At 42.4% G+C, this 115,343-nt stretch carries 111 protein-coding genes and 1 pseudogene (1 of these 112 only partly in view); 44 read left to right on the forward strand and 68 right to left on the reverse strand.

Annotation, left to right across the window (positions count from 1 at the left end; all coding sequences use genetic code 11):
* The 5 genes from SCJ97_00115 to dapB all read right to left on the reverse strand — a co-directional run.
* The coding region (locus SCJ97_00115) for a hypothetical protein (protein MDW7738449.1) at positions 1-238 on the reverse strand (238 nt) is incomplete at its 3' end.
* Between the two features lie 59 nt (positions 239-297).
* Entirely contained in the window at positions 298-1,560 is a 1,263-nt protein-coding gene (locus SCJ97_00120; GenBank protein ID MDW7738450.1) for a diaminopimelate decarboxylase, read from the reverse strand.
* A gap of 28 nt (positions 1,561-1,588) precedes the next feature.
* The gene (locus SCJ97_00125) at positions 1,589-2,818 is read right to left on the reverse strand and encodes an LL-diaminopimelate aminotransferase (protein ID MDW7738451.1); all 1,230 of its coding nucleotides are present in this window, start codon (positions 2,816-2,818) and stop codon (positions 1,589-1,591) included.
* Between the two features lie 3 nt (positions 2,819-2,821).
* Entirely contained in the window at positions 2,822-3,721 is a 900-nt protein-coding gene (dapA, locus tag SCJ97_00130) for a 4-hydroxy-tetrahydrodipicolinate synthase (GenBank protein MDW7738452.1), read from the reverse strand.
* A complete protein-coding gene (dapB, locus tag SCJ97_00135; protein ID MDW7738453.1) occupies positions 3,717-4,478 on the reverse strand; it encodes a 4-hydroxy-tetrahydrodipicolinate reductase in 762 nt (253 codons plus the stop codon). The genes dapA and dapB overlap by 5 nt, the downstream gene beginning before the upstream one ends.
* A gap of 106 nt (positions 4,479-4,584) precedes the next feature.
* On the opposite strand from dapB, the gene SCJ97_00140 reads away from it, so the two are divergent.
* Both SCJ97_00140 and SCJ97_00145 read left to right on the forward strand, forming a co-directional pair.
* Complete coding sequence (locus SCJ97_00140) at positions 4,585-5,271, forward strand: DUF3786 domain-containing protein (protein MDW7738454.1); 687 nt, start codon at positions 4,585-4,587, stop codon at positions 5,269-5,271.
* A gap of 56 nt (positions 5,272-5,327) precedes the next feature.
* On the forward strand, positions 5,328-6,530 hold the full coding sequence (locus SCJ97_00145; GenBank protein MDW7738455.1) for an MFS transporter: 1,203 nt from the start codon (positions 5,328-5,330) through the stop codon (positions 6,528-6,530).
* A 114-nt stretch (positions 6,531-6,644) separates the two neighbouring features.
* Here the strand turns inward: SCJ97_00145 and SCJ97_00150 are convergent, their stop codons facing one another.
* The gene (locus tag SCJ97_00150) at positions 6,645-7,043 is read right to left on the reverse strand and encodes an iron-sulfur cluster assembly scaffold protein (GenBank protein ID MDW7738456.1); all 399 of its coding nucleotides are present in this window, start codon (positions 7,041-7,043) and stop codon (positions 6,645-6,647) included.
* Positions 7,044-7,203: 160 nt separating this feature from the next.
* Between SCJ97_00150 and SCJ97_00155 the strand changes: the two genes are divergently transcribed.
* The 3 genes from SCJ97_00155 (at position 7,204) to SCJ97_00165 (ending at position 8,997) form a co-directional block, all read left to right on the forward strand.
* A complete protein-coding gene (locus tag SCJ97_00155) occupies positions 7,204-7,596 on the forward strand; it encodes a class II SORL domain-containing protein (protein ID MDW7738457.1) in 393 nt (130 codons plus the stop codon).
* A 164-nt stretch (positions 7,597-7,760) separates the two neighbouring features.
* Positions 7,761-8,501, forward strand: a complete 741-nt coding sequence (locus SCJ97_00160; protein ID MDW7738458.1) for a ZIP family metal transporter — start codon at positions 7,761-7,763, stop codon at positions 8,499-8,501.
* A gap of 70 nt (positions 8,502-8,571) precedes the next feature.
* Complete coding sequence (locus SCJ97_00165; GenBank protein MDW7738459.1) at positions 8,572-8,997, forward strand: transcriptional repressor; 426 nt, start codon at positions 8,572-8,574, stop codon at positions 8,995-8,997.
* Between the two features lie 16 nt (positions 8,998-9,013).
* Here the strand turns inward: SCJ97_00165 and SCJ97_00170 are convergent, their stop codons facing one another.
* Positions 9,014-9,919, reverse strand: a complete 906-nt coding sequence (locus SCJ97_00170) for a DMT family transporter (GenBank protein ID MDW7738460.1) — start codon at positions 9,917-9,919, stop codon at positions 9,014-9,016.
* Positions 9,920-10,039: 120 nt separating this feature from the next.
* Here SCJ97_00170 and SCJ97_00175 point away from each other — a divergent pair, with 120 nt between their 5' ends.
* Entirely contained in the window at positions 10,040-11,263 is a 1,224-nt protein-coding gene (locus SCJ97_00175) for a DNA methyltransferase (protein ID MDW7738461.1), read from the forward strand.
* A gap of 22 nt (positions 11,264-11,285) precedes the next feature.
* On the opposite strand, the gene SCJ97_00180 is transcribed toward SCJ97_00175, so the two are convergent.
* Both SCJ97_00180 and SCJ97_00185 read right to left on the reverse strand, forming a co-directional pair.
* A complete protein-coding gene (locus SCJ97_00180) occupies positions 11,286-12,692 on the reverse strand; it encodes an MFS transporter (GenBank protein MDW7738462.1) in 1,407 nt (468 codons plus the stop codon).
* A gap of 240 nt (positions 12,693-12,932) precedes the next feature.
* Positions 12,933-13,490 (reverse strand): RING finger protein, encoded by a 558-nt coding sequence (locus SCJ97_00185; protein MDW7738463.1) that lies wholly within the window; start codon positions 13,488-13,490, stop codon positions 12,933-12,935.
* Between the two features lie 125 nt (positions 13,491-13,615).
* Between SCJ97_00185 and SCJ97_00190 the strand changes: the two genes are divergently transcribed.
* Together SCJ97_00190 and SCJ97_00195 are read left to right on the forward strand one after the other, a co-directional pair.
* Positions 13,616-14,026, forward strand: a complete 411-nt coding sequence (locus SCJ97_00190) for a HutP family protein (GenBank protein ID MDW7738464.1) — start codon at positions 13,616-13,618, stop codon at positions 14,024-14,026.
* A gap of 104 nt (positions 14,027-14,130) precedes the next feature.
* On the forward strand, positions 14,131-15,069 hold the full coding sequence (locus SCJ97_00195; protein ID MDW7738465.1) for a DUF4349 domain-containing protein: 939 nt from the start codon (positions 14,131-14,133) through the stop codon (positions 15,067-15,069).
* Positions 15,070-15,160: 91 nt separating this feature from the next.
* On the opposite strand, the gene SCJ97_00200 is transcribed toward SCJ97_00195, so the two are convergent.
* A complete protein-coding gene (locus tag SCJ97_00200) occupies positions 15,161-15,547 on the reverse strand; it encodes a MarR family transcriptional regulator (protein ID MDW7738466.1) in 387 nt (128 codons plus the stop codon).
* A gap of 255 nt (positions 15,548-15,802) precedes the next feature.
* Between SCJ97_00200 and lnt the strand changes: the two genes are divergently transcribed.
* Complete coding sequence (gene lnt / locus SCJ97_00205; GenBank protein MDW7738467.1) at positions 15,803-17,326, forward strand: apolipoprotein N-acyltransferase; 1,524 nt, start codon at positions 15,803-15,805, stop codon at positions 17,324-17,326.
* Here the strand turns inward: lnt and SCJ97_00210 are convergent, their stop codons facing one another.
* The 7 genes from SCJ97_00210 to SCJ97_00240 form a co-directional block, all read right to left on the reverse strand.
* Positions 17,327-18,493, reverse strand: a complete 1,167-nt coding sequence (locus tag SCJ97_00210; GenBank protein ID MDW7738468.1) for a coenzyme F420-0:L-glutamate ligase — start codon at positions 18,491-18,493, stop codon at positions 17,327-17,329.
* A gap of 1 nt (position 18,494) precedes the next feature.
* The gene (locus tag SCJ97_00215; protein MDW7738469.1) at positions 18,495-19,154 is read right to left on the reverse strand and encodes a molybdenum cofactor guanylyltransferase; all 660 of its coding nucleotides are present in this window, start codon (positions 19,152-19,154) and stop codon (positions 18,495-18,497) included.
* A 28-nt stretch (positions 19,155-19,182) separates the two neighbouring features.
* Complete coding sequence (gene tatC / locus SCJ97_00220) at positions 19,183-19,914, reverse strand: twin-arginine translocase subunit TatC (GenBank protein ID MDW7738470.1); 732 nt, start codon at positions 19,912-19,914, stop codon at positions 19,183-19,185.
* A gap of 83 nt (positions 19,915-19,997) precedes the next feature.
* Positions 19,998-20,180 (reverse strand): twin-arginine translocase TatA/TatE family subunit, encoded by a 183-nt coding sequence (locus tag SCJ97_00225; protein ID MDW7738471.1) that lies wholly within the window; start codon positions 20,178-20,180, stop codon positions 19,998-20,000.
* A 109-nt stretch (positions 20,181-20,289) separates the two neighbouring features.
* Positions 20,290-20,490, reverse strand: a complete 201-nt coding sequence (tatA, locus tag SCJ97_00230) for a twin-arginine translocase TatA/TatE family subunit (GenBank protein ID MDW7738472.1) — start codon at positions 20,488-20,490, stop codon at positions 20,290-20,292.
* Between the two features lie 94 nt (positions 20,491-20,584).
* Positions 20,585-21,568: a phosphatase PAP2 family protein gene (locus SCJ97_00235; GenBank protein ID MDW7738473.1), complete on the reverse strand. Its 984-nt coding sequence runs from the start codon at positions 21,566-21,568 to the stop codon at positions 20,585-20,587.
* Positions 21,569-21,610: 42 nt separating this feature from the next.
* Positions 21,611-21,838 carry a DUF2007 domain-containing protein gene (locus SCJ97_00240; GenBank protein MDW7738474.1) on the reverse strand — a complete coding sequence of 76 codons (228 nt, stop codon included), beginning with the start codon at positions 21,836-21,838 and terminating at the stop codon, positions 21,611-21,613.
* Positions 21,839-21,992: 154 nt separating this feature from the next.
* On the opposite strand from SCJ97_00240, the gene queG reads away from it, so the two are divergent.
* Positions 21,993-23,126: a tRNA epoxyqueuosine(34) reductase QueG gene (gene queG / locus SCJ97_00245; protein MDW7738475.1), complete on the forward strand. Its 1,134-nt coding sequence runs from the start codon at positions 21,993-21,995 to the stop codon at positions 23,124-23,126.
* Positions 23,127-23,158: 32 nt separating this feature from the next.
* On the opposite strand, the gene SCJ97_00250 is transcribed toward queG, so the two are convergent.
* Positions 23,159-23,581 (reverse strand): hypothetical protein, encoded by a 423-nt coding sequence (locus SCJ97_00250; GenBank protein MDW7738476.1) that lies wholly within the window; start codon positions 23,579-23,581, stop codon positions 23,159-23,161.
* A gap of 120 nt (positions 23,582-23,701) precedes the next feature.
* Here SCJ97_00250 and SCJ97_00255 point away from each other — a divergent pair, with 120 nt between their 5' ends.
* The 3 genes from SCJ97_00255 (at position 23,702) to SCJ97_00265 (ending at position 25,866) form a co-directional block, all read left to right on the forward strand.
* The gene (locus SCJ97_00255; GenBank protein ID MDW7738477.1) at positions 23,702-24,820 is read left to right on the forward strand and encodes a site-2 protease family protein; all 1,119 of its coding nucleotides are present in this window, start codon (positions 23,702-23,704) and stop codon (positions 24,818-24,820) included.
* Between the two features lie 147 nt (positions 24,821-24,967).
* Positions 24,968-25,408, forward strand: a complete 441-nt coding sequence (locus SCJ97_00260; protein ID MDW7738478.1) for a nucleoside recognition domain-containing protein — start codon at positions 24,968-24,970, stop codon at positions 25,406-25,408.
* An 8-nt stretch (positions 25,409-25,416) separates the two neighbouring features.
* Positions 25,417-25,866 carry a nucleoside recognition protein gene (locus SCJ97_00265; protein MDW7738479.1) on the forward strand — a complete coding sequence of 150 codons (450 nt, stop codon included), beginning with the start codon at positions 25,417-25,419 and terminating at the stop codon, positions 25,864-25,866.
* Position 25,867: 1 nt separating this feature from the next.
* Here SCJ97_00265 and SCJ97_00270 read toward each other — a convergent pair whose 3' ends face one another.
* Together SCJ97_00270 and galU are read right to left on the reverse strand one after the other, a co-directional pair.
* The gene (locus tag SCJ97_00270; protein ID MDW7738480.1) at positions 25,868-27,181 is read right to left on the reverse strand and encodes an amidase; all 1,314 of its coding nucleotides are present in this window, start codon (positions 27,179-27,181) and stop codon (positions 25,868-25,870) included.
* A 40-nt stretch (positions 27,182-27,221) separates the two neighbouring features.
* Positions 27,222-28,088 (reverse strand): UTP--glucose-1-phosphate uridylyltransferase GalU, encoded by an 867-nt coding sequence (galU, locus tag SCJ97_00275; protein ID MDW7738481.1) that lies wholly within the window; start codon positions 28,086-28,088, stop codon positions 27,222-27,224.
* Positions 28,089-28,297: 209 nt separating this feature from the next.
* Between galU and SCJ97_00280 the strand changes: the two genes are divergently transcribed.
* The 3 genes from SCJ97_00280 to SCJ97_00290 are packed head-to-tail and all read left to right on the forward strand — an operon-like array spanning position 28,298 to position 32,851.
* The gene (locus SCJ97_00280) at positions 28,298-29,944 is read left to right on the forward strand and encodes an NAD+ synthase (GenBank protein MDW7738482.1); all 1,647 of its coding nucleotides are present in this window, start codon (positions 28,298-28,300) and stop codon (positions 29,942-29,944) included.
* A 41-nt stretch (positions 29,945-29,985) separates the two neighbouring features.
* A complete protein-coding gene (gene mnmG, locus SCJ97_00285; protein MDW7738483.1) occupies positions 29,986-31,923 on the forward strand; it encodes a tRNA uridine-5-carboxymethylaminomethyl(34) synthesis enzyme MnmG in 1,938 nt (645 codons plus the stop codon).
* Entirely contained in the window at positions 31,913-32,851 is a 939-nt protein-coding gene (locus SCJ97_00290; GenBank protein ID MDW7738484.1) for a TIGR01212 family radical SAM protein, read from the forward strand. Before mnmG ends, SCJ97_00290 begins: the two co-directional genes overlap by 11 nt.
* 26 nt (positions 32,852-32,877) lie before the next feature.
* On the opposite strand, the gene SCJ97_00295 is transcribed toward SCJ97_00290, so the two are convergent.
* The 5 genes from SCJ97_00295 to SCJ97_00315 all read right to left on the reverse strand — a co-directional run bounded on the left by SCJ97_00295 (position 32,878) and on the right by SCJ97_00315 (position 37,634).
* Positions 32,878-33,693, reverse strand: coding sequence for a 3-keto-5-aminohexanoate cleavage protein (locus SCJ97_00295; protein ID MDW7738485.1), 816 nt, complete (start codon positions 33,691-33,693; stop codon positions 32,878-32,880).
* Positions 33,686-34,126 (reverse strand): hotdog fold domain-containing protein, encoded by a 441-nt coding sequence (locus SCJ97_00300; protein MDW7738486.1) that lies wholly within the window; start codon positions 34,124-34,126, stop codon positions 33,686-33,688. The genes SCJ97_00295 and SCJ97_00300 overlap by 8 nt, the downstream gene beginning before the upstream one ends.
* Positions 34,127-34,190: 64 nt before the next feature.
* Complete coding sequence (locus SCJ97_00305) at positions 34,191-35,441, reverse strand: aminotransferase class III-fold pyridoxal phosphate-dependent enzyme (GenBank protein ID MDW7738487.1); 1,251 nt, start codon at positions 35,439-35,441, stop codon at positions 34,191-34,193.
* A 34-nt stretch (positions 35,442-35,475) separates the two neighbouring features.
* Complete coding sequence (locus SCJ97_00310) at positions 35,476-36,513, reverse strand: L-erythro-3,5-diaminohexanoate dehydrogenase (protein ID MDW7738488.1); 1,038 nt, start codon at positions 36,511-36,513, stop codon at positions 35,476-35,478.
* Positions 36,514-36,536: 23 nt separating this feature from the next.
* Entirely contained in the window at positions 36,537-37,634 is a 1,098-nt protein-coding gene (locus SCJ97_00315; GenBank protein MDW7738489.1) for a 4Fe-4S binding protein, read from the reverse strand.
* A 178-nt stretch (positions 37,635-37,812) separates the two neighbouring features.
* Here SCJ97_00315 and SCJ97_00320 point away from each other — a divergent pair, with 178 nt between their 5' ends.
* Positions 37,813-40,074 (forward strand): DEAD/DEAH box helicase, encoded by a 2,262-nt coding sequence (locus tag SCJ97_00320; GenBank protein MDW7738490.1) that lies wholly within the window; start codon positions 37,813-37,815, stop codon positions 40,072-40,074.
* Positions 40,071-41,300, forward strand: coding sequence for a ribonuclease H-like domain-containing protein (locus tag SCJ97_00325; protein MDW7738491.1), 1,230 nt, complete (start codon positions 40,071-40,073; stop codon positions 41,298-41,300). The genes SCJ97_00320 and SCJ97_00325 overlap by 4 nt, the downstream gene beginning before the upstream one ends.
* Positions 41,301-41,330: 30 nt before the next feature.
* On the opposite strand, the gene metW is transcribed toward SCJ97_00325, so the two are convergent.
* From metW to SCJ97_00355, 6 genes are all read right to left on the reverse strand, one after another.
* Positions 41,331-41,930 (reverse strand): methionine biosynthesis protein MetW, encoded by a 600-nt coding sequence (metW, locus tag SCJ97_00330; protein MDW7738492.1) that lies wholly within the window; start codon positions 41,928-41,930, stop codon positions 41,331-41,333.
* Positions 41,931-41,936: 6 nt separating this feature from the next.
* Complete coding sequence (locus SCJ97_00335; protein MDW7738493.1) at positions 41,937-43,142, reverse strand: homoserine O-acetyltransferase; 1,206 nt, start codon at positions 43,140-43,142, stop codon at positions 41,937-41,939.
* On the reverse strand, positions 43,143-44,447 hold the full coding sequence (locus SCJ97_00340; protein MDW7738494.1) for an O-acetylhomoserine aminocarboxypropyltransferase/cysteine synthase: 1,305 nt from the start codon (positions 44,445-44,447) through the stop codon (positions 43,143-43,145). It abuts the gene before it with no gap.
* Between the two features lie 316 nt (positions 44,448-44,763).
* Positions 44,764-46,593, reverse strand: coding sequence for a ferrous iron transporter B (locus tag SCJ97_00345; protein MDW7738495.1), 1,830 nt, complete (start codon positions 46,591-46,593; stop codon positions 44,764-44,766).
* Positions 46,586-46,825 (reverse strand): FeoA family protein, encoded by a 240-nt coding sequence (locus SCJ97_00350; protein ID MDW7738496.1) that lies wholly within the window; start codon positions 46,823-46,825, stop codon positions 46,586-46,588. Before SCJ97_00350 ends, SCJ97_00345 begins: the two co-directional genes overlap by 8 nt.
* 45 nt (positions 46,826-46,870) lie before the next feature.
* Entirely contained in the window at positions 46,871-47,293 is a 423-nt protein-coding gene (locus SCJ97_00355; protein ID MDW7738497.1) for a metal-dependent transcriptional regulator, read from the reverse strand.
* Between the two features lie 196 nt (positions 47,294-47,489).
* Between SCJ97_00355 and SCJ97_00360 the strand changes: the two genes are divergently transcribed.
* Positions 47,490-48,668 carry an MFS transporter gene (locus SCJ97_00360; GenBank protein ID MDW7738498.1) on the forward strand — a complete coding sequence of 393 codons (1,179 nt, stop codon included), beginning with the start codon at positions 47,490-47,492 and terminating at the stop codon, positions 48,666-48,668.
* 45 nt (positions 48,669-48,713) lie between these two features.
* Here SCJ97_00360 and msrB read toward each other — a convergent pair whose 3' ends face one another.
* Together msrB and SCJ97_00370 are read right to left on the reverse strand one after the other, a co-directional pair.
* Positions 48,714-49,265 (reverse strand): peptide-methionine (R)-S-oxide reductase MsrB, encoded by a 552-nt coding sequence (gene msrB, locus SCJ97_00365; protein MDW7738499.1) that lies wholly within the window; start codon positions 49,263-49,265, stop codon positions 48,714-48,716.
* A gap of 130 nt (positions 49,266-49,395) precedes the next feature.
* A complete protein-coding gene (locus tag SCJ97_00370; protein ID MDW7738500.1) occupies positions 49,396-50,151 on the reverse strand; it encodes a prolipoprotein diacylglyceryl transferase in 756 nt (251 codons plus the stop codon).
* 145 nt (positions 50,152-50,296) lie between these two features.
* On the opposite strand from SCJ97_00370, the gene SCJ97_00375 reads away from it, so the two are divergent.
* Entirely contained in the window at positions 50,297-52,771 is a 2,475-nt protein-coding gene (locus SCJ97_00375; GenBank protein ID MDW7738501.1) for a DsrE/DsrF/DrsH-like family protein, read from the forward strand.
* Between the two features lie 65 nt (positions 52,772-52,836).
* Here SCJ97_00375 and SCJ97_00380 read toward each other — a convergent pair whose 3' ends face one another.
* On the reverse strand, positions 52,837-53,880 hold the full coding sequence (locus SCJ97_00380; protein ID MDW7738502.1) for a permease: 1,044 nt from the start codon (positions 53,878-53,880) through the stop codon (positions 52,837-52,839).
* The gene (locus SCJ97_00385; protein MDW7738503.1) at positions 53,871-54,245 is read right to left on the reverse strand and encodes a metalloregulator ArsR/SmtB family transcription factor; all 375 of its coding nucleotides are present in this window, start codon (positions 54,243-54,245) and stop codon (positions 53,871-53,873) included. Before SCJ97_00385 ends, SCJ97_00380 begins: the two co-directional genes overlap by 10 nt.
* 120 nt (positions 54,246-54,365) lie before the next feature.
* Here SCJ97_00385 and speB point away from each other — a divergent pair, with 120 nt between their 5' ends.
* Positions 54,366-55,268: an agmatinase gene (speB, locus tag SCJ97_00390; GenBank protein ID MDW7738504.1), complete on the forward strand. Its 903-nt coding sequence runs from the start codon at positions 54,366-54,368 to the stop codon at positions 55,266-55,268.
* Positions 55,269-55,307: 39 nt separating this feature from the next.
* Here the strand turns inward: speB and SCJ97_00395 are convergent, their stop codons facing one another.
* The 3 genes from SCJ97_00395 to SCJ97_00405 all read right to left on the reverse strand — a co-directional run bounded on the left by SCJ97_00395 (position 55,308) and on the right by SCJ97_00405 (position 59,495).
* Positions 55,308-56,972 (reverse strand): right-handed parallel beta-helix repeat-containing protein, encoded by a 1,665-nt coding sequence (locus SCJ97_00395; protein ID MDW7738505.1) that lies wholly within the window; start codon positions 56,970-56,972, stop codon positions 55,308-55,310.
* 35 nt (positions 56,973-57,007) lie between these two features.
* Positions 57,008-58,354: a right-handed parallel beta-helix repeat-containing protein gene (locus SCJ97_00400; GenBank protein MDW7738506.1), complete on the reverse strand. Its 1,347-nt coding sequence runs from the start codon at positions 58,352-58,354 to the stop codon at positions 57,008-57,010.
* Positions 58,355-58,589: 235 nt separating this feature from the next.
* The gene (locus tag SCJ97_00405) at positions 58,590-59,495 is read right to left on the reverse strand and encodes a hypothetical protein (GenBank protein MDW7738507.1); all 906 of its coding nucleotides are present in this window, start codon (positions 59,493-59,495) and stop codon (positions 58,590-58,592) included.
* A 263-nt stretch (positions 59,496-59,758) separates the two neighbouring features.
* Between SCJ97_00405 and SCJ97_00410 the strand changes: the two genes are divergently transcribed.
* The 5 genes from SCJ97_00410 (at position 59,759) to SCJ97_00430 (ending at position 63,884) form a co-directional block, all read left to right on the forward strand.
* On the forward strand, positions 59,759-60,709 hold the full coding sequence (locus SCJ97_00410) for a DUF523 and DUF1722 domain-containing protein (GenBank protein MDW7738508.1): 951 nt from the start codon (positions 59,759-59,761) through the stop codon (positions 60,707-60,709).
* A gap of 99 nt (positions 60,710-60,808) precedes the next feature.
* Positions 60,809-61,927 carry a phosphoserine transaminase gene (locus SCJ97_00415; GenBank protein MDW7738509.1) on the forward strand — a complete coding sequence of 373 codons (1,119 nt, stop codon included), beginning with the start codon at positions 60,809-60,811 and terminating at the stop codon, positions 61,925-61,927.
* 28 nt (positions 61,928-61,955) lie between these two features.
* Positions 61,956-62,165 (forward strand): PLD nuclease N-terminal domain-containing protein, encoded by a 210-nt coding sequence (locus SCJ97_00420; GenBank protein MDW7738510.1) that lies wholly within the window; start codon positions 61,956-61,958, stop codon positions 62,163-62,165.
* 70 nt (positions 62,166-62,235) lie between these two features.
* A complete protein-coding gene (locus SCJ97_00425; protein ID MDW7738511.1) occupies positions 62,236-63,126 on the forward strand; it encodes an ABC transporter ATP-binding protein in 891 nt (296 codons plus the stop codon).
* Positions 63,123-63,884, forward strand: a complete 762-nt coding sequence (locus SCJ97_00430) for an ABC transporter permease subunit (GenBank protein ID MDW7738512.1) — start codon at positions 63,123-63,125, stop codon at positions 63,882-63,884. The genes SCJ97_00425 and SCJ97_00430 overlap by 4 nt, the downstream gene beginning before the upstream one ends.
* On the opposite strand, the gene SCJ97_00435 is transcribed toward SCJ97_00430, so the two are convergent.
* A complete protein-coding gene (locus SCJ97_00435) occupies positions 63,879-65,162 on the reverse strand; it encodes an MFS transporter (protein ID MDW7738513.1) in 1,284 nt (427 codons plus the stop codon). The genes SCJ97_00430 and SCJ97_00435 overlap by 6 nt on opposite strands.
* A gap of 196 nt (positions 65,163-65,358) precedes the next feature.
* On the opposite strand from SCJ97_00435, the gene SCJ97_00440 reads away from it, so the two are divergent.
* From SCJ97_00440 to SCJ97_00450, 3 genes are read left to right on the forward strand one after another with little or no spacing between them, the layout of a single operon-like run.
* Positions 65,359-66,213, forward strand: a complete 855-nt coding sequence (locus SCJ97_00440; GenBank protein MDW7738514.1) for an ABC transporter ATP-binding protein — start codon at positions 65,359-65,361, stop codon at positions 66,211-66,213.
* Complete coding sequence (locus SCJ97_00445; GenBank protein ID MDW7738515.1) at positions 66,206-66,931, forward strand: ABC transporter permease; 726 nt, start codon at positions 66,206-66,208, stop codon at positions 66,929-66,931. Before SCJ97_00440 ends, SCJ97_00445 begins: the two co-directional genes overlap by 8 nt.
* A gap of 2 nt (positions 66,932-66,933) precedes the next feature.
* Positions 66,934-67,656, forward strand: a complete 723-nt coding sequence (locus SCJ97_00450) for an ABC transporter permease (protein MDW7738516.1) — start codon at positions 66,934-66,936, stop codon at positions 67,654-67,656.
* Between the two features lies 1 nt (position 67,657).
* Here the strand turns inward: SCJ97_00450 and SCJ97_00455 are convergent, their stop codons facing one another.
* The 4 genes from SCJ97_00455 to SCJ97_00470 all read right to left on the reverse strand — a co-directional run bounded on the left by SCJ97_00455 (position 67,658) and on the right by SCJ97_00470 (position 73,082).
* Entirely contained in the window at positions 67,658-68,209 is a 552-nt protein-coding gene (locus tag SCJ97_00455; protein MDW7738517.1) for a macro domain-containing protein, read from the reverse strand.
* A gap of 157 nt (positions 68,210-68,366) precedes the next feature.
* A complete protein-coding gene (locus SCJ97_00460) occupies positions 68,367-70,286 on the reverse strand; it encodes an ASKHA domain-containing protein (GenBank protein MDW7738518.1) in 1,920 nt (639 codons plus the stop codon).
* A 107-nt stretch (positions 70,287-70,393) separates the two neighbouring features.
* Positions 70,394-72,367, reverse strand: coding sequence for an anaerobic carbon-monoxide dehydrogenase catalytic subunit (cooS, locus tag SCJ97_00465; protein ID MDW7738519.1), 1,974 nt, complete (start codon positions 72,365-72,367; stop codon positions 70,394-70,396).
* 274 nt (positions 72,368-72,641) lie between these two features.
* On the reverse strand, positions 72,642-73,082 hold the full coding sequence (locus SCJ97_00470; GenBank protein ID MDW7738520.1) for an Rrf2 family transcriptional regulator: 441 nt from the start codon (positions 73,080-73,082) through the stop codon (positions 72,642-72,644).
* A 238-nt stretch (positions 73,083-73,320) separates the two neighbouring features.
* Here SCJ97_00470 and SCJ97_00475 point away from each other — a divergent pair, with 238 nt between their 5' ends.
* A complete protein-coding gene (locus SCJ97_00475; GenBank protein ID MDW7738521.1) occupies positions 73,321-75,858 on the forward strand; it encodes an ATP-binding protein in 2,538 nt (845 codons plus the stop codon).
* Between the two features lie 103 nt (positions 75,859-75,961).
* Here SCJ97_00475 and SCJ97_00480 read toward each other — a convergent pair whose 3' ends face one another.
* From SCJ97_00480 to typA, 5 genes are all read right to left on the reverse strand, one after another.
* On the reverse strand, positions 75,962-76,963 hold the full coding sequence (locus SCJ97_00480; GenBank protein ID MDW7738522.1) for a 2-dehydropantoate 2-reductase: 1,002 nt from the start codon (positions 76,961-76,963) through the stop codon (positions 75,962-75,964).
* Positions 76,964-76,988: 25 nt separating this feature from the next.
* Positions 76,989-77,822: a mechanosensitive ion channel family protein gene (locus tag SCJ97_00485; GenBank protein MDW7738523.1), complete on the reverse strand. Its 834-nt coding sequence runs from the start codon at positions 77,820-77,822 to the stop codon at positions 76,989-76,991.
* 1 nt (position 77,823) lies between these two features.
* A complete protein-coding gene (locus tag SCJ97_00490; protein ID MDW7738524.1) occupies positions 77,824-78,615 on the reverse strand; it encodes a DUF432 domain-containing protein in 792 nt (263 codons plus the stop codon).
* A 302-nt stretch (positions 78,616-78,917) separates the two neighbouring features.
* Positions 78,918-79,175 (reverse strand): hypothetical protein, encoded by a 258-nt coding sequence (locus tag SCJ97_00495; GenBank protein MDW7738525.1) that lies wholly within the window; start codon positions 79,173-79,175, stop codon positions 78,918-78,920.
* Positions 79,176-79,525: 350 nt separating this feature from the next.
* A complete protein-coding gene (typA, locus tag SCJ97_00500; GenBank protein ID MDW7738526.1) occupies positions 79,526-81,349 on the reverse strand; it encodes a translational GTPase TypA in 1,824 nt (607 codons plus the stop codon).
* Between the two features lie 266 nt (positions 81,350-81,615).
* Here typA and SCJ97_00505 point away from each other — a divergent pair, with 266 nt between their 5' ends.
* The 5 genes from SCJ97_00505 (at position 81,616) to SCJ97_00525 (ending at position 86,164) form a co-directional block, all read left to right on the forward strand.
* The gene (locus SCJ97_00505) at positions 81,616-82,377 is read left to right on the forward strand and encodes a PIG-L deacetylase family protein (protein MDW7738527.1); all 762 of its coding nucleotides are present in this window, start codon (positions 81,616-81,618) and stop codon (positions 82,375-82,377) included.
* A gap of 166 nt (positions 82,378-82,543) precedes the next feature.
* Entirely contained in the window at positions 82,544-82,984 is a 441-nt protein-coding gene (locus SCJ97_00510; GenBank protein ID MDW7738528.1) for an Rrf2 family transcriptional regulator, read from the forward strand.
* 17 nt (positions 82,985-83,001) lie between these two features.
* On the forward strand, positions 83,002-83,934 hold the full coding sequence (gene cysK / locus SCJ97_00515; GenBank protein MDW7738529.1) for a cysteine synthase A: 933 nt from the start codon (positions 83,002-83,004) through the stop codon (positions 83,932-83,934).
* Positions 83,935-83,954: 20 nt separating this feature from the next.
* Positions 83,955-85,115 (forward strand): cysteine desulfurase family protein, encoded by a 1,161-nt coding sequence (locus tag SCJ97_00520; protein MDW7738530.1) that lies wholly within the window; start codon positions 83,955-83,957, stop codon positions 85,113-85,115.
* 26 nt (positions 85,116-85,141) lie between these two features.
* Positions 85,142-86,164 (forward strand): ThiF family adenylyltransferase, encoded by a 1,023-nt coding sequence (locus SCJ97_00525; protein MDW7738531.1) that lies wholly within the window; start codon positions 85,142-85,144, stop codon positions 86,162-86,164.
* Here the strand turns inward: SCJ97_00525 and SCJ97_00530 are convergent.
* Complete coding sequence (locus tag SCJ97_00530) at positions 86,161-86,436, reverse strand: hypothetical protein (GenBank protein MDW7738532.1); 276 nt, start codon at positions 86,434-86,436, stop codon at positions 86,161-86,163. The two genes, SCJ97_00525 and SCJ97_00530, sit on opposite strands and share 4 nt — an antisense overlap.
* 121 nt (positions 86,437-86,557) lie before the next feature.
* Between SCJ97_00530 and SCJ97_00535 the strand changes: the two genes are divergently transcribed.
* A complete protein-coding gene (locus tag SCJ97_00535) occupies positions 86,558-86,719 on the forward strand; it encodes a histidine kinase (protein MDW7738533.1) in 162 nt (53 codons plus the stop codon).
* A 57-nt stretch (positions 86,720-86,776) separates the two neighbouring features.
* Here the strand turns inward: SCJ97_00535 and SCJ97_00540 are convergent, their stop codons facing one another.
* Together SCJ97_00540 and SCJ97_00545 are read right to left on the reverse strand one after the other, a co-directional pair.
* Positions 86,777-87,625 (reverse strand): LOG family protein, encoded by an 849-nt coding sequence (locus SCJ97_00540; GenBank protein ID MDW7738534.1) that lies wholly within the window; start codon positions 87,623-87,625, stop codon positions 86,777-86,779.
* A gap of 62 nt (positions 87,626-87,687) precedes the next feature.
* Positions 87,688-88,665, reverse strand: coding sequence for a D-glycerate dehydrogenase (locus SCJ97_00545; GenBank protein ID MDW7738535.1), 978 nt, complete (start codon positions 88,663-88,665; stop codon positions 87,688-87,690).
* A 173-nt stretch (positions 88,666-88,838) separates the two neighbouring features.
* On the opposite strand from SCJ97_00545, the gene SCJ97_00550 reads away from it, so the two are divergent.
* Both SCJ97_00550 and SCJ97_00555 read left to right on the forward strand, forming a co-directional pair.
* The gene (locus tag SCJ97_00550) at positions 88,839-90,206 is read left to right on the forward strand and encodes a deoxyribodipyrimidine photo-lyase (GenBank protein ID MDW7738536.1); all 1,368 of its coding nucleotides are present in this window, start codon (positions 88,839-88,841) and stop codon (positions 90,204-90,206) included.
* Between the two features lie 216 nt (positions 90,207-90,422).
* Complete coding sequence (locus tag SCJ97_00555) at positions 90,423-92,027, forward strand: sodium:solute symporter family protein (protein MDW7738537.1); 1,605 nt, start codon at positions 90,423-90,425, stop codon at positions 92,025-92,027.
* A gap of 106 nt (positions 92,028-92,133) precedes the next feature.
* On the opposite strand, the gene SCJ97_00560 is transcribed toward SCJ97_00555, so the two are convergent.
* The 7 genes and pseudogenes from SCJ97_00560 to SCJ97_00590 form a co-directional block, all read right to left on the reverse strand.
* Complete coding sequence (locus tag SCJ97_00560) at positions 92,134-92,484, reverse strand: YlbF family regulator (GenBank protein ID MDW7738538.1); 351 nt, start codon at positions 92,482-92,484, stop codon at positions 92,134-92,136.
* 407 nt (positions 92,485-92,891) lie between these two features.
* On the reverse strand, positions 92,892-93,257 hold the full coding sequence (locus SCJ97_00565) for a rhodanese-like domain-containing protein (GenBank protein MDW7738539.1): 366 nt from the start codon (positions 93,255-93,257) through the stop codon (positions 92,892-92,894).
* 152 nt (positions 93,258-93,409) lie between these two features.
* Positions 93,410-93,721 carry an MBL fold metallo-hydrolase gene (locus tag SCJ97_00570; protein ID MDW7738540.1) on the reverse strand — a complete coding sequence of 104 codons (312 nt, stop codon included), beginning with the start codon at positions 93,719-93,721 and terminating at the stop codon, positions 93,410-93,412.
* A gap of 16 nt (positions 93,722-93,737) precedes the next feature.
* Positions 93,738-94,137: pseudogene (locus SCJ97_00575) on the reverse strand (DUF2177 family protein).
* Between the two features lie 125 nt (positions 94,138-94,262).
* Positions 94,263-95,735 (reverse strand): TrkH family potassium uptake protein, encoded by a 1,473-nt coding sequence (locus SCJ97_00580; protein ID MDW7738541.1) that lies wholly within the window; start codon positions 95,733-95,735, stop codon positions 94,263-94,265.
* A 53-nt stretch (positions 95,736-95,788) separates the two neighbouring features.
* Complete coding sequence (trkA, locus tag SCJ97_00585) at positions 95,789-97,192, reverse strand: Trk system potassium transporter TrkA (protein ID MDW7738542.1); 1,404 nt, start codon at positions 97,190-97,192, stop codon at positions 95,789-95,791.
* 197 nt (positions 97,193-97,389) lie between these two features.
* Positions 97,390-97,680, reverse strand: coding sequence for a putative quinol monooxygenase (locus SCJ97_00590; GenBank protein MDW7738543.1), 291 nt, complete (start codon positions 97,678-97,680; stop codon positions 97,390-97,392).
* A 144-nt stretch (positions 97,681-97,824) separates the two neighbouring features.
* Here SCJ97_00590 and SCJ97_00595 point away from each other — a divergent pair, with 144 nt between their 5' ends.
* Positions 97,825-99,279, forward strand: coding sequence for a hypothetical protein (locus SCJ97_00595; protein ID MDW7738544.1), 1,455 nt, complete (start codon positions 97,825-97,827; stop codon positions 99,277-99,279).
* Between the two features lie 26 nt (positions 99,280-99,305).
* Here the strand turns inward: SCJ97_00595 and SCJ97_00600 are convergent, their stop codons facing one another.
* The gene (locus SCJ97_00600; GenBank protein ID MDW7738545.1) at positions 99,306-99,878 is read right to left on the reverse strand and encodes a CDP-alcohol phosphatidyltransferase family protein; all 573 of its coding nucleotides are present in this window, start codon (positions 99,876-99,878) and stop codon (positions 99,306-99,308) included.
* A 54-nt stretch (positions 99,879-99,932) separates the two neighbouring features.
* A complete protein-coding gene (gene ade, locus SCJ97_00605; protein ID MDW7738546.1) occupies positions 99,933-101,675 on the reverse strand; it encodes an adenine deaminase in 1,743 nt (580 codons plus the stop codon).
* A gap of 171 nt (positions 101,676-101,846) precedes the next feature.
* Between ade and SCJ97_00610 the strand changes: the two genes are divergently transcribed.
* A complete protein-coding gene (locus SCJ97_00610; GenBank protein ID MDW7738547.1) occupies positions 101,847-103,235 on the forward strand; it encodes a tryptophanase in 1,389 nt (462 codons plus the stop codon).
* A 136-nt stretch (positions 103,236-103,371) separates the two neighbouring features.
* Here SCJ97_00610 and SCJ97_00615 read toward each other — a convergent pair whose 3' ends face one another.
* From SCJ97_00615 to SCJ97_00625, 3 genes are all read right to left on the reverse strand, one after another.
* Positions 103,372-104,226 (reverse strand): nitroreductase family protein, encoded by an 855-nt coding sequence (locus SCJ97_00615; protein MDW7738548.1) that lies wholly within the window; start codon positions 104,224-104,226, stop codon positions 103,372-103,374.
* A 598-nt stretch (positions 104,227-104,824) separates the two neighbouring features.
* Positions 104,825-105,904, reverse strand: a complete 1,080-nt coding sequence (locus tag SCJ97_00620; protein MDW7738549.1) for an FAD:protein FMN transferase — start codon at positions 105,902-105,904, stop codon at positions 104,825-104,827.
* Positions 105,905-106,054: 150 nt separating this feature from the next.
* Positions 106,055-107,125: a hypothetical protein gene (locus SCJ97_00625; GenBank protein ID MDW7738550.1), complete on the reverse strand. Its 1,071-nt coding sequence runs from the start codon at positions 107,123-107,125 to the stop codon at positions 106,055-106,057.
* Positions 107,126-107,409: 284 nt separating this feature from the next.
* On the opposite strand from SCJ97_00625, the gene SCJ97_00630 reads away from it, so the two are divergent.
* Positions 107,410-107,616: a 4Fe-4S binding protein gene (locus SCJ97_00630; GenBank protein MDW7738551.1), complete on the forward strand. Its 207-nt coding sequence runs from the start codon at positions 107,410-107,412 to the stop codon at positions 107,614-107,616.
* Between the two features lie 79 nt (positions 107,617-107,695).
* On the opposite strand, the gene SCJ97_00635 is transcribed toward SCJ97_00630, so the two are convergent.
* Together SCJ97_00635 and SCJ97_00640 are read right to left on the reverse strand one after the other, a co-directional pair.
* Positions 107,696-108,511: a Dam family site-specific DNA-(adenine-N6)-methyltransferase gene (locus tag SCJ97_00635; protein ID MDW7738552.1), complete on the reverse strand. Its 816-nt coding sequence runs from the start codon at positions 108,509-108,511 to the stop codon at positions 107,696-107,698.
* A gap of 27 nt (positions 108,512-108,538) precedes the next feature.
* Entirely contained in the window at positions 108,539-109,492 is a 954-nt protein-coding gene (locus SCJ97_00640) for a pyridoxal-phosphate dependent enzyme (GenBank protein MDW7738553.1), read from the reverse strand.
* Positions 109,493-109,616: 124 nt separating this feature from the next.
* Between SCJ97_00640 and SCJ97_00645 the strand changes: the two genes are divergently transcribed.
* Complete coding sequence (locus tag SCJ97_00645) at positions 109,617-110,069, forward strand: universal stress protein (protein MDW7738554.1); 453 nt, start codon at positions 109,617-109,619, stop codon at positions 110,067-110,069.
* Between the two features lie 97 nt (positions 110,070-110,166).
* On the opposite strand, the gene glpX is transcribed toward SCJ97_00645, so the two are convergent.
* Positions 110,167-111,147: a class II fructose-bisphosphatase gene (gene glpX / locus SCJ97_00650; protein ID MDW7738555.1), complete on the reverse strand. Its 981-nt coding sequence runs from the start codon at positions 111,145-111,147 to the stop codon at positions 110,167-110,169.
* Between the two features lie 199 nt (positions 111,148-111,346).
* Complete coding sequence (locus SCJ97_00655; GenBank protein ID MDW7738556.1) at positions 111,347-112,567, reverse strand: arginine deiminase; 1,221 nt, start codon at positions 112,565-112,567, stop codon at positions 111,347-111,349.
* Positions 112,568-112,806: 239 nt separating this feature from the next.
* On the opposite strand from SCJ97_00655, the gene SCJ97_00660 reads away from it, so the two are divergent.
* Both SCJ97_00660 and SCJ97_00665 read left to right on the forward strand, forming a co-directional pair.
* Positions 112,807-113,004 (forward strand): cold-shock protein, encoded by a 198-nt coding sequence (locus SCJ97_00660; GenBank protein MDW7738557.1) that lies wholly within the window; start codon positions 112,807-112,809, stop codon positions 113,002-113,004.
* A 144-nt stretch (positions 113,005-113,148) separates the two neighbouring features.
* Positions 113,149-114,582, forward strand: coding sequence for a DEAD/DEAH box helicase (locus SCJ97_00665; GenBank protein MDW7738558.1), 1,434 nt, complete (start codon positions 113,149-113,151; stop codon positions 114,580-114,582).
* A gap of 60 nt (positions 114,583-114,642) precedes the next feature.
* On the opposite strand, the gene SCJ97_00670 is transcribed toward SCJ97_00665, so the two are convergent.
* Positions 114,643-115,343: the final stretch of an aldehyde ferredoxin oxidoreductase C-terminal domain-containing protein gene (locus tag SCJ97_00670; protein ID MDW7738559.1), read on the reverse strand. The gene runs 1,003 nt beyond the window's last position; the window shows 701 of its 1,704 coding nt (coding positions 1,004-1,704); its start codon lies off the right edge, out of view — the gene reads right to left on this strand; it ends in the stop codon at positions 114,643-114,645.

The raw sequence follows: 115,343 nt of genomic DNA on the forward strand, positions 1-115,343 counted from the left end.
ACGGATTATCTCTAAAGCTTGGCAGGGCTTGATAAATTATAAATGCAATTAGAGCAAGGTAAATCAAACCCCATATTGAAAACGTCAGGGCTGCCGGTGTTAGTAGAACCGGATATATAAGAGATAGATCTTGCTGGGTCAGATTATTAAAGGGCAATAGATTTGAAAGAAAGTTGAACAAAAGAACAAGTATGAGGGCTCCGATATTGATGTAAGCCCTAATATCACTGCGGATCATTTTGAACCGACTCCTCTCTGATTTGAGATCAGCTTATAAATATTAGTTCTGAACAACTACTAAATCACAACTGGAGAATCATCGAATCGCATTGTTGCCAAATAATCATCAATGGTTTCAGCACGACGGATCAACTGTATTGAACCATCTTCACGCAGTAAAAGTTCTGCTGATCTGAGTTTACCATTATAATTATATCCCATCGAGTAACCATGTGCACCTGTATCATGGATCACTACAAGGTCACCGGCATTAATCTCTGGCAAGGGGCGGTTAATAGCAAATTTATCTGCATTTTCACAAAGTGATCCGGTGACATCATAAATATGATCAACCGGCAATTCTTCTTTACCCGGAACAGTAATATGATGATATGCTCCGTATATACCGGGACGCATAAGGTTTGCCATGCAAGAATCAAGACCTACATAATCTTTATACTTCCTGGCTACCTGGCGCACTCTGCTTACAAGGTAACCATAGGGACCGGTAACAATTCTCCCACATTCAAAAGCTATATTTAACGGGTGCAGATTCCCGGGAACAATCACATTTTCATACAATGTTTGCATCGCTCCAGATATCCGGTTAAGGTTTACAGCCACTTCTTCAGGGTGATAAGGTATGCCAATTCCTCCACCCATATTAATTATTTCAATGTTAATTCCTGTACTCTTTTTAATCCTGACCGCCAATTCAAATAACATCCTCGCCGTTTCAATGAAGTAATCTTCGGAGAGTTCGTTGGATGCAACCATGGTATGCAGCCCAAAACGTTTAACTCCATTTTCTTTTGCCAAACGAAATGCATCAATAATTTGATCACGGGTAACCCCATATTTGGCTTCCTGGGGGAGACCAATCAAAACATTACCTGTTCGGGCATCTCCCGGATTAAATCGAAATGACAGCAACTCCGGTATCCCTGCACTTTTCTCCAAAATATCAAGATGGATTATATCATCGAGGTTTATTACCGCTCCCAGACGGGCAGCTTCAACAAATTCTTCCGGAGGAGTATCATTGGACGTGAACATAATTTCTTCACCAGAAAAACCGACTTTGTCCGCCAGAACCAACTCTGTCATGGAACTGCAGTCAACACCCATGCCTTCTCCACGTAAAATATTTAAAATTGTGGGGTTGGGGCAGGCTTTAACCGCAAAGTAGTTTCGGAAGTTTTGTGCCCAGGAAAAGTCTTTGTAAAACCTTCGGGCATTTTCCCTTATAGACTTCTCATCATAGAGGTGGAAGGGTGTCGGGTATTTTAACGCAATTTCTTCCAGTTCATCTTTTGTAAGGGGAATTTTTTTTTCAGCCATCAAAACCGCCTCCGGTAATATTATCTGATTAGAGAAGTAGATTCTTTTCCATACTTAAAACTGCTTCCTGAATATCTTTCCGGTGACCAAAAGCACTGAGCCGGAAATAGCCTTCGCCTGATGGTCCAAAACCTGAACCGGGAGTACCGACTACATGCGCTTCATTTAATAATTTATCAAAAAACTCCCAGGAGGTAAGGCCATTTGGAGTTTTCACCCATAAATATGGAGCATTTTCCCCTCCATAAACAGTAAGGCTGAGAGCCTGTAGCCCTTCGCGAATCAGCCGTGCGTTTTTCATATAGTAGGCAATCAGCTGGCGACATTCCTTGAACCCCTGATCGGAGAGTACAGCCAGGCCTCCATATTGTGCAATATTCGATGCCCCGTTAAAAAAAGTAGTTTGTCTGCGAAGCCACATCTGGTGTATTTCTTCTGGTTCGCTGTTTTCAGACAAAAGGGCTTTTGGAACTATCGACCATCCCAATCTGACTCCGGTAAATCCTGCAGACTTAGAAAAACTGTTTATCTCAATTGCACAAACTTCTGCTCCTTCAATTTCATAGATCGAGCGGGGCAAAACAGGATCAGAAATGAATTCAGAATAGGAAGCATCAAATATAATTATTGCCCTTTTACTCAATGCATAATCGACGAATTTTTTCAACTGAGCGTGAGTCGCAGCTGTGCCGGTGGGGTTATTGGGGCTGCATAAATAGATCAAGTCTGTTTTTACGGCAGGAGGTTCAGGGAAAAACCCATTTTCCCTGTTGCAGACCATATAAATAAAACCACTGTAATTTCTATTTTTTCCATCGTAGTTACCGGAGCGACCGAATATAACGTTGGAATCGACATAAACTGGATAGGCAGGATCTTGAACCGCGATTACACTATCTTCACTGAACAGTGATTGAATATTCCCCGCATCAGGCTTGGCACCATCGCTGATAAATATATCATCGGGGTCAATATTTATTCCTCGTGATACATAAAAATCGGCCAGTTTTTGACGAAGTTCTTCTTCGCCCTGCTCATCACCGTAACCGGAATAGGTTTCAACGTGGGCAAGACGCTCCACTCCAGAGTGCAACCCTTTTATGACAGTGGGAGTGAGCGGCTCAGTGGTATTGCCAATGCCCAAACGGTGTACCCTGATGCCTGGGTTTTCCTGTTGAAATTGGCTTACCCTTCGGGCAATTTCAGGAAACAGGTAGCTGCTGCCAAGTTTTCTGTAATGCTCATTAATTTTTGCCATAACTTATTTAGCCTCCGCAATGTCAAGATCTGACATTGCCTCCCTGATTACTTCGTAATTTTCCTTGATATCCAGGGAACACATGGGCAGGCGGAAAGACTCCTGGCACCAACCTTTCATTGACATGGCTGTCTTTATAGGGATCGGGTTTGTCTCCACAAAACAGGCTTTGAAAAAAGGCATCAACCGGCTTTCCAACTCCCGTGCCCGATGGAAATCGCCGGAAAGTGCACTGTGAACCATCGTTTTCATTTGGCGGGGTATCAAGTTCGCAGCGACAGAGACCACCCCGTTGCCACCGGCTTCAATAAGATCTACAGTCATATTATCATCTCCACAGAGAACCACAAACTCATCATGCCGCAGGTTAATCAGATTCTTCATCTGAATCAGGCTGCCTGATGCTTCTTTTACCCCGACAATGTTTTTATGTTCATTCATCAGCCTGAACAGCGTATCATTTTCCAGATTAACTCCGGTACGACTCTCGATATTATAAAGTATACAGGGAATGGAAACCGCTTCGGCAATAGCTTTAAAATGAAGATATAACCCTTTTTGAGTCGGTTTTACATAGTAAGGGTTAACAAGTAAAACTGCATCGACTCCGGACTGTTCAGCATGCTGCGAAAGCTGGATCGCTTCACTTGTGGCATTACTGCCTGTACCGGCAATCACCGGCACTCTTCCGGCAGCATATTCAACAGTCAACGCAACCACCCGATCGTGTTCATCATGAGTAAGGGTAGAGCTCTCACCGGTTGTTCCACAGGGAACCAATCCATCTATACCCGACTCTATCTGATATTCCACCAAACGTTTAAATGCTCCAATATCTACAGCTCCCGTCGAGGTAAAAGGGGTAACGAGTGCTGTAAAAACACCCCTGTAAATATTCCTAATCGTCTCCACCTCCAATTAGTGATTGAATCATATCCTCCAGATTATAAAAGCCTTTTCGATCTTTAATCCATTCAGCGGCCATCAGTGCGCCAACAACAAAACCGCTTCGGCTGCGAGCGGAGTGTTCGATTATTAGTGAATCTTCTTCACTGTCGAAAATCACCCGGTGGGTACCGGGTATTTCGCCACCCCTGGTTGAAGAAATATGCAGCTCTGTTTCTTTGATTGCACCTGAAGGCGTTCGATCAAGAATAGACTCTTTTCTATCCAGAGTGGATAGCAGAATATCGCCAAGCATACCTGCAGTTCCGGAAGGACTGTCGGCTTTGTGACGATGGTGGTATTCATGGACCATTACATCATATTGGGAAAACCGGTTCATAATCATTCCGGCCTTTTTAACAAGACTAAAAAAAATGTTAACTCCCAAAGAAAAATTTCCTGACCAGATCAAGCCGATCCCGCTTTTTCCCACTATTTCTGCAACCTCTGCCATATCGGAATACCACCCTGTGGTGCCGATAACTGCCGGGACCTTCAGTTGACCGTAGAGCCTGATATTATTCTTGACAGCCTCCGGAATAGTAAAATCTATTATAACATCAAGGGGAAGAGAATCAAGGGAAAATTCATCAGCAGTTACGGCTTCATGCTTGCTGAAAGGGTCGATAACAGCACCAACTTCATGTCCACAGGCAATAGCTTTGTTTCTGATCAACTCTCCCATCCGTCCAAATCCGGCTATACCAATTCTCATAATATACAACACCTTCCCAAGTATTATCAGACCAATCTTCAAAGAAGAACTTGGTACCTTATATTGACTCGCTTTCAATATTGCCTGTATAATTGCCGCAGTATAAATGTTAGCAGGTGATCGAATAATTATGATCGATGAAAATAATAATAAGTTTATTCTTGATAATACTATAAATAAGGAAAAAAGGCGAAAGGCACTTCATGCAAGATGCGATGAGTATCGAAAAAGAATTCTCACGAGAGACCCACAAGAGATAGCACAGTTCTCTGCAATAAGAATTGAAAGGGATGAGAATAACAAACTTTTTTTCTTCGGCGAACATTATTCCGAATCTTATAAAATAAGCTGGCCTGAACTAAAAGTATTCAAGCAGGATTGCCTCCCGGTTGAACTTGATAAAGAGGCTCTCTGGTTGCACTACATTGATCGTGCAGACGGAACACCTCTAACCGGCAGGTGGGTAAATTTAACTGAAATTGGCGGTCTTTTTTACCAGCAGGCTTTTCAGGGTTATGCTGGTGACGAGTTATCAGCCGAGTGGGAAGATAACACAGAAGGCTTGAAGCAGAGATGCATTGAGGCAGGTGGATGGCCTATCAGTTACCATGGAGATTTAACATTTGAATGGCGGGTTTTACCCCGTGTCCCATTATGTCTATGTTATCGTCTACCCAGAGATAGTGACCAGGCCTGGGCAACAATTTTATTTGATGCTTCGGCAAGTCATTATATCGCTGCTGATGTGGCAGCAATTGTTGGCAAAGAACTGGTTGAACGTTTAAAGCCCTAGTAAGCTTATCTTTTGAAGATGAAATTAATGAAGACAAGGTGGAAAAATAAGTGTTAATGCAAATAAACGAAGATAAATATCCACCCTATACAAACAGCCGGGGCAACTGGATTCTTTTTTTCGGCTCTGTGTATTTCTTTATTGCAAATCTATTTGCCTCTATAGCTGTTTTACCAGGCTACAGCCTGGCAATAGGCAGCACTGCATTTCAGGCTGGTCTTCAGAATACAGTTTTTGGACTTGCAGCCATAATTTTACGCTTATTGCTCGGCCCGGTCATGGACCGGCAGGGACCAAAACCGTTGATGCTGATAGGCGTAATCACCTTTACCACTGGTCCGCTATTGCTGATGCTGCATGATTCATATTTTATGCTGCTTGCCGTAAGGATCTATCAATCATTCGGGCTTGCAGTATTCCTGCCCGGAATTTCTACATTACTGGCAGATATGGCCCCTATGAAAAAAATTGGCCTATACCTGGGGATGACAAGAATTTTTTTCAATATAGGCCTCCTTACAGGTGCATCAGCTGCTCTGACTATTATTGAACGCTACAGTTACAACCATTGGTTTTTTGTCAGCGCACTTACCTCAGCAATATCGCTTGTACTGCTGGCAGTTTTAAAAGTACCGGGTGTAAAGATTCATGTAAACAATATTTCCGGCATCTGGAACAGGACCAGAGAGGTTCTTCAAAATAAACAAATATACCCTATCATCGGGGGGATAGCCCTCTTTTCTATTAATTATAGCGCCGTTATATCTTTTTCCGCGGTTTATATTGATGAAAATATTGTAAACGGCACTGCCGCCCGTTTTTTTATAATCCTCGGTTTTACGGGAATTATATCCTGCCTTCTTACCGGAATTCTAACTGACCGTTTCGGGAGACAAAAAGTTGTATGGCCCATGTTGGTGCTGGTTGGCCTCGGTACCGGAAGCCTCTATCTAATAGCTTACAATTCGATATTTGCTATCGTGGCAGCACTTTTACTCGGAATAGGCATTCAGGGTAGTTCACTTTCCTTTACTGCCTGGCTTATTAAGATCAGCAACCCTGAATTAAGAGCGACAACAATCAGCCTCCAGGAAAATACAATCGATACCTTTTTTGCTCTCGGTCCGGTCATTTTCGGATTGGCCGCACAGGGTCCCGGTCTGGACAGTGCTTTCCTGGCAGCCGGGATTCTTACATTGTTAGCCATATTGCCCCTACGAAAGAGCAGCAGGGCGATAACTGTTAAAGATTATTCGTAATCAAATGGAGGCAGTCTTCACAAAGATCCTGGTCCCTGTATCGGTAAATTTCATCTTCAGCAAGTTCTATATTACAGCGTACACATTTAGCAACCATATTTTCAAATCTTTCTTCTAATAAGCTTTTTTATATCTAAACTCAAATGAATTTCTGTTCTGCAGGTAATAGAGGATTGCCTGTTTGAGAGCGGCTTTGCCCAGGTTTGAACAGTGTACTTTTTCCTCCGGCAAACCGCCCAGAGCTTCCAGGATTTCATTTTCCGTGATCGCCAAAGCCTCATTAATTGTTTTACCCATAGCAATTTCAGTTAAAACACTGGTTGTCGCAATCGAAGCTGGACAACCACAAGCTTCAAAATTTACCCGAATAAGCCTGTCGTCTTTAACTACTATAAAAATTCTGATGTAATCGCCACAATCAGGATCTCCAACTGTTCCCACTCCGTCTGGCTCGGAAATCGGACCGGCATTCCTGGGGTTTTTAAAGTGATCTATTAGCTGTGACGTATACATTGACTCACCCTATCGTATACAAATATTCTTTTTGAATTATACCACTATCAGCTATTAATAATTAATATGATTTGTGGCAATAGTCAAACCGTATAAAAAGGATGTTGCTTAATTCCGGCGAATATATTATCACTATAAGATTACAGGGAGGTTGAATAGAATGAGTGTAATAGGTGACCATGTCCAGTCAGCTGACTGGAAAGCTGAAAAACATGTGCCGGTAATTGAACTCAAAGGAAAGGCCAAAAAAGGTGAAGCATTTGATGTAACACTGAGTGTTGGTGCTGAAATCCCCCATCCCCATACTACCGAGCACCATATTCGCTACATCAAACTATTTTTTAAGCCAGATGGTGAAAAATTTATTATTCAGCTCGGCACGTACCTTTTTGAAGCACATGCCGAATCGGTTGAGGGTGCAAACGCCGGTAGCGCCAAGTGTGAACCGAAAGTTACTACATCCATAACACTTGAGAAATCCGGTGAACTGTTAGCATTAAGTTATTGCAACATACACGGCTTATGGGATAATTCTCAAAAAGTTGAACTATGAGTTAGTTTTACTTCAACTCTATTTCTTCAAGAGAAGCCGGAGAAAAGCCAATGCCTTTTCTTCGGCTTGCTTGCTTCAAATAACCAAAGATAATCGGGCCTCATTGACAGCATATTGTCCGATTGTTACTATAGATCAGCAGTTACTCTAAAGTGGGTGACCAGATGAATTGGTTTGATATTACTCTATCCGGCATGCTGGCCGGGGTAATCGGGACCGGGGCCGGCGGTTTATTTTCAATCTTTATCAGAAAACCTACTCCAAGATTTACGGGAACCATTCTGGCATTTGCTGCCGGAGTGATGCTGTCAATAGTATTTCTGGAGTTAATCGTAGAATCTATTGATTACAGCAGTGTCGGAGCAGCTTTAATTGGCTTATTTCTCGGAATGTTTATTTTTTATATACTGGATCATTACCTGCCACATCAGCATACTGTAACAACTGAAAAAGCTCATCTAGGAGGATATCTCAAGAAGGGAACCCTCCTGGCTCTGGGTATCGGATTACATAATTTCCCTGAAGGTCTGGCAATCGGAACAGGATTTATCGGTTCAACTGAATTAGGTACTACGCTGGCCATACTGATCGGATTACATAATATTCCTGAAGGAATGGCCGTAGCTGCCCCTCTAAAACAAGGTGGATACAGTTACCTAAAAGTGCTTGGCATAACTGCTCTTTCCGGAGCACCGATGGGCATAGGAGCTTTGATCGGTGCCTTGATCGGAAGTATATCTGTTTCCGTGCTCGGGATTTCCCTCGGGTTTGCTGCCGGAGCGATGTTTTATATTGTTTGTGATGAGTTAATCCCTGACGCCTATGAAAGCGCAGGCGCACACCTTTCTATATTTGGTATTTTTACCGGCACAATTCTCGGCATATTGTTTACTGAATGGTTTTAAATTCCTTGACTGAAGCTTTTATTAAAAGTATTATGAGGGTTAAAAGAACATCAAGAATCGGGATTAGAATATGAGCTCATTCAGGTATAGAAGAAGCAGGCAAAGAGATTGTATGTTACAGCTGATGAAGAGCACCAGTGCCCATCCAACTGCAATCTGGATCTATGACCGGTTAAAAGAAGATATTGAAAACCTGAGTATCGGGACTGTCTATAGGAATTTAAAGGTTCTACTGGATCAAAATATGATCAAACGTATTGAATCCGGAAGAAACTACGATTGTTATGACGCCGATACTTCACCCCACTACCATTTTCTCTGCAGCGGCTGTGACGCAATTTACGATCTGGATCTGGACCATATCAGTGAGCTTGATAACGAGGCGGCTGAAAAAACTGGCTTCATAGTTAAAGAGCACCAGATCAGGTTTTACGATTTATGCAAAGCCTGTCAATTATCAGATGAACAAGTAATCGAACAAGTAAACATTGAATAAAGTTACTTCTTTTTGTTCATCTATCTTTGACTGTCCTGCTTACCATGAGAACACCGATAATAACCAAAACTCCCCCGCCAATTTGAATTAGATTTATTGCCTCCCCTAATACAAATGCGGCGCTAACAACGCCGATGACAGGAGCCAGATTGGTATAAGCTCCCGCTTCTGATGCATCAACATGCTTTAAGCCATAGTTCCAAAAGAGAAATGCAAAACCGGATGCAAAAAGCCCCAGGTACAAGATAACAGCCCAACTGGACAGGCTGATTTGTGCATAATCCATAATACTCATTTCTATGATCAAGACAGGAAGCAGAAATACCAGGCCAAAAAACATACTTGCTGCAACAAGAACCTGCTGAGGTATCTTTTTAAGAAGAGGTTTACTCTTCACCGTATAGAAAGCCCAGGCAGCTGCACTCAGCAGAACCAGAATATTACCAAGCAAAGGGTTTGTTCCCCCATGATCATTTCCAGTTATAAGAACGATCATAACTACCCCCAAAACCGACAGTAGCACACCCAGGCTGCGCAGCCATGTAAACCGCTCACCCAGTAAATAAACTGAAAATAAAAGAGTAAATACCGGTATACTTCCCTGAATTAAACCCGTATTGGCTGCACTGGTATAATATAAACCAATATTCTGCAGAGAATAAAAGAGAGTGACCCCCATAAAGCCGATTAAGGCTATTGGTATCAGCGGTAAAGACCTGATGTGACGGTACCGGATTAATGCCGGAAAAAGCACTAAAAAAGCCACAGAAAAACGGAAAAAGGCCAGTAATACTGGCCCGATATCTGTGTAAGCTAATTTCCCGGCTACAAAAGAAGTCCCCCAGATTAATACTGCAGCTAGAAGCGCTGCTTTTGGCGCTATACTTTGGGCTCTGTTTTTTATTTCAACCGGTATCTTCAAAGTAACTTCTCTCCCGGAACATGTAATATGTTATAAGCAGATGCCAGATATACTATCATAAGCTCCGGAAATTGAAAACCACATTGTATCTTCTTTTGTTATAATATTACGAGTAAAGGAGTGGCTGCCTTGCCAGATATCAATACCATCCTCAGCAAGCTGGAAAAAATCAGTCCCCGGGAAGAGCAAGCTCAACACTATGGCGGACAAGAAATACACTACTTTGTTAATGAATTTTGGACTTCGCGCCAGCGTCAGTCATCTTCAATACATGAAATATCTTACCGAGCCTGCTTTAAACCACAGCTGCCCCGTTTTTTTATTGAATTGCTCTCCGGGGCAGGTGACCTGATCTATGACCCGTTTGCCGGAAGGGGGACAACCATTATCGAGGCTGCCCTGATGGGCCGCAGAATAATTGCCAATGATATCAATCCTTTAAGTAAAATACTATCCGAACCAAGGTTGCGAATACCTTCACTGCAGGATGTAAGCCTGCGCTTAAAAAACATTTCCAACAAAAATAACATAACTAACGATTTTGATCTATCCATGTTCTATCATCCCAAAACCGAAGAAGAGATCCTCAGTTTGAGATATTACCTTCATGAAAAAAACAAGCTGGATAAAGAAGATGAAATTGATCGCTGGATAAGAATGGTCGCGACAAACCGGTTAACAGGTCATTCAAAAGGATTTTTTTCAGTTTATACGATGCCGCCTAATCAGGCAGTGTCGATTGCCCAACAAAAAAAGATAAATCTGAGGTTAAACCAGATACCGGAGTATAGAAATGTAAACGAAATAATATTGAAAAAAACTATCCAACTGCTCAGGACCCTAAAAGAAGAAGATATTGCAGCCCTGAGGAAAGCTTCAAGAAGCGCTCTTTTCCTTGAAGAAGACGCTTCAAAAACAGATGATATTGTTTCAGCAAGCGTTAACCTGACGGTAACCTCACCCCCATTCTTAAATATTGTCCAATACTCTAAAGATAACTGGCTTCGCTGCTGGTTTAACCATATCGATCCTGCTGCTCTGGTGCAGAATATGACCATGGCTGCAACTCTTGATGAGTGGAGCAAGAAAATGGAATCGGTGTTTGAAGAGTTATTTAGAATTACCAAAGATCAGGGTTGGGTTGCTTTTGAAGTTGGAGAGGTGCGGGGTGGAAAAATAAAACTTGAAGAAACTATCATTCCACTTGGTATAAATAGAGGCTTTACCTGCGCAGGAGTGATCATTAACAGGCAGCAATTTACAAAAACATCAAACATCTGGGGCATAAAAAACAACCGGGCTGGAACAAACAGCAACCGGATAGTCCTCTTTCAAAAAAAATAATTTAATAACAGCCTTTCAGGTTTTACGTCAATTCATCAGGATCAACGATTTCTTCTTCAAGAATATTCATTATTTCTTTTTCCGGATATCTGCTGAAAAACAGGTAGCTGCAAGCTGATGATACTGCTATGGCAAGCATACTCAACCGGACACCAAGCGGATGAGCAATATCTTTTCCGTATGCCGAAAGTAAAAATGCGAAAACCACGCCTGCCAGTGCAATGGTCAGCTTCAAGGGTATAGCCCGTGCTCCAAAGAACATAGCTTCCCGGCTTTCTCCTGTTTTACGATAATCAGCCCGGGCAAGATCGGCAATAGTCGGGTTGATCAAAATTGAAAGTACAGCCAGTGGAAACCCGGCAAGAGCAAACATAAAAAGGCTTAAATAATAATTAACTCCCTGCATGTTAAAACTTAATAAAAAAAGGCTAAATCCACAAACACTCAAGCAAAAAACTCCAAAGGTTATTATCCTTTTTTTGCCGTACTTCTTGGCGGATATATTAACCAGGGGGAAGCAGATTAATGCTCCGCCGGTAGCCAATCCGGCAAGAATTACCATAAAACCCTGATCTTTTTGGAAAAGAACAACGGCGTAATAAATAAGCCCCAGGGTTACTGTATTCATGGCAAACTGTAAAAAAACTTCACCGGTCAGAAAGGTGCGAAAAGGTTTTACAGAAAATGTCCTCCTCAATGACAACCACGCTCCGATATTCGGAGTTTCAGCCGATTGGCTGTGTTTTGCCTCACTGAATCCTAAAGTTGCGAGGTATAAAAACAGTAGGGCCAAAAGAGAAAATCCTGAAACCGTATACCGGTAAGCCGACCGCAGATCTATCCCTGTTGTCTGCATATGATTAACAATCCATGGGAAAATGACCGTAATCAGTAGAATACCGATTAAACCAAAAAATGCTATCATCGTCGACAGGTTAATTCGCAGTGAATTATTATGACCCAGTTCAGGAAGGAGAGCTAAAAAGGGATTAACATAGATGGTAAAAGCAACATAAAACGCGGCCATCACCAATCCCAACCAGAGGCCGTTTACTATTGACTCATAGCCACCACGGGGAGGAAGAAATACAAGTACAGCAGAAAGCGTTAGAGGAAGTCCTCCGGCAAGCAAAAAAATCTTTCTTCGCCCCAACCGGGAACGGCTATTATCGCTTAAAGATGCAACAACCGGATCGGCCAGTCCATCAAGGATACGGCCAGCCAGAAGAGTTGTCCCTAAAACCGTGATAATCCCCCAGTAAGTACGATCGGGAATAAGATTTTGAAGAGCATATTCTTTTGGCGGCAGATAATAAAAAGGCATGTAAAGTAAGATCATGCGCTCGAGCATGGTGAAACCTGCGCTGCCGGAGGCGTAAATCAATTGGCGAAAGAATGGCAGGGGTTCTGCCTTACCTGGTGCTTTCATTAGATCACCCAATTATATAGTCCGATTGCAATTTGGTTAATCATTTGTTCAAGATACAGCTGAATAACATGATAAAAAAAGAACAGGGTATTCACCCTGCACAAAAAATATAATAGGAGGTTAGGTTTAAACGTATTCAGAAACGTCCTGAAACTTAAAATGTTATTCAACGTTGAAACCTATACTCCTGCATAAATAGCAAAATATTTCATAAAAAAATAAGAATACTATTATTAAGACTCATCGACGCTGCATCGTTTTTTTGTCAGGTGGCGTGTTGTCACGGTTTATCGCGACCGCCAGTCGACTTGAGTCATACATTACCCATAGGTATACGGCAATTAGCCCCAGGCCGCGAGTAAAATACCAGGCAGCAACCGCGATCAAAAACCAGATAAGCCCCTTTGTGAAGAGTCCGAGGTACATATAACCGGCACCAGGAAAAATCAGATTAAGCAGTCCGGCAAGGATAGGATCCTTGCGGATAGGTTGTTCAAAATTGTAAATTTTTTTTGGCTGTTTTGTGATCAATGAATCCTTTTCACCGAGCGAAATACGACAGAAAGGACACCTGACAGCGAAATCAAAAATTTCTTCCCCACACCCGGGACATTTTACATAGTTAAGCGCACAATTTTCATCTACAAGCTCCGGATTTCCCGGGCATCCATAAGTAGTACAACCACCCGTTTTTTCCCAACAACGGGCGTGATAATTACGCAGGCACAAACGACAGCGGATAGATAAATCCTTCGGTTTAAACTCCTCGCCGCAGATACTGCAAAAATTCTCTTTCATCAAACTTACCTCCATTATAAATAATTATAACACAAGCAAACTGACCCACAGGCTGATCAACAAATTAAACTTGCCCTTTATCAGAGGAAGAAGGATAATTAATCAAGGAGATAAAAAAGGGGTTGATTATATTGGAAAGCAGAGACGTGGCTCAAGCTGCAATAAGCATAGCGATGACGATAAGCAGGGAATCGGAAGCTGATTTAAAGCAAAAACATTTAGCCGAAGGAATCCAGTCCCTGGCTGTAGATTATGGGGGAGAGTTTTTAAGTTCCCTCCAAAAAGTTGTCGAAAGAGCTGTTGTTGCTTCAAAACGTGAAGGGATTATTGATGATTCGAGCCATTCCGACGGTGCAGTTGCAGGAGCTACCCGTGAAGCGCTGGTTCAGATCATGCCCAAAGCACTGGGATTAAATGTAGGAGGAAAGGTTGGAATCGCCCGGGGTGGTACTCACATTGCAGTGGCCATTTTCTTCGGCATAGGCCTTCTGCATCGAAATGATGTAGCCATCGGGCTGGGTCACCGCGTAGTTTAGAAAAAATGGAAATGTTGCCTGTCCGTTTTAAATAACCAGCATATACTTCCAGGGGAACCGAAAAACTTACCTGTTTGTCAGATGGGTAAAAGGGGGTAACAGTAATGAATAAGAAGAGAATCTTTTTAAAGATCGCAGTGGCTCTGTTAACAGTTTTGTTGGGATTGATTATTACATCCTGTGGAGCTGTAAATTATCTTGACCGTGGAGACTCTTCTGCAGGCCAGGCTTACGACACAGTATATCTCGAAGAGTATGGGATGTCAGTGCCTGCAGCAGAAGCACCGGAGTTTGAAGTAAGAAGGCCTGATGGGGGAGTCGGCGACAGTTCTCTGCGGTATGTTATACGTAACGGCTCAATCGATCTTGCTGTTCGGAATACCAGGGATACAATCCAGACTATCCGGGGTATCGTGAGTGAGGTTGATGGAATTATCAGCAATTCTTATGTATATGAAATCAGGGAGGGGCAATATGGAGCAAACCTGACTCTTCGTATACCTGCCCAAACCTTCGATGCCGTTATGCCACAGATAGAAAACCTGGGAAGAGCTACCAATGTTCAAACCGGCCAGGAAGATGTGACAATGCACTATATAGACCTGGAATCACGGTTAAAAAATCAGATAGCTCAGGAAGAACGCCTGGTCGAGATACTCGAGATGGCTGAGACAGTTGAAGAGGTTCTGGAAGTTGAGCGTGAGCTGTTCAGGGTCAGAGGAGAAATAGAATCAATGACCGCCCAGTTTACCTACCTGCAAGACCAGGTAACATACGCAACCATTAACGTTAATCTGAGAGAAGAAGCAATCCCAACTGAGAATATTTCCCCGGGAGCTTTTGAAAATTTCGGCAGACGTATTTCGCAGGCATTTATCAGCAGCATTAATTTCATTCTTCATAGTATTTCATCCATCATAATCGCTGTTATAACTATATTGCCAATCCTTATCCTTTTAGGCTTAGTAGTGCTTTTAATTGTCCTTCTGATTCGGAAACTGTCCAAACGTAAGCCAGATGTACCGGATAGAACTGAAGAGTAAAGCTTCCAATATATCTCATCCGGGCTGGAGTAATAAAAAACAGGGGGTGCCTTCGAACATCCCCTGTAATTTATTAATTATTACACCCGGATTACTTTGTGATATCTTCTTCCAGTATATCTTCACGTTCAAATAATTTGATTGCCTTCTTCAGCAATATCAACAACTGCTTCCGTTCATCTTCCGGAACTTTGGAGAGATAAAGTGCAAGCAGCAGGTTTCGTTGTTCTTCCACTTCGTTTAAAACTTTTAAACCCTTGGGAGTAATTGAAATCCATACCTGCCGGCGATCTTTTTCCTGACGCTCCCTGTTTACCAGACCCATTTTGAATAGCCTGTTTATTAACGCTGTAACCGCGCTTAAAGTTACTCCAAGCATGTGAGCCAAAAATGAAGTATTACAAGGATTTTTGCGAAGAGCCCGCAGAACGATAAACTGTGTATCGGTGATCTCGTCAACAGTGTAGCGATTATGCAAAACCCGCACCCTATATATTAACCGGCTGAACACCAGATCAAGCTCTTTTATATATTCAATGAGACCGTCGCTGCTGATTAGAGATCTCCTCCTGCCAGATTATTTCATATAATCAATAGTTAATCATGTTAAATATTGCGGTTATTTATTTATACCATTAAGACCAGACCGGGTCAAGAATCAGGAGATAGATAATAAGCCGTTTTCATGATTTCGACCCTGTGGTAAAGTATCAATAAGGAGGATACCGGAATCATGGCATCAAAGGATAACACCCACACATATATATACCTAAACCTGCTGCTTCCTCTCTTTTCGGGCGCTATTCTGATATTTGCCTTCCCGCCCTTCGAGCAGGGTTATTTAAGCTGGTTTGTCCTGGCTCCATTGATTTTTTCAATTCTCTTATCCAGGCCCGGACAAGCATTCCTGGCAGGAATTATATTCGCTATACCAATAAATCTATATCTGAATCTGTACCTGAGCCACGTATTATTTCCTTATCTGCCTTTTACTCTGGCCCTTGCAGCAATGTTTCTCCTTGTTCTCTATATCAGCTTATTCAGCGGCCTGTTCGCTTATCTTTCCAACATGATGACAAAGCATGTCAGGCCGCTGTTTGCCGTCTATGCTATACCGGCTATTTGGGTCATTGTAGAGTACCTGCGTTCAATTGGATTTTTAGCTTACAATGTAGGATATCTTGGCTATTCTCAATGGAATTATCCTTACATGCTTAACCTTGCTTCGACCTACGGATATTGGGGATTGCCTTTTACAATCGTCTCTTTTCAAACAATCATTATCTTTCTTGCTCTGGGCAAATTAGAAAAAAAAGATTTTGTCCTTGCTCTGGCAGTCCTGCTTCTGTTTATCGGATGCGGTTTCCTGATACCCTCCATTCAAGCAATAGACGATGAATTACCCTCCATACGAACAGCCTTGATCCAGGGTAATAGTTCACCAGACGAGATTATATCACTGGGTAAGGAAAGAATAAGAGAGCATTACCTTGAGATGACCAGGGAAGCCCTGGAAGAAGATCCCGGGGTTAAACTTGTAGTCTGGCCGGAAACAGTAGTAGATCTTGATTTTCGAAGGAACAAAACCCATCAACCTGAAATGCTTCAAGTAGCAGAAGAACTCGGAATAGCTATTTTGTATGGTGCAAGAGTTGTAGAAGGGGATAACCTTTACAACTCTATACTATTGCTCCGAGATAATCAGTTGGAGATACCAGTATATAATAAACAAAGGCTAGTGCCCTTTGTCGAGTATTTTCCCTTTGAAGAGATTCTAAACAACATCCTAAACCTGCAGCTGCTTCTGGGCCGGTATACAGCAGGAGAGGAAATAGTCATCTTTGAAATAAATGACTCGCCACTGGCCGGGGTCATCTGTTTCGAATCATACTTTGGAGATCATTCGCGTCTTTTTTCTTTTTCCGGAGGCAGGCACCTCTTTGTATTAACCAACGATGCCTGGTTTGGCAGATCAATAGGCCTAGAATTGCACGCCCAGGCGGCGGCTATACGGGCAGCAGAAATGGGGATTGGAGTAACCCAGGTCGCCAACAGCGGCATTACGATATCTTATGATCATAAGGGGAATGAACTTTTCCGCTCAGGGAAAGATCAGGCAGGCGTATTTATTACAGACATTGAATTTACCAGGCGCCCGACTGTATACTCCCGATATGGCGACTATTTCCCATTAATACTCTTTTTCTATCTGCTTACCGGCCTCTTGTACAACTTGCATCAGAAATTGAAAAAATAGCTATTTTAAAAAACCCTTGATAACGACAACAGGTGTTCCCGCATCTGCTGAACCGCTCACCAGATCAGCCAGGCTTGCCAGAACATCTTCCATTCTCCTGGGCGTTGTGCCTTCTTTCTCAAGGCTGTCCTCAGGTAGTTTGCGGCCTATATTGCTGCTTAGAATGCTCTCTATCTCGTCGGCAGATCTCTGTTCTTCATGGTAACAATGATCTGCCAGGTATTTATATTTTAAACCTTCCCTGAAACAATCAAGTCCATCGGTTGCAGCAAAGGCTGCTTTAGGATCGGCAAGTTCATAAATTCCACTGCTTGGATCAAGATAAGCGCCGTCCCCGTAGATCATAACCTCAACTTCAAGATCCATCTTTTCTTTAATCAGCGTTTGGAGCTTGTTAACAATTTTTCGGCCATCACGAGGTGCCAGTTTTAGGCGTTCTCCTGCGGACATATTGCTGCCGAGCAAGCCCCATTCCGAACAGGCCTCTCCTTCGTTGCATACCTGGTCCAATGTAATGCAGTTTTCAAACCAGTCGGTTATTGTTTTCAGAGTCTTGTTTCTGCTGTGTATATCGGCAGCAATAATGCCGTGTGGTTCAAATTCAAGAGCATAAAGTGGATCATTAGAAAGGATAACTGAAGCTTTCGCTCCTTCCTCTTCGATGATTTGTCGATACAGGTTTATATAATCAACCCCCGTTACAGGATGTTTGAATATTTTAGTTCCAAAATCTTCATGATGGAAGTGTTCTTTCTCAAAACTGCTAAGATATTCGGCTGAAATTATCTGGTTACCTACTTCATCCGCGGGATATGAAAACTGAACAATTACTTCTCCCCGGCTAACCGCTCTGGCAATCCCTTTAAGGATCATCGAGAACCGGTTTCGACTGGCGATAGGATAAACTACAGCTATCCTGCTGTCATCCGAGAGCTGCAATACCTCTCTTATTTCCCGGGCAATATCATCTATGGTTATATAGTTATTCTGAGCCCGGGCTACAACAGATTCAGTGATGCAAATTACATCTCCATTTTCAAGAAGTCCATCTTTATAACAACTTATTAGCCGTTCATACACTTTTTCTACAATATCCATTCCCGGAAGTATAACCCCCATTTTCAGTCCGAACGCCATGGGGCCCAAGTAATCAGGCAGTGTACTCATATTACTCTCCTCCACCTTCCAAAATATCTGTTTTGGTATTCTCAGGCGATATAATATCCAGCGCTTGTTCGTAATCTTTCATGGTATTAATGTTGATGAATGATTCCTGGCCGGGGTCGAACCTGGATATCTCTTCCAGCTCAATAAACCTTATATTCAGCCGGGCATAAAAATCGATTATTTTAAAATGCTCAGCCTTAATCTGTTCTTCAATCAATTTAATACATTTTTGGCTGTAAAAAGAATGGAGTGGCTGGAAATAGAATCCTACCCGGGGAACAACAGCGTCATAAGCAGCAGCGAAACCAGCCATATAGTTAATCAGATCGAGGTTAAGAAATGGCATATCGCAGGCTGCTACAAATTGATATGGCAAATCTGAAGCGCTCAAACCGGCATGAATTCCCCGGAGAGGACTTTTATGACGATTTTTTATCAAATCGCCGGTTAATCTTACCGGAAGCCTTTGATATAACTCAGGGCGATCAGTAACTACCGTTATTTCATTAAAAGTAGTCTTTAACCGCCTAATCATCATATCAATAAGAGTTTGGCCGCCAAAATCAAGCAGGGCTTTAGGACGACCAAGACGTTTACTGTCTCCACCGGCAAGAATAATCGCCCCCTTCCGCCGGGAGTCTTGATTAGCTAACCTTTTCAAACCAACACCTCAATAGTTAATTATTAAATCACCGGGCGAGCATTTTCTTACGTTTCCGTTCGCTTATTAAAACCATAATAATTCCCAGTTCATATAATGCAATCAACGGCAGAACCATGGCTACCTGGGATATAATATCCGGTGGAGTTATGATCGCTGATACAATAAGCATGATCAATAAGGCTATTTTACGATGGCGCCTCAGAAAACCAGTCGTTAATAATCCGAGTTTGCCCAATGCCCATGTTAAAAGTGGCAGCTGGAATACAGCCCCGAATGCCAGGTGAAAGGAGAATATGAATGAAATGTATTCACTTATTGTAAATCGCGGTTCCAGCTGTTCTGCAGCGAATTGCAAAAAAAACTTCAACGCATAGGGGAATACAATAAAGTAGGCAAAGAGTACACCACTACCAAACAACAAGATTATACCAAATAACGTGCTGATAAAGAATATTTTCTCTCCCCTGGTCAGACCAGGAAAGATAAAAGCGGCTGCTTCATAGAGTATTACCGGTAATGCAAAAATCAAGCCGCTAACCAGGGCTAATCTTAGGTTCGACATGAAGGCTTCAGGCGGTGAAAGAAAAATCAGCTGCAAATCTTCGAGATGATAGGTTATGAAACCCCTGACCAACTCTATCCTGGCAAAACAGATTATGGCAGCAACAAGCAAAGCGCCTGCTGAAATTAACAGGCGCAGGCGTAACTCTGCAATATGCTCAAGAACGGGCATCGTGCCATCTTTACTCTTAGCCACTCTGGCTGAATACCTCCCGGCATTCCGAGCCTGCCCGAGCAACCCCTGGTATACCAGGCTTATATCCGAACAAGCTGATAACCTTATTTTTTAGAATCAGGGGTTGCTGAGTCGTCAGATCCGGAGTTACTCTTCAATCCTTCTTTCAGCTCTACCACACTTTTCCCGATCGCTTTAGCCAGCTCGGGAAGCTTGGTTGAACCAAATATCAAAAGGATTACCGCCAGTATTGCGACGATCTCCCACGGTCCAATTTTACCGAACATCGTATGTCCTCCTCGGCAAAAAATATATTATGTTTACTACTTATACATTGTAGCATACATTCATAAACAAGGTAAACTAAACAATCTAGTACTAAATTATCTGATGAAGCTAGAGCGGCTCGTCTTTGTCGTTATCCTCGAGGCTGATCGTATCTTTTAACTCACGCGTCGCTTTTCTAAATTCCCTCAAACCATTGCCGATGGAACGTCCCAATTCAGGAAGTTTAGCCGGGCCAAATACAATCAGGGCGACTGCCAGGATCAACAGGATCTCCCAGATACCAATTTTCCCACCGATCAAACCTCTCACCTCCTCATTTTACTGCTGCATCTTTTAAAGTAAGAGCCGAATATTATTATAGCCGATTCTTAAAAGAAAAACGATACTACCATGAAATATTATTTTACTCTTTGGAGGCCAGCCGAAGATAAATGAATAGCACCGGCGCTCCCAGGGTAGCCCATAACCCTCCCAACGCATAGCGTATAAAGCCCATCCAAAGCACAGATGAAGGTAAAACGCTGCTTAAACCAATAATTATGCCGAACAGAACTGCCAGGCCTACCAAAACTTTTAATATCTGGGCCGGTAAAGGAGCTTTCACCCCTGCACGAATTTTTGATCTTTCAACCACATAGCCGAATGATATACCGGCAAGATAACCCATTACCTTTGGAGGATCAGCACCCGGTAAAACAACGGCTAAAAGGAGCGGAATAGCAATTGATATTCCGAGCAAGAGAGGAAAGGAAGTTTTTTCAAACCATCCTTTTTCGTAAATGAAAGCGCTAATCCAGAGAAATACAATAAGAAAAAATATACCGAAAAGCAACCCTCCCAGTATATCTCCAAGAAAATGATACCCCAGGATCATTCTTGAAAAACCGATCAGAACTACGGCTGCAAAAGCCCAGATCCAAAATCCACTTTTTTTCAGCCTTGCGGCCAGGTAACACCAGACTGTTACTGCCGTCAGAGTATGCCCGCTGGGAAATGCATAGCTCCCTTCAGGGTGGACAACCCCTTCAATCGGAGGGCGTTGAAGCATTGTTATGTCTTTAATGAAATTACTGAATGTTCCCGATGTAAGCAGAACAAATGCACCCCAAAAACCAAATGTTTTACTTATACACCACAACAAAACACTGAAGAAAACCATGAAAAATTCATCATCACCTAAAAAAGTGAAGAAGCGAAAAATAAGGTCAACCGTACCGTTACGCCACTGTTGAAGAGATTCAATCATTTCTACACTTCGGGTAAGCGACCAGGAAAATATCAGCAGCGCACCTGAAATGATCATTACTCCAATCAAAAAGAGCATCCAAAATGATTCCCGATGCGGATCCTCTGAAAAAAATGGTTTCTTTACCGGTGGTAGTTCCATTCTATAACCTCCAGAATTATTTGTAATTTATTACAATAAACTTTATTCTTCATTCAGGTTATTAAGCATTTCTTTCGCTTCGTTGAAAAATTTTTCAGGGACCAGAATCTGAACCTCAAATGCAAGCCCACCGATTACTCTCATCGCACCCGTATAAGGGCTGCTGTCTGCTTTCCTGCCTGGTATACCATTTTCATTGAGGAGTCCACAGATTATATCAGCCTCCAGATCATTTTCTACTTCGGTGAGAATTACCCAGTTTTCATCCATAATTTACAATCTCCCTGGCTATTATCATGCTCAGTTAGATAATTCTTTTTATATGCCTATTACTCCTGCCCTGAGAGTTTACTGAATGGAGTTTATATTTGACTCTCTGCATGTAGGCGATTATGATCAGGGTTAGAAGGAGGCTTGCATTAATTTGCGTCTTTCAAACAGAATACTTAAAGAACTGGCCGCATCGGCCGGAATTTATAGTATAGGCGTTACTTCAGCAGATCCTTTATACCATCTGGAAAGTCGTTTAAAACGTCGGATCCTTGAAAATCGCATAACGGCTTTCGAAGAGAGTGATCCTGCCCTTAGAATAAACCCTGCGCATTTACTTCCCGGTTGTAAAAGTATTATCACCATAGTTATACCTTATTATTCGCCCTTGCAAACACAGGTTGCTTTCCCCGGCCCACGGGGCAGCGTTGCTGCATGTGCCAGGGGACTCGACTACCATCGTGTTGTAGAAGGAATAGCCGAAAAGTTAACCAGGCTTGTAGAAAAAGAATCAGCCGGTTTTGGCAGCTTTAGAATTCTTACCGACAGAAGCCCCCTGGTTGAACGGGAACTGGCAAGAATATCCGGGCTGGGGATTATTGGTGAGAACTGCACACTGATTAATCCATGTTTCGGATCGTATGTTGTTTTAGGTACCATACTCACCGATTTTGAAATCGAAGAGGATACCCCTTGTGACAGCAATTGCCTGGGTTGTGGAGGATGCAGGGGAGTTTGCCCGACAGGAGCTTTAATCGAGCCTTACATCCTAGATCCTTTTCGCTGCCTTTCTTACTTAACCCAGGCTTCCGGGATATTCCCAAGACAGTTCAGACATCTTCTCGGAAACAGGATTTACGGTTGTGATAGCTGCCAGGAGGTATGCCCCCACAACGCCGACAGCGCTTATACAACTTACCCTGAGCTGCTTTTCCATTTCTTTCCAAAAGAACCAATGTTGCTTTCCCTGCTGCGTATAACTAACAGTGAATTCAATCAAACGATCGCCATGACTTCGGCAGGATGGAGGGGGAAAACAACGATACAACGCAATGCTGTTATCGCTATCGGCAACAGCAAGGATATAGATGCTGTAAAACCTCTGACACAAATTCTAGAAAACGATCCACGCTACCTGATCAGGCTTCATGTTGCCTGGTCCCTTGGTTCAATTGGAGGGGAAAAAGCGAAATTTGCACTGAATAAATCTCTCTGTAATGACCCAACTCCAGAAGTAAGGGTTGAAGCAAGATATGCCCTGGACCATTGGAACAGTTCAATAAAATAAAAGCAGCATTAGAACGTTTCTAACATAAACAATTATTTTTTCCTGAGTCCTGAAGTTATTGTAAGTACTGCAATAGCCATCACAACCAGTCCACCGATTGCTGCCGGCAGCGCTATACGAAGGAACCGGCCATCCTGCATAGCCCATCGCTGTCCGCTGTTAATAAATCCGTGCTCCAGTAGAACAGGTAAGCTCAGGCTAATTAAAACTAATGACATAATAACCGGGAGCCACTTAATGCGGCCGATTTCATTAGGTTCCGAGAATCCGAAAAATGCTGAAAACATTTCTGAAAACAGGCCGCTGCGCAGATCGATAATAGTGATGGCAAGAAAAATGAGTCCCATCATAAACAGTGCAAGATGACTCATCCCATAATAAGTAAGTACAAGCAAAAGTGCCAACAAAACTGCCAAATCAACTGCAACAAATAATGCTATCCTGCGGGGAGACATAAATGTTTAAGTCACCTTCTCTCAATTTGCAATTCCAATAGCAGGAATCAGGATCAGTTAAGCTAATTATCAATATTATACTAAAAATAAAATAATTAGTATCAAAGGAGTTATTATCTCATGAACAGCTCTTTTCGGTTAATGACACTTAAGGGTATCCCGGTTGAGATCCATGTTAGCTGGTTGCTGGTTTTCTTTCTATTCAGCATCACCCTGGCCCAGGGATATTTCCCAGGCATCGTCGAGGGATTAAGCAACGAGGCATACTGGATAGCAGGTATAATCACCACCCTTGTCGTTTTTATATCGGTCCTCACTCACGAGTTCGGACACTCATTGGTAGCTATCAGGGAAGGGATCCCGATAAAAAAAATTGTTCTCTTTATTTTCGGTGGGGTAGCCCAAATGGAATCGGAACCGGATAGCCCGGTTACAGAATTTAAAGTAACCGCAGCCGGCCCTTTGACAAGTCTTCTAATCGCCCTGGTTACCGGAGCAATCTACTATCTCATTCTGCCGGGCGGTAACATTGTCAGTGAATCAATCTTTTTTGTTGCCCGTCTGAATTTAATTATGGCCATTTTTAATCTAATTCCTGCATTCCCGCTGGATGGAGGCAGATTATTTCGTTCAGCTATATGGTATTTTGGAAAAAATATGCTAAGGGCAACCCGTGTAGCTGTCGGTTTTGGCAGTGTGCTCTCTTTTATTGCCATGGCTATAGGCTTTGTTATTATTTTTTTCCAGGGTAATCTCTTCGGACTTTGGCTGATATTTATTGGTTGGATGATCTATCAAGCCGGGCAGTCCAGCTATTCACAGCTCGTTTTCAAAGAAACTTTTGCCGGCATGAAGGTGTCGGAATTGATGAGTACCGACCTGCAAACAATTTCTCCAGATGCATCACTTGAAGAGCTGGCAGAGCATTTTCTCCATTATAAATTTGGTGCATTTCCCGTAGTATACGGGTCCACAACACATGGTATAGTAACCCTGCAGAACATGAAAGATATTCCCCGTGAAAAATGGCCTGATACAACAGTCTCAAGCATTTTAACCTCGTTGAAAGATACACTTGTTCTAAAACCTGAAAGCGATGCTGCGGAGGTAATGATCAAAATGGCTGCCAACAATGTGGGGCGGGCCCTGGTAATGAAAGATGGCGAGCTTCTGGGGTTGCTCAGTCGTACCGATATGATGCGATTCATTCAAATGCACATGATACTCAGCGGTGAATAACCAATCCGTCAACCGCCTGAACTGAAAATTCAAGGATCACTTCCATTTCATCTTGCGAAACATGATCCTTTTGGTTAAAATGAACTACCAGCTGTAAACTCCTTACATCTGCTGTTCCTCCAATCTACCAAAGAAGGTGATACTAATTTGACTCAACTGGCTGAACCGATATTAAAAGGTCTCAAGAAAAGCGGAAAACTTCTGCTGTTACTGATAAAAATTATTATCCCCGTTTCCTGCCTTGTAGCAATTCTCGATTTTTATGGAGTTATCGCAATAGTTGCCGGCTTTTTTACTCCGGCTATGGCACTATTCGGTCTGCCAGGAGAAGCAACAATAGTCTTGCTGTTGGGTATTTTCGTCAATTTATTTGCAGCACTGGGCGTGCTGACTACCATGACGCTTAACCCTCAACAAATTACTGTTCTGGCTGTTATGATCGGAATCTGTCATGAACTGCCGGTTGAAACTGTTATCTGCAGCTACACCGGGTTAAAAATACCCACATCTTCTGTTTTACGGCTCCTGACAGCTCTTGGTGCAGGACTGATCCTCAATATTGTTTACAGTCTCACTTCCGGAGGGTAACCACAAACATGGAAATCATTATGTTACTTTACGATACAATTCTCAAAACCCTGATAAGTATAGGACGTATTGCCCTCCTGCTCATACCGATTTTAGTCAGTATAGAAGTTGCCCGGTATTACAAAATTATCGAAAAAATAACCGGTATTGTTAAAGGACCGCTGAAATTTTTAACCTTACCCCAGGAAGCTGCGTTACCTCTACTGGGAGGGATGTTATTTGGAATTGTCCTCGGCTCGGCACTGATTATTGATTATTCCAGAGAAGGATACCTTAAGAAGAGGGATTTATTATTAATTGGCATTTTCCTCTGTATATCTCATTCTGTGGTTGAAGATACTTTTATCTTTGCTGTTTTTGGAGCCAACCCTCTTGTTATACTGGGAACCAGAACTATCCTGGCCATTACAGTGACCAGGATAGCCGCATCATTGATTGATTACTTCAGGTTTCGATAAGCTAAATGTTGTATGCCTGATATTCTTCAAAAACCCCGGAAATACCAACCGCCCAGTACAGCAGTAACTCATCGCCCATAAAGGGAGCGATAAACTGCAATCCAAGAGGCAGGTTATTTTCACCCTTTCCGGATGGAACTGATAAAGAAGGCAGTCCTGTATTCGTCCAGGGTAGGCTCATGATCGGATTCCCTGTCGATGAAAGACCTTTTGGCGCTGTATCCGGTGCTGCAGGGGTCACCCAGAGGTCTATATTGTTCTCACGCATGACTGTCTCCAGCTCTTCGCGCAATGATTTTTGCCTTTTCCGCGCCTCATCAATTTCTGTCCTGCTTACTGTCATACCCTGCTCGATCAATTCAGCTGTTCTTGGCCGGTAGAGATCTTTAAACCGTGGATAAAGTTCTGCGTGTTCCAAGGCAAGTTCTGCTGAGACCAGTTTTCTATGCCACATATTTATGGTTTCAATATCATCCATCACATTTATATTTTTAATGTCATACCCACTGTTTTTAAGCTGATCGAGCTGTTTGTTAAACGCCTCCAAAGATGCTGGAGAGGCCTGCTCCAGGTAATTGCCTCTCGGTACGCCCAGTGCAGGTTTGTAATCTACCTTAATTTCTTTCCAACCATGACATAAAACCCGGGCCGCAAGGATCATGCCTTCCACATCCTGTGTAAAACAACCGACATGGTCTGCCGATCTTGAGAAATAAAGAAGCCCTTCACTTGGTATTCGTTCATAGGTCGGTTTATAACCAACTACTCCGCAATAGGCAGCCGGACGATTAACCGAAGCAATAGTCTGTGTGCCCAGAGTCAGCGGACTGAATCCGGCTGCAACAGCAGCAACTGATCCACTGCTTGAACCTCCCGGGGTGTGCTCTATATTGTGTGGATTTCGGGTTGGACCGGGTTCAAAATAAGCAAACTCTGTTGTAACAGTTTTACCGAGAACCAAAGCTCCGGACTGACGCAACAGCCTTACACAATCAGCTTCAGGACCGGCAAGAAGTTTCGGATCAATTTTTGAATTAGCCTTGGTTGGAAAACCATCAACCCGGTATATATCCTTTATACCGACCAGTACCCCAAACAGCGGTGGCCTTTTAGCCGGATCAGGATATGTTTTTACCAAAATTTCTGCTTCTTCAAGCAATCTTACCCTGCGGCCGGGTTCCGGTAAAAAAGATTCAATCACAGAATCTTCGCTGTCCAGCAAGTCACAGGTTACATTAACGTGATCTTTCAGATCAAGCTTTCCACTAACCAGATCACGGGCCAGTTGGGCCAGGGGTGCGGGGTGAAGATACATTTTTATTCCTCCTCGTGCAGTATAAAATTAAAAATCAGCCTTACTTCAAAAGTTCTATAAGATATGCTCTCAGCGCGGGAGCCAAATCTTCTCTCCTCAATGCATATTCGACAATTGCTTCCAGGTAGCCAAGCCTGTCGCCCACATCATAGCGCCTGCCTTTAAAGGTATAAGCCCATACCGTTGATTTCAAAGCCAGGTTATTTAATGCATCGGTTAATTGAATCTCTCCACCGGAACCGGGGATCGTTTTTTCCAATATATCAAAAATCTCTGGATCAATGATATAGCGGCCTAAAACTGCAAGATCTGATACTGCATCTTCCCTCTGCGGTTTTTCTGTAAGCTGCCTGACTCTGACTATATTTCCGATTTCACCGCCGGAATCAACTACACCGTATTTATGAACATTTTCCCATCCAACTTGCTGGCAACCTAAAATGGTTTGCCCTTTATCTGAGTATATCTCTGCCATTTGACCGATCACAGGCTTCTCGGAATATACAATATCATCGCCTAATAGAACTGCAAATGGATCGTTGCCGATAAATTTTCTGGCACAGAGAACTGCATGTCCTAAGCCCAAAGGTTCTTTTTGACGTATATAAAATATATTAGCCATCTCACTGATAGATTTTATTTCTGATACTTCACGGTCTTTGCCTTTTTGTCCGAGAAACATTTCGAGCTCGATATTATAGTCAAAATGATCTTCAATTGCCCTTTTATTTCGACCGGTAATGATCAAAATATCTTCGATGCCTGCCTCTACTGCTTCTTCAACAACGAACTGGATGGTCGGTTTATCAACAATGGGCAGCATCTCCTTGGGCATCGCCTTGGTTGCCGGTAAAAACCTGGTTCCCAGGCCGGCGGCAGGAATGACCGCTTTTTTTATTTTTGTAATTGGTAACACCCCCAAATTCCATATATATAACTATTGTATTGATTAAACCCGGATTTTTATTATACCGAATATTTCTCCACTAATTAGTTCTATTCCTCTAATCAGGCATTCGCAGATCCAGATTACCCCTAAATAATTCTAAACCATATTTTCGATCAGATATAAAGTTACTATGTTATAATTGGATAAATTTAAATGGAGGGGATAAAATGCGCATTGCCCTGGCTCAGTTAAACCCCACGATCGGAGCACTGACCGTCAATACAAAGAAAATTGCCGAACAGTATGAGATTGCTGCAAAAAATGATGTTGGTCTGGTCGTCTTTCCAGAACTAGCCCTGAGCGGCTATCCTCCAAAAGATTTGCTTCTGTATAAAAGTTACATTGAAAAAGAAAGCAAAATCCTCACAAATCACATACTACCGCTCACCAAATATTCAGGACCGGCAATTTTGATTGGCGCTTCTTTCAGAGATTCCGGAAAGCTGTTTAATGCTGCCTTGTTTATCAGAGAAGGGGAAATAAAATCAGCCCACTTGAAAAGTTTACTGCCCAATTATGATGTATTTGATGAAGAAAGGTATTTTACCAGGGCACCGGATCTGCAATTGGAAAAGTTGGATGATCTGCCGACAGCAATCGTAATCTGTGAAGATATGTGGAATGATCACGACTTTTTCCAAAACCCAATCTACAATACTGATCCTCTTGAACAACTTTTCCAACAAGGAGCCCGCCTGATGATAAACCTGTCATCATCGCCATACCATCTTGGCAAGCATAAACTTCGTGAAGAACTGATCTCTTTTTTGGCTAAAAAATATAATGCCGGTATTATTTACCTTAACCAGGTGGGTGGAAATGATGAACTTATATTTGATGGCTCGAGCCTGGCATTTAATAACCGGGGAGAATTACTTTATCGCGCTAAGAGTTTTTCGGAAGAGCTTTTCTATGTAGAAACCGACGATCTCTTTAAAAAAACATTTAAAAACCCAATACCTGTATGTGAAAACATGGAAACAGTCAGACGGGCTTTGTGCCTCGGGCTTAAGGATTATGTGCATAAAACCGGATTTGAAAAAGTAGTTCTTGGTTTAAGCGGTGGAGTTGACTCAGCAGTAGTTGCTGTTCTGGCTGCTGAAGCCCTTGGACCTGATAATGTTTTGGGCATTATGATGCCTTCTCCGTATTCGTCCAGCCACAGCGTGGAAGATGCAGTCGCACTTGCTGAAAACCTTGGGATACAGTACAGAATAGTTGAAATAGAAAAGCCTTTCAACACTTATCTTGAATTATTAAACGACGGGCAGAGGGCATTTTTCGACCTGGCTGAAGAAAACCTGCAGGCCAGAATCAGGGGAAATATCGTCATGCATGTTTCAAACCGGGAAGGCTACCTGGCACTTGCAACGGGTAACAAATCAGAACTCGCTGTGGGATATTGCACACTATATGGAGATATGTCAGGAGGACTTGCTGTAATAGCGGATCTCCCAAAAATGATGGTATATGAACTGGCCAACTACCTGAACAGCAGGCAATCCTCTGAAATAATCCCTGATAGAACTATAAGAAAAGCACCCTCTGCGGAACTAAGGCCTAATCAAAAAGATGAAGACTCTCTTCCTCCATATCATATCCTTGACCCTATTCTTCAATTGTATATTGAAGAAAACTTTGCCATTTCAGAAATAATAGCAAAAGGGTTTGAAAAAGAAACAGTTGAACGAGTTATTTATATGGTTGACCGGGCAGAATTTAAAAGGAGACAGGCCGCCCCGGGCTTACGTATCACCACCCGTGCATTTGGTTCCGGACGTAGAATGCCTATAGCCCGCAGTTATGATTACTAATCACTTTTTACTGATTATATTTTTCTATGGAGTGAAATAGTATGTCTGCCATAAATAAAAGCAGCATGGACCAGGAAAGCTATGATATTGTGGTTGTAGGCGCAGGACATGCCGGTTGTGAAGCTGCCCTGGCAGCTGCCCGATTGGGCTGTCGCACTCTTTTATTAACTCTCAACCTCGACATGACTGCATACATGGCCTGCAATCCCTCTCTGGGCGGGCCGGGGAAAGGGCATCTTGTACGTGAAATTGATGCACTCGGCGGAGAGATGGCCAGAATAGCCGACAAAAACCTGCTTCAGGTCCGCCTGCTTAACACCGGTAAGGGACCGGCAGTACAGGCTTTAAGAGCACAGATCGATAAATGGGGTTACCAGCGTTCAATGCGGCTCGCTCTTGAGAGTGAGCCAAGATTAACAATTCGTGAAGATATGGCTGAAGAACTGATAACCGAAAACAAGGCAGTGAAAGCCGTCAAGGGTCGCAGCGGTGCATTGTTTCCCTGTAGAACAGCTATCATCTGCAGCGGAGTATATCTGGCATCAGAAATTTTTTTGGGTGACCTTCACTATACAGCCTCTCCGGGTAGCCTGACTCCTTCCTTCAGCCTGGTTTCCAGTCTCGAAGATCTGGGCATTGAATTTGACAGGTTTAAAACCGGTACTCCGCCCCGGATTTACAAACGAAGTATAGATTTCTCAAAATTAATTCCAGTTTACGGTGAACCCGGTGCTCCCGGTTTTTCAATAAATACTTTAGAAACTCCAAAAGAACAAATTCCATGCTGGATGACCTACACTAACCCGGAAACCCACCGTGTAATCAGGGAAAATTTTTCAGTAGCTCCAATATACAGCGGGCTGATCAAAGGGCGCGGCCCCAGGTATTGCCCTTCAATTGAAGATAAAATTGTCCGTTTTGCCGACCGGGATCGCCATCCTGTTTTTATCGAACCTGAAGGAGCGGATACTGATGAACTATATCTTCAGGGAATTTCTACAGGGCTTCCTCCCAAAATACAGGAAGCATTCCTTCGAACAATAACCGGCCTTGAAAATGTAGAAGTAATGCGACCGGCTTACGCCATTGAGTATAATTATGCACCACCGGTTCAACTTAAATTAACTCTAGAAACCAAGAAGATCAGCGGGCTCTTTTTTGCCGGTCAGATTAACGGTACTACCGGTTACGAAGAAGCTGCAGCCCAGGGATTAATTGCCGGAATCAATGCAGTACAATCCTTCAGAAACAACGATCCCTTGATTTTAAGACGCAGCGAAGCATATATAGGAGTTATGATTGACGATCTTGTAACCCGTGGTGTTCAGGAACCGTATCGAATATTTACATCAAGAGGAGAATATCGACTACTGCTGCGCCAGGATAACGCTGATTTACGGCTCAGTGAAAAAGGCAGATTACTCGGCCTGCTTGATGATGAAAGATACAATGCTTACAAGATCAAAAAGAATTATATCGAAAATGAATTGAAGAGGTTAAAGGAAATAAGGCATAATCCAGGTGGAGAAATTGAAGTGTTTTTAAAGAGCCATGGCTCTGCCCTGCCAAAACACCCGCTGACCGCTTTAGAACTGATCAGAAGGCCGGAAATTAGTTATCCGGCTTACCTGGAATGGGAACAGGCCAGACAGCCCGATCTGCCAAATGGAACTCTTGGAGAATTGGAAAATCAAATCAAGTATGAAGGTTACATATCAAAGCAGAAACAAATGATCGAAAAAACGTCAAAAATGCATGAGAAAAAAATACCGGAGAACTTTGATTACAGCAAAGCTATAAATCTTTCAAAAGAAGCGCGTCAAAAGCTGGAAAAAATTCGCCCTGCAACTATTGGCCAGGCGAGCCGAATGGAAGGAGTTAGCCCTGCTGATATTACGGTTCTAATGCTATACCTGGAAAGGCCTGAAACCCTTGATGCCATAGCAGGTAACAGAAAAGAGCATAAAAATGAACAGTGATTATATAAAATCTAAGGAACCTGGCTGGTATTACCGCCTTAGCAGCTTTTTCCGCGAAAAATTTGGTGGACCTGTATATAAAATACCTCTTGATGCCGGTTTTTCATGTCCAAACCGCGATGGGACAATAGGTGAGAAAGGATGTATTTATTGTTACAATCCATCTTTTTCGCCTTTCAGCAAAGAGGCTTCATTTACTCCCCTGGCGGTTCAGTTATCCAGAGGCAAAAAAAAATCAAAAGGGGCCCGATATATTGCCTATTTTCAGGCTTACACCAATACCTATGCCCCGCTAGAGCATTTAAAGTCGCTGTATGACCAAGCTTTAGCTGAACCAGAAGTAATCGGCCTCAGCATTGCCACACGACCTGATTGTATTACAGATGAAACCCTAAATTTGCTTGAAGAATACGCCAGTCAATATCATATATGGATTGAATACGGGCTGCAATCAGCCCATGATAAAACCCTGCAACGAATCAACCGTGGCCACAAAGCCATCGATTTTGAAATCGCGCTGACTAAAACGAAAAACAGAGGCATATATAGCTGTGCTCATATAATTCTTGGTTTACCGGGTGAAACTGAAGAGATGTTTTTTGATACAATACATTTTCTGAATAAATGTGCAGTAGACGGAGTTAAGTTTCATCATCTGCAGGTTGTGCGTAATACCCCCCTGGCAGAAGAATACCAGAAAGGGAAAATGAAGTTATATTACAGAGCTGAAGATTATATACCTATACTTTGTGATTGTCTCGAAAGACTCTCTCCGGAGGCAGTTATTCATCGCCTGGCCAGTCAATCAATTTCTGATGATCTGCTTATCGCCCCGCAATGGAGTGAAAGTGCAGGCAAAATAGCTTCAATGGTTGAAAATGAGTTAATAAAAAGAGGCACCCACCAGGGTTATCTCTTTAATCGATAACCCGTTTGATGTTCAGGTCAAAATTATTAAACCGGTAAACCGAGAATCTTTCTTGCTTCATCCGGAGAAGCTACCGGCCTGTTGTGTATACCGGCTACCCGCGTAACCCGGTCCACAAGCTGAGCATTACTTTCTGCAAGAATTCCCTTCTCATAGTAGATGTTATCTTCAAATCCAACCCTGACATGCCCACCCATGATTATCGCTGCAGTAGCCATGGGAAGTTCGTATCGTCCCATTCCCGCAACAGTCCAGGTGCTGCCCGAAGGAATTGATTCAACCAGGTGAAGTAGATTTTTTATTGTGGCCGGGATTCCTCCCGGAACTCCCATTACAAAGTCAAAGTGGAGTGGTTCTGAAATAAGTTCCTGCCGCAAGAGGGTAAGAGCATTGTTGATCATTCCCACATCAAAAACCTCAATCTCCGGTTTTATTTCCAACTCTTTCATCACTTTGGCAAATTTTTCAATGAAAGCCGGAGGATTCATAAAAATATCATTACCAAAATTAACCGTTCCTGTTGAAAGTGTAGCCATTTCTGGTTTAAGGTAAATCGGCTGCATACGTTCTTCAACTGTCATGCCAACTGCACCACCTGTTGAAACCTGAATAATCGGATTACATTTAGTTTTTATCCTGGCGATAGTTTCTTCAAATCTATCGCTGGACTGTGTGGGTGTCTGATCATCGTTGCGGACATGCAGGTGGATTAATGACGCCCCTGCCTGACAGCATTCATATGCAGCATCGGCAATTTCCTCCGGTGTTACAGGCAGATTCGGGTTATATTCACGGGTCACCTCGGCACCGGTTAACGCTACGGTTATAATCAATTTATCCATTCTGTTTGCCTCCGGTTTCATCATTTTTGACAGACTGAGGTCCCCTCTGCAGGTGCAGAGGCACAACACATGTACCGCTGGCCCGGGCTACCAAAACCGGCTCATTGAGCAGGTTACAGGCTGATGGACAATCTTTGATATCAGCATTGGATATAACTTTATACGCTTCAAACTGCATATGTCTGGAAGTTCTCCCAACCCGATCAATCCAGCCCGAGATCTCAATAAAATCACCGGCACATAACTGTGCTTTAAATTCAACCATATCATAGGCTGCAAATAAACCTTCATCTCCGTCATGGCGAATTAGCAATTCGGTAGCAATATCACCAAAAAGCTTGATGACCATCGCACCGTCAACAAGACCGCCACCATAGTGTACATCATGTTCGCTGATCCTGATTCGCAGCATTACTTTTTCATTTAGGGCCATCATAAAACCTCCCTTTGCCAGGGGCGCTATTGACAGAAGTCTGATATTCTATCCCGTATTTTTTTCAGGCAGGATATTCCCGGGCAACAATATCGAGAGCTTCTGCTATATAATTTAAAGCATTCTCCAGATCTTCTGTGGTATGCCTGTATGCAATATACCAGTGATGATAAGGCTGAATGAACAGTCCACGCCTGATTGTTTCTGTGTAGAATCGTGTTCTCCGTTCTTTATAGAAGTCATCAGTTTTTTCGAAAGTTAAAAAAGGCATCGGGGGTATACCGGAGACTGTAACAGGAATTTTTGAATTGGCTACGATTTTTTTCAGACTATCTAAAAATACTTCCCCGCGTTCCCATATTTTTTCAAGAACTTTGTCTCTTTCCATAATATCCAGACATTTCATCGCGGCAACCATTTCCAGGCTGTTGGGGAAGAAGGTTGAACTGATAAAAACATGCTGTTCAGCTTCCTTCATTATTTCTGCTTTACCTACACAAGCGCTGATGGCATAACCGTTAGCCATTGCTTTACCGATGGTAGTCATATCCGGGATAACCCCGTAACGTTCCTGGGCTCCCCCCATTGAAACCCGGAACCCGGTCCGGATTTCATCAAAAATCAAAACAGCACCATACTGGTCGGCAAGGGAGCGTACCCCCTCAAGGTAACCTTCAGGGGGAGCAGATACCGGTTGAGCCAGTGGATGCCCCACAGGGGTTATTATTATGCAAGCCACATCATCCTTATTCTCTTTAAGTTTTTTCTCCAGAGCATCAAGATCCCCATAGGGAAACTCAACGGTTAAATCATGAATTGCCTTCGGGACTCCACCATGTACTTCCACACACCAGTCATGCCAACCGTGATATCCGCAGCGAAGTATTTTATCTTTTCCGCTGTAACCACGGGCTATTCTTACTGCTACTCCTGTTGCGTCAGATCCCGTCTTAACCAGAATAACCATTCCCGCTGATGGAATAAGGTCAATCAAACGGTTGATTAACTCATTCTGTACCGGTTGGACCAGGGAAAAGCAGAAACCTTGCTCCATTCTCTCTACGACTGCCCTGTTGATCTCCGGTTCATTATAACCCAGTATGATCGGTCCGTAAGCACAGAGCATATCAATATAATCGTTTCCATCAACATCAACTATATGACCACCATACCCATGGGTCAGGAATATGGGGTATTCACCCTCCACAAAGTTATACGGCCTCCTGATACCCATAACACCACCAGGAGATATTCTTTTGGCCTCTTCAAACATGGATAGCGATTTATCAAGTTTTAATTTCGGCTTTGACCGCACAGCAACTCATCCTTCCTCTTTTACTTTAACTACCTCAGGTATAAAGTTCCTCAAAGATTTTTCTTAATACAGAGCTTTCCCTCATGATATTTAGTGAAATTTCAGCATGATCACGGGTGTAACCATTACCGACAATCATTGTAACATCCTTACCTACACCCTCAGCTCCCAGGGCGGCTGCCGTAAAATTTGTAGCCATGCTGAAGTAATAAACTACCCCTCCGTCACGAGTGGCAAGGATCGAAGATAGTTCTGTATTAGGTATATTAACACAGTTAATAGTGACATCGGCCAGTTCGCCTCCGGTTGCCTCTTCCACTTTATACATAACACCAAGTGCATCTGAAGCGTCGGCTATCAAAACTGCATCACAATATCCCGTGGACTCTGCCCTCTGCTTACTTGCTTCACGTGGGGCGATTCCGATTACCTTGCCGGTAACTCCGGCTCTTTTTCTAGCTTCGTGAAGGCAAAGCATCCCTGATTTTCCCCCGGCTCCGATGATAACAACTTTATCACCAGGCCTGACCAGCTTGGCAGTCTGCGCTGCTGCTCCGGCAACATCAAGGACCGCCAGGGATAATGTCTGGGGCAGATCATCAGGAAGAACTGCATAAATACCGCTGTCAAATAGGATTGCCTTTCCCTCAATCTCAACTTGATCAATGTTTTTATGGATTTTTTTTATTTTATCTATTCGCAGTGGTGTCAATGATAGCGATACCAGGGTTGCCAGTCTCTGACCAGATTTCAGCGGGGATTTACCTTTCCAGGCCGGTCCGATTTTTTCTACCTTTCCGATCAGCATTCCACCTGACCCGGTTACCGGATTATGGTGCTTGCCTCTTTCAGAAACGATGGACATCATCTTCGCGGCGATCTTCTCTTCATTACCTCCGGCTTTTTCTTCAATCTGGGTAAAACTTGCTGAATCGATATTTAGTACTTCAACATCAATCAGCACCTCATTGTCATAAATCTCCATGTCGTTATCGATCTTCCAGGCCGGCTGCGGAAGCAGCCCCTTTGGTTCGATAACGCGATGGGTTCCGTAAGGACAGCCTTTTCGCATAAAGAAAACCTCCTATTTTATATCTAGTATCTCCCACGTTCGAGAGCAATATTGATCATTTGAGCAATCTTATTCTCGGGTGGAACGTGAATTGATTCCCTCTGGACCATCTGAAGAGCTTCAGCCGGACAAACCGAGGCACAAACCCCACAGCCTATACATTTTTCCCTGTTCAATTCCGGTTGGGCAGCCTCCGATGAACTTAATGCTTTAACATGGCAGGCGTCAATACAGGCATCACAACTCAAACATAGCTCGGGATCAATTTCGGGTATAAAATTACTTGGTTGAATCGACTGGACATTATATTCAGTAATTGATTTGAGAACGCCACAGCAACAGCCACAGCAGTGACAGATATAAGCCGGTTCATCGATGACATTATCACAGGTTAGGACCAGCCCCAATTTATAACTACGCTCCAGATTCTTAAGCAGCTCATCAGTTGAAGCCTTACGGGCAAAACCTCGTCTGACCAGCCACTCAGAAGGCCTGGAGAGAGAAGTGCAGATATCTTCCATGGGATAGCTACAGGGATTCCCCAGGTGCAGGCTTTTATGGCGACAGGCACAGATCGACAGTCCCCCACCTCCGGAATCAAGAATGACCTGTTCAGCTTTTTCATAGTTTAATACTTCGGTATGAATTAACTCAGGGATATACTGTTCATAGATAAGTGTCCGGAACATCTTTGTCCCGGCTCCAAATATTTCTTCTGCAACCCTTGGATCATGAAAATATTTATCAAACAAAGAGGTTAGTTCTTTCAAATCTGCACGATCTGTTCTCATCATGGTGTATTCGAAAAAACCGACAACAACGGGTGATAACATGTAGTAAGTTGTATCGCGGCGGGGAACATCAACAACCAATCCCTTGTCAGCCATACTATTTAGCAATATCGAAAGTTCCCTGGCAGGCATACCGGTTAATTCCAGAATTTCTTCAAATGGACGAGGCCGGATTGGGAATAAGCTCCCCACTGATGCTTCTTTCTCGGTATAAAGCAGCTTTAATATATCCATAAAGGTTTCATTAATTACAGCACCAACAGGAAACCTGCTCAACCTTTCTGCCAGCGCCTGATAAGCTTCTTCCTTGCCGCCAGACATATGCCCCATAGTATATAACCCCCTGAATTATATTATAACTGTTAAATTATAGCCTAACCAATTAAACATTCGCCAACTCAAATATAAATCCTTTGCATGATAAAATTCATAATCAGATCAGTAGGAGTTTGTAGCCGGCCGGCGAATTTAATATAAGCAAACTTATGTTTAAGGTGGGCAACTCAAAATGACAGTTTTACCCGATATACTCCTTAAGTGGAGCGAAGATCCTACGTTTATGTCCAATGTAACCCGTTGGGAAGTTGTCCCTGCTTACAACGGTGAATATCTTGATTTTCCAGGATACATGGAACCCCAACTGGTCAACGCGCTGAATAAAAAAGGAATTACGAGACTTTACAGTCACCAGGGGGAAGCTATTGAAGCCATATTGAGAGGAAATAATGTCGTAGTTGTAACCCCGACTGCTTCAGGTAAAACTCTCTGTTACAATTTACCGGTTGTCAGTTCAATAATTAAAGAGCCCTCAAGCCGCGCCCTTTACCTGTTTCCGACCAAAGCACTATCCCAGGATCAGGTCGCTGAGCTGCGTGAACTGACCGGTACTCTTGATGTCAACCTGAATTGTTATACATATGATGGCGATACCGAACCCGGATTGCGACAATCTATAAGACGCAGCGGCCATATCGTGGTCACCAACCCTGATATGCTGCACTCTGCGATTTTACCCCACCATACAAAGTGGGTACAACTTTTCCAAAATCTGAAATATATCGTGATCGATGAAATGCATCAATACAGGGGAGTTTTCGGCAGCCATGTAGCAAATGTAATCCGCAGGTTAAAACGAATCTGCGCTTTTTATGGTGCTGATCCAAAATTCATCCTCTGTTCGGCTACGATTGATAACCCGGGAGAACTGGCCGAATTACTGATCGGCGAGTCAATAAAAGTCATTGATCATAATGGAGCTCCAAAAGCTGAAAAACACTTTATATTGTATAATCCTCCATTGATTAACCCGGAGTTAGGCATTCGGCGCAGTTCACTGCTGGAGACCAAACATCTGGCTGCCGACTTGATCGATAAAGGTGTACAAACAATCATTTTTACCAGAAGCCGTTTGGGCGTGGAAGTTCTTTTAACATATTTGCGCCAGGGCATAAAAACAAAACCCGGAGCCGACAGCAAAATAAGAGGATATCGCGGTGGATACCTGCCTCGTGAGCGACGAGCTATAGAAGCCGGACTCAGAAACGGCAATATTAAAGGTGTGGTAAGCACAAATGCGCTTGAGCTGGGAATTGATATCGGTGCCCTTGATGCCTGTATCATAACCGGTTATCCCGGAAGTATATCAAGTACCTGGCAGCAGGCCGGGAGATCAGGGAGACGAAGCGGTGTTTCACTGGCCATGCTGGTGGCCAATAGTGAGCCGTTGAATCAGTACCTGGTTGGAAATCCCGATTATTTCTTCGGTCGCAACCCGGAAAGGGCTCTGGCCGATCCGGATAACCTGATTATTTTAACCAATCATATACGATGTGCCGCTTTTGAACTGCCATTTGATCGCTCGGAGAAGTTTGGTAAGTCCGATATACAGGAAGTTCTGGAATTTCTGGAAGAAGAAGGTGTTCTATATCTCAGCGACGGTCGATACCACTGGATGGAGGATACATATCCCGCCGAAGAGATAAGCCTCCGCAGCGCGACTAGAGAAAACGTGGTTATCATTGATATTACCAGCCCTCAGGCGAGGGTAATCGGGGAGGTAGACCGCTTCAGCGCACCTATGCTGGTTCATGAAGAAGCGATATACATGCATGGAGGAAATCAATACCAGGTTGAAAAACTTGATTTTGAAGAAAAAAAAGCCTATGTCCGCCAGGTAGAAGTAAATTATTTTACAGATGCCAATCTCGCTGTTGATCTAAAAGTCCTGGATATTATTGATAAGATTGAAGATCCTGTAATCCGGGCCTGGGGAGATGTTCGAATTAATGCCCTTGTATCGATGTTTAAAAAAATACGCTTTAATACTCACGAAAATCTGGGAGCGGGATCGGTCAACCTGCCCGAAACAGAAATGCATACTACTGCTTTCTGGATTGCTTTTACAGAATCTATACTCGGCAGTATGCCACTTTCGGAAATCCAAGCCGGGCTAATTGGTTTAGCCAATTTGGTCCCCCAGGTCGCATCACTGTTCCTAATGGGCGATCCGCGAGATCTGCGTGCAGTTAGCCAGGTAAAGGCACCATTTACTGAACTACCCACACTTTTTCTTTATGACAACTTCCCGGGCGGAGTTGGCTACAGTCAGGAGCTATTTAAATCTTACCTCGACATTTTTAAGGCAACCCGTGAAGTAATTATTAACTGCCGCTGTAGTGATGGCTGTCCTTCATGTATTGGCCCAGCTTATCAAAGTGAAGAAACAGCAAAGACACCTGCTCTCAAACTTCTCGGGGTGATTCTGAAGTGATCAGGAATTTTAAATCCCGTCTCACTGAATTACGGGAAACCGGTGAAATAAAAACGGGACGTCAAATAGCGGAGGCCCAAAAATCAAAAGTTCAATGCAAATTGTTTCCGGAAGATAGCAGGGAAGATAATACCGCATTTGGAAATTGCTATTTTCGGGAAAAACAATTTCCGTTGGAATACCAGCACGGAATCTACAAATTATCCGGCTCTCTAACCTGCTGTGGACCGGAATTGGTCCTTCCAACCAGAGATAAGAGACTGGAATTTTTTGATCCCCGTGATTCAATATTTCTGGATATTGAAACAACCGGACTTTCAGGCGGTACCGGCACTCTGGCCTTTTTGATCGGGCTTGGTTGGTTTGAGGGAGATCTATTTCTACTGCGACAATATTTTTTAAGACGCCCTGCAGAAGAAAGAGCGGTACTGACACACTTTGCTGAATTAACCTCGAATTTTTCAACAATAGTAACCTTTAACGGAAAAATGTTTGATCTCCCCCTGATTCAAACCCGACAGCTTCTTGCGGGTTTGAAAAATACAGAACCGCCTTTGCACCTTGATCTGCTGCAATGTGCCAGGGCCTTTTGGAAAAAGAGATTCCCCTCGCGATCACTTAAGTCACTGGAAGAAACTCTCCTGGGACTTAAACGGTTGGATGATATACCCGGCGCAGAGATACCTTCCGTATATTTTGAATTTCTACGTAGAGGAAATACTGACCGATTAAAGCAGGTTTTCCATCATAATGTGCTCGATATACTTTCCATGGTAACACTGTTAGAACGTGTATCAAGGCTTTCTGCAGGTCAGTTGATTGAACATCCGGCTGAAGAATTTGCACTGGGAAAACTTTGTATCGAATCGGGACGCACAGCCGAAGGAATCAGTTATCTCAATAAAGCATCAATCAGTGCGCACGAGACACTTGCTTCTGAAGCCGCACTGGAATTAGCCTTCTACCATAAGCGGATGGGAGACTGGCTTGAAGCTGTAACCATCTGGCAGAGAATGATCGACAATCACTCAGTTAATCCACTACCCTATGTTGAGATGGCTAAACACATGGAACATCGTTCAAAACAATATAAATCTGCGCTTGAGATGGCGCTGAGAGCATTGGAGATATCCCGGCTTTTTCCGGATCGATATACTTCGGGTGAATTATCCATCACGGCACTTCAGCATCGTATCAGGAGGCTTAAGGCTCGTCTTTTCCGGTAACTAAAATAATTTATCCACTCAATTCGTTTATTACTGTTTAAGAAGAAATAGCAGTTCTTCTGCAGAAGAACTGTCATCCGGCATAGATAATGGCCTATATGAAAACCCATCATTGGCATAACCTCCAACGATTTCGACTCCCCTGCTTTCAACCCAGTCCAGAAAATCAAGTAGCGTAAAAAGATGAATATTAGGAGTATCGTGCCACCGATAGGGTAAGGTTTCCGTTACAGGCATCCTTCCCGTCTGATAAAGCTGGCTGACCACTTCCCGGTAATTAAAATTAGGGAAACTGACAATTGAAAGTCTGCTTATCCGGAGCATCTCTTCAAGAACAAACATAGGTCTGCGCAGTTGTTGAAGCGTTTTTTCCAAAACTGCATAATCATAAGAACTGCTGATAAATTCCGGTAATCCGTGATCAAGATTTTTATGATAAACAGGAACTCCGTTCTGAATAGCCATGGCGACACATTCAGGATCAGTTTCAACAGCCTGCCCTATGACCCTCTTTTTTTCTATCAACCCGGCCAGAAGTCCACCATCCCCGCATCCAAGATCGAGAACCGAAGAACCGGGGTCGATCAACTCATAAATTAGCTTATGATCCCAGCGTTTTGCTAAACCCATTTTTAATCACACCTTACTTAAAAAAGATTCTATGAGCGGTCGGGTCTGCTCTGTCTCAAGCAGAAATGCATCGTGGCCGTAATCGGATTCAATCTCGATATAGGAAACCGGCTTTTTATTGGCCAATAGTGCTTCGGCTATCTTCCGAGTTTCTGAAGGGGGATAGAGCCAATCCGATGAATAACTGATCAGCAGCATTTTCGCCGTGATCGGAGCGCAAGCCAGAGTAAGATCTCCCTCACCATAAAGTGATGCGTCAAAATAATCCATCGCCCTGGTCAAATAAAGATAGCTATTGGCATCAAAACGTCGGACAAAAGAGCGTCCCTGATGTTCCAGATAGCTTTCAACAGAAAACTCATTATTGAGTTTGTAACATGGATGGGTCCCGTTTTGAAAACGCCTTCCGAATTTACCTTCCATGGAGTTATATGAAAGATATGTTATATGTCCCAACATGCGGGCCAGTTCCAATCCGCCATCAGGTGGCTGAGAATGGTAATAATCACCGTTGGAAAAGTAGGGATCGCATAAAATAGCCTGCCGTCCCACTGCGTTAAATGCCAGTCCCTGGGCTCCGAGCCTGGCTGATGCAGCCAGTATGATCGCCGAGCTGACCCGATCTGGATAACTTATCGTCCATGCAAGGGCTTGCTGTCCACCCAGTGACCCACCGGCTACAGCAAGGAGCTTATTCAAACCCAGATAATCCTGGAGACGAACCTGTAACCTCACCCAGTCATCAACGGTGATAACCGGAAAGTCAAGAGCATAAGGCTTTCCTGTATGCGGATTCTTTTCCCACGGACCGGTTGTCCCATAACAGCTTCCCAGGATATTGGCACATACAAGGTAATAACGGTTTGTATCGAAAGCTTTTGACGGCCCGACCATTTCATCCCACCAACCCGGTCTTTTTTCACGCCATGGCCGGTTGTCCTTCTGCCAATCGGCATCCCAACCGGCTGCATGAGCATCACCGGATAAGGCATGTAAAATAAAAATTGCATTGTCTTTCTCCGGTGAAAGCTTTCCATAGGTTTCATATTCCACTGTTACCGGGTACAGCTGAGCGCCGCAATCAAGAGGCAAAGGGTTATCTTTATCTGCCAGGACTACCCGCTGTGGCCTGGTCCATCCTACTGAATAAGGTGAATCAGGAAGATCAAATCCGGCTTTTTTCTCGAGGCAGACATTCAATGGATCGGTCATTTAATTGCCTCCTTCAGATTGGCTGGCAATTAAAGCCCGATCAAGATCGTCAGTTATATCTTCTATATCTTCCAGTCCCACAGATAGACGGATGTAGTCCTCCGTTACACCTGTTGATAACCTTTCATTCTCCGATAACTGCTGGTGAGTGGTAGATGCCGGGTGGATGATCAAGGTTTTGGCATCACCGATATTGGCCAGATGAGAGATCAACTCAACTGCATTTATCAACCGAATTCCTGCTTCAAGTCCCCCTTTTACACCAAAACCGATTATAGCCCCCTGCCCGGCAGGAAGCTTTTCCTGAGCATAAGAATAATCTGGATGGCTTTCCAGTCCCGGATAATTAACCCATTTTACAGCAGGATGTTTCTCAAGCCAGCGTGCAACTGTTAAAGCATTTTCACAATGTTTGTTCATCCTTAAAGGCAGGGTTTCTAAGCCCTGTAAAAATAAAAATCCATTAAACGGTGAAAGGCAGGGACCAAGATCTCTCAGCAGCTGGACTCTGGCCCTGACCGTAAATGCTAATCCCTTTTGTCCTGAATTACCAAACGAATCCCAGTATCTAATTCCATGATAAGATGGATCCGGTTCGGTAAATTCGGGAAACTTACCGTTATCCCAGGGGAATGAACCTTTTTCAACAATAGCTCCACCGATTGAATTACCATGCCCCCCAATAAATTTGGTCAGTGAATGGACAATTATATCAGCTCCATGTTCAAAAGGCCGATAAAGATGTGGGGTGGTCACTGTATTATCTACAACCACCGGTAATCCAAACCTATGGGCAAGATCACATATTTCATCAAGCCTGGATACCTGGTTTTTAGGATTACCTATAGATTCCAGATAGATTGCCCTGGTGTTATCATCGATCAGCTTTTCCATTTCGTTTAAATTCAAGGGGTCTACAAACCTGACCTCTATCCCCAACCGGGGCAATGTATAAGAAAACAAATTATAAGTTCCCCCGTAAAGGTGACTGCTGCTGACAATATTCTGTCCTGCTTTTGCCAGGTTCAGAATCGTGAGAAAAATAGCAGCTTGTCCGGAGGATAGGGCGAGCGCTGCGCTTCCCCCTTCCAATTCGGCCAATCTCTTTTCCAAAACATCTACAGTGGGGTTCATTATTCTTGAATATATATTTCCTGCCTGTTCAAGGCCAAAAAGACCGGCTGCGTGTTCAACCGAATCAAACAGGTAAGATGTTGTCTGGTAGATCGGAACAGCTCTCGATTTGGTTGTCGGATCGGCCTGCTGACCGGCATGCAAAGACAAAGTGGAAAACTTGTGAGTCATGATAAATGCCTCCCGTTTAAGTTTGTAGTTGTATTTTAAACTGAGTTAATTCAGGACATATGGGAGTACATAGCGGATAGCCCGCCTCGATCTGTGAAAAAATAGGGAGAAAAGCGGAAAATTGAAGATTTTAATCCTGAGAAATATTGTGGCAGCATAACTAACAAATCTATTTACCTCCGGGTATACCTCTGCGTCTATTACTGATATAATTCCTATAAGTTTAGTATTAAATATTACTTGAAATAATAACGCGCTTGCTTAGATTTGTCAAGTTTTATCGGAGATCAATTTTATGAGATACGGCTGCAGTCATTCAGGCAACTCTATCCAGATCCTTTAACTCTCGCCTGTCGGAAGTGCTGCCAACCAGAAGAGCAAGCAATATTGCTGATACGATAAGAATTATCGAAAGGTAAGCAGCCGGGATTATCGTATCCAGTAAGAGGTTTAAGATAAAACCTGCCGAAAAAGCGGTAGCAAGCATGATCGCCGCTGATTTTAACATATCCTTAATGCCAAGCTCTTTAACCATGACAGTAAAGGTAGCAGCGCATGGAAAATAGGCTGCCAAAACTACGGCTCCAATAACAAATTGCCGGGCAGTCAAACCGAGCGGAACCATCATAGCAACAGCAACATCTTTACGCAGAAATCCAATTAATAATGTAGACACTACCTCACCAGGAAGACCGAGGACACTTTTAATCACGGGGGTAAAAAATATACCAACATAATTAACCGCACCACTCATATAAAGAATATTGACTAATAGTATTCCTCCCAGGATATATGGTGTAGCGTGAATGATCAACCCTTTAATTCTCATCCCCAACTTTTTTACCTGGGCTCTGAGGCTGGGTATTCGGTATGGGGGAATTTCAACAACCATGGATGGCGTATAACCGGGCATCAGGCGATCGATAATCAATCCGAGGACTATCCAGATGAAAAAGAGGCTGGAGAAAACAACAGCCAGATAAGCTGCTCCGAATCGGCCAACCAAACCAACTATCATTGCCAGTTGAGCCATACAGGGCACTGCAACCGCCATAAGGGTACAGATAATAAATCTTTCACGTCGGCTTTCCAGATTCCGGGCAGCCAACGCAGCCGGTACATTACAGCCAAAACCGAGCACCATGGGAATTATTGAGTATCCGTGCAGCCCTATTCTATGCATACTTCGATCGACCATAACAGCCAATCGGGGCAGGTACCCCGAATCTTCCAGAAAGCCTAGTACAATATAAAAGACAGTGAGAAAGGGAAGGACAACCCCGAATTCTACAAATACTCCCGTTGTCAAAACACCCAGTGACTCTTCAAAAACAATCTTTCCATCGATTATTTTTCCGATCAATATATCATGTAAAAAGCCACTCGCACCCAAAATATTACTTAAGCCTGCCAGTAAAGGTTCATAAAGCTTTCCAAAAATGTATTCCTCCAAAAACCCGGCAATCAATTCTCCTAACCCAATCACTATTTGAAAGGCGATAAACAAAACCCCTGCAGCAATAGGTATTCCTGTCAGCGGTTTTAAGCTGGCGTCCTGCAGAGTTTCAAGCCAGCTATGGTGACGGTGAACAATTTCCTGGACATCACTGACCAAACTACCTACATAGGTCCAGCGATCTGAAGTGCTAATCTCTTCCATTTTTCTGTTGACAGCTCGCGACATCGCATCGACAAGTTCTTTGAGCCCTTCTCCACTTACAGCAACGGTAGGGACAACCGGAATGCCGAGCAAAGACTCAAGTTTTTCAAGGTCAATACTTATACCCTTGTGGCCGGCTTCATCAATCATGTTCAGGGCAATAATGACCGGAACATCTCGTTCAAGAACCTCTGTCGTCAGTAAAAGGTTTCGCTCCAGGTTTGTCGCATCGATAACATTAATAACAATATCCGCGAGATCGACAAGCGAAGCGGCCACTTCTTCAACTTTAGAAGAAGGGGTGAGACTATACGTGCCCGGGGCATCAATAACCTCAAATGATTCCGATTCAGTATCAAGCTGCCCTTTTGTAAATTCAACAGTCGTCCCGGCATAATTTGAAATCATTACCCGTGAGCCGGTAAGCTGAGAGAAAACTACACTTTTCCCGACATTTGGATTCCCGATAAGTACCAGTCTACGCATTGTTTTCTACCTCTACTATAATTCTGATTGCCTTTCCATAGCCAATGGCAACCTGAAAATTATCAATAGAAACAGTTACCGGCCCGTGGCGGAATATTGAGCTGATTTTCCGGATCTTTTTACCCTTACGCAGCCCGATCTTAGCCAGTTTCTCAGTAAACCCGGGACCTCCCTGGATTTCATGTATAACTCCATTTTGCCCCGGCTTCATATCGATTAAATTCACTTCCATAACAGTGGCACCTCTGTTTCCGGCTAAAGATATTAATTATTTTAGCTAATACTTCATACCTACTTCTTTTTTGAGGACAGCATCTATTTCCTGTTCATCTAGAAACTCCAGTAGCCTGGTAAAAGTTTCTTCACTAAGATCATGTTCCATCAGGCAGGCATCCTTTTCTGCTGCTTCAGGTGAAACCTCGAGAATTTGCGTTAAAAAACCATATATTACATCATGTCTGTGCCTGATTTTCTGAGCATAGCTTTTTCCATTTTCAGTCAGGGATACCGGCCCATAGCGACTCTGGGTGATTAACCCCTTTTGTTTGAGTACTGTTAGAGCCTGAATGACACTGGGCTTGGCTATATTCAATCTGTCAGCAATATCGGTAACCCGGGCTGTTTTCTTATCCTGAACCAAACTCAGAATAACCTCCAAATAGTCCTGGAGAGAAGAAGTAACTTTCAGCGAATGGACCATTTCGATCAACTCCCATAATATATGTTAGGATAACAAAACTTTTAGCTCAAATAATAATCCTCGATAGTTAGGATTGGCTAACAAAAATATTAGCACCATTACTTAAACATGTCAAGTGTTTTATTCAAGCTTTTATCAGTTATAATACTTAATATGCCAGGTGTATTTAGGATTGCTGGAAAGGAAAAACTCAACTATGCATGATAATCTAAGCCCCAAAATTTCGGTCCCCATATTAATTATATACTTTATAGTATTCTGTTCTTTCTTCGACACACACGCCCAGATGCCCATTCTGGCACCTTTTGCGATCAGCCTGGGTGCAACTCCATTCACTCTTGGGCTGGTGGTTGGCTTCTATTCACTTCTCAACATTTTCGGGAATTTTTCTAGCGGAGTCCTGATTGATAATACAAACTGGCAAAAACCGTTACTAATCGGCCTGATCGGCGTCTCCATTGTGCTGATTCTCTATACTGCAGTCGGTACTACATTACAGCTGATTCTGATCAGATCTGCCCACGGCTTTATGGGTGGCATCCTGGTTCCCGCCGCTCTTGCTTCCCTTACAACAGGAGATCGGGAAGTAAAAACTCGTAATAGTCGCCTGGCCTTATTCGGCGCTTTGATTGGTATGGCAGCCATAGCCGGACCTATTTTTTCAGGAATTATAGCCGGTGTTTTTAGTTATTCTGCTGTATACTTAAGTCTGGCTATTTTAATGGCTACGGCTGCAATCCTATCATTAATTACGATTAAACTAAAAACTGGCATCGGAGGAACCAGTAGAGCATCTTTTTTCTTCAGGGAAATATATAAAATACCGCAGTTGAAGAGTTCATTTCTATTTGCCCTCGGTACAATGGGCTCTACAGGCACCCTGGCAGCATTTTTGCCGGTTCGTGCTGAAACTTTGGGATTTAACCATATTAAAACGGGTATACTTTTTGCCACGTTTGCATTTTCTGCGATAATCGTCCAGATTCTCTGGCCCAAAAAACTAAAATTAAGACTTGGATCTGATTTCAAAGGATGCAGAATGGGCCTGTTATTATTGGCCGCTGCACTGCTTATCGCCGCAATGGCAAGCAGCCCGCTGATTCTGTTCAGCTCGCTGGTTATTTTCGGGGTTGGATTTGGTCTGGCATTTCAGGGGATGTTGGGCCTGGTCATAAACAGCTCGCTTCCGGAATGGCGGGGCAGGGCAATAGGTATCTTCTTTGCAACATACTCACTTGGTGTCGCCATAATTCCACCTTTAAGCGGGTTAATTTGGCAGCAATATCCTTTGATTTTCCCTTTTTATACAGCAGCCACTGCTGCTTTAATCAGCATGTCAGCCGGATGCAGAACCTGCAATAAAAAACCGGCTTAACCGGTTTATCCCGGTTTCGCCGGTCTACAGTTCTGGCATAATATTTTATTCAAAAAGTGAAAGGTACTCTTTATATCCCTCTTCGACCATTTTTTCTTTCGGGATAAATTTAAGTGCAGCTGAGTTAATGCAGTACCTCTGACCGGTTGGCTCCGGGCCATCTCCAAAAAGATGACCCAGGTGTGAATCCGCTTCACTGCTTCTAACTTCAACCCTTGCCATGCCAAGGCTTGTATCTTCCACTTCAACAATATTATTTTTATCGATTGGTTTTGTAAAACTGGGCCAACCGGTGCCGGAGTCATATTTATCTGCTGAACTAAATAGAGGTTCACCTGAAACAATATCTACATAGATTCCCTCTTCCTTGTAGTTCCAATATTTATTATCAAAAGGTGTTTCTGTAGCATTTTCCTGAGTAACTGCGTATTCTAAATCAGTCAGACGTGAACGGAGATCGCTCATTTCGTCACCTTCTTTATTAGTTGATTTATCAAAATCGGGGATATCTTCGCTTGGAGTGTCATTTTGACAACCCGTTATTAAAAATATAGTAATCAGAACTATACAGAATACAATAATAAGATTCCGGGACAATTGGATTCCTCCTTTCAATGAATCAGTTGTTAGTCAAATCAAAGCAATAACATTATATTCTAATATTATAATGTTTGCTATTTATTATTATAGTTTTGTTCTTTGCCTATGTCAATGTAGATATATGTGGTCAAGATTTGTTTGTCCTGTAAAGCATAATGAGTGAAAGGATAATCAGGAAAGGAGTAAAAACCTGGACAAGGGTAAAAAACCCAACACCCAGGATTTCGTTTGAGTAATTCCAAACCACAAGCGGGTTATCGCGAAACGTTTCTTCGATTAAACCACGTAAAAGAGTATAACCAAGAACAAAAATCCAGAAAAGATAACCGGGGTTGTTCTCCCGACGGCGGGCTAGGTAATTATGCAGTAGCAGCAGGAGCAGACCAATCAGCGAACCATAGATCTGGGTTGGGTGCCGGTCAAAGGGAAAAAACAAAGTATGACGACCCAGAATTTCCTGGTTAAAAATATTCGCAATCCGGACCAGCGTTATTCCTATGGTGATTCCCGGAACAGCCAGATCTGCAAGAGTAGGCCAATCAACATTCTTGAGCCGGCAGTAGATCCAACTGCTCAGAACTCCTCCTAAAAGACCACCGTGAAATGCCAGGCCTCCCCGATCAATTCGCGGGATCATTTCCAGATTATCCATGAAATATGGCCAGTTGGCAATAACATATACTGCCCTTGCACCGATCACGACAGAAACAATCATGATAATAAAAAATGAAAAAATAAACTCTTCAGTAATACCTTTTTTAAGTCCATACTTTTTAAGGTAATAGAAGCCTATGAGAACTGATATAGCAAACATCAGACCATACCAACGAATAGAAAATGGTCCAAATTCAAAAATAACCGGGCTTATATTTTCAATATACATAATTTAACCTCTCAAGATTTTAATAGTTCTGCATAATGGTAAATGACCGGAAGAAATTTGTCAATTAAATGATAAAAATTCATTGTTGTATCGTAATATTATGTTATAATGATAAACGAATTCCAGATAAAGGAGCTGCCGTACTATGTCAAGCAAAGTTTTAATAGTTGGTGGTGTAGCCGGAGGCGCTTCAACTGCTGCCAGGCTTCGCCGCCTAAGCGAAGAGACAGAAATAATATTGCTGGAAAGGGGAGAGTATATATCTTACGCTAATTGCGGGCTACCCTACTATATCGGGGGAACGATCGAAAATCGTGATGATCTTTTTGTTATGACTCCGGAAAAATTCAGTGCCTGGTTGAATGTCGACATACGAGTCAAAAATGAAGTCCTGGCTATTGACCGCAGCCGGAAAGAAATTGAAATACAAAATCTCGCAAATGGAAATGTATACAGGGAAAGTTATGATTACCTGGTTCTTTCACCGGGTGCTGAGCCGATTAAGCCGAACCTTCCCGGGATAGAACATGAGGGTATATTTAGTTTGAGGAATGTTAACGATACTGACCGAATTTTCAGTTTCATCAGGGAAAATTGTCCCCAAAAAGCCGTGGTTGTAGGTGCCGGATATATTGGCCTTGAGATGGCAGAAAACCTTCAGCAGCGGGGCATGGAGGTCACTGTCGTTGAATTAGCTCCTCAAATCTTACCTCCAATAGACATTGAAATGGCCGCCCTTGTTCAACAGTACTTACTGGCGCGAGGACTGCGTTTGCGTGTTGGAAACGGCGTTAGTGAATTCAATCTATCCGGGATCAGAAATCTTGAAGTGATATTGAATAACGGGGAAAAACTTAATGCTGATCTGGTCATTTTATCTATAGGTGTAAAACCCGAACTCAAACTCGCTACTGAAGCCGGGCTCGATGTTGCAAAAGGCATAGTGGTCAATGAATACATGCAGACCAGTGATCCTTACATATATGCCGTTGGAGATGCAGTTGAAGTTACCCACCTGGTAACTGGAAAACCAGCTGTAATCCCGCTGGCAGGTCCTGCCAACAAGCAGGGTCGCATTGTGGCAAATAACATTTCAGGAAGAAAAGAGAGTTACAGGGGAACTCAGGGTACTTCGGTACTTAAAATTTTTGAGATGACTGTAGCAACAACCGGTGCGAATGAAAGATTGTTGAAAGAATCCGCCATTAATTACAGGAGCGTTATCATTCATCCCAACAGTCATGCCGGATATTATCCGGGGGCATCCCCCATCTCACTTAAACTATTATTCAATACTGAAGGTAAAATTCTCGGTGCACAGGCTGTCGGATACGAAGGCGTCGAAAAGAGGATAGATGTTCTGGCAACAGCTTTACGGACAGGAATAACAGTATATGAACTACAGGAATTGGAGTTGGCTTATGCCCCCCCGTACTCATCAGCTAAAGATCCAGTTAATATGGCCGGTTTTGTAGCCTCAAACATTTTAAATGGAGATTCGCAGGCAGTTAGCGTTCTTGAATTGAACACTGCCCTGGGAGAAGATGCACAAATCTTGGACGTCCGTGAACCTGAAGAAAATGAACTTGGAGCAATTCCCGGCAGTATCAATATACCTCTCGGGCAGCTCCGCAGCAGGCTTACTGAACTAGAGCGGGATAAAGGGATAATTACCTACTGCAGCGTAGGATTGCGTTCGTATCTTGCTTCCCGGATATTAAGATTAAACGGGTTCACAAACGTCGGAAATCTAAGCGGCGGTTATAGAAGCTATCAGGCTTTAAAAGAAATTACAAATGAAAATGGGGATGGAAGTAATACGATGGAAAATTTAAATCATGAAACAAGAGAGAACAAACCTCACTTTCCGGCCGGCGAAACAGTTAAACTGGATCTGTGTGGGCTTCAATGTCCGGGACCGATCATGCAAGTGTTTAAAAAAATGAAAGATTTACCCGAGGGAGCAATCATTGATGTATGCGCAACAGATCCCGGCTTTGCCTCTGATATTGCTTCATGGTGCCAGAGAACAGGGAATACACTGCTCAGAAAAGGTCATGATGGAAAGGGATTTACAGCTCAAATCCTTAAAGGAAGAAATGGAGATTTTCAAAAAAAAGCGCCTGCTATTAACGAATCCGGGGTTACCGGAAATGATAAAACTATAGTGGTTTTCAGTGGAGAACTTGATAAAGCGCTGGCAGCCCTGATCATCGCAAATGGGGCTGCTGCAATGGGCCGTAATGTTACTATGTTTTTCACCTTCTGGGGGCTGAATGTTTTACGGAAAAATGAAAAAGTAAAGATTAAAAAACCATTTATGGATAGCATGTTTGGTAAAATGATGCCCCGGGGCAGTAAAAAACTCGGTTTATCATGCATGAATATGGCGGGTATGGGATCAAAAATGATCCGCATGGTCATGAAAAATAAAAATGTTGATTCGCTTGAATTTTTAATTGCCCAGGCTTTGGAATCCGGCGTCAGGCTGGTAGCATGTCAGATGTCGATGGAAATTATGGGCATTTCCAGGGAAGAACTACTTGAAGGTGTGGAACTGGCGGGAGTAGCGTCCTATCTGGATGCAGCGGAAAATTCCGATACCAATTTGTTTATTTAAAGATTTTCTAAGCAAATCGAATCACAAAAATCCGCGGGCAATAGTTAACCCGCGGATTTCTTTATTTATAAAACTCCCAACAGGGGAAGCAGGGATATCAGGTAACCGGCGGTCACTGCAATACAAAATACTGTGAAAACATATAAAAACAGAAAACGTCTTTTAAATAATGAACTCATAAAAATTATTCCACTGACACTGGTTCCCGAGCCGGAGATTATGAAAGCGATACCTGCTCCCAGGGCACCGGTAGCACCGATTAAAGGTGCAGCAAGCGCAATCATGGAGCAATCGCCTGCATAAATAGGAATTCCCAGTAAAGCACCTATTATAATGTCAAATGGCGCTCGGGATTCCAGAGCCTGTTGAATTAAATCCGGAGGTACAAGGTTACGGAGCAAAGCAGATACAATTATCACGATTGCAACATAAGGCAGTATTTTTTTCAGCAGAGTTAAGGTGTGATGCCATGCAGGCTTTACAATATCAACCCTAATATCTGAATTTACTTCAGTCTTCATATCTTTTTGTTGAATAGTACAGCAGGGCTGAACACTTGGAAAACCGGTCGAAGAAGAATTATCAGCGGCCATTTTCAAATTGCTGGGTTCAATCCCATCTCTTTCTTCAATTAAAGCTATCCCCGGCTTAAATATATGCTCATAACCGCCTAATTTTTCCAGAAAAACTCCGCCAATAATTGCGGCACCGGCAGTAATCAACAAATAGAAAAAGGCAACCGGAAAACCAAAAATTCCAGATAGGATTAAAAATGCAGGCATGCTGACAACAGGGCTAACCAGGAAGAATGTAAGCACTGCGCTGGTGGGAACTCCGGCTCTGATCAATCCCAGCACCACCGGAAATGCACCACATTCACAAAACGGCAAAACTGCTCCAAGTGCAGCAGCTCTTAACCGACCGCTCCAGATACCGCTACCGGCAAGAAGAGCTTTTAATTTCTCATCTCCAAACCAACGCCTGGCTGACTCGGCAATAAAAATTGCAGCTACAAGCATGGGAACCACTCGAAGAATCAATTCCCCGGCATATTTCATAATGTTTATCAGCAGTTCATTCTGCTCAATTATCATCTGTTTTAACTCCACCGGATATTCCCTGCTTCGCTCGAGTGAGCCAGGGCTATTTGTACAAGCTGGGAAATATGGTCATCATCGAGGCTGTAAAAAACTATTTTCCCCTGCTTTGAATATCTAACCAACCGCAGTGATCGCAGGTAACGCAAGTGATAAGATACTGCAGCAACCGGCATTTCCACAGCTAGCGCAAGATCACATACACATAATTCTTCCTGGTAAAGAGCAAAAATAATTTTAAACCTGGTTTCATCGCCTAACGCTTTAAAAATGTCAACCATCACATTGAGATCTCCCAGGGCTTTCTTTACTCTGGAAACTTTCACCGGATCGCTGCAGAATATTTCACACTGATGGGCTTCTTTTTTTTGACTCATCTCAGCACTTCTTTCATTTAAATATTTACACAAACATTATAATGTATTTAAACAGCAAGTCAAGCCCTTTTACGATATAATGATACATAGCGCTGCTGGTTCTGTGAGGAGTGACCCTTTATGTGCTACACTAGATTAAAAAACCCGAAAACCTGGAATGGATTAAATAGTCCTGAACTTGATTTAAACGAAGCTGCCATTGCAGTTCTTGGCCTGCCCTATGATGGAGCCACGTCATTTAGGAAAGGTGCAGCCGAAGCACCGGATAGAATAAGGGAAATTTCGGAACATATACCTCCTACCACCGAACAAGGTCATTCAATCGAAAAGATACGTGTTGTTGATTTAGGCAACCTTTCACCTGAAGGTTTACCACAACCTGATTATTTCAAGAGGATAGAAAGCGCAGCATACGAACTCTTAAAAAGCACATTCACAACATTTATCGGGGGTGACCACTCGGTTACTATTCCAATCCTACATGCTGCAAATAAAATATGGGGGAATAGACTGGGTATCATTCACCTGGACGCACATCTCGATCTATGCGAAGAAATTGATGGAAACAGACTTTCTCATGGCTGTACACACCGAAGAAATCTGGAGAACAGCAAGATACCCGTACACCAGATTCACTTTATTGGAATTCGATCGTTTGAAACTCAGGAAGCTTGCTTTATCAGTAACAAGGAGTTTAATATCTATACAGCGGCCGATATTAATGCCCAGGGAATTGAATTAATCGCAAAGAATGTAGTATCCAGCCTCGTTAAATGTAAAGCTGTTTACATAACTATTGATATTGATTTTCTTGATCCGTCCACAGCTCCTGGCACCGGGACTCCTAAGCCTGGCGGCTTCACAACCCGCGATCTTTTCAGGTTTTTATCAAGCTTTTCTACTCTACCTGTTATCGGAATGGACCTGGTTGAAGTTTCGCCACCGCTTGACCATAATGATATTACTTCATTTGCAGCGCAGAGAGTCATTACAGAAAGCTGGGGGTATTTCTTACTGAAATAACCCCCGGCATTATAAGGCTGAATCAATTATCAGTTTTATTTATTCCTCTTCAGGTTCAATATCATCCGGGATATTTCCACTGTAAGAGTTGTCGTCAGGATCATTCAGGTCCAGTACCGATCCTCCGAATACGATAAATGCTCCGCCCATTTGAGCCTGATTTTCAATAAACTCATTAAGGTGAAGTTCAACAACAGAACCTTCAAAGGCAACAATAGCCCCTCCAAACTCCTGGGCAAGATTACCGATGAAACTATTATTGACAATACTGGCTACAGCATTAAGAACCATGATAATGCCGCCACCGGAGCCACTTTCAGCTGCATTATCAGAGATTGTATTATTGGAAATTGTTGCGGCGGAAAGTTGAATAAACATTCCACCACCGGTATTAGCTTTATTACCCGTCAGTGTATTATTTTCAAATGTAACAGTCGAATTATCTCCAATTACCATCCCTCCGCCGGCACGGCCGGCGACATTATTATCAATAATATTATTCCGGATGGTCGGAGACGAGTTAGTCATTGCAGCTATCCCCCCACCATCCTGTTCAACCAAGTTTTCCGTTATGTTATTCCCATCAATGAGCGGTGCAGAGGCATTAATAAAAATTCCTCCACCACCATAATGAACTACGTTATTTGATATAATATTATCGATTATCGTTGGCTCTGAGCCTTCTACGACTGCAATTCCACCACCGTTTTCAGTCGTATAATTGCGATCTATTATATTATTGCTGATTATCGGGGTTGCTTCCTCAGCAACAGCAATACCTCCGCCATTATTTGTTGCTGAATTACGAGATATTTCATTACTATCGATCGTCGGTTCAGCATCAAAAACAACAATTCCCCCACCAAACCATATTGCCGAGTTGTTTCGCAGGAGATTACCGGTTACAAGGGGATCAGAATACCAGACAGCGATCCCGCCTCCACTTGTTGCAGAATTTTCCAGAATTTCGTTGTTTCCGATTCGCGGTGAAGATTCATAGTCAACAGAAATCCCTCCACCTACATTTCTGGCCAAATTCTCCCTGATAGTGTTATTCTCAATTACCGGACTCGAAGACCAGATAGATAGGCCGGCACCATTGAAGGCAGTGTTATTTTCAAATCGGTTATCAGTAATTCTCGGACTGGAATTATTCAGAACTGCTATGCCACCACCATCCAAGTTTACACTATTATCTTTAAAAACATTTTTGGTGATGGTCGGTGAACTTTCTCCTGTGACAAGAATGCCGCCACCGTAATAACCATCATTCGTAATTTCAGTTCCTTCATACTCATGGATTATAACTTCTCTGTTGCCGGTTCCTCCGGTAATGGTGAAACCGGTTATTACAGCTCCTTCACTTTCTCCGTTCTGAAATACAATAACAGAACCCCTTCTCCGACCATCTATTACAGTCGAAGCTACAATATCAGGATCATCAGGATCGGTACTGCGAACAGTAATGTTTTTTCCCATAAAGTCAAGTTGTTCATAATATACACCAGGATCGACAACAATAACATCCCCATCCACAGCTTCGTTAATCGCTACCTGGATAGTTCTATATTTACCGGGAACAGCCAGGTTAGGGTTAAAGAAATCTGTTGCATAAAGATAAATGATCACTGCTATTAACAAAATTGCCACTACTATTCCAATTATCAAGCCCCTGCGGGGCTTGGTCCTGCTTTCACTAATCATTTGTAATACTCCTTTCAGTATATGGGAACAGGGACCTATTCCCAGAAAATATCATTCGGAAGATTAAGGGTATATGTATTACTATCATTTTCGTTAAGTTCAAGAATGGAATCTTCTGATACCCAAATAGCTCCGCCACCCTCAGGTATTCCTGCCTGGTTGCTTTCAAATATATTCCGAAGTATAACCGGTGATGAATTGTATATTGCCAATCCTCCACCCAGGTATTCAGAAATATTATCAATAAAAGAATTGCCATCCAAAGTCGGAGATGACCCTTCCATGTAAAAACCGCCACCGGCGATATAAGCCAGATTATTTGCAATATTATTCCCAATTACCTGCAGAGCGCTGTTTAGTGAGTTAACTACAAAGAAACCTCCACCGTTGGCTGCCCTGTTGCGCGAAATGGTGTTATCTTCGATAACCGGCTCTGATTCTTCAATCAATACTCCTCCACCATTGCGTTCAGCGACATTACCTGTGATGGTGTTACCACGGATAGTTGGGGTCGAAGAAAGGGCGACAACCAATCCACCTCCAAGGCGGGTAGCCACATTATCAGCGATAATGTTATTGGTAACCATTGGTGCGGAATTAGAAATAATAACAATACCGCTCCCCATCTCAGCCCTATTTCTCGAGATCTCATTTCCATCAACAAGCGGGGAGGATTCTTCAATAAAGATTCCTCCTCCTAAAAAACCTGAATTATTTGTTATGATATTATTTAAAATAGATGGAGCAGAATCAAATATGGCTACTCCAGCACCATATTCAGCGGTATTGTCTTCAATGATACAGTTCTGAATGACTGGAGAACTCCCTCCGGAAATTAATATTCCACTACCCCGGGTAACAGTGAACCCATCCAGAATCGCACCTTCCCCTTCACCGCTTCTGAAGGAGACTACCGTTCCACTATCTCTCCCATCAATTATAGTTTCAGCTACTATTGAAGGATCACTCGGATCTGTACTGCGCAAAATAATATTTTTGCCTTTGAAGTCTATGTTTTCCCGGTAAACCCCGATCTGAACTATAATCTCATCGCCATCTTCTGCTGCATCAATAGCTTCCTGAATAGTTGCATACTTATCCGGAACAGTAACTCCGGAGTCACCGAAATCAACAAATATATACACTGCAGCTGCTATGGCCACTAATATAGCCAGGCCAATAAGTATATATTTGATGCTGTTTCCTGAAGCCCTGACCCTGACCACTTCAGGCTCAGCAATATCTTTGCTTTTCTCTTCTTGTTTCCGGGATTTTACCTCAATCTTTTCGCTCTCTTTTACCGGTTCATGCCCACAATAGGGGCACATAGAATATTCTTTCTCGTCATAGCTCATACCACAACTTTTACAATCTATTATCATAAGTAATACCCCTCTCGAATACGATTCTCTGAAAATAGAAGGTATTTATTCTATTTAACCAACAATATATTCATTCACTTATATTATCATGTTCCGCTCTGATAAAACAAGTATATGCGATCATACATTTATAATTTTAACAAAAAGGTATCGGTTCACCTGTGCAATTGTTTAACATAGAAAAGGCCACCTTCCTTTTACAGTAATGGTGGCCATCTAGATGAGTCTCAATAATTTATTTTTTTGTTATTGATATTAAGATCGGCCTGTGCTGGCTTTCCCTGTAAACAAAGACCACTTCAGAACCATCTTCGATATCGCCGGCAGCCACCCCTTCTCCAAGAGCAAATGCTCTATAATACTCAATTTCAACAGATTGACCATCGATCTGTCCAATATAGGTGCCATGCAATACTTCTCCCTCAACAGGCTCTTCCACTACTTCAATCGAATCTAAAACAGCTCGCGGACCATCCTCAGTATATGTATAAACCACCAGTGAACCATCATCAACATCATCCAGATTAACCGATTCTCCAATAATAAAAACCCTGTTAATTAATATTTCGACTGAATTTGCATCTATCTGACCGATAAAAATTCCTTCTCCGATAAGCTCACTTTCTTCGCCGGCTGCAAGCGATTCAAGCTCTTCAATAAATAGCAGAACAGGCCTATCACCTGTTTCGATGTATATGAAAGAGACCCTGGATCCATCAGGGATATGATCAACTGAAACACCTTCACCAAGAGCGAAAGCAACAAATTCATTATCTAGTTCAATCTCAACCGAATGGCTGTCTATCTGTCCGGTATATATACCCTCAGCTTCCAACTGAGCAGCTAAAGGTTCAATGGAGAGCAAAACCGGTCTGATTTCTTCTTCGGTAAATGTAAAACGAACCGGGGTGTTTTCACTTATGCTAGAAGTATTAACTCCCTGACCCAGCACAAATACCCTGGGTTGACCATCTATCTCTATTTCAACTGACTGGTTATCAATCTGGCCTGTATATATTCCTTCTCCTTCAATAATTGATAACTGATCCGAGTCTGTTTCCACCTGGCTACAGCCATTGATAAATGATCCGGCAATTAATATAAACACTAATAACCCCAAAATCGAAATTTTTTTAAACATTCTTTACGCCCCTTTCCAAACTGTCTAAGTATATAGACCTATAACTTAGTGTCAGGGTTCCTGGTTCTCCTAACAATAAATTTCGTATTAATCTTGTATCCATTATATATAATCATATATGATAGTGAATAGCACATAATAAATATATAATAAATATAATTATTTGTTTCAAATTGTTTAATACCTATGCCAAATCGTTTGCTTACTACTGGAGGATAATGCTCATCCATAAAAAAGTCAATTGCTAAAGGAGAAGAAGATCCTTGGAAGATACAATCAGGGTTGGTGTCAGCTCATGTCTACTGGGCAACAAGGTGAGATACGACGGAGGGCACAAACATGATTATTACATTACTGATGCCCTGTCCAGGTATTTTTCTTTTGTTCCTGTTTGCCCTGAAGTTGAGTGCGGTCTACCTGTACCCCGTGAAGCAATGCGGCTTGTTGGTAATATTGAAAATCCCAGATTAATCACCATAAAAACTGGAATAGATCTAACAGAGAAAATGCTCAGGTACAGCGCTGCCAGGGTAAAAGAACTGGAAAATGATGATATCGACGCTTTTATATTCAAAAAAAACTCGCCCAGCTCCGGTTTGTACAGAGTTAAAATATATGATCAATCAGGCAGGGTTCATGGAAAAGGCCAGGGGCTTTTCGCCCGTTCACTGGTTGAACAATTCCCTTATTTGCCCGTGGAGGAAGAAGGTCGTCTTCAGGACATGAGCCTCCGGGAAAATTTTATAGAAAGGATTTTCAGTTACAAGCGCTGGAAAAACTTTCTAATAGACTCTCCTGATTTTAGAAAGTTAATTACATTTCATGCCCACCACAAACTTCAGCTGATGGCACACAGCCCGAAACACCTCTCCAAGATAGGCAAACTGGTTGCAGAGGGGAAAAACATACCGGTACAAATACTATTCAAGCAGTATGGAGAAAACCTGATGGAGGCAATGTCTCTAAAAGCAACAGTCAAAAAAAATGTTAACGTGCTGCATCATATTATAGGCTATTTCAAAAAACATATCGGCTCCGATGATAAAAAAGAACTTCTGAAATTGATAGATCAATACCACAATGGGTATAGCCCCCTGGTGGTGCCGCTAACTCTAATAAATCACTATATCCGCAAGCACCGTATTATTTATCTGTCGGATCAAACCTATTTAGAGCCGCATCCATCGGAGTTGATGTTACGTAATCATGTTTAATGTAGTTATTATTTATACTCCTTGATTTTGTCTTTACGAAACTGAGCCTCTATTGTATGATCCATCTGAAGTCGGTTCACACTTAAGGGAGGAGCATCAATGCATCATAAACCGAATTTAAAACCAAAAAACCCAAATTTCTCCTCGGGGCCCTGCGCCAAACATCCCGGGTACAATTTATCAGAATTAAGCGAAGCACCCCTCGGCAGATCCCATCGCAGCATTATCAGCAAATCCCGTATTAAAGAAGCAATTGCCAGAACAAAAGATGTTCTGGGGATACCGACTGACTACCTGGTTGGCATCGTGCCTGCTTCCGATACCGGCGCTTTTGAAATGGCCATGTGGAACCTGCTTGGCAAAAAAAAAGTTGAAGTAATATTTTTTGAGGCCTTTGGTAAAGCCTGGGCAGATGACATAACGAAGCACCTCAAACTCGATGATGTTGAACTGCATTTTGCCGAATACGGCGACCTTCCTGCGCTGAACAACTTTAATTTTTCCAATGATCTGGTATTAACCTGGAATGGCACAACCAGCGGGGTCAAAATACCTGATGGCAATTTTATACCTCCGGACCATGAAGGGTTGATTATATGTGATGCAACTTCTGCAGTTTTTGCCATGGAGATACCCTGGGAAAAGATTGATGCAGTAACATTTTCCTGGCAAAAAGTTCTTGGCGGCGAAGCCGCTCATGGTATGCTGGTTTTATCACCCCGGGCGGTAAACAGGATTGAAACCTATACTCCTCCATGGCCTATACCGAAAATATTCCGTCTGAAAGAAAATGGCAAGCTGATAAAAGGAGTTTTTGAGGGCTCAACGATCAATACACCATCAATGTTATGCGTTGAAGATTACCTTGAGGCATTAAAATGGGCTGAAAAAACCGGTGGACTTAAATCTTTGATTAAACATAGCGAACAAAATCTCATGGTGGTAGAAAAGTTCGTGGAAGAACGACCCTGGATAGATTTTCTCGCCAGAGAAGCAAAATTCAGATCTAACACCAGCGTTTGCCTGGTTTTAGATGTTAGCGAAGATAAACTGAACAAAATAATTAAGCTAATGGAAACAGAACAAGCGGCATACGATATTGCCTCTTACCGGGACGCTCCCGATGGATTACGCTTTTGGTGCGGCGCAACCGTAGAAAGAGAAGACCTGGAATTAGCCCTGGAATGGCTTGAATGGGCTTATCATTCGGCTCTTTAATCAGTTAATTATTTATATGAGATTGGGGATGAGTAATTTGCAGAGTGCAGTTGACCTGGTAATAATACTCTGGCCGTTGATTTTGCTGCAGTTTTTGCTGGCAGTCTGGGCAATTATTGACCTCATAAGACGTAAGTACGTTAAAGCCCTTCCCAAATGGGCCTGGGCTTTAATAATTATCTTTGTGAATATGTTCGGGCCAATCATTTACCTCGTTTTCGGCAGAGGAGAGGAATAATATTACAGGATCAGCTATTGAAGTAAGTGAACTTACCAAATCTTACGGGCAAACACCCGCTCTGCGCGGCATTGATTTTAAAGTTATACGGGGTAGTATACACGGCTTTCTGGGCCCCAACGGAGCAGGTAAAACAACAGCAATTAAAATAATTCTCGGCCTGATGAGTGCATCTTCGGGCAATATTAAAGTGCTTGGTGAGCCTTTAAGATTCGGAAATAGATTGAGCTATCTGAGATATGTTAATTACCTGCCCCAGGATCCGGTTTTTCCTGAAGGCTTAAGCGGAAAAGAATCTCTTAATCTTGTGGCGGACATCTACAAAGTAGACCAAAAGAAAAGCAGACACAGGGTAGAACGCCTTCTTGAACATTTCCAGCTTGAAGATGCAGCCAACCGTAAAGTGGGCGCCTATTCAAGGGGTATGAAACAAAGGCTTGGTATTGCAGCTGTACTGCTGACTGAGCCTGAATTGCTCATCCTGGATGAACCGGTATCCGCTCTTGATCCTGAAGGCAGGAGAAGGGTTCTGGATATAATCTCTAAGCTAAAAGGCAGGGCAACTGTTTTTTTCTCAAGTCATATCCTTGCTGATGTGGAAAGAATCTGTGATCATGTGACCATTATCAACCAGGGCAAAAAACTCCTGGATGCAAGCATGAATGATCTTCTGAAGCGCTACGCCATGGAACAGTACCTCATAACCGTAAAGCCTGATCAATACAATAAAGCTGCTGCTTTAATACAAACCAGAGCCTCAGTCCGCCAGGTTTCACTGCTGCACGATAAGATACTCGTGATTTCTGAACCAGGTGAATCGATTAAAATGGCTGAGGAGCTAATCCCCTTTCTTATAAATGAAGATATCACAGTAACGGAATTCATGCAGAATAGATCGAATCTTGAAGAAGTATTTTTCAGGATTCTTGATGAATACCAGCAGGGAGGTCAGGAAAAATGATCACCCTTGTGATTAAGGAATTGAGGTGGAACTGGCGCAGCTTCCGTTATCCCGCATTCTTGATTGTTGTCCTCTTTTTTGCCCTGCTCGACCCTCTGATGATGCGGTACATGAATGAAATCATTGCCTATTTCGCTGAAGGGTTGGAGATGGTTATGCCTGATCCCACACCCGGCGAAGTTTATGTATCATACCTCTCAGATGTATCTCAAATCGGCATTTTCGTGCTAATATTCGCTGTTATGGGAGTAGTTGCCAGGGAGAAAGAAACGGGTATAACAGGATGGCTTCTCAGCAAGCCTGTTGGACGCTGGGAATACCTATTTTCAAAGATTATAGTTCTTTATGCGACTATAATTATCGGCATAATGGGCTGCAGTTTAATTGCATACCTCTATACAGCCAGTTTATTTGATAATATCCCTCTTGGTGAAGCAGCTAATGCAACTATAAGCCTGATTTTTTTTACTCTCTTTATTGCCACCATTACACTCAGTCTTTCAACCTTGCTGAAAAGTCCCCTTCAGGCAGGCGGTTTAACCATTCTTATATTTTTCCTCACTGGAATTTTAAATTTTATAATTGCCAATTCAAAATTTGCTAATTATTACCCCAATACATTACTTTCCCAATTAAGACCGCTTGTTGATGGCACAATTGGATTAACCGACGTTTCAGGCCCAATATTAGCAACAATTATTCTATCAGCATTGATGATAATATTTACTGGAATACGCTTTTCTCGCATGGAATTATAATGAAATCTTCCTGCTGTTATTGGCATGCTTCCTCAGAATAAAATTCATAACAACCGATACGGCTGCGATCAGGAGGCAGAAATAGAAGGCATTCACAAAAGCAGATAGTGGGAAAAGCGGGACATCCCCATCAAAAGTTCCCTGCCAGCCAAGCTGTAAAATAAAACCGAAGATGATCTGTAGAAATGCTGCACCGACAAAATTTCCCATATTCACAAATCCGGAAGCTGTTGCCACCAAATTTGAGGAACTTTTCTCTTTTGCGCTGGTTAAAGATAGCATGGTAGCCGAAACAGAAACTCCCAGGTTGAAAGAGATCAGGTAAATTAAAAAGAGTGGTGGTTTGCCGCCAAATACTACCGCCAGCAATGCCAGGTTTAGCCAAAAAAGAAGTGCCCCCATAAATATGATCAACCGTCTTCGCCCCAGTTTGTCTGATATATAACCAGCCAAAGGCGCTCCAAACATAGCACCTGCCGCAGCAGGCATTACATAAAGCGAAGCCTGCTGCCTGGTAAGTTCATATACCTGCATCAGATAAGTAACGCCCCAGGCCCCTGAAAAAGTCAGATAGCCACCGTATATTCCAAAATTAATGAAAAATAACATCCAGAGGTATTTGTTGCTGAGTGCAGTTTTAAACATTTCTCCTACAGGTATTGTAACCCTTAACCTATTTACCTTCTCCCCTGAAATCCCGGAAGCTTCTAATTTTTCAGGATGATCCTTAATCCAGATGAAACAGGCCAGAGCCAGTGAGATGGAGATTATACCAGCTACGGTAGAAATAGAACGCCATGTGGCAAAATTTAAAAGGTATGCAAGGGGAAATGTAGCAATTACCGAGCCGATCGAACCGATGAAAATGGCCATACCATTCATTGTCGCAAATTCATCTGTACTATACCATTCAGACTGGAATTTCATCATATTGATCAGGACAACCGAAGCGCCGAAACCGATCAGCAATCGACCTACGAAGAGGCTGAAAATTGAATTAGACGTACCAAAAATCAGGGCGCCGGCTCCCATAAGAAACGTTATAAGGAAAGCAGATCGACGCGAACCAAACTTATCAACAAACAGACCCCCGGGAACAAGCATTAATAAATATGTATATGAGTATGCTGCCGCCAGGTTTCCCATGGTGGCTCCGGATAAATTGAAATCAGCCATCAGGCTATCGGCCAATACATTCAAACTCAACCGATGGAAGTGAGCTATTATGTGAGTCAGGGAAAGCAGCGACCACATCCAGAAACGTATATGTTTATTCAACAGGAATCCCCTTGTCTTTGATCTATATCAGCATCATTAATCCAGTCTAATCTGCTTCTTTTTTTTAGTCAATAGGAACTTTGAGTATTTTTGGTTCATAACAGGTCATTGATTGACGAAATCCGTGAGCAGATCAATAATTAAGTGAAGCGTTGTTTATACCAATCATTTTAATTTTTGGGGAGGAGGTTTGATTTTGTTTCAGGTAAATAATGTATCATACAGATACCCACGAAACCGCGATGATACAATAAGGAATCTTAATTTTGAAATGAGACAGGGTGAAATTTTCGGACTGCTTGGACCAAGTGGAGTCGGAAAAAGTACCACTCAGAAAATCATGGTTCGGCTGCTCACAGACTACAGGGGAACTATTAATTATCGTAATAGAGATTTGAAAACATTTGATAAAGATTATTACCAGGAGATAGGTGTTGGCTTTGAAGTGCCTGTTCATTTTTCCAAGCTAACCGCTGAGGAAAATATTAATTTCTTCAGTAAACTTTACAAAAACCATATTGATACTGACAGCCTGATGAAGCGACTGGGTATTTATGATGAACGCAAGAAAAAAGTAAGTGAATTTTCAAAAGGTATGAAAATAAGACTAAACTTCGTCAGGGCAGTAATGAATAATCCGGTTATGCTCTTTCTGGATGAGCCAACCATCGGTCTGGATCCAGCAAATGCCCGTATATTAAAAAATTTAATCAAAGAGTACAGGGATAACGGCGGGACAGTTTTACTGAGCACCCATTTGATGAATGATGTTGATGAATTGTGTGATCGAGTTGCCTTTATGGTTGACGGGAGCATAAAAGAAATAGATACCCCGCAAAGCCTTAAATTAAAACATGGTGAGAATAAGGTTGTTTTAGAGTTTATGGATAGTTCAGTAATTGCCAAAGCAACTTTTGAAATGGACACGTTAAGCAGTAACAGTGATTTTTTTAATATAATCAAAACAAAAAAAATAATTTCGATGCACAGTAAAGAAACAACCCTTGACGACATTTTTATTAAGGTTACAGGGGTGGGTAAAAATGCATAATTTACTGTTACTCCTTGTGGGTGAATATAAACGAATGCTGGAATACAAAATTGCAGCTGCCAGCATAGTTGTGGCCTTGATCTGGATCGGCGTTCTCTACCTGACAGAAATAACTGATATAACCTTCATATTCCCTTTACTCCTCTTTATTGACACCACATCGATGGCAATTCTAATGGTCGGTGTAACGATATTCTTCGAAAAACAGGAAGGGAGTCTAAGGGCTATTCTAGTTGCACCAATCAATAAGACCGATTACTTACTGACAAAAATAATATCTACAATAACTGCAAGTATTTTTACACTGATAATCCTCTATCTTTATTCCCTGCTATTTAAAGAAATGAACCTTAGTATATTTGGTCTGCTGGGAGCTGTAATTATTACCGCACTTTTTCATGCACTTGTGGGCATTATCCTGTCATATTACTCCAAAGATTTTACAGGACTCTTGATGAATATGTTTAAATATATGCTTATCTTCATGCTTCCCGCATTGCTCGACCAAGTCAATATAATCCAACATGAACTGCTTAATAAAATACTGTATTTATCTCCAACTAAAGCAGCAATGGTTCTTCTGTATGCTCCAACAGGCTCTGCGAGCAGTGGTGAACTGATTTACAGTTTAGGGTACCTTGTATTTGGTTCAGTCATATTGTTTATTTTTGTTATCAAACTATTTGATTCATTTGCAGCAAGGGAAGGAGGTGTATAAAAATGTATAATCTCTTCTTTTTCGATGAATTAAAAAAATGGCTGCGCGACCCGATGACCCGTTTTATGCTTTTTTATCCCATCTTATTCGGTATAGTCGGCCGTTATGTTTTACCAGTGATAGCAGATAACAGCGGGTTTAGCATTGACCGCAATGCCGATTTCATTTTATCTGCATTAACCTTGATGATGCCTATGATTTATGGCGCTGTAATAGGCTTCTCAATACTGGATGATCGAGACGACCACATTGTCGATTCAATCAGGGTGACCCCTCTATCATTCAATCATTTTATGGCATTTCGTTTGGTAATTGTTTACTTTTTTGCTTTTCTTGCTTCTGTATTCGTAATGTGGTTTTCTGCTGTAGGTAATTTATCCTGGGGTAATATATTAGTTGTTTCATTCTTAGCCTCTTTCAGTGCTCCGATTACCGGTCTGCTGATAAACATATTTGCCAACAATAAAATCGAAGGTTTTGCAATTATGAAATTGATCGGTTTGGTAATTATTCTACCAATTATTGCTTTATTCTTTTCAGATTCCAAAGAACTGTTCTTCTCATTGATTCCTGCTTTCTGGCCTGCAAAAATGATCGGCACTTTGATCAGGGGGGAGGAACAAATGTTTATGAGTTTTAGACTTTATTTCTGGATCGGCCTTATATATTTACTCGTTATAAATTTTTTAAGTTATCGTAAATTCAATCAGCGAGTTTCAGGATAGCTTATTTAAGATCAGCGCTATCTTGAAGCACATTTTTAAATTGTTTTTCATGAATAGTCAGGGCTTCTGAGTTATAGAGAACGAAGCGAATCAATTTAACAGTTTTTAATTGAGGAATCATTCTTTTTATTGTGGCAAAGGCAATCCCGGCCGCCTCTTCCATCGGATAACCAAACACCCCTGTTGAGATCGAGGGAAAGGCAATTGACGTGAGTTTGTTTTTTTCTGCGAGCTTCAAAGCATTAATGTAACAAGCAGATAAGAGATCCACCTCAGGTTGATCAACTCCATAAACCGGCCCAAGGCAGTGGATCACATGGCGGTTTGGCAGCCTGTGTCCACCGGTAATTACCGCTTCCCCAGGTTTAATCGGAGCAAGTGGAAGGCATTCTTCTTCCAGGCCCGGACCAGCTGCCCGGTGAAGTGCACCGGCTACTCCTCCACCTGTTCGCAGTTGAGCATTGGCTGCATTAACAACCGCATCAATATTATCTTGTGAGGCTATATCGCCTACAGTACATTCTATTAATACTCCATTTATTTCAAGCTGCATTTTTATCGACCTCCCGGAATAAGCACTAATAATTCGAACTCCATCCGATATTAACGGTCGTCGCATAATTTTTGGGTATATCCTCTCAATCGCCAATTGTCCATATTTCCCAAACCCTGCCTGCCAGTTCATCATAGACGCCATAAAGGGCATCAACTCAGTGGTTTGTCTCTTTTAAACTGGGAAACAGGTCGAGGTCAGTGTGCGGGAGAAACATTGCCTGCATATATTCGTCCATGAAGGTATTTCCTACCGCCAGTTCCATATAGGTAATTTTTTGTCCCAAATCAACCGCTTCATGATAAGCATCGGCAGATAGTAAAGCAAGACAGGCTCCTTTTACAGAACTGTTTCCGATAAAAGTATACCTCTCCGGATCTATATCAGGCAGTAACCCTATCTTTAAAGCTTTTTCAATATTCAAGAAGTTGCCAAACCCACCGGCTATGATTACCCTGGATATATCATCAACATTCATTTCGACCATTTGGAGCAGGGTTCGCATGCCAGCGTAAACTGCAGCTTTTGCGCGCAAGAGATTTTTGACATCTCCCTCAGTTATAACTATGGCGCTCTCAACTGCAGCTTCTTCAGGCCAGACCAGAACAAATTCACAGCCCTCTTCACCGTTTTGCATGCGTGGTGTATCCAATCCTTTCTGAAATATACCGGCCCGGTCGATAATTCCTGCTTCAAGCATTGCGGAAAGAGCATCGATTAAGCCAGACCCGCAAATCCCCAGGGGTTTGGTACCACCAACAGTTTCAAATTTTACTTCCCTGGTATCCGGGTCGATCTCGATACTTTCGATTGCTCCCTTGACAGCCCTCATCCCAAAAGTGATACCTCCACCTTCGAAAGCGGGTCCGGCGGAACAGGCGCAGCTTACCAGCCAATCTTTGTTTCCCAGAACCATTTCTCCATTTGTACCTATATCGACAAACAATGTTGTATGATCCTGATGGGCTATTCTGGTGAACAGAGCTCCGGCAACAATATCACCACCGACATAACTGGCAACCTGCGGGAAAGAAACAGCTACCGCTTCAGGATGAATTTCAATTCCGATATCTCTTGCTTTTACCGGAGGGACTACATTGAAGGTGGGTATGTACGGTTCAAGTCGAATATACCTGGGAGTAATCCCCCATAAAAGATGGGTCATCGTGGTGTTGCCCGCAATTACTGCCTGAACTATATCTTCTTTTTTATAACCTGCCTCACTGACCGCTCTTTCGATCAAAAAATTGATTGTTGACGTAACGGCCTCATGTAGTTGGGACAACCCCTCCGGTTGTTCAACTGAATGAATGATCCGGCTGATCACATCGTCACCATAACGGCACTGGCGGTTATAGTCACCCTGCCGGCTAAGTATTTTACAACAATTCAAATCGACCAGGTATACAACGTTTGAAGTTGTGCCAACATCTATAGCAACACCGAGGGTAGCTCCGTTTTCTCCGGGTTCAACTTTGATAATTTCCGAGTAATTACCGTAATCAGCAAGCGTTACAGCAACATCCCAGTTATTCTTACGAAGTGTATCGGCAAGCGTTTTGAGGGCAGACATATTGATTTGAAGCCTGTCCTCGTTAAGCGGTAAATCGAGCTCTTTTTTCAGAGCTAATCTTAACCTGGTTAAGTCGCCTGTACTTTCAACAAGATTCGGAGCTTCCGGTTTTACCCTCACTTTGCGGCAGATTGGCAGTTTACGATACCCCTGCATCAGTGCTCGGGCAACCATCTCTTCGTCTTCACGCGCGTATGCGGAGATAACTTTATGCGTTGTAACCCTGGATGTTACCGGAACAAAAACCCGGATATCTTCGTCTGTTACCCTTGCCTGGCATGACAGGTAATAGCCCTCATCGCGTAATTTTGGCTTGAGCGCCCGGTCGATTCCACGATCTACCCTGCCTTCATCAACTCTTACTTTACAACGGCCGCAAGTTCCCTCACCGCCACAGTTTGCCCTGATTTCTATACCCGCCTGGTTTGCTGCTTCCAGGAGAGTAGTCCCGGAGGTGGCATCAACGGTAATGTTTTCAGGCTGTAACGCAACTTTTGGGCACATAGCTATCACTCCAATTTTAGCTGCAGTGCTTTTTTTGAAAAACAGCTACATCTATTATAACTGACATATTAAATCCCGGTAACTAAGAGCTTTTATCTATCTTAACCTTAGTATCCCGCTGATACTTCGGTTTCATACTTATCGGCAAGTTCCTGATGGATTTTCAATTTCCAGGTTCGCTCATTCAATGCTTTTATTATTTTCTCTGCCGCTTTAATAGGATCTTCCTCCCATATAAAATAACCACCATAAACATCCTCTGCAATCTGGAGAGCGATCCCGTTAACAAGGGCACTACCTGTAACCTCAGGAACAACTCCGACATGAGTGGGCAAACCCAAAGCCACCCACCAGCTGCCTATTGCTACTGCCTTTTCGCTCATTGCTTCAGGGGCTGAAGCCACAAAAGGTATTTTCGGCATATCCATATCCCACTGTTTCGCCAAAGCAGTAGCCAGACCAAAAGCACGGCTGTTATCAACACAGGAACCCATGTGAAAGATCAGCGGCAGTTTGTTACCGCCTAGCTTCTCTTTATTTGCTTCATTCAGGGTGTTGATAAAGGATTTTAATCCTTTCCCGGCATGAATTTTAACTGCTTCATCATTCATCAAGCCCATCTTAGCCGCACTCCCGGCGGCACACCCGGTTGCTACCATGAGAACATTATTTTTTGCCAGTTCCCTGATTATTACGCTATGGCTTTCATCCTGCAGAACACGCATATTATTACATCCCGCAAAAAGGACGACCCCACTTAACTGCCCTTCATCAATAGCATCTGTTATAACTTTAAATGGCTCATCGGGATTAACTGCTGCTAGAATATCTTCAAGTGCTTCCATGCTAAAGCCAGCTGTTACTTTATTTTTAACTTGGGGAATATGGACTTCCTGACCTTTCCTTTCTTTAAATGCTTCTATCGCCAGGTTAATAATTTCCCTGGCCTTTTCCATCGCCTGTTCCTCGTCGAAGGCAACATGATACGCGCCCGGTATCTTAGCGTTGGACATTGTGGTAATTACCCTGGTGCGGAAACACTCCGACACTGCTTTTACTCCGGGCATAATACACTGAACATCGACCACCATTGCATCCAACGCTCCGGTCATAATCGGCAGTTCCTGAGAAAGGAAATTGGTTAATACCGGAACGCCCTGTCTCATAAGGACTTCATTACCGGTACAGCAAATACCCATACACTTGATACCTTTAGCTCCGGCAGCATGTGCCTCTTCATTCATTTCCCGGGCAGCCCTGACGATCATCTCACTTAAAAGCGGATTATGCCCATGTAGGGCTATGTTAACTGTATCTGCTTCCATAACTCCGAAATTAGCCTCTGTCGTCACCGGTTTAGGTGTGCCAAACAAAATATCAGACAGGTCAGTTGCAATGTGCATTCCGATATAATCACATAACGCAGTTTTTAATCCCTGAAAGATCAGGTTAACAGGGTCTGCATCCATACCCATATGAGTTTGAGCCATTGTTTCCGCTATGGTTGTGTGAATTGAACGTGGCGATATCGCACATTCTTCAAATTTTTTAAGGCGGTCTTTAACAACTGTGGTTTCCAGCCATTTACAGTGATCCGGAGATACTTTTATGAAATCCTGAAGGGCAAGCGCGACAATTTCTTCTAGAATTTCTCTTTCTGCTTTACCCTCCGTTTCCAGGCCTAAGCGAACTGCAACGCTGTAGAGCTTATCTCTATCCTCAATATTGTAATCTGCCAGTTTCCCTTCAAGCATATCGGTTACGGTATATACAATATGCCGCCCATGATCACCGTGCGCACTAGCTCCGGAAGTTATAGCCCGTAAAAGGTTGCGTGCAACAATTGTATAGGCGTGAGCACCACAAATTCCCTTGTCAGCTTTTTTTGAAATCCTGCAGGGTCCCTGCAAACACATGCGACAGCATACACCTGTTCTGCCAAACTGGCATTGGGGCTGCATTTTCAGGTAGCGGTCAAAAGCTGTTTCAACACACTTCTCGTTTTTTTCAAGGATAGTAAGCGCACCCGGATCGGCAGTCCTCTTGCTATCGACTTTTACTTTTTCAGTTTCAGTCGCCATTATATAACCTCCTTCGATCGATAATTTTTTTTGCGACGCAAATAAGCACCCTTTGCAAAACAAATAAGAATAATTACTAACTTACTTGGTTTTATATATGCCTACTAAACCCCATTCCACTTCATTTAACCAAGGTTTGATAAAAGTGAAGACAAAATAATAATTCCTACTTGAATTATATCAAACTTATATTTGTGTGTTAACTGCCCAAAATTGTATGCTCGAAATCATTGCACCTGTATTTAAAAATTTCTCTCTTCAATTATTTTTCTATTTATGTATTTCTATTTAGATATTGTTTGTCTAATTTCTTTTGTTTTTCCGCAAGCTGCCCAAGGGTAATACTGCTTAATTCATTTGCAATAACTTCTTTCAAGCCAACCCAGACCTGTCTGGCAGCACAGCGGCTAACCCTCTCACACTGCTCAGGGTTATCCGTACATTCTACGGGAGACAGTGAGCCTTCTACAGATTCTACTATTTCAAGCAGAGTAATCTGAGCTGGATCTTTTCCCAAAACATACCCTCCCTGGCTGCCTTTCTGTGTTTTAACATAACCGGCAATCCGCAAAGGAAACATTACCTGTTCAAGATATTTGAGTGAAATATCCTGACTGCTCGCAATATCTTTTAATTTAACCGGACCATCACCATACTTGATAGCCAATTCAACCAGGGCCCGTGAAGCATATCGGGCTTTGGTAGATAATTTCACAGAATTTCACCTCCAAAATCTAAATCCATTAATCCTACTATTTTTATAGATTATATGTTGTTTTTAGTTTAAACAAATCCTCCAGCTCTGTCAACCCACAAAAGGATTTTGTTTGAATGAGACTTCAGCGCTTGCAGGAATGAATAATGCTATGTGTAATATATACGACATATGATCAGGCATCATAAATCACTATAACTACAGCATAAACCAATGGCTGTAGAAAGGAGTTATCCTTATGGAACACTTTGAGAAATTGGGTGTTTTCTATCTGGGCAGACCCTATGATCTACCTGGTAAAAAGCCAGTAGAAGGACTATTACTTTATGATTCAAAAGATATGGTTACCCACGGAGTCTGTGTTGGAATGACAGGCAGTGGAAAAACAGGCCTCTGCATTGCCCTGCTTGAAGAAGCAGCGCTGGACAATATCCCTGCTATAGTAATCGATCCCAAAGGGGATCTAACCAACATGCTGCTTACCTTTCCGGAATTACGACCGGAAGACTTCAGACCATGGATCAATGAAGATGATGCCCGCAAAAAGAATCTTTCACCTGATGATTACGCTGCCAGGCAGGCAGAGTTATGGAAAAATGGATTGGCATTATGGGGACAGGATGGTGAACGAATCCGTTACCTTAAAGATTCAGCAGAATTTGTAATATATACACCCGGCAGCACAGCCGGGATACCGGTTTCGATTTTAGATTCATTTTCTGCTCCTTCTCAGGCTATAATAGATGACCTGGAACTGCTCCAAGACCGTGTCAGCGGAACAGCGGGAAGCCTTTTGGGTTTGCTGGGAATCAGTGCTGATCCGATAAACAGCAGGGAACATATTTTAATTTCCACGATACTCACCCACGCCTGGCAGCAGGGCCGCAATCTTGATCTGGCCGGATTAATTCAGCAAATTCAAAACCCACCTTTTAGCCAGGTTGGCGTCATGAACATAGAATCCTTTTACCCTTCAAAAGATCGTTTTACTCTCAGTTCACAGCTAAATAATCTGCTGGCTTCTCCAAGTTTTGCCGGCTGGCTTCAGGGAGAATCACTTGACATCAATAATATTCTGCACACCCCAAGCGGAAAACCAAGGATATCTATCTTCTCCATAGCACATCTTGGCGATAATGAGCGCATGTTTTTTGTATCCCTGCTCCTTAACCAGGTTTTAAGCTGGACGAGATCTCAAACCGGGACTACCAGCTTAAGAGCACTGTTATACATGGACGAAATATTCGGCTTTTTCCCTCCGGTAGCCAACCCACCATCCAAGGGCCCTCTGTTAACTTTACTCAAACAGGCGCGAGCTTATGGACTTGGTATCATGCTGACCACTCAAAACCCTGTTGACCTTGATTATAAGGGATTGGCCAATACGGGAACCTGGTTCATCGGTCGGCTGCAAACCGAAAGAGATAAAATGCGTTTGATTGACGGTCTTGCCGGAGCGGCCACTTCACAGGGTACTAAATTTGATCGAAAGGAAATGGAACAGGTTATATCCGGTTTAGGACAAAGGGTATTTGTTATGAATAATGTTCATCAGAGTGAGCCGATAATATTTGAAACCCGGTGGTGTATGTCCTACTTACGCGGACCATTAACCCGTAACCAGATCAAGGACCTTATGGATCCATACAGAGATCGTTTTAGTGCTCAAACTGTCACAACAGAGCCTGTCAGCACTGGATCAACTGTTTCTCCTGTTTCAGATCAACAACTCTCCGAAGAAATTGTAACAGATGCTGCAGATGTGCTTGTTCAACAGGCCGCAGCAGCCCCGCCTCCGCAAACCGCTGATTCATCATCACCGGAAAGCGGGATGCCGGTTCTGCCGCCAAGTATAAATCAGGCATTTATTCCGGTTAGGACCAGGCTTGCACCCGGTGAAAATATAGTCTATAAACCGATGGCCTTAGGCAGCGCTCAGATAGGATTCGTGAACGACAGGATCAATCTGCGTAAAAGCAGGAAGGTGTTTTTAATCACAGCGATAACTGATGATATTTTCCCAATCGACTGGGATCGCGCCGAAAAGCTGGATCTCGATCTTTCAGAACTTGAAACAACCCCTGAAAGTGGCGCTTTATTCGAGGAACTATCCTCCAATGCCGGAGATCCCCGAAACTATACAAAATGGTCAAGAGAATTTGTGGATTGGTTATACCGGAGCCAAACTGTTGAATTACTGCAAAGCCGCAAATTCAAGCAGATTTCTGAACCCGGTGAATCTGAACGGGACTTTCGGGTAAGGCTGCAGCAAAGCGCCAGGGAGCATCGTGATCAGGCAATAGAAAAATTAAGACAAAAATACAATTCACAAATTGCCACTGTTGAAGAAAGAATCAGGCGTGCAGAGCAAACGGTCCGGAACAGGGAAGACCAGGCAAAACAGCACAAGATGCAGACAGCAATTTCTGTCGGCTCAACGCTTCTTGGATCTTTTTTAGGAAAATCTCCCGTCAGTGCATCAACACTTGGCAGGGCGACTACTGCCGCGCGGGGCGCCGGCAGGGTAATGAAAGGACAGGAAGACGTTAAAAGGGCAGCTGAAACACTCGAAGTCCAGCGTCAAAAACTTCAGGAATTGGAGGAAGAATTTAAAAGAGAAACAGATTTGCTTAATGCCGCCATGGATCCACTTACCGAAGAACTGGAGCATTATACTGTTAAACCACTGAAAAAAGATATCCTGCTTAAAATGTTTGCCCTTGTTTGGCTACCTTACCGCAGGACTGCAACCGGCATTGCCGAAAGAGCCTGGTAAGATATTAGCTTTCTCTAGTTGGGGGGCACCAGACAAGGTGTCCCTTTTATTATTAAGCAGCAATCCTCGTTTTCTGTCATGGATGATAGATTATGCAGCTTATTTACCTGCACACGTTGTATAGTTCAATAATATTCTCTTTCTTTATTTCTCTACTACCCTTGGCCATCTCATTTATAATATTGACCAGAAAATAATTCAAAGGTGTTTTAATACCTAGCGTTTTAGCTTTCCTGACCACATACCCATTAATGAAATTTGTTTCCAGCGGTTTTCCCAAAAGCAAATCCTGATAAGCAGTCGGTACAATACCACCATGTGTCGTTTCTAAAACACCAAGCAAACTTTCGGTTATTAAATCTTTCTGCACAATATACTGCTCAGGTTCGAAACGAAGATGAATAGTTTCAAGACATATATCAAGTGCAAATGCGACATCAAGAACTTCACTCACGATGCCCCTGATCACCACCCTCGCTTCGGGCATACTAACCAGGTCAGCCACTGGTTTACCCTGCAAGGCACCAACAGAGATAGCACAGTTCGCCAGTAGCTTAGCCCATAAAAACCCATAGATATTATCTGTTATATATGTGTCCGTGACCAAACTCATAGTTTTCTGGAGTTTTAGTAATCGTTCATCTGCGTGGCCATCAAGCCTGCCGATTACAAATTCTCCCAGTGAGGCCTGTGAAAGATGACCAGCCCTGTCTGTAATCGCCCCCCAGCCAACAACACATCCAATTGTACGTTCTCTTCCGATTATTTCCGCTATCAGATCTTCGTTTATACTATTTTGCATTGAAACGACAATTGAATTTTCCTGAAGCATGGGTGATAGCTTTCTCATAACATCTTCTGTGTGCATAGATTTAACAGCTAAAAGTACAATATGAAGAGGCCCCTGGATTTCCTCCGGAGAGATAACATCGAGTGGGGTTGAAAAAATACCCCGGCAGCCCTCCACAACCAGATTTTCTTTCATGGCCTCCCGGTGTTCAAACCATGGTTCAACGACTATCACTTCATAGCCAGCTCTCGCCAGGTACGCAGCTGTTATCCCACCGATAGCCCCGCCGCCAATCACAGTAATAGCTTCATTCATCGAAAATCACCAGCCATTTACTATTCTAACTACTATTCACCTGCGGAGCTTTTTCCTTGCCCTTTTCTCCATACCAGATCACTCTCTGTGGGAAAGGTATCTCAATACCTTCTGATTCAATTGCTTGCTTGATTTTCCATAAAAGCTCCATCTTGAGATTGAACCATACAGCAGTTGGCGCCCATATCCTGACTATAATATCAACACTGTTATCGCCCAGACTGTCCACATACACCTGGGGAGCCGGATTAATAAGAGCAAAGGGCTGTTCATCAATCACCTGCTTGATTATATTCACTGCTTTTTCCGCATCATCTGCATAGCTTATACCAATTGAGTATTCAAACCGCCTAACAGAGCTTGATGAATAATTCGTAATACTTGAGGTAAAGACTTTTTCATTGGGAACCCTGATGAAATAGCCATCCAACGTCCGGAGTGAAGTGGAGATAATATGTATATCTTCAACTACACCGAGGATGCCTTCTATTTCAACTAAATCACCAATTTTTACCGGTCTCTCGCCCATTAAAAATAATCCTGAGATCAGGTTGCTGATAATGCTCTGGCTGGCAAATCCAACAGCAAGGGCAACGATGCCACCGGCAACCATCAGTCCTGATGGTTCTATCCCAACCGTCGGCATAATCCAGATTACTGCTAGAACCATAACCGTGTAAGAAACAATTTTTGCCAGCATCTCCAGTTGCTCTTTTTTCATTCTGTCTTTTAGTGAACGCCTTAAATGCACAGCAAAAATTCTTGATATAATAAGTCCGGCGAAAAAAATCAAAACCGCAACAATCAGGTTTAACCAGGTTACCCTGCCATATACTTCATAACTCAACCAATCGAGCATCTCAATAACCCTCCCCCATCACAGTCTTCCCCTGGTGGCCAAGCAAACGGGTACTAAATTGCTCAAACGCTTTGGTCATTCCGGGCTTTATTGGCTTGTCAACAAAATTTGTTTCTGCGGTTACATCATTTGAGATTTTCATTTCCGCGCTGACTGAAACCAATCGAGTATTATAATATATTTTCATGCCATGGGCACTGAGAACGGTTTTATTTACCTCAATCCACCGACCCGTAGAGTTCACGAGCTCAAGCTGCAGAATTCCCATTTCCAGTGGGTTTACAGCAGGTATATCAATAAAAAATTCACTCTTCCAATATCTGCATACCAATCCATCTTTTATTCCGCCATATAAGGTATATTTGAGTTTAGTCATAGAGATAGTATCCACAACACAGGCTATATTCCCTTTCTGGCTGATTAAGGCTACAATTTCCAGTGGATAGGTCGCAAATATCTTCTTTGAACTCCGTGGCTCAATAACAACAGGTTTGGACAGTTCAACTAATAAATGAGTGCTCACTGCTGCAGGCTTATGAAAAGGTTCGACTGGATTGAGCAGGAAATTACCTTTTCCAGTCATCAGCAACTTACCAATTTCCTCGCCTGCCCCTTTGCGATTATAAAGATAACCATCTTTGTTCTTTTCTATGCTGAGATTAATGCCCTGCAGTTCAATTGCAACAGGGATCTTGTGAGGGCCCCATGGGATATCTTCCAGTTCAGCACTGTCCGAGTAATTCCAGGTTAATTTCTGCTCAAGCTCGTTGAATTCATCATTTACAATATCCATATAATTCCCCCTGGCAGCTTAATGAAATTTACAGGTTTGCTGTTGAAAAATAAATTCTACCCACCAGGGAGTAAATCCTTTAAAGAGTTGGATTTGCAGTTGAAGTGCAAATTAATGCAAGCAAAGATCGTGCGAAAAATATTTGAAGGTATAAGGAGTATTTTAGAAAATCAAAAGTTGATGGACGCTCAGGTTGTTTGAAACAGAATTGAGTAACTTGAGCGCCCATCAAGTAGTTAGCCTTTTTTTTGCTACTGGAGAGAAGGTTTTTCCAGACGATGCCCATATTAAAGGCCAGTATCTCATGATGTAATCACGAAGGCTGTTTCTCTCTTGAGAACTCTATCTTTGACTTCAGTGTCAGATAAAACTATCGGAACCAAACCATAGCCCAAATTAACTGTCATTGCCTTAAGGCATTTTTCTCTCTGCAGGGTTGTGCAACCACAAGCTGCTGCTTCAGCAGGTGTCAATTTTTTATTGAATGCTCCGGCACTGCAATACAATACCTGTCCGTTAATCCCATCATATTCATTCCAGAATTTGCAGCTGTTTTTCATTTTCATATCCTCCCTTGTTTTCTATTGTTTCGCTACTATATTATCAAGCAAGATATATGCCAACTTTAACATAACTGGCCGGAATTATTATAAAACCCGATAAAACCCGTACCAGGGATGAAAACAATAAATGCTTTTATATTTCCAGGGCAATAATGATAAATTGTAGCTAAAAATATAATTACGGTTTCAGCTTAATTAGTACTGTTAGATAAATAAAGGGTCATCTGGTTGACGCAAATACGTCACACAGTCGCCCTTATTAGGTTTTAATTAACTATCTGTATGCAAATCTGGAACTGGATACCCTATCGCTCCAGTTCTTTTATTAACTCTTCCATGTTCCATTATCAATCATTCTGTTTTGTTGCTCGGTACCTAAGATTACGATCAAGAATTTTTTTTCGCATCCGGATCGTTGCCGGTGTAACTTCCACAAGTTCATCATCTTCAATATATTCCATTGCCCTTTCCAGGGTAAAACTAATCGGTGGAGCCAGCCGGATAGCTTCGTCCGCAGAACTTGCCCTCATATTTGTCAGGTGTTTTTTCTTACATACATTTACGTCCAGATCTTCCTCACGGGAATTTTCTCCAACAATCATACCGGCATATACTTCTTCATTCGGGCCTATAAAAAGAGAACCTCTCTCTTCAACATTGTGAATACCATAAGTAGAAGCTTCGCCATTTTCAAAGGCAACCAACACACCTTTTCGCCGCCTGGCAGTTTCTCCACGCCAGGGACCATAGTGGCTGAACAGATGATGCATGATTCCTTCACCATGAGTATCAACCAAAAGCTCAGATCGGAATCCGACTAAGCAGCGGGCAGGAACCATAAACTCCAGTTTCAGACTATTCTCACCTGCAGGCTGGAGATTTAACATTTCACCAAGCCTGCTACCCAAATTTTCAATTACTTTACCAGAATATTCCTGAGGAGTAACAACAAACAACCTTTCATAGGGTTCACAAATTACACCTTCAATGTCCTTAAGAATTGGCTTCGGCTTGGAAAGCTGAAGTTCATACCCTTCCCGACGCATCGTTTCAACAAGGATTCCCAAATGCAGCTCTCCCCGGCCAGAGACAAGGTAAGAATCCGGAGAATCAGTATCTTCAACTTTTAAACTTACATTTGTTTCAGCTTCTTTAAAAAGGCGGCTGCGCACCTGGCGGGATGTAACATACTTACCTTCACGTCCGGCGAAAGGACTGTCATTAACTATAAAATTCATAGCCAGTGTCGGCTCATCAACATTTAAGACAGGCAAAGGCATTGGATGTTCAGGATCGCTGACTGTTTCACCTATATTTACCTTTCCCAGCCCTGCAAGAGCAACTATATCCCCCGCTATTGCCTGGTCTATTTCTTTGCGTTTTAATCCTTCATATACCCAAAGCTTGCTGATCTTCATTATTTCTACATTTCCATCCTGCTTACATAAGGCAACCTGCTGTCCACTATTCAGCGAACCGTTGAGTATTCTGCCGATGGCAATGCGTCCAAGGTAATCATCATAGTCAAGAGTGTTAATCTGTAATTGAAGAACATTTCCCGGAGCAACTACCGGGGGTGGTATTTCTGCAATTACCATATCAAACAAAGGTTTCAAATCTTTTCCCGGTTTGGCATGATCTACAGAAGAAATACCCTTACGGGAAGATGTATAAATTACCGGAAAATCAAGCTGCCAATCAGCTGCACCCAGCTCAATAAAAAGATCAAAAACTTCGTTGAGGACCTCATTCGAGCGGGCATCCGGGCGATCAACCTTATTAATAACAACAATTATACGTAGTCCAACCTCCAGAGCTTTACGCAGAACAAATTTAGTCTGGGCCATCGGGCCTTCCGACGCATCAACCAGTAAAAGTGCCCCATCGACCATGCGGAGGACACGTTCCACCTCTCCACCGAAATCAGCATGCCCCGGTGTATCAACTATATTGATTTTAATACCCTTGTAGTGGACTGCAGTATTTTTAGACAAGATCGTAATGCCGCGTTCTCTTTCCAAATCATTTGAATCCATTATTCTGTCGACCACTTTTTCATTTTCACGAAATATACCGGATTGACGAAGAAGCCCATCAACCAGGGTTGTTTTTCCATGATCAACATGAGCAATAATTGCTATATTTCTTATTGAATTTTCAGTTTGTGCAATCAGTTTTATTCACCTTTTCTTTATAATCAGATCATCTTCCTAGTTTAGTTCAGATAACAATTAAACCACTATTCCCAGGGAAAAGCAATAAACTAACCTGCCCAGTGTCAATAATAATAGACGATAATATTTATTCAGTTTATACTGAAATAAGCAGTACAAGATGATGCATGATCACCAATACGTTATAGATTTTAGCTATCCGTGAGAATCATTGTCTGCTGAATTTCAATAATTTATTTTATGCATGCCCCGGGGGATAAATAATGAAACTAAGTTATTTAAATTTATTAAAAATACCGGACCTGACTAGAGCAGAAAAAATCTTATGCATCCAACCTCATCCTGATGACATGGAAATCGGAGCCGGAGCCTCGATTGCCCGACTGAGCAAGAAGTGTATTACCATTACCTGTGTCACAGTAACTGATGGTTCCGCAGGCACCTATGATCATGGCATAAACCAGAAAGAATTAATCGAGACAAGAAAGAAGGAAACAATTGAAGCATCCTGTTACCTGGGCGTAAATGAGCATCTTTGGCTAAATTTTCCTGACGGAGGTAATCTTCCTTACGAAAAAGTCCGTTCCGAAATTACGCGAATAATAAGGACCATTAAACCAAAAGCTCTTCTTGTCTGTGACCCCTGGCTTTCTTATGAGGCACATTCAGACCATATCCGGACAGGCATGGCTGCCGCGGAAGCTTTTCTGCTATCCGGGCTTCCATATTTTTGCCCTTCAGACTTACATGACGGTATTGAACCCTATGCTGCTGAAATGATCGCCTTTTATTATACTGCTTATCCAAATACCTTTATAGATGTCTCGGACACATGGGCGCAGAAGTTAAAAGCTCTCAGCTGCCATAAGAGCCAGTTCAGGGATGACCAGCTTGAAATGTTTAAAGAACTCTTAACGATGAAAGCTCGTGAAATCGGAAAGGAAGAAGGATATAAATATGCTGAGTCATTCAAAGTTCTTTCTTCCACCCATATGCATATATTAGAACAAGCCTGGCAGTACTAAAATAAATAATTAATTCACTGAAGGATTTATCAGCGCCTTTTTTCTTGGATTTAATAAACTTCTGCTGCTCTGCTTAACAGAAAATAACCATTTGACTCCATGGTTGACTTCATGACCCTTTATTGGTATAATTCATACTGTCCCCATAGGAAATGAGGGTTTTACAGTGAAGCTAACCACAAAATTCCGTTACGGCACCAGGGCGATTCTCGATCTGGCCATCCACTCAACCGCAAGACCGGTGAGTGTTAAGGATATTGCTAAACGCCAGGACATATCACCAAAATACCTTGAAAACCTGTTTTCCATACTTCAGACATCAGGGATGATTCACTCTGTCAGAGGAGCCCAGGGAGGGTATCAACTGATTATAAACCCTGCAGAAATAACCTTAAAAAACCTCTACGAATTATTCGAAGGAGCAGGCTGCCTGGTTGATTGTACGAATAATCCTTCTTCATGTAGGCGATCGGAAATTTGTGTAACCCAGGAGATATGGTCTGAACTTTATGAACAATGTAGCAGCTTTCTTGATTCAGTAACAATAAAAGATTTAATGGAACGAGCTTATGTTAAAGAATCTGTGCCAAATATATATCACATATGAAAAAGGAGAAATAAGAAATGGCAAAGATCTACGATGATATTACAAAAACCGTGGGAAACACCCCATTGGTAAAACTTAATACTATTACAAAGGGATTGGATGCAACGATCATAGCAAAACTTGAATCACACAACCCGCTGGGTAGTGTTAAGGATCGGATTGCCCTAAGTATGATTAATGAAGCGGAAAAGAGAGGCAAGATAAGCCCTGAAACAATTATTGTTGAACCAACCAGTGGTAATACAGGCATCGGACTGGCTTTTATCTGCGCTGCCAGAGGTTACCGCTTGATTCTCACAATGCCAGACACAATGTCAATTGAACGCCGTCAGCTTCTTCAGGCACTGGGAGCAGAATTAATTCTTACTCCAGGAGCAGAAGGCATGCCGGGAGCTATAAAAAAAGCCGAAGAACTGGTCAGCCAGGGAACACAGTATTATATGCCTCAACAATTTAACAATCCAGCCAATCCAGCAATTCACCGTGATACAACAGCAATTGAAATCTGGAATGATACAGACGGCAAGGCAGACATACTGGTAGCAGGAGTTGGTACCGGAGGGACCATTACCGGAGTGTCCCAGGTTATAAAACAAAAAAACCCTTCATTCAAAGCAGTCGCGGTTGAACCAGCCCGATCACCGGTACTTTCGGGAGGTAATAAAGGTCCGCATAAAATTCAGGGCATCGGCGCAGGATTCATACCAAAAGTGCTGGATCTATCACTGGTCGATGAAATAATTCAGGTCGAAGATGATGATGCCGCCAATACAGCCCGCCGACTGGCTAAGGAAGAAGGAATATTTGTCGGTATTTCTTCAGGCGCTGCTGTATATGCTGCCCTACAGATTGCCGCCAGGCCGGAAAACAGTGGAAAATTAATCATTACCATTTTAGCAAGCACCGGTGAAAGATATTTGAGCAGCGGTTTATTTAATCCTGTAGAGTAATCCCGGAAAGGATGAAAGAGATGAAGGAAATATATTTTGACAATGCCGCAACTACTGCAGCCCGTCCCGAAGTTGCCGAAATCCTACAGCGTTATCTACTGGATATTTACGGCAACCCTTCAAGCCTGCATTCTACAGGTCAAAAAGCCAAACGTTCGCTGGAAACAGCTCGCAAGACAGTAGCAGATATTATCGAGGCTGAGCCGGGGGAAATTTTCTTCACCAGTGGAGGTACCGAAAGTAATAATATTGCCATTAAAGGAACAGCTTATGCCAACCTGGAAAAGGGCAATCATATTATTACCTCCTCAATTGAGCATCATGCAGTTATTAACGTTTACGAAGAACTGGAAAAACAGGGGTTTGATATAACTGTTCTTCCCGTTGATCATAACGGCATAATTGATCTGGAAATCCTTGCAAATAGCCTGCGCCGAAATACAACTTTAATTAGTATTATGCTCGTAAATAACGAAATCGGAACTATACAACCCCTGGCAAAAGTAACCGAATTGGCAAAAGATAGAGGAATTATCGTTCATACTGATGCAGTCCAGGCTGTGGGCAAGATACCGGTCAGCGTTAATAAACTTGGTGTGGACCTATTATCAATGACTGCACATAAGATTCACGGACCAAAAGGTATTGGAGCCCTTTATAAGCGCGACGGATTAAAGATTAAACCGCTCTTTGAAGGGGGGCATCAGGAAAAAATATTACGCCCCGGCACAGAAAATATTCCAGGAATTGTTGCTCTCTCTGCCGCCCTCCAGTTGGCAGCTGATGAAATTGAATCTGAAAATAAAAGACTGGCCACCCTTCGTGACAAGCTTGAAGAAGGTATTCGTAATCGTGTAAACGATATAAAGATTAACGGCCACCCTGATTTACGTGTGCCAAATATATCTAATATCAGTTTTAAGTTCATTGAAGGAGAAGCCCTCCTGTTATCTCTCGATATTAGGGGAATAGCTGTATCTACCGCTTCAGCATGCAGCGCCGGGGCTACAGAACCTTCCCATGTTTTAAAAGCTATCGGGCTCGATCCTTTACTTGCGCAGGGAAGTATAAGGTTCTCTCTTGGACACTTCAATACAGCTGATGAAGTGAACCATGTGATCGATGCTGTTGAAGAAACAGTCAATAAACTGAGGGAACTCTCACCTATCCGAAAAACTTAATATGTTTAAAGGTGATGTAATCCAATATGAACACACAGGTTAACAAACGTTATGCAAAACAAATACTATTTCGACCGATAAGCAAAAAAGGGCAGACAGCAATTGCTGCGAGCAAAGTTACTATTATCGGCCTCGGGGCACTGGGAACTGTCAGCAGCAATCAATTGTGCCGGGCAGGTGTAGGTCATTTAAAATTGGTTGATCGTGATTTTGTCGAATACAGCAACCTACAGCGACAAATACTCTTTGATGAAAAAGATGCTTCAAAGGTATTACCAAAAGCAATTGCAGCGGCTGAAAAATTATCGGCAGCTAATTCTGAAATAGTTATCGAGCCGCTAGTAGCCGACCTGTCACCCGGAAACGCTGAAAAAATTATTGCCGAAAGCAGTCTGGTTGTAGATGGAACTGACAACCTGGAAACACGATTACTTATTAATGATGTATGCGTAAAAAATAATATTCCCTGGATTTACGGAGCCGTTCTCGGTTCAGTAGGCATGACCATGAGCATAGTTCCAGACAATACCCCATGTCTCAGGTGCCACATTGAGCATCTTCCCACCCCTGGTTCAATACCAAGCTGTGACACTGAAGGTGTCCTTAGCATGGCAACCGGAACCGTTGCATCAATACAAAGTGCCGAAGCATTGAGGCTGCTTGTTGGTCTTGAGCCAACACAGGGTATGTTATATATCGATATATGGGACAGGGATTTTGAGACAATTCATGTTGAAAAAAGGAAAGAATGCCCCACCTGCGGAAAAAAAGTTTTTGATTTTTTAAACGGTGAGAGTTATTCCTGGACAACAGTTCTATGCGGACGGAATGCGGTTCAGATTATGCCTCCGGCAGAAAAAAAGATTGATCTCAAAAGGCTTTCCGAGAGATTAGAAGCTATCGGGAAAATAGCTTACAACGGATATCTGCTTACCCTGCAGGTTGAGAATAAGGAGATTGTTCTCTTCCCAAATGGAAGAGCAATCATTCATGGAACAGATAATGAAGCCGAAGCACGAACCATTTTTGCCAGATATATTGGAATTTAATATACTCCATCGCCCTGCATCATCTCGGCAACCAATAACTGGTTATCATCATTTCCGAGAATTAGAACCGTTTCTGTTCCGACTTGTTTTATAGACCGGGCACATTTTCTGATATAAGGCAGATAGGAAATCTGGGCCAGGGTCCCCTTTGTCTTCGGAAACAGGTATCCGGCTATTAAAACCAGCTCGGGTCTTTTATCAATTACAACCCCGACCAGCTGTACCCATTTTTCTTCAGACTGATGAATATCAACAAGCACAAGTATATGCATTTTAATCGACTCCCTGCTGACTATTATATAAATAAATATGAATCTTACTCGGGTTACAATGAATTATATAGCACGCGTCTATTTATTGTGTATGATAAAATCATTACAGGAGGTTTTTATTATGGGAGACCTTGAAGATAAAATTAAAGAGTTAAAAAGAAAAATAGAAGATATTAAAAAGCGCTGGCCATCCCATTCTCCAAAGGTGTCAATGTTTCAGGAACTGGAAACTCTTGACTTTGAATTGGAAGCATTAGAGAAATTAAAAACAACACAAAGATAAAATATAGACAATAAGAAAGGCAGTGTGTTCACGATTTGAATCAATGGTTTTCGTTGATTATCTAATACCATTTTTATTGTCAATGTAAAGCCTGGTTAGTTCTCTTCTAAGGTAGTTAAAAGCTCCTTCAACTGAATCACAAAACTCTATTAACTTGAGATCTTCTTTACTGATTGTGCCATATTTAGCCATTGCGCTAAAATTAATTACCTGGTTCCAGTATTCAGAGCCGTAAATTACAATTGGCATTTCTTTCAGAACTTTTTTTGTCTGGATCAGGGTCAGCACTTCAAAAAGCTCATCCAATGTCCCGAATCCCCCGGGGAATATGACCAGGGCTTTCGCCAGATAGACAAACCAAAACTTACGCATAAAAAAATAATGAAACTCAAAATTCAGATCAGGTGTAATATAAGGATTCGAATACTGTTCCATGGGTATACTGATATTCAATCCGATTGATTTTCCGCCAGACTCGATAGCCCCCTTGTTGGCCGCTTCCATCATTCCAGGTCCGCCTCCGGAGCAGATTACAAAACGATGACTTGATTCCAGCGATTTTGACCAACTAGTCAGGCACGATGCCAATTCAACCGCTTCGTCATAATATTTACTCAGAAACATCTGGTGGCGGGCAAAGTCCAATTCCTCACGGATCGCTTCATCCAGCTGTTTGCTATTACCTGCCATTTTACTCTCGATTGATGCAAGTTTACTGGCGGCCTCATCCCTATTAATTGTCCTTGCTGACCCAAAAAAAACAATTGTATCATATACTTTTTGCTCCCGGAAACGCTTCATCGGTTCTAAAAATTCAGATAAGATGCGGATGATCCTGGCATCAGAGCTGTTAAGGAATTCTAAGTTTTTATATGCTTTTTCCGGCTTGGTTATATTATTTTTCATAGTCCCTCCTCAGTTTATTCTCAAAGTAAATTATCAATCAGTTTATAAATAAGTTGACAAGATCAGTCAAATACCTGGGGGTTTAAAATGTTTTCCGGAATTTTACCGGAAAAGATTTCGCATATACTTCCGGCAGCCAACTCTGCCATCGCATTTCTGGCTTCAACTGTGGCACTACCCAGATGAGGTAACAAAACTACATTATCCAGTTCTGCAAGGCCGGGAGTAAGCTTTGGCTCATGCTCATAAACATCAAGAGCAGCCCCGGCAATGTTACCGGATCTTAAGTGTTCGACCAGCGCTGATTCATCAATATGCGCGCCCCTGGCTGCATTAATAAGGTAAGCATCATGCTTCATCATTTTAAGCCGCTCTTTATTAATCAGATGGTGGACCTTATCAGAATACGGAAGATGCAAAGTTAAAATATCTGCAGTTTGGATCAACTCATCAAGTGACAGGTAGGTAGCCTCCAATTCATCAGCCAGATCATCCGGGAGTGGATTGCGGTTGTAATACACAATATTCATTCCAAATCCAACCGCTCTACGGGCTACAGCCTGACCGATCCTTCCCATACCGATTATTCCTAATGTTTTACCCTTTAATTCAAAACCGACAAACAGGAGAGGATCCCATCCGGTGAAACTTCCTTCCCTGGTGTACTTATCAGCTTTTACAACATGCCTGGCGACTGAGAGAATCAATGCAAATGTTGTATCAGCAGTTGCTTCAGTCAGTACGCCGGGTGTATTTGTAACCGCCACCTTCCGCTCTGAACAGGCAGAAATGTCAACATTGTCTGTACCTACAGCAAAATTGGAAACCACCTTTAACCGGGGTGCCATTTTCAACACATCAGTATTTACCTGATTGCAAAGCATGGTTATTACACCGTCAACATCTTTAATACCTGCTTCAAACTCAGCCTGATTCATGGGACGATTTTTTTCATGCATTACATATTCAATATTGTTATCTTCCAGTATTTGCAGACCTTTATCAGGTATCCTGCGGGTCACCAAAACCTTATAAACCATTGGCTCTGCCTCCTCAAACCACATTCATTCCACACTATAAATACTGCCAGTTACCACTTAAATACCAAACATAACATATTATTTCCTGCTTTTATTGAAAACTAATACAGGAATAAATTTATTAATGATGAAATTTTCCCATGGATAACGATAATTAAGGGTGTGAAATTAACTTGAATATAACGGAGATAGATTATCGACGGTTCAGACACCTGAATCAGAAACCGGTGAAAGACGGACAGGTGTTGTACTGGATGAGCCGCGATCAGAGGATAAATGATAATTGGGCGATGCTTTATGCACAAAAACTGGCACTTGATTACCAAAGGCCTTTGTCGGTAGTCTTCTGTCTTGCCCCACAATTTCTTGGTGCTATTTTACGCCAATACAATTTTATGATCGAAGGTTTAAAAGAACTTGAATCCGGGTTTAACAGATTAAATATCAATTTCTACCTGCTAACCGGCCAACCCGAAGAAACTCTTCCCCGTTTCTGTAATAAAAGGCAAGTTGGGGTATTAATCAGCGATTTTTCCCCCCTTCGTATATCAAGACAGTGGAAAAAGAATGTAACTGAAAACCTAAATTGCGCTTCTATTGAGGTAGATGCTCACAACCTTGTCCCCTGCTGGTATGCATCGCCAAAACAGGAATATGCCGCTTATACATTCAGGCCAAAAATAAAAAAACAAATCCCCGGATTTCTGGGACCTTTTCCGGAAATCATTAAACATCCATTTCTGCTACCAGAAAAGGCTAAAAAAACTGATTGGCTAAAGATTAAAGATAAAATAAAAGCAGCCAATTCTGAATATGACAGCAACAGCTTTCAGACAGGTGAAAATGCTGCGCATAAAGCGATGGAGAAATTTATCATATATAAACTTGCCCGATATGAACGAGACCGAAACGACCCAACCTTAAGCGGGCAGTCCGATTTATCTCCCTACTTGCATTTTGGTCAGTTGAGCGCCCAACGGCTCGCCTATGAAGTCCAGAGGGCAGAGGAGCCGGGTATAGATGTTTCATCATTTTTAGAAGAACTAGTGGTTCGCCGTGAGTTATCAGATAACTTCTGTTACTTTAATCAGGCCTATGATTCGATCCATGGTTTTCCTAAATGGGCGAAAGAATCTCTGGAAGCTCACGCAGAAGATCCACGGGAATATATATACAGGGTTGATGAATTCGAATCCGCGGCAACACACGATCCTCTCTGGAACGCGGCACAAAAAGAAATGTTGGTAAAAGGGAAAATGCACGGTTACATGCGAATGTACTGGGCAAAAAAAATACTGGAGTGGTCAGAAAGTGTTGAAGAAGCACTGAGAACAGCAATATATCTAAATGATAAATACTCCCTTGATGGACGCGACCCAAACGGATATACCGGAATTGCCTGGTGCATCGGGGGTGTACACGATCGGGCCTGGGCAAACCGACCGGTATTCGGCAAAATCCGTTACATGAGTTATAAAGGCAGCAGATCTAAATTCAATATTTCGACCTATATTAAACTGGTTGATTCACTTTACAGTTGAAATGCTATTCCTCTGAATTTCGATCCAGTTAATTTATACACTTGTGATGACAAACTTTCTGGGTTTATAATAGTGATATCAAATCTAAATTTATATAATTATGACAGACCACTGCATGGAAAAAGTTTAATGGGGGTGAGAATGAGCGGTACGCCGAAAATCTAATGGGCTCAATTTGGTTATGTTGTGTTTAATCCATTGGAGGAGGCAATTAAGATGGAAATGGGTTCTTATCAGTACGGTGGCATGGTGTTAATCGGAGTTATCATCTATATGCTTGTTATGCTCGGCATCGGATGGTGGAGCTCTAAAAGGATTAAAGACAGTACTGATTATATCGTTGCTGGTCGGCGATTACCCCTCTTCTTAACAATCGGCACTCTTTTTGCTACATGGTTTTGTGCCGGAACCCTCATGGGGGCAACTGCCCAGTCTTACCTGTTTGGAAACCAGGGGGTGATTTTTGACCCCTGGGGAGCAGCTTTATGCCTCGTTCTTGCCGGAATATTTTTTGCCCGACTGATGAGGCGCGGTGGGTACCTGACCCTGGTCGATTTTTTTGATATCCGCTTCGGAAAAAAAATGGGGTTTGCCTCTGCCATCGTCCTGGTCATCGCTGAAATCGGCTGGGTTGGGGCACAATTGGTCGCCTTCGGTACAATTCTACAGATTTTCACCGGTTTACCCCTTGCGTATGGAATCATCATCTCCTGTGCGGTTCTGATACTCTACACGTACCTGGGTGGGATGTGGTCGGTAACTCTAACAGACGTTGTTCAGATGGTAATATTAATTGTCGGAATCCTGGTCATTCTCCCCTATGCAATTGATCATATCGGAGGCTGGGGTTATTTCTTTGAACATGCCAGCAACTGGGGTGAACTGCCTGCATTTTCAATGGCTCCCACAGCTGAAGAAGGTTATCTCTGGTATTTCGGGGTACCTGGTTGGTTTTATTACATTGGAGCCTGGATGGCCATAGGTTTGGGCAGTATACCTGCCCAGGACCTGATGCAGAGACTTCTCTCCGCCAAAGATGAAAAAGTAGCCGTTGTTGGCTCCTATGTATCGGGAGCTCTTTACATTGTGGTAGGAATGATCCCGGTAATTTTAGGTATAGTTATGTTCGAAATAAATGCAGAACTTACGATTCCGGAAACTGAGATGATCCTTCCCTGGCTGGCCATCCAGTACCTGCCTCCGATCCTTACTGTTATCTTCGTCGCAGGAATGGTTGCAGCATTGATGTCCAGCTCAGACAGTGCCCTGCTGGCGGCATCATCTATTATTGGTTACAACGGATTTAAATATGTGAAACCTGAGGCTACCGGTGAGGAAACATTAAAGATAACCAGGTTATTTGTTCCAATTATAGCGATTAGTTCACTTTTACTGGCGCTTTATGCCGAAACGATTTACATGCTGGTTGTTATTGCCTGGTCGATTATCCTGGTCGGCCTTTTTGCCCCCTATGCGGCAGGTTATTTTTGGAAAAAGTGCAATGAGATGGGTGCCCTGATTGCCCTGATTGGCGGATTCGTTTCGTGGATCATTCTGAGCTACTACTATTTCTATGCAGAAACAGCAGAAGCCAATATAGGGATCATAGAGGAAGGGGTTGTATATACTGAATGGGCTATCTGGGATGCAGTTTATATAGCCTCAGTTCCGGCTTTCCTTATCTCCATTGTCCTTATGATTGTGGTTTCCTTAGCGACCCAGAAAGGAGATCCGGCCAAACCTCTTGCTGATATGAACGGCAACCCGATGAAACTCGTCAATTGGCTCGGTTGGAGTTTTGGCAAAAAGAATCACAGCTAATCGCCTTTCATCAGAAGCATTTCATAGGTAGCGGGGCAGCTTTAAAAGCTGCCCCTTCAAGTATTTTAAGAAATTAAATAGTTCGTTGTGTTTGAGTTATTTCGAATTAATTACTCTTGTTTTTATTAGCAGAAGGTTCGATGCCTTCACCTATTGCGTTGTTTACATTTTGCATGAGCTGATCAAAATTGCTGCGTGCTTTGGCATAAGCCTGGATAGTAAGGCTGGTGTCCATTTTGCCTTTTATTTCGTTAAACTGATCAATCTGCTCCTGGCTGGGCTGTACACCTGATTGTTGAGAAAACTGTATCTGCTGCTGGACTTTTTGTACTTCTTCAACAAGCCGGTTAGCTTCGGGATCTCCCTGAACGTTCTCAGAAGTCCTATTTAACTCCCGAAATTCCTCCGACTTTCGTATTTCCGCTCCCAATTCCTTCGCTTTCTTTATTATATCCACAAATCATCCTCCTCAATATTTAATGCAATACTGCCTTCTTGTTCTGTATCACTAAATCCTTTAACTTTCATAGATTTTTCATATCACGACTGTTAAGTTGATAAATGATCTCAACCTTATTCTCCAAAGCTACTTGATTGCTCAGGGTTTTCAAGCCGCATATGTACCCGCTAGGCATAACTTTGCCAAAAAGACTCTTCTTAGCGACTGGTCGCGCCGCAGTGCAGCATATATTGACGGGCTTGGCACTTTCGGTCTTAATCATATGCTTATAACTGGGAAAGAATGCTGAAAAATATAATACCCTTGTGAGTATTGCCGAAGTTTGCAGTAAATGCCTGATCGGAGTACCATGTTCCACAGCAGCTCCGAAATTAGACGTATAGCAAAAATCCATTTTACGGTTATTACGCAGCCCCGTAGCCGGTCATACCACCAGCCAGATGGCTGATTTTTTTAAACCCCTTCTGCTTAAGAATGCTTGCAGCGAGACTCGACCGAAAACCGGTGCTGCACAATAAGATCAAATGGAGTTCAGCATTCAGTTCCACGTAGCGGGAACGTAATTCCTGTACCGGAACATTAACAGTGCCTGAAAGATGGCCCTGTTCATATTCCTGGGGAGTCCGGATATCAACCAGACAAACATGGTCATATCCATTTTTTATATTTTTGATATCCCGGGCTGAAATGAGTGGTGCTGTATTAAAATCCTTGCCACCCATGGCCCATTCTGCAATTCCGCCGGAAAGATACCCGGCTATGCGATCCATCCCAACCCGGCGAGCCCAAAGCTCGGCGGCCCTTGCATCGTCAGTATCTTCAGTTACCAGATAGATTTCTTTATCGGGAGGAATTACCCAACCAAGATAGATCGGAAAATTTCCGCCTATACCGATGTTATAAGAACCGGGTATATGGAAAGCTAAAAAAGCTGCATATCTTCAATTTCTATAATATCATTTTCAACAACTGCTTCATGCTCAAAAGTACACCCGGCAGCTTTCGGAACATATACGGGAGCACCGGTCAGCTCGGCAAGGTCCATATGGCCGGAAACAAAATCTGCATGGAGGTGAGTATGTATAATGTGAGAAATTGTAGCCCCCCTGCGTTTTGCTTCTTCAATATAGATAGTGACATCCCGCTGGGGATCAACTACAGCGCTGATTTTGTTTCCGATCAGCATGTAGGAACTATGGGCAATTTTATCCAAATAAAAGTGTTTTATAATCATCGCCATTCCCCCCTGTTTAGTAAATACTCCTGCTATAAAGAAATCCAATAACTGAAAGTACGGCAGATAATGAAGCTCCCCATACAATATCTACAAATACAACCGCATAAGGCCAGTCCTTTATTGTCGCCAGGTTGCTGAGAAAGATAAAATATTATTGCCGCTGCCCAGTTTATCCTGGGAGCCATTAAAAACCCCAGCTGCTGTTTATAGAAATTTTTTGCCACCAATCCAAGCCAGATCATATCAATCAGGAAAAAGCACCCAGTATAACCAGATAAATTTGAAGAGCCTTTAGCATCTCTTAAACACTCCTGGATTGGTCTTTTTAACATTGACTTATTGATGAATATCTCATTTGCGCCTGCTAAAAAAGCATAATAGAGACGATCACCGTTAATATAATTTATAGCCATTTTCTACTCCTTTTTTTGGCCTGGCGTTATTAAATTCAGACTAATAATATTCGTTATTAGTTATTAATATCCTGCCTTGTAGTATTAGACATATGATCTATAGAAACTAATGTAAAATCGAGGTTTTAACTGCTTTTATTGAAGGCACGGCTCCAAAGCCGTCTTGATTCAGGAAGGAAAATTACCAGTACCGTATAAACTTCAAGGCGACCGATGATCATCATCACGGAAAGAAGGGCTTTGCCGAGAGGAGGAACAACCTGGTAGGTATAAGTCGGCCCAACCTGAGCCAGTCCAGGTCCGACATTACCGATTGTCGCCGCAACAGCAGAAAATGAAGTATCAAGATCCAGCCCCATTGCGCTCAAAACGAGGGTGGCCATAACGGTCAGTGAGATGTATAAAAAACCAAAACCCATAACAGATTTCAGAATCTCCTCAGAGACTGGCTGATCAGATATCTTTACCGATGATACTGCAGATGGATGAATTAAACGGTAAAGTTCGCGAAGAGAGAATTTGATCATCAGCATCCACCTTATCTGCTTGATAGAACCACCTGTAGAACCTCCACAGGCTCCGATAAACATAAGAAGCAGCAGAAGAATACGGGAAAAATGTTTCCAGGCATCGAAATCTACTGTGGCATAACCCGTGGTAGTTACGATGGAGACAACCTGAAATGCACTCTGCCTTAATGCAACTCCCAAACCGGAGGCATGATCATAAATATTTATGGTAACCATGATTATTGAAAGTAAGATTATCATAGAATAAAAACGAAGTTCGGGATTTTTATGAATTGAAAAATCCCCGCGCAGGAGACGGAAATATAGGACGAAGTTAATCCCTGCGAAAAACATGAATAGCATAATTACTATTTCTGCAGCGGGATTATTCAACGCAGCTATGCTGGCATTGTATGTCGAAAAGCCCCCTGTTGGCATAGTAGTAAAAGCATGAGCAAGAGAGTCATAAAAACTAACTCCGCAAAGCATAAGCGCAATAATTTCCAATAAAGTTAACGCAACATAGATCAACCAAAGCCGCCTGGCAGTCTCCACAACCCTGGGGACAAGCCTCTCTGCAATCGGCCCGGGCAGTTCTGCTTTGAACATGGTCATACTGCGAAATCCAAATCGGGGCAGTATTGCTAAAAAAAGTACAATAATTCCCATACCGCCAAGCCACTGGGTGAACGCACGCCAGAGAAGCAAACCCCGCGGAACATTCTCAATATCACCTATTAATGTTGCACCTGTTGTGGTTAATCCCGAAACGGTTTCAAAATAAGCATCCAGAAAGTTCCCATCAAATAAACCATAAAAATGAAAGGGTAATGCCCCGAAGATACCGGCAACCAGCCAGGCCATAGCGACGAGTGTAAAGTTTTCAACAATGCTCAGTTCTTTTCTTTGCGACTTTGAAAAATAGATAAACATAAAAAAACCTGCCGCTGCAGTTACCAAAATCGCATTCAGGAAGGCAAGCCGGTCATTCCCCTGTTCTATTAAAGACCAGAGTGCAGGTAAAGACATGGCCAATGATAAAAAAAGCAGCATAATCCCGAGAAGATAAAAGATCCGTATGCGGCGCATTAGAACATCCTCATCCACTTATCCAATTTATTATTTATACAGCGAAAACTACTCTATGATTCATAGCCGATCAGATCAATGCCCTGGATTTTTTTTGTTTCTCCCTCCAGGGAAGAGGCAAAATAGCGATCCAGTTTACTGCTGACCTGGGGTATGGCAAATATAACCAGATCGTCGCCTGGCAGCAATTCGCTATTGCCGCCGGGAATAATTACATCATCACTCCGGACTATCGAGCCGATGATCATACCACGTGGTAGATTTGCCTCGGCAATTTTCTTATGTGCCACTTTTGCTGATTCGGGCAAAACCAGTTCAATAATTTCAGCCTTTTCATTCTGAAGAATCGAAAGGGCAACAACATCTTCCTTGCGAATATACCTCATTATCTGGGCAGCGGCAAGAAGACGCGGATTTATCACACTATCTATGCCCAAAGTGCTGTAAACTGGTACATACTGGGGTTTCATTACCTCGCAGATTATTTTTTTTACCCCAAACTGCCGGGCCAGCAGGGCCGAAACAATATTTGACCGATCATCCCCGATGGCCGCAATGACCGCATCTGATGCTTCCAGATCCTCTTCCTTGAGCATGGCAATCTCCGTTGCATCACCCTGAAGAACCAGGGTCTTACTTAGTTTTTTGCACAAACTTTCGCATTTAAATTCATCCTTTTCAATCAGCTTTACAGAAAAAGGCTGTTTGCTCTGTTCAAGCAATTGGGCTAACCGTAAACCGATCATCCCGCCACCCAGGATAGTTACCTGGTTAATTCTTGTTTTCTCATGATGTAACAGATTGCTGATATCTTTTAATGTCCTGGTTTTACCAAGAAGGTATATCTTATTCCCGGGTTTGACTACATCGCGGCCTCCGGGCACAATAAATTTACCCTTTGAATCGCTGATCCCAACTATTATTGATTCATTCTTCAGTGGTAACTTGTACAGCGGGACATCAGTGATACCAGCTTCCTTACCGACTGTTACACCTAGCATCATTACCTTTCCCTGGTTGAAATATTCAACTTCACTTGCGTCAGGGAAATGAAGCATCTTCGATATTTCCATTGCCGCTACCCGCTCGGGATTAATAATAATATCAATACCCAACTGCCGGGGAGTCAATACTGAATCTTCATCGGCATAACCTGAATTACGAATACGGCAGACCGTCAGGGGAACTCCATACTGCTTGGCCAACATGCAGGAAATAATATTTGTTTCGTCAAACTGGGTTACAGCAATAAGCATACCGGCATTTTTTATATCAGCCCTTTCAAGCACAGATGCATTAGCCCCGTTGTCCTCGATAACCATAACATCAAGAGCTTCGGTAAATCTGCGGGCTTTTATTTCATCCCTCTCGATTACTACAACATCCTGCTGTTTTTCGGATAGATTGCGAGCCAGTCCGTAACCGACTCCGCCTCCCCCGACAACTATAATATGCATTAATTTAAACCCTTCTTTCAGAAAAGCTGACTGTTTTATAAAAATATTGAACTATATCATAAGCACTAGAGCAAAATTAACGGTTTATTTCTGCAAGCTTAAAGGGACGATACCCATCGTCCCTTTAAGATATTCTGCTTACTCATATTTATACCTTTTGAAAAAGTAGAATGCAAGCATATTTCACAATATGGGATTTAAGTAATCGCCTTTAGCAGGGTAACCCGGGGCGGTTCTGTCACAGCATCTTTTATCGCTTCCCTGTAATTCTTGTAGTGCTCGGTTTCTCGGTGTAGTTCAAGGGATTCATTGTCTGCATACGTTTCCAGAAAGTAAATCTCCCTGGGGTTTTCTTCGGAAATAAAAGGTTCATAAAAAAGACAGTCCTTTTCAAGTTCATGAACCTTTTTAGCCATAACCCGACAGGCTTCGGCAACTTCATTTTCTTTACCGGGTTTAATGCTTAATATTGCGACCAATCCGATCATCTTTTTATCTCCTTCCGCGGTTTACTTTTCTATTGTAAATATCAATCAGAATCTCTTTTTAAAAGGATCGGCTTAATCTGTTAGAGAATTTGTTTAATATTATACCCGAAGATTTAAAAATATCATATAAAGGGGATATGAAACTTGAATAAAGAAGATTCAGTTTTACGCATCGGGAAAAAGGCATTTATCCAATCTGCATGTATCCTCCTTGCTCTGATGGTTGTCGCCGGTTTTTTAACTTTATTTATACCCAGTGGTAGCTTTGAAACCGAGTTGGTTGAAGGAAGAACAGTTATTATTCCGGGTTCATTTCAGTTGACTGAACCTCCAGACTATCCGATCTGGCGCTGGTTTACAGCGCCCCTGGAGGTTCTTTGGGGCCCTGATGCACCGGTAATAATTACAATAATTATAGTTCTCCTCTTAATCGGCGGCTCTTTCTCCCTTTTAGATAAAGCCGGTGTTTTAAAAGCGCTGATTTCCGGCGTGATTTCGCGGTTTGGCCAAAAAAAATATTTGCTCCTGGCGATTATAGTTCTGTTCTTCATGTTATTCGGAGCACTGCTGGGTATATTCGAGGAATTTATTATCCTGGTTCCCCTGATGATTGCCCTTGCTTACCTGCTGGGGTGGGATGCCATGACCGGCCTGGGAATGAGTCTGTTAGCTGTAGCATTCGGGTTTTCAGCTGCCCTGGCAAATCCATTCACTATCGGAATTGCTCAGCGGTTGGCCGAACTGCCTGTATATTCAGGTATCGGACTCAGGGCTGTTGTGTTTATAACAATCTATGCAATTCTAAGTTTCTTTTTAATTCGTTACGCAAAAAAAATAGAAGATAATCCAACGCTGTCACCTGTTTATAATGATGATACATATATGCGCAGCAGATTCAAACTTACCCATGACGAATTAAATATCCATACCAACCCTGGGTTAAGGGTGTCTCTTGCATGGTTTATAACTGCCTTAATTATTATAGTAATTATCAGTATTGGGGCTTCATTTATTCATTTGATTTCTGGAATAGCACTTCCCCTTGTCGGGTTAGTATTTCTGATCGGTGGAGTGGGTGCTTCACTACTGAGTGGTATGAAAACAAAAGACACGTTATCGATTTTTATAAAAAGCCTCGGTGGGATTGCCCCGGCTATAATACTCATACTGATGGCTGTCAGTGTTAAACATATAATGACAAATGCCCGGGTAATGGATACGATACTTGATTTCTCAGTTCGTACTATCAGCGGCGCAACCACTACAGCCGCAGCACTTCTTGTCTACGGCGTGGTCCTGGTATTAAACTTTTTTATCGGTTCAGCCTCTGCCAAAGCTTTCCTGATTATCCCCATAATTGCTCCCCTTGTGGATCTAGTCGGTGTCACAAGACAGACAGCGGTTTTGGCTTTCGCCTTCGGAGATGGCTTCAGCAATGTTCTTTTCCCAACAAATGCTGCACTTTTGATCGCTCTGGGCCTGGCCGGAGTCAGCTATATAAAATGGTTTCGCTGGGTAATCGTCCTGCAGCTTGTGGTACTGATTATAACGATTTCATTTGTAATAGTGGCCGTTACCTTAAACTACGGCCCGTTTTAAACAGTAAGGGCAATATTTCCGGTATTTCAATTATTAACCGTCCTTCCCTTCAGCAGGTGGAAAATAGATCTGGTATCAGGATTTACATTGCCAAAAAAAATAAAAATTAGTATTTCTTCGATAAACCCAATAATATAAATTAAAATTACTAACCTGACTAACAGTGTTGTATCAAATACAAATGAGCAGATTAAAGTAAAATAGACCATTACAGCATTGAACCGCAATATTATAGTATGCATCATAACCGGCCTACGGAACAATAACCCTGATAGGATGAATGAAAAACCGAGAAGCGAGAAAAAGACAAACAGGTATAATTTATTTGCTGCAATAACCTCGGGGAACAGATAATTTAAAAAAAAAGCTGAAGATATGTAGAAAAAAAGATCAGCCAGGGAATCGAGCTCCTTGCCAAAATGAGAAACCTGGTTAAGCCTTCTGGCAAATATTCCATCAAAAAAATCAGTTGAACCGATTAGAATATATCCTGCCAAAAAAAGATAATGATGTCCGGAATAGAGGATAATAAAAAGAAGAGGAAGTAAAACGATTCTTGATAGAGACAATATATTAGGTATGGTAAGCTTACCTGTCAATAATACACCCCCTTAGTTATAATGATCCAATTCTAACATAAATTTATATTTAACTTATAGATAGGTAAATTTATCAACATCGAAAAGGCCTCGATCGGTAATTTTCAGGGAAGGAATTACCGGTAAAGCCATGAATGCAAGCGTCAGGAATGGTTGGGGAAGCCTGGTCCCCAACTTTCCGGCAGCCAGGAGGATATTATTCATCTCATCGGCAACCTGTGCTGCAGAATCAACTGACATCAACCCGGCAGCCTCCAGAGGAAGTAAAGCCTTCAATTGATTTTCTTCACCAACAACCGCAAAACCTCCACCGATTCTGACTAACTCATTAACAGCAAGAGCCATTGCTGATTCGGATGCTCCTACAACAATAATGTTATGAGAATCATGGGCTACACTTGATGCCAGAGCACCGTATTTCAGATCAAAACCACTGATCAAACCTACAGCAATATTACCGTTTTTACCGTGTCTCTCAATCACAGAAATCTTATTTATGCCAGATTCGGTAATTGAACTTACTTCACCGTTCCCCATGCGGGGCAAATCAAGCTCCAGTTTCTCTGTAACCAGTTGTCCCGGCACTACACCAATAACCGGAATTCTGCCTGGTGGATATTTTAATGTGAAATCAGCTTCAGTAATTGTCTTGTTAATCTTTACAGAATTTCGTGCAAAAGGTGGTAAAGTAAATTGGGGTATCGAAGCTTCTATTTTCCCTTCGCGAGCTACAATCCGGCCATCTTTTATTACCACTAGTGGCTTAAATGCTTTCAGGTCTTCAAAAACTACCAGATCAGCCCGTTTACCCGGTGTAATCATACCCCGGTCATAGAGTCTGTAGTGGTTTGCTGCACTTAATGTCGCCAGCCTCAGCATCAGTAAGGGGTCGCCGTCTATCTTAACAGCAGCCCGGAGAATTCCATTTACATGACCCTGTGTCAGGAGTTCTCCGGCATCACGATCATCACTGCCAAACATAAACTGGCTGCTGTTTGCTCTGGTAACCAGCGGAAGCAGCTCATCCAGGCTGGATGTTGCCGATCCGTGACGGATAATAATTTTCATACCGTACCTTAGTTTTTCCATCGCCTCTCGAGCAGTAATACATTCGTGATCAGTAGAAATCCCAGATGTCAGATAAGCCTGCAGTTCTCTGCCACTTAGATCCGGCGCATGCCCATCAAGAGGTTTTCCTGCTGATGATGAAATCAAGAGCTTCTCCAGAACTTCAAACTCGCGGTTAATCACACCTGGATAATTCATCATTTCTCCCAAGGCAATAACATTCGCGAAATTCAGTAATTTTTCCACTTCCTTAATTCTTATTTCTCCGCCGCTGGTTTCCATATCTGTAGCTGGAACACAAGATGGAATAGTAGCAAAAAAGTCACACGGTAAACCCTTAGCTGCTTCAAGCATCAGGTTTACTCCCTTTATTCCCAGAACATTGGCGATTTCATGAGGGTCATGGACTATTGCAGTAGTTCCCTGGGTAACAATCACCCTGGCTAGCTCTGGCGGCAGCAAAAGCGTACTCTCGATATGGAGGTGAGAGTCGATCAAACCCGGAGTGACATAACTCCCCTTTAACTCAATTATTTCCTGACCACTCGTGTAAAATTCTCCAATCGCTGCAATATGACCACCAACAATTGCTATATTCGATTCATAAAATGAAAGGTTACATAAATCAACAATTTTTCCCCCTTTCAGCAAAAGTTCGGCAGGCTGCTCTTCCATTGATACTGCAATCCTTTTTTTTAATAATTTTTTTCCGATTAATTTATTATTCACCTTATATCCTCCCGGCCGTTTCAGACATCATCTGATTAATAATTCTTTCCGGCTGCATTTCTTCCTTTTTGCTAAAGGAGTATTTAATATCAAATTGAATTAAAAATATCAAAAGCAGAAAATATGTTTGCAGTTTAATTTAATTATTATCTGATTAAGGAGGCTGTTGTTTTGAGAGATCGTAATACCTATGCAGAACCATATCGAATTAAAATGGTTGAGCCGATAAAACTTAAAGATCGGCAGACCAGAGAAATGCTCATTGAAAAAGCTTACTATAATATTTTCAATCTAAAAGCCGAGGATGTATATATTGATCTGCTTACGGACAGCGGAACATCTGCAATGAGCGCTAACCAGTGGGCGGGAATGATGCTGGGTGATGAATCCTATGCAGGCTGTGCTAATTTCTATAACCTTCAGGATGCAGTTGAAGATATTTTCGGTTATAAATTTATAGTCCCTGCCCACCAGGGAAGGGCAGCGGAAAATATCCTGATGTCCATGTTTGTTGGTCAAAATCAGCGAATATTGGGCAATATGCACTTTGATACCACAGAAGGACATATCCGGTTAAGAAAATCATCGCCGGTTAACTTAGTCATCGATGAAGGACTTGAACCGACTTCTGAATATCCCTTTAAAGGCAATATTAACCTTGATAAACTGGAAAGCGAGTTAAATGACAGCAACCCTTCACAGGTACCCATAATCATCATGACCACTACCTGTAACAGCAATGGCGGCCAACCGGTATCAATGGAAAATATTAAGGCTGCAGGCATGCTGGCAAAAAAATATAATCGGCCACTATTTATTGATGCTGCCAGGTATGCAGAAAATTGTTATTTTATTAAGAAAAGGGAGCCAGGTTACAAAGATAAATCCATTAAAGAGATAGCCCGTGAAATGTTCTCCCATGCAGATGGCTGTACAATGAGTTCGAAAAAAGATGCCCTGGTCAATATCGGAGGGTTCCTGGCATTCAAGGATAATAAGGAATGGTATGAAAAAGCGGTCCAGATCCAGATTATCTACGAAGGTTTTCGAACCTACGGTGGTCTGGCCGGTCGAGATCTGGAAGCCATAGCCAGAGGACTATACGAAGGTATTGATGATAGTTACCTTGAAAACAGAATTGGACAGGTTAATTACCTGGGACATAAACTTACAGAAGCCGGGGTGCCAATTGTCCTTCCAGTTGGCGGTCATGGAGTCTTTATTGATGCAGGACAATTTTTACCCCATATTCCACAGGAACATTTAACCGGACAAGCCCTGGTTGTAGAATTATATAAAGAAGCAGGTGTTCGCTCTGTAGATTTAGGAACAAGTACTTTCGGTTATGTTGACCCGGAGACAGGCAAGCAGGTCTTTCCGAAACAGGAGTTAGTACGACTTGCTGTCCCGAGAAGAGTTTATACAGATCGTCATATGGATCTTGTAGCTAAAGCATTCGAGAATATTGCTACACGGAGAGATCAGGTAAGAGGTCTTGAAATAACGTTTCAGTCAGAACTAATGAGACATTTTACTGCCAGGTACCAGCTGTTGCCATGAAATATCTATGATAAAAAAGGGGTTGTCCTGTGAAGAATCCGACAACCCCTTTTTTACTTTACTTTGATTAAAAACACTTTGATTATTCAGAATTGAAATCATCACAGTGGTGCAAATAAACAATCCCGCTCAAAGGTTAACTCACCCAGGTAGCAATATACTGTAGCCCATCATATTTTGATCCCGGATTGGCAACTTCCCAACCGCCTGATAACCCCTGTTCACGTGCAACCATTTCAAAATGACACATAGCGATCCCCATATCAATGTGCTGTATCCTGATCTTCCCTAATAATCTATTGTAAAGTTTGTTTTCCTTCAGATACAGATGATATTGTTGGCTGTTCTCACCTTTTACTATACGCCATGGCTGCTTATTCGATGCAGAAGGAGCGATTCGGATGGCTTCCAGGGCATCAACAAAATCCGCAGCGCTAGCTTTTTCCAATGGCTGTTGATCATTACCTTCATAAAAAAGATTTCTCCAGGGAAGTCGCTTGACAGAACCGATAGTGTAACGCAGCACACGATCTGAAGTAAATGATTCATTATGAGTGTAACCTATAGGACTTATGGCCGGGAGCATTTCATCAGCAGAAAGTTCCATTTTAGCCGCGAAGGCACTTCTCCTAAATGTTCCACCAAGCCAGCAGGTGCCCAGGCCAAGCTCAGTTGCTTTTAAAATAACTTTTTCCATGCAATATCCGATATCTTCAAATGCCCACCTGTTTTCCTTCACCGCAGCCAGGACAAAAAGTTTAGCTCCTTTAATGAAACCGTAAGTTCCTAAAGATCGCATTTCTTCCCGGGACATTGGCCCTAAATCCAGCAGTTTAAAACGGACCAAATTGCCAAACAAACCCTTACCAGCTTCTTCAAAATATGTTCCCAGATCTTCTCGGACGGAGGTTTCAATACTCTTATCTGAATACCTTCGGACGGATAAACGTCTTTGAATAGTTTCTAATGCAGTCATAAGAATATTATACATGATTTAAATCATCTTTACATCATGTGAAGTGATTTCAAATTACCTGGGTTATATATTTCGGATTAGAAAATATTATCGATGCCGATTCCGGGTAGGAAACTATTTGATCTATACCTTTTTACTTATGTAAAAAACTTACGATCAAGGCAATCACTAAACCGATAAAAAAACCGCCGATCAACCCGTTAGTTTGAAAGTAAATTACTCCCAGTAAAGGGAAAACAGTAAACCCAATAATCACAACAATCAAGTGGAGTGTTTTAATTCTAAATATAACAGATCACCCTTTCAGCAAATGTTTTCTATGTTTAATATTTAACCTGGTAAATTATATATTATCTGATAAGATTAAATTTGACAAAGCTTCCTCCGCTTGTGAAAATATGCTACAAGCTCATAAGATTAGATTAGAACCCTAATCTTAACAAATACGCTGTAAAACACAGTTATTCGATGTAATATGGCTTAAAAAGACTGTAGAAGACAAAAAATACGTTTTATTGCCAATAATTAACCGCATTCGCTCTTATTATATATTCTAAATCTCAAATGCCTATTATCAGAAAGAGAGATTGATGTTGATTTCGCATATGAATAATTATCTTGCAGTAGCGCCGTTGCTTCTCAACAAGGATTTCATACCTTCGGTGGTTCTCACTTCCCCATCGGGCATAACCCATATCGCTTCAAAATTATCCAGGCTTTCTGCCAGGGTCTTGCTCTCTTCAAAGGGAATCAGGAATAGTGCGGTTGACATGAAATCAGCTAAACCCGAATCTTCAGCAACAACTGTAACTGCCCTATAGTGAGTTGCCGGCATTAATGTTGCTGGATCAATCAAGTGATGGATTAATTCTCCTTCAACGATATAGTATCTCTGGTAGTCTCCACTCGTATCAACACTTCCGCGATCCAGGTAAATTACATCCAGAAGTGTTTCCTGACCGCCGACAATTGAAGCTTGTGGATCCTGTATACCCACACCCCAGCGATCACGTTCTCCATCGCGAGGACTTCCAACAATATGAATATTCCCACCCGCACTGACTATTGCAGAATTTAATCCTGCTTCTTCCAGCTCCTTGATTGCTATCTGCAGGGCATATCCTTTTGCCACGGCTCCAACATCAAGGCTCATTTGAGGATAGGGAAGATAGACTGTCATCTGTATGGTATCAACGATTACCTGATCAAGATCGGTGTATTCCATGGCTTCCCGCAATTTTTCCATAGGGGGCAATTCCGCATTTGCCGGATCAAAAAGCGCTTCTTCGCGATAGCTGTGCCAGATTGATAAAACAGGCCCTAGAGCAATATTGACTGCCCCTCCAGTTTTTTCTGACCACTCTCGTGAAAAAAGAATAAGATCAATAATTTCTTGATCAACTTTTACCGGCTCTATCCCTGCACGATCATTGATCGTCTTCAGGTTATTAACCCCTTCGTAAGTAATGTAGATATCGTATAGCCTGTGTAATTCTTTCAGGCGCTCATGAAATTTTTCAGCATACCCGTTGAACTCTTCTTCACTTTCTGTATATGCCACAAACTGAACCAAAGTGTCGAATGTGTCAAAATAACTTTCCTGGTACCTGGTGTAACCAGTTTGACTGCGATCAGAGCAACCTGTAATAAAAATTAATACCACGACAAACAATACTATTATTAATTTTCTCATTAAATCTTCCTTCGCTACTTATTCGGATTCTAATAAATTCAAGCTGACAGAGAAAAGCTCCCGACACTTTATTATATCACTGTGCCGGAAGCAATTCTGTGATTAACTTTCCCAAATTAATATATTACATAATTTGTTCTGCTGTTTTTATTACCTGGCAGTATCGTATGCTTCCTGCAGAGCTGTAAAGTAATAGGAAACCGTCATGGTTACCGATGTAACCAGATCTGCGTCAGCAGGTGAACCGTCTTCCTGAAGTTCCATTGCCAGGACTTCACTTAAAGTCTTCCCAACAATCCATTCTTCGAGGGAAGCAATTTGCTCATACCATTCTCTGCCGATTTCAGATGCCCGGATCATCCCGTAATCAGCACCGAGTTCCTTCTTTGTTTTAACTTCCGCAGCCCGATCAGAGGTAACCGCTCCTTCAGCATCAAAATTAACCCTGGTCTGTGCAGTATCGATCAGAACACCGACAACCCTACCTTCGCTATCAAAAGCAGCAGCCGCAAGGATAACATCAACCTGGGCTCTTGGCAGAATATCGTTTTCTTCACTGTACCCATATGAGCTGGCAATTGAAACATCATGACCCAATCCAAAAGATACTGTTTCGGCTGTTACATCAAACGCATTGGCATAAGCTTTTTCCAGAGCAGCAATATAATCGGTTACCGTTATGGTAACACTGGTAGCCAGATCTGCTTCTTCAGGCGATCCGTCATCCTGTAATCCCATTGCCTTAACTTCATCAACAGTTTTTCCGATCATCCACTCTTCAAGAGCGTAGATCTGATCATCCCACTCAACGCCTATTTCGGATGCACGTATCATCCCGTAATCAGCACCGAGTTCCTTCTTAGTCTTGATTTCTGCCGCGGTATCGGAAACAACCTGCAGCTCTTCATCATAATTAACACGCGTCTGTGCAGTATCAATGATCACTTCTACTATTCTACCTTCAGCATCAAATGCTCCTGCGACTATAACGTTATCTACCTGGGCTATGGCGTTTACTTCTTCCCCTGCATCAACAGATCGTCCGATTGAGCTAACAACACCCATTCCGATGCTTGTTATCCCGCCTGCTGATGGGGTTTCATCAGGTGTTTCTTCTTCCGGTGTCTCTTCCGGAACTTCTCCTGAAGGTGTTTCACCACAGCCGGTAAGCATTATCAATGCCAAGATAATCACCAAGACAAACCAAAATGTTTTTTTCATTACATAACCTCCCCTTTTTTGTAAAGATCGATTTGAAATAAAAAAATTAATCTTGTGAATACTATCACTTTAATGTCTATTATAATGCTATACTTTATATTTTAGTATAACTTTTTAAAAAATCAACCCTAATTAATAATTTATAGATAAAAAATTTTAGATGCCTGATTTAATTAAGTTAAATAATGATGGTAAGCTTGATTTTTCATATATATTATATTATCATAATGTTATAATATATGCAAGTTAAAATATAATACTCTGTAATCAATGGGTGAGGTATAATGCCAAATACACTAGTTTCACTGGATTACTCAAAATGCAGGCCTGATTTATGCAACAACGGCATATGCATTGCTGTTGCAGAATGCCAGTTAAAGGTAATTGGTCAGGAAGAAAAATACGATTTCCCAATGGCCAATCCTTCTTTATGCAAGGGATGCGCAAAATGCACCGCAGCTTGTCCATACGGTGCGATCAGTTTAACCTGAGAAAACAATAATTATTAGTTAAATCTTTAAGTAGGTTAAACGCGGAAAAAATAGCGAGCAGAACACATATGTTCATATATTAACAGTCCTTCAGTCCTTTAGTTGCAAGAATTTCTCTGGCTGGAATACGGCTTCCATTACAGTTTATTCTTCGGGGAGCCTTCATAAACTTAATTCTAAAACCCAGGGAATCATAAAGTTCAATAATCCTCGTTGTTGCCTGATTTGAAAGGACAACCGGACCATTATACATGGATACCCAGTTAGCAAAACGAACCTGATCAGCCCAGCTAAACCCACCTGCTGAATAAGAAGTAAAGTCTACATCGTAGGGCGGGTCAGCATATATAAAGTCATCATCTTTTAAACTTAAATGTTCAAAATCAACGCAACTAAATTCCCAGCGAGTAAAAAGCTTTTGGTAATGGTTAAAGTCATACCGGTAGTTTATCTTGTTATAGCGACCAAAAGGTACATTGTAGTAACCCTTTTTATTAAAGCGGCATAAACCATTATAGCCGGTCCGGTTAAGATAATAGAATATTTCTGCAGCCTCCTTGCTGTCTGTCCGTGCCGCCTCGATGAGGTTGTTAAAACGTTTTCTATATTTATAATAAATTTCTTTATCGTGAATCATGGGAAGTTCAATCTTTAAACCCATTTTAACCCACAAGTAGAAGTTAATCAGGTGGGGATTAATATCATTCAGAAGCGCTTTGTCCGGAAGCAGACCCAGTGCAACAGCAAGACCGCCGCATAAAGGCTCAACTAACCTTAAATTACTGTGCTTTTCCCAGTAGCGCCTCAAATGTGGAACAAGCCAGCGTTTGCCTCCCGCCCATTTAAGAGGTGGGGAGTACCCGGCAATAATATCTTTATCAATTGATGTATCCATTATTTCTAATTCGCCCTTTTAACAAATCTATGACTTAAAAGCAAGATTATCAAGATCTGCATTGCCACCGGAAAGTATGATGCCTATTTTTGAGCCCGGCACCTGCTCTCTTCTATAAAGCAATGCCGCTACTGGGACAGCAGCAGAGGGTTCTATAATTATTTTCATCCTTTCCCAGATCAATCTCATTGCATTAATAATCTCTATTTCCTGAACCGTAAAGATATCGGTAACATGATCACGGATTATCGGAAATGTAAGATCCCCCAGTGAAGTACGTAATCCATCGGCAATAGTAACCGGGTTATCCTGTGGAATTATATATCCTGCCTTGAGTGAACGGAAAGCATCGTCGGCCCTCTTCGGTTCCGTACCGAAGATTAAAGTATGGGTGCTAAGCGCTCTTATAATCAGTGCAGAACCGCTGAGCAGACCTCCTCCTCCTACAGGAACCAAAAGAGAATCAAGTGTGGGTACTTCCTTTAACAGCTCCATTGCTGCTGTCGCCTGACCGGTTATGACCCGGTAATCATTGTATGGATGGATAAAAAAAGCGCCGGTATCAACTATTATTTGATTTAACATTTCTTCGCGGGCCTTTTGTGTTGATTCACTGTAGATAATTCTGGCACCATAACCCGCTACTGCAGCTTTCTTATTTTCCGGTGCATTCTCAGGCATAACTACATATGCTTTTATCCCCCTGCACTTGGCCGCATAAGCCAGGGCGGCTGCATGATTTCCGGAAGAGTGAGTGGCAACACCTTTTGAAATTTGTTCTTCTTCAAGGCTAAAAACAGCATTTACTGCACCCCTTGCCTTGAACGCTCCAACCTTCTGAAAATTTTCTGCTTTAAAAAAGACTTCTGCAGAACATATTTTATTTATTGTCCTGTTTGTCAGAACCGGAGTGCGGTGAATATAAGGCCTGATCCTCAGCTCCGAAGTCTTTATGTCATCTATGGTGGGCAGCCTATTCATTTTTAGCTCCTTTCCATTCAGCTAGTAAATTTCCATCTTGATCATTGATATCCTCTAAATACTTTTTATAAAGGGAATCACGCCATTCTGGCGAATTGATAATAAACAGAAAGGAGAGAGCCAGATGAAAATATTGGTATGCACAGATGGTTCAGAAAATAGCCAGAAATGTATAGAAGTCGCTGCCCGAATGGTTGGTGATTGCGAAATTAATGAAATTGTCCTCATACATGTTCATGAAAGTGCGCCTTTTTTCCCTGATTACTGGCATGGGAAATACCCTTTTACACCTGAAGAAGAAAAGCAGTTAAAGAAAATTGACAAGAGACTGCTTGAAGAAAGAAAAAAATATTTTCATGATGCTGAAAAAGTCTTTGAAAGCCATCCAATTCAGGTCCAGACAGTCTTTAAGGTTGGGCATCCGGCTGAAGTGATAACCCACTTTGCTGATGAAGGAAATTTTGATCTTATCATCATTGGCAGGCGGGGAACAGGGGGGGTTAAGAAACTATTTCTCGGCAGTGTCAGTAATGCTGTTTTGCAGGCAGCAAAAACCAATGTTTTAATCGTAAAGTAGCAGATATTTTAAAGACATCATAAGAAGAGTGAGGCTGCAGGTAAATCTGAATCCTCACTTCTTTAATTCATATTATAAAAACCGAAAGCCACCAACCTTACCTGCAACCGGCTTCCCTTGATACAAAATGCGGTTTTCTTGATAGAGAATGTACAGCATGAACATTTCTGATCGTACCCGTAATTCCTCTCATCACAAGCGAATGAGTTTCTGCAGTCTGACCGCGATAACGGACACCTTCAAGCATATCGCCATCAGTTATTCCGGTGGCGGCAAAAAAAAGATCATCTCCTCTGGCCAGATCATCCAGGTACAATAATTTGTTTGGATCATCCAGGCCCATTCCTTTAATTCGAGCAAGATCCTCATCATCTTCAGGCTTAAGGCGGGCCTGCATATCGCCACCAAGGATCTTCAATGCCACAGCTGCAATTACCCCTTCGGGAGCGCCTCCAATACCGAAGAGAATATCAACCCCCGTATTATCTATTGCTGTAGCAATGGCAGCAGATACATCTCCATCGCTGATCAACTTAACCCGGGCACCCGCTTTCCTTATTTCAGATATAATCTTTTTATGCCGGGAGCGATCAAGAATAATTGCCGTGAGATCACTGATTTCACGATCTGTTGCTTTGGCTAGAGCTTTTAAATTATCTATCACAGGTGCATCAAGATCGATACATCCCCTGGCTTTCGGCCCAACAGCAATTTTATCCATATACATATCCGGCGCATGCAGCAGACAGCCCCTTCGGGCAATTGCCACCACAGACAGAGCATTAGGCAGCCCTTTGGCAACCAGGTTGGTTCCCTCAAGCGGATCAACGGCAACATCTACGACCGGTTCACTTCCTGTTCCGACCTTTTCACCGATATAGAGCATCGGAGCTTCATCCATTTCGCCCTCACCGATAACTACTGTCCCGTCAATTTGTACAGTATCAAATACGGATCGCATTGCATCTACCGCAGCCTGGTCAGCTGCTTCTTTATCTCCGCGACCCATCAGACGTCCTGAAGCTAATGCTGCTGCTTCGGTTACCCTGACAAATTCAAGCGATAATTCCCTTTCCACAATTTATCCTCCAATCTTTTAATCATAGAACAACAATCTAAAGCCTGAAGCTAAAAATAATATAATCTCAAAATCAGCAAAATATAAATTATCACAGCAACAGAAGCCGTAATAGCCAACCGCTTGTGTGTTTTCAGCCTCTTTTTGCAGGTATGATCTTAGTAGCCATAACGATTAAGGTTAGCATGAAAAAAGGCAATTAGCTTATTTCATCCCGATGGAGAGGCATACTCATGCAGCGAGGACCACCCCTCCCTCTGACCAGTTCCGAGCCATCAATCTCGATCACTTCTACTCCGTACTGTCTGAGGGTTTCATTTGTCGCTTCATTTCGATCATAACAGACAACCAGGCCTGGTTTTACCGCCAGCGTGTTGGTGCTGTCACCCCATTGTTCACGAGCAGCTGTAATCTCTTCATCAGCACCTGAATAAATTATTTCAACATTCTTCAGGTTTAAAGCTTTACGCAGTGCACCCTGAAGATTGTAACCATTACTTGCTTCAACCCGGTTATCAGACCCCTTTTCCAACCAGTAAACATTTATCACATCCCGCACCCCGGGGTACATGAGAAATTTATCTAAATCAACCATAGTTAATACGGTGTCAAGATGCATATATGCTCGCCTGGTTGGGACCTGCACCACAATAATCTGTTTAACCAAACCCTTTTCAATCAGATATTTATGAGCTACCCATTCAATCGCTTCTTCAGTAGTCCTTTCACTCAAACCGATCATAAGGGTATCCCTGTTGAGAACAAACACATCACCACCTTCGATGCCATAGGGTATTTCTTCATGAAAGGCCAGATCTATATCCCGGAAGAGGGGATGATACTTCTGGATCATTCTTAAAAATATTGTTTCTAGTCTACGGGCGGGTAGGAACATGCTGCTAATCTGAAGCTTGGAACCGATCATTGAACCATGATCCCTGGTAAAGTACATATTTGGAAGGGGGGCCAGATAGAATGGATAACTATCCAGGGTAAGATCACTCAGTGTCCTGTAAGTTTTCAAATGCTGAACTTCCTGTTTTGATAAGCCGGCAATAATCATTGAAACAAGCTTATCAGAAGGTTGCTCAAATAGGTAGTTGTATATTGTATCGAGTACATCAGGTTCGATCAGGGGACTTGCTTTTAAGTGCCTTTTAATCAACTCGCTTTTAACATCAGAGTCATTGACAATATCTATCAGCATCTGATCTACATAAAAAACTTCAACCCCATTCTCCTGCAAAGCATGGGCAAAACCATCATGTTCCAACTGGGCCTTTGCCAACCATGGTATTTCATCAAAAAGAAGCTCTTCCAGATACCGGGGAGTCAGATTTTTTAGTTCCAAACCGGGTCGGTGGAGCAACACTTTTTTTAGCTGGCCAACCTCGGACCAAATTTGTATCGGTTTATTCAACTTGCTCCCTCCCAAAAATATTGATAGATTACTATTCGCTACCAAAATTCCAATCCCCTGTATTTGCAGGCCATTATTAATATTTTTCTTGCATAATATACAAAAGTGTGATATCCTTTATCACAGTGTTAAAAAGATGTGAATAACGCAAACTGTCTTTAACCCTTTGCTTGGGAAAGGAAAAGAGGTTTGACGGCAATTCCTCTTTTTGATTCATTCTAAGTGAAGGAGATTCAAACATGCAGGGAAAAGTAAAATGGTTTAACCCGGACAAAGGCTATGGTTTTATCGAAACTGAGGAAGGCAAAGATGTTTTTGTTCACTTCTCAGCAATCCAGAGTGAAGGATTTAAAACCCTCGAAGAAGGTCAGGCTGTTGAGTTTGAAGTAGTAGAGGGCGAGCGCGGTTCACAGGCTGCAAACGTTATAGCATTATAAAATAGGATAAACCGAAAAAGCGCAACATTAAGGGCATTTCCGGTAATCAGGAAATGCCCTTATTTTTTCAGTTATAGCTTTATTCTTAAATAATTTTAAGCAAATTTAAGTATTTGGAAACATTGAAAGGAAACAAAATATCTAATGCCTACTTTTAAAGAATTCTGCCTCAGTGAGGCAACAATCAGATCAACGAACGCAATGGGATTTGAAGAAGCAACCTCAATTCAAGCGATAGCGATACCGATTGCCCTGACCGGCAAAGATTTGATCGGTCAGGCGCAGACCGGCACCGGCAAAACAGCAGCCTTTGCCATCCCAATGATCGAGCAATGTCTAGTCGACAGTGGAGTTATCCAGGGCTTAGTATTAGCACCCACAAGGGAACTGGCTGTCCAGGTAGCTGAAGAGATTAATTCCCTGGGGAAACACAAAAAGATCAAAGCCTTACCGATTTATGGCGGACAGGACATAGACAGGCAAATTAAAGCCTTAAAAAGTAAACCACACATAATTGTCGCAACTCCGGGACGATTAATGGATCATATGCGCAGAAAACTGATTCGATTATCTAACATAGCAATCGTAGTGCTGGATGAAGCTGACGAAATGCTTAACATGGGATTCAGAGAAGATATCGAGCTAATCCTGTCAGCTGTTCCTGTAATCCACCAGACCATGCTGTTTTCTGCAACAATGCCACAAGCGATTTTAAATCTGGCCCGTGAGTTCATGAATGAACCGGAATTTATAAAGATTACGTCAAAAGAGGTCACAGTTCCAAATACTGAACAGTACTTTGTTCAGGTAAAAGAATCAGAAAAATTTGATACATTGTGCCGTCTGCTGGACCTTAATTCCCCCGAATCAGCAATTGTTTTTGGCCGAACTAAAAGGCGTGTTGATGAGCTTTATGAAGCACTTGGGAAAAGGGGTTATGCCGCTGAAGCCATACACGGAGATCTTACCCAATCCAGACGTGATGCAGTTATGCGCAAATTTAAGAACGGAATTACAGAAATACTGGTTGCAACTGACGTTGCTGCCAGAGGCCTGGATATCGGATCAGTAACTCATATCTACAACTTCGACATACCCCAGGATGCTGAAAGTTATGTCCATCGGGTTGGAAGAACCGGTAGATTGGGTAAACCCGGTATTGCCATCACTTTTGCATCTCAACGGGAACTCGATCATCTTAATATGATTGAAAGATCAATCAAGCGTAAAATAATTCGTAAACCTATTCCCACCTTCGATGAAGCTCTCGAAGAACAACAAAAAATCACTGCGAAAAAACTCATTAAGATTATAAACAGTGGTGAACATATGCAATACAAAAATATTGCCGCAGAGATGCTCGATAGCGAAGAGGCGGTAACCCTTCTGGCTGCAGCGCTTAAAATGTTAACGAAAGAACCTGACTTAACTCCGGTTACAATCACAGCAGAAAAAGCCTGGGCAACAAAAAAGAAAAGCCAGTTAACAAACCGGGTCAGCTACGGACCAAGAAACAAAACAGGCAGCAGAAAAAACAGAAGTAACCATAAGGGAAAATTCAAGAGCTACAAACATTAATATCTGGTGATTGATCTTTAAATGAATCAATATATTGGAGAACTATTTCCGCCTCCAAACTTATAGTTCTGTGATCTGCCTCATTTTGTCTGATGGTACATCGAAAACACTCTTAAGTGCCGGAAGGGGTTCTTCCAGCATAAATTCAGGCAACCGGTCTGCAGCCGGGCCAAATCCGGCACGTCTGTTAAATTCGCGTTCAACAGACAATGATCTGGAGGCATCCTCAAGCAGTTTTTCTCCGCTGGTTTCTATGCCAACATAATAATCAAGCAGCTCGGCTATTTTATCAAGTTCCGAGCCGAGTGCCGGCATCAGAAAGAGACATAACCCCAGGCTATCAGCCATCATAGACATTTTCTGCGCTTTCAAGGAAAGTTCTACCTGGGGTTCCGGATCTGTATGCTCCACCTGGTTACGTATTGTATTGCCTGCTGTATGATCTGCTCCCATAGGCGATGTTGCATAAGTTACTCCCAATCCTTTTATCGCTCTAGGATCATAAGCAGCAAGCGATTGCCCCTTTACAACCGGTATGCGTTTAGATCCAAGAATCCGGCCTGTAATCAATGCACCCTGGCCGAGAACTCTTCCCATGATGGTAAAGTCAGCTATTTCCGAAAGCAGTTCCTCTGCCGCAGCGGCATCACCGAAAGGAATCAATCCCTGATCCATGGCAACGCCTATTGCAGCCCCCACTTCAATCGTATCTATTCCCAGGTCATTACAGATATAATTGAGACTGGCGATATCATCAAGGT

It is taken from the genome of Bacillota bacterium (genome assembly GCA_033549065.1).
Classification (GTDB): domain Bacteria; phylum Bacillota; class Dethiobacteria; order DTU022; family DTU022; genus JAWSUE01.

Bases quoted from the DNA above. Each gene is read 5' to 3' on its own strand.
- SCJ97_00280 (MDW7738482.1), top strand. From the start codon at position 28,298: ATGCGCATTGCCCTGGCTCAGTTAAACCCCACGATCGGAGCACTGACC.
- SCJ97_00195 (MDW7738465.1), top strand. From the start codon at position 14,131: ATGAATAAGAAGAGAATCTTTTTAAAGATCGCAGTGGCTCTGTTAACA.
- cysK (MDW7738529.1), top strand. From the start codon at position 83,002: ATGGCAAAGATCTACGATGATATTACAAAAACCGTGGGAAACACCCCA.
- SCJ97_00525 (MDW7738531.1), top strand. From the start codon at position 85,142: ATGAACACACAGGTTAACAAACGTTATGCAAAACAAATACTATTTCGA.
- SCJ97_00310 (MDW7738488.1), bottom strand. From the start codon at position 36,513: ATGCGAAAAGGCTGTCCTTACGGAACCCATCGCGTTATCGAACCAAAG.
- SCJ97_00450 (MDW7738516.1), top strand. From the start codon at position 66,934: ATGTATAATCTCTTCTTTTTCGATGAATTAAAAAAATGGCTGCGCGAC.
- SCJ97_00265 (MDW7738479.1), top strand. From the start codon at position 25,417: ATGGAAATCATTATGTTACTTTACGATACAATTCTCAAAACCCTGATA.
- SCJ97_00555 (MDW7738537.1), top strand. From the start codon at position 90,423: ATGGAAATGGGTTCTTATCAGTACGGTGGCATGGTGTTAATCGGAGTT.
- SCJ97_00580 (MDW7738541.1), bottom strand. From the start codon at position 95,735: ATGCGCCGCATACGGATCTTTTATCTTCTCGGGATTATGCTGCTTTTT.
- SCJ97_00620 (MDW7738549.1), bottom strand. From the start codon at position 105,904: ATGAGAAAATTAATAATAGTATTGTTTGTCGTGGTATTAATTTTTATT.
- lnt (MDW7738467.1), top strand. From the start codon at position 15,803: ATGGCATCAAAGGATAACACCCACACATATATATACCTAAACCTGCTG.
- SCJ97_00345 (MDW7738495.1), bottom strand. From the start codon at position 46,593: ATGCGTAGACTGGTACTTATCGGGAATCCAAATGTCGGGAAAAGTGTA.
- SCJ97_00480 (MDW7738522.1), bottom strand. From the start codon at position 76,963: ATGAATGAAGCTATTACTGTGATTGGCGGCGGGGCTATCGGTGGGATA.
- SCJ97_00535 (MDW7738533.1), top strand. From the start codon at position 86,558: ATGGGAGACCTTGAAGATAAAATTAAAGAGTTAAAAAGAAAAATAGAA.
- SCJ97_00335 (MDW7738493.1), bottom strand. From the start codon at position 43,142: ATGACCGATCCATTGAATGTCTGCCTCGAGAAAAAAGCCGGATTTGAT.
- SCJ97_00235 (MDW7738473.1), bottom strand. From the start codon at position 21,568: ATGGAACTACCACCGGTAAAGAAACCATTTTTTTCAGAGGATCCGCAT.
- metW (MDW7738492.1), bottom strand. From the start codon at position 41,930: ATGGGTTTAGCAAAACGCTGGGATCATAAGCTAATTTATGAGTTGATC.
- mnmG (MDW7738483.1), top strand. From the start codon at position 29,986: ATGTCTGCCATAAATAAAAGCAGCATGGACCAGGAAAGCTATGATATT.
- dapB (MDW7738453.1), bottom strand. From the start codon at position 4,478: ATGAGAATTGGTATAGCCGGATTTGGACGGATGGGAGAGTTGATCAGA.
- SCJ97_00375 (MDW7738501.1), top strand. From the start codon at position 50,297: ATGTCAAGCAAAGTTTTAATAGTTGGTGGTGTAGCCGGAGGCGCTTCA.
- SCJ97_00495 (MDW7738525.1), bottom strand. From the start codon at position 79,175: ATGAAAAACAGCTGCAAATTCTGGAATGAATATGATGGGATTAACGGA.
- SCJ97_00225 (MDW7738471.1), bottom strand. From the start codon at position 20,180: ATGTTCGGTAAAATTGGACCGTGGGAGATCGTCGCAATACTGGCGGTA.
- SCJ97_00490 (MDW7738524.1), bottom strand. From the start codon at position 78,615: ATGGATATTGTAAATGATGAATTCAACGAGCTTGAGCAGAAATTAACC.
- SCJ97_00155 (MDW7738457.1), top strand. From the start codon at position 7,204: ATGAGTGTAATAGGTGACCATGTCCAGTCAGCTGACTGGAAAGCTGAA.
- SCJ97_00255 (MDW7738477.1), top strand. From the start codon at position 23,702: ATGAACAGCTCTTTTCGGTTAATGACACTTAAGGGTATCCCGGTTGAG.
- SCJ97_00290 (MDW7738484.1), top strand. From the start codon at position 31,913: ATGAACAGTGATTATATAAAATCTAAGGAACCTGGCTGGTATTACCGC.
- SCJ97_00630 (MDW7738551.1), top strand. From the start codon at position 107,410: ATGCCAAATACACTAGTTTCACTGGATTACTCAAAATGCAGGCCTGAT.
- SCJ97_00570 (MDW7738540.1), bottom strand. From the start codon at position 93,721: ATGATTATAAAACACTTTTATTTGGATAAAATTGCCCATAGTTCCTAC.
- SCJ97_00405 (MDW7738507.1), bottom strand. From the start codon at position 59,495: ATGTTTAAAAAAATTTCGATTTTGGGGTTATTAGTGTTTATATTAATT.
- SCJ97_00210 (MDW7738468.1), bottom strand. From the start codon at position 18,493: ATGAGTACACTGCCTGATTACTTGGGCCCCATGGCGTTCGGACTGAAA.
- SCJ97_00625 (MDW7738550.1), bottom strand. From the start codon at position 107,125: ATGAAAAAAACATTTTGGTTTGTCTTGGTGATTATCTTGGCATTGATA.
- SCJ97_00315 (MDW7738489.1), bottom strand. From the start codon at position 37,634: ATGGGGCATATGTCTGGCGGCAAGGAAGAAGCTTATCAGGCGCTGGCA.
- SCJ97_00385 (MDW7738503.1), bottom strand. From the start codon at position 54,245: ATGAGTCAAAAAAAAGAAGCCCATCAGTGTGAAATATTCTGCAGCGAT.
- SCJ97_00460 (MDW7738518.1), bottom strand. From the start codon at position 70,286: ATGTGCCCAAAAGTTGCGTTACAGCCTGAAAACATTACCGTTGATGCC.
- SCJ97_00270 (MDW7738480.1), bottom strand. From the start codon at position 27,181: ATGTATCTTCACCCCGCACCCCTGGCCCAACTGGCCCGTGATCTGGTT.
- trkA (MDW7738542.1), bottom strand. From the start codon at position 97,192: ATGCATATTATAGTTGTCGGGGGAGGCGGAGTCGGTTACGGACTGGCT.
- SCJ97_00475 (MDW7738521.1), top strand. From the start codon at position 73,321: ATGGAACACTTTGAGAAATTGGGTGTTTTCTATCTGGGCAGACCCTAT.
- SCJ97_00400 (MDW7738506.1), bottom strand. From the start codon at position 58,354: ATGATAATAGATTGTAAAAGTTGTGGTATGAGCTATGACGAGAAAGAA.
- SCJ97_00520 (MDW7738530.1), top strand. From the start codon at position 83,955: ATGAAGGAAATATATTTTGACAATGCCGCAACTACTGCAGCCCGTCCC.
- SCJ97_00660 (MDW7738557.1), top strand. From the start codon at position 112,807: ATGCAGGGAAAAGTAAAATGGTTTAACCCGGACAAAGGCTATGGTTTT.
- SCJ97_00125 (MDW7738451.1), bottom strand. From the start codon at position 2,818: ATGGCAAAAATTAATGAGCATTACAGAAAACTTGGCAGCAGCTACCTG.
- SCJ97_00350 (MDW7738496.1), bottom strand. From the start codon at position 46,825: ATGGAAGTGAATTTAATCGATATGAAGCCGGGGCAAAATGGAGTTATA.
- SCJ97_00150 (MDW7738456.1), bottom strand. From the start codon at position 7,043: ATGTATACGTCACAGCTAATAGATCACTTTAAAAACCCCAGGAATGCC.
- SCJ97_00415 (MDW7738509.1), top strand. From the start codon at position 60,809: ATGCATCATAAACCGAATTTAAAACCAAAAAACCCAAATTTCTCCTCG.
- SCJ97_00665 (MDW7738558.1), top strand. From the start codon at position 113,149: ATGCCTACTTTTAAAGAATTCTGCCTCAGTGAGGCAACAATCAGATCA.
- SCJ97_00295 (MDW7738485.1), bottom strand. From the start codon at position 33,693: ATGGATAAATTGATTATAACCGTAGCGTTAACCGGTGCCGAGGTGACC.
- SCJ97_00485 (MDW7738523.1), bottom strand. From the start codon at position 77,822: ATGCTCGATTGGTTGAGTTATGAAGTATATGGCAGGGTAACCTGGTTA.
- SCJ97_00185 (MDW7738463.1), bottom strand. From the start codon at position 13,490: ATGAAAGAGAATTTTTGCAGTATCTGCGGCGAGGAGTTTAAACCGAAG.
- SCJ97_00340 (MDW7738494.1), bottom strand. From the start codon at position 44,447: ATGACTCACAAGTTTTCCACTTTGTCTTTGCATGCCGGTCAGCAGGCC.
- SCJ97_00370 (MDW7738500.1), bottom strand. From the start codon at position 50,151: ATGTATATTGAAAATATAAGCCCGGTTATTTTTGAATTTGGACCATTT.
- SCJ97_00360 (MDW7738498.1), top strand. From the start codon at position 47,490: ATGCATGATAATCTAAGCCCCAAAATTTCGGTCCCCATATTAATTATA.
- SCJ97_00445 (MDW7738515.1), top strand. From the start codon at position 66,206: ATGCATAATTTACTGTTACTCCTTGTGGGTGAATATAAACGAATGCTG.
- SCJ97_00420 (MDW7738510.1), top strand. From the start codon at position 61,956: ATGAGTAATTTGCAGAGTGCAGTTGACCTGGTAATAATACTCTGGCCG.
- SCJ97_00120 (MDW7738450.1), bottom strand. From the start codon at position 1,560: ATGGCTGAAAAAAAAATTCCCCTTACAAAAGATGAACTGGAAGAAATT.
- SCJ97_00505 (MDW7738527.1), top strand. From the start codon at position 81,616: ATGAAACTAAGTTATTTAAATTTATTAAAAATACCGGACCTGACTAGA.
- SCJ97_00140 (MDW7738454.1), top strand. From the start codon at position 4,585: ATGTTAGCAGGTGATCGAATAATTATGATCGATGAAAATAATAATAAG.
- SCJ97_00615 (MDW7738548.1), bottom strand. From the start codon at position 104,226: ATGTATAATATTCTTATGACTGCATTAGAAACTATTCAAAGACGTTTA.
- SCJ97_00645 (MDW7738554.1), top strand. From the start codon at position 109,617: ATGAAAATATTGGTATGCACAGATGGTTCAGAAAATAGCCAGAAATGT.
- SCJ97_00565 (MDW7738539.1), bottom strand. From the start codon at position 93,257: ATGGATCGCATAGCCGGGTATCTTTCCGGCGGAATTGCAGAATGGGCC.
- speB (MDW7738504.1), top strand. From the start codon at position 54,366: ATGTGCTACACTAGATTAAAAAACCCGAAAACCTGGAATGGATTAAAT.
- SCJ97_00355 (MDW7738497.1), bottom strand. From the start codon at position 47,293: ATGGTCCATTCGCTGAAAGTTACTTCTTCTCTCCAGGACTATTTGGAG.
- SCJ97_00145 (MDW7738455.1), top strand. From the start codon at position 5,328: ATGCAAATAAACGAAGATAAATATCCACCCTATACAAACAGCCGGGGC.
- SCJ97_00250 (MDW7738476.1), bottom strand. From the start codon at position 23,581: ATGTCTCCCCGCAGGATAGCATTATTTGTTGCAGTTGATTTGGCAGTT.
- SCJ97_00530 (MDW7738532.1), bottom strand. From the start codon at position 86,436: ATGCATATACTTGTGCTTGTTGATATTCATCAGTCTGAAGAAAAATGG.
- SCJ97_00545 (MDW7738535.1), bottom strand. From the start codon at position 88,665: ATGGTTTATAAGGTTTTGGTGACCCGCAGGATACCTGATAAAGGTCTG.
- SCJ97_00395 (MDW7738505.1), bottom strand. From the start codon at position 56,972: ATGATTAGTGAAAGCAGGACCAAGCCCCGCAGGGGCTTGATAATTGGA.
- cooS (MDW7738519.1), bottom strand. From the start codon at position 72,367: ATGGCGACTGAAACTGAAAAAGTAAAAGTCGATAGCAAGAGGACTGCC.
- SCJ97_00180 (MDW7738462.1), bottom strand. From the start codon at position 12,692: ATGAAAGCACCAGGTAAGGCAGAACCCCTGCCATTCTTTCGCCAATTG.
- SCJ97_00160 (MDW7738458.1), top strand. From the start codon at position 7,761: ATGAATTGGTTTGATATTACTCTATCCGGCATGCTGGCCGGGGTAATC.
- SCJ97_00590 (MDW7738543.1), bottom strand. From the start codon at position 97,680: ATGATCGGATTGGTCGCAATATTAAGCATTAAACCCGGTAAAGAAAAT.
- SCJ97_00165 (MDW7738459.1), top strand. From the start codon at position 8,572: ATGAGCTCATTCAGGTATAGAAGAAGCAGGCAAAGAGATTGTATGTTA.
- SCJ97_00540 (MDW7738534.1), bottom strand. From the start codon at position 87,625: ATGAAAAATAATATAACCAAGCCGGAAAAAGCATATAAAAACTTAGAA.
- SCJ97_00300 (MDW7738486.1), bottom strand. From the start codon at position 34,126: ATGGCCCTAAATGAAAAAGTAATGCTGCGAATCAGGATCAGCGAACAT.
- SCJ97_00640 (MDW7738553.1), bottom strand. From the start codon at position 109,492: ATGAATAGGCTGCCCACCATAGATGACATAAAGACTTCGGAGCTGAGG.
- SCJ97_00635 (MDW7738552.1), bottom strand. From the start codon at position 108,511: ATGGATACATCAATTGATAAAGATATTATTGCCGGGTACTCCCCACCT.
- SCJ97_00430 (MDW7738512.1), top strand. From the start codon at position 63,123: ATGATCACCCTTGTGATTAAGGAATTGAGGTGGAACTGGCGCAGCTTC.
- SCJ97_00455 (MDW7738517.1), bottom strand. From the start codon at position 68,209: ATGCAGCTTGAAATAAATGGAGTATTAATAGAATGTACTGTAGGCGAT.
- SCJ97_00240 (MDW7738474.1), bottom strand. From the start codon at position 21,838: ATGGATGAAAACTGGGTAATTCTCACCGAAGTAGAAAATGATCTGGAG.
- SCJ97_00320 (MDW7738490.1), top strand. From the start codon at position 37,813: ATGACAGTTTTACCCGATATACTCCTTAAGTGGAGCGAAGATCCTACG.